General features: G+C 72.8%; 97 protein-coding genes and 2 pseudogenes (1 of these 99 cut by a window edge). 52 read left to right on the top strand and 47 right to left on the bottom strand.

Going from position 1 to position 112,741, the window contains the following annotated elements:
* A protein-coding gene (gene mshB / locus ABD844_RS26840) for an N-acetyl-1-D-myo-inositol-2-amino-2-deoxy-alpha-D-glucopyranoside deacetylase (protein ID WP_344883635.1) crosses the window boundary here: on the bottom strand, positions 1-254 show its beginning. Its footprint begins 574 nt before the window's first position; 254 of the gene's 828 nt are visible here — the first part of the coding sequence; the start codon lies at positions 252-254; its stop codon lies beyond the left edge, outside the window.
* An 80-nt stretch (positions 255-334) separates the two neighbouring features.
* Between mshB and ABD844_RS26835 the strand changes: the two genes are divergently transcribed.
* Positions 335-5,893, top strand: a complete 5,559-nt coding sequence (locus tag ABD844_RS26835) for a non-ribosomal peptide synthetase/MFS transporter (RefSeq protein ID WP_344883632.1) — start codon at positions 335-337, stop codon at positions 5,891-5,893.
* Positions 5,894-5,895: 2 nt separating this feature from the next.
* On the opposite strand, the gene ABD844_RS26830 is transcribed toward ABD844_RS26835, so the two are convergent.
* Positions 5,896-6,798: a sigma-70 family RNA polymerase sigma factor gene (locus ABD844_RS26830; RefSeq protein ID WP_344883629.1), complete on the bottom strand. Its 903-nt coding sequence runs from the start codon at positions 6,796-6,798 to the stop codon at positions 5,896-5,898.
* A 75-nt stretch (positions 6,799-6,873) separates the two neighbouring features.
* On the opposite strand from ABD844_RS26830, the gene ABD844_RS26825 reads away from it, so the two are divergent.
* The gene (locus ABD844_RS26825; RefSeq protein ID WP_344883626.1) at positions 6,874-7,623 is read left to right on the top strand and encodes an FMN-dependent NADH-azoreductase; all 750 of its coding nucleotides are present in this window, start codon (positions 6,874-6,876) and stop codon (positions 7,621-7,623) included.
* Here the strand turns inward: ABD844_RS26825 and ABD844_RS26820 are convergent.
* On the bottom strand, positions 7,589-8,386 hold the full coding sequence (locus ABD844_RS26820; protein ID WP_344883623.1) for a DUF1963 domain-containing protein: 798 nt from the start codon (positions 8,384-8,386) through the stop codon (positions 7,589-7,591). The genes ABD844_RS26825 and ABD844_RS26820 overlap by 35 nt on opposite strands.
* A gap of 124 nt (positions 8,387-8,510) precedes the next feature.
* On the bottom strand, positions 8,511-9,185 hold the full coding sequence (locus ABD844_RS26815) for a GntR family transcriptional regulator (RefSeq protein WP_344883620.1): 675 nt from the start codon (positions 9,183-9,185) through the stop codon (positions 8,511-8,513).
* Between the two features lie 125 nt (positions 9,186-9,310).
* Between ABD844_RS26815 and ABD844_RS26810 the strand changes: the two genes are divergently transcribed.
* Genes ABD844_RS26810 through ABD844_RS26790 form a run of 5 tightly spaced genes read left to right on the top strand, consistent with a single transcriptional unit; the run spans position 9,311 to position 15,065 of the window.
* A complete protein-coding gene (locus ABD844_RS26810) occupies positions 9,311-10,369 on the top strand; it encodes a sugar ABC transporter substrate-binding protein (RefSeq protein WP_344883617.1) in 1,059 nt (352 codons plus the stop codon).
* 28 nt (positions 10,370-10,397) lie between these two features.
* Complete coding sequence (locus ABD844_RS26805; protein WP_344883614.1) at positions 10,398-11,483, top strand: mandelate racemase/muconate lactonizing enzyme family protein; 1,086 nt, start codon at positions 10,398-10,400, stop codon at positions 11,481-11,483.
* Positions 11,480-12,550: an ABC transporter permease gene (locus ABD844_RS26800; protein WP_344883611.1), complete on the top strand. Its 1,071-nt coding sequence runs from the start codon at positions 11,480-11,482 to the stop codon at positions 12,548-12,550. Before ABD844_RS26805 ends, ABD844_RS26800 begins: the two co-directional genes overlap by 4 nt.
* Positions 12,547-13,536: an ABC transporter permease gene (locus ABD844_RS26795; RefSeq protein ID WP_344883608.1), complete on the top strand. Its 990-nt coding sequence runs from the start codon at positions 12,547-12,549 to the stop codon at positions 13,534-13,536. The genes ABD844_RS26800 and ABD844_RS26795 overlap by 4 nt, the downstream gene beginning before the upstream one ends.
* Positions 13,533-15,065: a sugar ABC transporter ATP-binding protein gene (locus ABD844_RS26790; RefSeq protein WP_344883605.1), complete on the top strand. Its 1,533-nt coding sequence runs from the start codon at positions 13,533-13,535 to the stop codon at positions 15,063-15,065. Before ABD844_RS26795 ends, ABD844_RS26790 begins: the two co-directional genes overlap by 4 nt.
* A gap of 29 nt (positions 15,066-15,094) precedes the next feature.
* Here ABD844_RS26790 and ABD844_RS26785 read toward each other — a convergent pair whose 3' ends face one another.
* The 3 genes from ABD844_RS26785 to ABD844_RS26775 are packed head-to-tail and all read right to left on the bottom strand — an operon-like array spanning position 15,095 to position 17,350.
* Positions 15,095-15,985, bottom strand: a complete 891-nt coding sequence (locus ABD844_RS26785; RefSeq protein WP_344883602.1) for a F510_1955 family glycosylhydrolase — start codon at positions 15,983-15,985, stop codon at positions 15,095-15,097.
* Between the two features lie 43 nt (positions 15,986-16,028).
* Positions 16,029-16,979 carry a M56 family metallopeptidase gene (locus ABD844_RS26780; RefSeq protein ID WP_344883599.1) on the bottom strand — a complete coding sequence of 317 codons (951 nt, stop codon included), beginning with the start codon at positions 16,977-16,979 and terminating at the stop codon, positions 16,029-16,031.
* Positions 16,976-17,350 carry a BlaI/MecI/CopY family transcriptional regulator gene (locus ABD844_RS26775; protein WP_344883597.1) on the bottom strand — a complete coding sequence of 125 codons (375 nt, stop codon included), beginning with the start codon at positions 17,348-17,350 and terminating at the stop codon, positions 16,976-16,978. Before ABD844_RS26775 ends, ABD844_RS26780 begins: the two co-directional genes overlap by 4 nt.
* Before the next feature lie 134 nt (positions 17,351-17,484).
* On the opposite strand from ABD844_RS26775, the gene ABD844_RS26770 reads away from it, so the two are divergent.
* The 3 genes from ABD844_RS26770 to ABD844_RS26760 all read left to right on the top strand — a co-directional run bounded on the left by ABD844_RS26770 (position 17,485) and on the right by ABD844_RS26760 (position 19,412).
* The gene (locus ABD844_RS26770) at positions 17,485-17,886 is read left to right on the top strand and encodes a hypothetical protein (protein ID WP_344883595.1); all 402 of its coding nucleotides are present in this window, start codon (positions 17,485-17,487) and stop codon (positions 17,884-17,886) included.
* Between the two features lie 83 nt (positions 17,887-17,969).
* Complete coding sequence (locus ABD844_RS26765) at positions 17,970-18,590, top strand: DUF305 domain-containing protein (protein WP_344883592.1); 621 nt, start codon at positions 17,970-17,972, stop codon at positions 18,588-18,590.
* Positions 18,591-18,737: 147 nt separating this feature from the next.
* Positions 18,738-19,412 carry a hypothetical protein gene (locus ABD844_RS26760; RefSeq protein WP_344883589.1) on the top strand — a complete coding sequence of 225 codons (675 nt, stop codon included), beginning with the start codon at positions 18,738-18,740 and terminating at the stop codon, positions 19,410-19,412.
* Positions 19,413-19,438: 26 nt separating this feature from the next.
* Here the strand turns inward: ABD844_RS26760 and ABD844_RS26755 are convergent, their stop codons facing one another.
* The gene (locus ABD844_RS26755) at positions 19,439-20,332 is read right to left on the bottom strand and encodes an LLM class F420-dependent oxidoreductase (protein WP_344883586.1); all 894 of its coding nucleotides are present in this window, start codon (positions 20,330-20,332) and stop codon (positions 19,439-19,441) included.
* 91 nt (positions 20,333-20,423) lie between these two features.
* On the opposite strand from ABD844_RS26755, the gene ABD844_RS26750 reads away from it, so the two are divergent.
* Positions 20,424-21,053 (top strand): TetR/AcrR family transcriptional regulator, encoded by a 630-nt coding sequence (locus ABD844_RS26750; RefSeq protein WP_344883583.1) that lies wholly within the window; start codon positions 20,424-20,426, stop codon positions 21,051-21,053.
* On the opposite strand, the gene ABD844_RS26745 is transcribed toward ABD844_RS26750, so the two are convergent.
* From ABD844_RS26745 to ABD844_RS26735, 3 genes are all read right to left on the bottom strand, one after another.
* On the bottom strand, positions 21,050-21,868 hold the full coding sequence (locus ABD844_RS26745; protein WP_344883580.1) for a lipase family protein: 819 nt from the start codon (positions 21,866-21,868) through the stop codon (positions 21,050-21,052). The two genes, ABD844_RS26750 and ABD844_RS26745, sit on opposite strands and share 4 nt — an antisense overlap.
* A gap of 183 nt (positions 21,869-22,051) precedes the next feature.
* Positions 22,052-22,741: a GOLPH3/VPS74 family protein gene (locus ABD844_RS26740; RefSeq protein ID WP_344883577.1), complete on the bottom strand. Its 690-nt coding sequence runs from the start codon at positions 22,739-22,741 to the stop codon at positions 22,052-22,054.
* 49 nt (positions 22,742-22,790) lie between these two features.
* On the bottom strand, positions 22,791-23,525 hold the full coding sequence (locus tag ABD844_RS26735; protein WP_344883574.1) for a CPBP family intramembrane glutamic endopeptidase: 735 nt from the start codon (positions 23,523-23,525) through the stop codon (positions 22,791-22,793).
* A gap of 261 nt (positions 23,526-23,786) precedes the next feature.
* Between ABD844_RS26735 and ABD844_RS26730 the strand changes: the two genes are divergently transcribed.
* The 8 genes and pseudogenes from ABD844_RS26730 to ABD844_RS26695 all read left to right on the top strand — a co-directional run bounded on the left by ABD844_RS26730 (position 23,787) and on the right by ABD844_RS26695 (position 29,757).
* Positions 23,787-24,020: a hypothetical protein gene (locus ABD844_RS26730; RefSeq protein WP_344883572.1), complete on the top strand. Its 234-nt coding sequence runs from the start codon at positions 23,787-23,789 to the stop codon at positions 24,018-24,020.
* Between the two features lie 71 nt (positions 24,021-24,091).
* A pseudogene (locus tag ABD844_RS26725) lies at positions 24,092-24,445 on the top strand (sensor histidine kinase); the annotation flags it as partial.
* A complete protein-coding gene (locus ABD844_RS26720; protein WP_344883569.1) occupies positions 24,445-25,047 on the top strand; it encodes a response regulator in 603 nt (200 codons plus the stop codon). The pseudogene ABD844_RS26725 and the gene ABD844_RS26720, both read left to right, overlap by 1 nt.
* 75 nt (positions 25,048-25,122) lie before the next feature.
* Entirely contained in the window at positions 25,123-25,974 is an 852-nt protein-coding gene (locus ABD844_RS26715) for a hypothetical protein (protein ID WP_344883567.1), read from the top strand.
* A gap of 80 nt (positions 25,975-26,054) precedes the next feature.
* Entirely contained in the window at positions 26,055-27,422 is a 1,368-nt protein-coding gene (locus ABD844_RS26710; RefSeq protein ID WP_344883564.1) for a glycosyltransferase family 39 protein, read from the top strand.
* 64 nt (positions 27,423-27,486) lie between these two features.
* Entirely contained in the window at positions 27,487-27,987 is a 501-nt protein-coding gene (locus ABD844_RS26705) for an RNA polymerase sigma factor (RefSeq protein WP_344883647.1), read from the top strand.
* On the top strand, positions 27,984-28,916 hold the full coding sequence (locus tag ABD844_RS26700) for a hypothetical protein (RefSeq protein ID WP_344883561.1): 933 nt from the start codon (positions 27,984-27,986) through the stop codon (positions 28,914-28,916). The genes ABD844_RS26705 and ABD844_RS26700 overlap by 4 nt, the downstream gene beginning before the upstream one ends.
* Before the next feature lie 91 nt (positions 28,917-29,007).
* Positions 29,008-29,757: a class I SAM-dependent methyltransferase gene (locus ABD844_RS26695; RefSeq protein ID WP_344883559.1), complete on the top strand. Its 750-nt coding sequence runs from the start codon at positions 29,008-29,010 to the stop codon at positions 29,755-29,757.
* Positions 29,758-29,819: 62 nt separating this feature from the next.
* On the opposite strand, the gene ABD844_RS26690 is transcribed toward ABD844_RS26695, so the two are convergent.
* The 4 genes from ABD844_RS26690 to ABD844_RS26675 all read right to left on the bottom strand — a co-directional run bounded on the left by ABD844_RS26690 (position 29,820) and on the right by ABD844_RS26675 (position 32,109).
* Complete coding sequence (locus ABD844_RS26690) at positions 29,820-30,461, bottom strand: TetR/AcrR family transcriptional regulator (RefSeq protein WP_344883556.1); 642 nt, start codon at positions 30,459-30,461, stop codon at positions 29,820-29,822.
* Positions 30,416-30,763: an SPW repeat domain-containing protein gene (locus ABD844_RS26685; protein ID WP_344883553.1), complete on the bottom strand. Its 348-nt coding sequence runs from the start codon at positions 30,761-30,763 to the stop codon at positions 30,416-30,418. The genes ABD844_RS26690 and ABD844_RS26685 overlap by 46 nt, the downstream gene beginning before the upstream one ends.
* A 150-nt stretch (positions 30,764-30,913) precedes the next feature.
* On the bottom strand, positions 30,914-31,645 hold the full coding sequence (locus ABD844_RS26680; RefSeq protein WP_344883550.1) for a DUF3592 domain-containing protein: 732 nt from the start codon (positions 31,643-31,645) through the stop codon (positions 30,914-30,916).
* A gap of 104 nt (positions 31,646-31,749) precedes the next feature.
* Entirely contained in the window at positions 31,750-32,109 is a 360-nt protein-coding gene (locus ABD844_RS26675; protein WP_344883547.1) for an ArsR/SmtB family transcription factor, read from the bottom strand.
* A gap of 268 nt (positions 32,110-32,377) precedes the next feature.
* Here ABD844_RS26675 and ABD844_RS26670 point away from each other — a divergent pair, with 268 nt between their 5' ends.
* Complete coding sequence (locus ABD844_RS26670) at positions 32,378-33,652, top strand: sodium:proton exchanger (protein WP_344883544.1); 1,275 nt, start codon at positions 32,378-32,380, stop codon at positions 33,650-33,652.
* On the opposite strand, the gene ABD844_RS26665 is transcribed toward ABD844_RS26670, so the two are convergent.
* Positions 33,638-34,879, bottom strand: a complete 1,242-nt coding sequence (locus ABD844_RS26665; RefSeq protein ID WP_344883542.1) for an alpha/beta hydrolase family protein — start codon at positions 34,877-34,879, stop codon at positions 33,638-33,640. The genes ABD844_RS26670 and ABD844_RS26665 overlap by 15 nt on opposite strands.
* A 239-nt stretch (positions 34,880-35,118) precedes the next feature.
* On the opposite strand from ABD844_RS26665, the gene ABD844_RS26660 reads away from it, so the two are divergent.
* A complete protein-coding gene (locus ABD844_RS26660) occupies positions 35,119-35,961 on the top strand; it encodes a hypothetical protein (RefSeq protein ID WP_344883540.1) in 843 nt (280 codons plus the stop codon).
* A gap of 27 nt (positions 35,962-35,988) precedes the next feature.
* Here ABD844_RS26660 and ABD844_RS26655 read toward each other — a convergent pair whose 3' ends face one another.
* A complete protein-coding gene (locus ABD844_RS26655; RefSeq protein WP_344883538.1) occupies positions 35,989-36,945 on the bottom strand; it encodes an RNA polymerase sigma-70 factor in 957 nt (318 codons plus the stop codon).
* Positions 36,946-37,143: 198 nt separating this feature from the next.
* On the opposite strand from ABD844_RS26655, the gene ABD844_RS26650 reads away from it, so the two are divergent.
* A complete protein-coding gene (locus tag ABD844_RS26650; protein WP_344883536.1) occupies positions 37,144-37,629 on the top strand; it encodes a carboxymuconolactone decarboxylase family protein in 486 nt (161 codons plus the stop codon).
* A gap of 34 nt (positions 37,630-37,663) precedes the next feature.
* On the opposite strand, the gene ABD844_RS26645 is transcribed toward ABD844_RS26650, so the two are convergent.
* Entirely contained in the window at positions 37,664-38,221 is a 558-nt protein-coding gene (locus ABD844_RS26645) for a TetR/AcrR family transcriptional regulator (RefSeq protein WP_344883534.1), read from the bottom strand.
* Between the two features lie 79 nt (positions 38,222-38,300).
* Here ABD844_RS26645 and ABD844_RS26640 point away from each other — a divergent pair, with 79 nt between their 5' ends.
* From ABD844_RS26640 to ABD844_RS26630, 3 genes are all read left to right on the top strand, one after another.
* The gene (locus tag ABD844_RS26640) at positions 38,301-38,927 is read left to right on the top strand and encodes an FMN-dependent NADH-azoreductase (protein ID WP_344883532.1); all 627 of its coding nucleotides are present in this window, start codon (positions 38,301-38,303) and stop codon (positions 38,925-38,927) included.
* On the top strand, positions 38,924-39,238 hold the full coding sequence (locus ABD844_RS26635; protein WP_344883530.1) for a DMT family transporter: 315 nt from the start codon (positions 38,924-38,926) through the stop codon (positions 39,236-39,238). The genes ABD844_RS26640 and ABD844_RS26635 overlap by 4 nt, the downstream gene beginning before the upstream one ends.
* A gap of 141 nt (positions 39,239-39,379) precedes the next feature.
* A complete protein-coding gene (locus ABD844_RS26630; protein ID WP_344883528.1) occupies positions 39,380-39,922 on the top strand; it encodes a DUF1697 domain-containing protein in 543 nt (180 codons plus the stop codon).
* 28 nt (positions 39,923-39,950) lie between these two features.
* On the opposite strand, the gene ABD844_RS26625 is transcribed toward ABD844_RS26630, so the two are convergent.
* A complete protein-coding gene (locus tag ABD844_RS26625) occupies positions 39,951-40,400 on the bottom strand; it encodes a MarR family winged helix-turn-helix transcriptional regulator (RefSeq protein WP_344883525.1) in 450 nt (149 codons plus the stop codon).
* A 57-nt stretch (positions 40,401-40,457) separates the two neighbouring features.
* On the opposite strand from ABD844_RS26625, the gene ABD844_RS26620 reads away from it, so the two are divergent.
* The gene (locus ABD844_RS26620; RefSeq protein WP_344883643.1) at positions 40,458-41,090 is read left to right on the top strand and encodes a TIGR03086 family metal-binding protein; all 633 of its coding nucleotides are present in this window, start codon (positions 40,458-40,460) and stop codon (positions 41,088-41,090) included.
* Between the two features lie 9 nt (positions 41,091-41,099).
* Complete coding sequence (locus ABD844_RS26615; RefSeq protein WP_344883522.1) at positions 41,100-41,537, top strand: RidA family protein; 438 nt, start codon at positions 41,100-41,102, stop codon at positions 41,535-41,537.
* A 67-nt stretch (positions 41,538-41,604) separates the two neighbouring features.
* Here ABD844_RS26615 and ABD844_RS26610 read toward each other — a convergent pair whose 3' ends face one another.
* On the bottom strand, positions 41,605-42,576 hold the full coding sequence (locus tag ABD844_RS26610) for a sialidase family protein (RefSeq protein ID WP_344883519.1): 972 nt from the start codon (positions 42,574-42,576) through the stop codon (positions 41,605-41,607).
* A gap of 265 nt (positions 42,577-42,841) precedes the next feature.
* On the opposite strand from ABD844_RS26610, the gene ABD844_RS26605 reads away from it, so the two are divergent.
* The 4 genes from ABD844_RS26605 (at position 42,842) to ABD844_RS26590 (ending at position 47,019) form a co-directional block, all read left to right on the top strand.
* Positions 42,842-43,825, top strand: a complete 984-nt coding sequence (locus ABD844_RS26605) for a helix-turn-helix transcriptional regulator (protein ID WP_344883516.1) — start codon at positions 42,842-42,844, stop codon at positions 43,823-43,825.
* Positions 43,826-44,253: 428 nt separating this feature from the next.
* The gene (locus ABD844_RS26600) at positions 44,254-44,397 is read left to right on the top strand and encodes a hypothetical protein (RefSeq protein WP_344883513.1); all 144 of its coding nucleotides are present in this window, start codon (positions 44,254-44,256) and stop codon (positions 44,395-44,397) included.
* A gap of 159 nt (positions 44,398-44,556) precedes the next feature.
* Complete coding sequence (locus ABD844_RS26595) at positions 44,557-45,102, top strand: TlpA family protein disulfide reductase (protein WP_344883510.1); 546 nt, start codon at positions 44,557-44,559, stop codon at positions 45,100-45,102.
* 33 nt (positions 45,103-45,135) lie between these two features.
* Positions 45,136-47,019 carry an ABC transporter ATP-binding protein gene (locus tag ABD844_RS26590; RefSeq protein ID WP_344883508.1) on the top strand — a complete coding sequence of 628 codons (1,884 nt, stop codon included), beginning with the start codon at positions 45,136-45,138 and terminating at the stop codon, positions 47,017-47,019.
* Here the strand turns inward: ABD844_RS26590 and ABD844_RS26585 are convergent.
* On the bottom strand, positions 46,902-47,423 hold the full coding sequence (locus tag ABD844_RS26585; RefSeq protein WP_344883505.1) for a S26 family signal peptidase: 522 nt from the start codon (positions 47,421-47,423) through the stop codon (positions 46,902-46,904). The genes ABD844_RS26590 and ABD844_RS26585 overlap by 118 nt on opposite strands.
* Positions 47,424-47,566: 143 nt before the next feature.
* On the opposite strand from ABD844_RS26585, the gene ABD844_RS26580 reads away from it, so the two are divergent.
* Positions 47,567-48,211, top strand: a complete 645-nt coding sequence (locus ABD844_RS26580) for an SUKH-4 family immunity protein (protein WP_344883502.1) — start codon at positions 47,567-47,569, stop codon at positions 48,209-48,211.
* Between the two features lie 74 nt (positions 48,212-48,285).
* On the opposite strand, the gene ABD844_RS26575 is transcribed toward ABD844_RS26580, so the two are convergent.
* From ABD844_RS26575 to ABD844_RS26560, 4 genes are all read right to left on the bottom strand, one after another.
* On the bottom strand, positions 48,286-57,504 hold the full coding sequence (locus tag ABD844_RS26575; RefSeq protein ID WP_344883499.1) for a SpvB/TcaC N-terminal domain-containing protein: 9,219 nt from the start codon (positions 57,502-57,504) through the stop codon (positions 48,286-48,288).
* 526 nt (positions 57,505-58,030) lie between these two features.
* Positions 58,031-58,426, bottom strand: a complete 396-nt coding sequence (locus ABD844_RS26570) for a MerR family transcriptional regulator (protein WP_344883496.1) — start codon at positions 58,424-58,426, stop codon at positions 58,031-58,033.
* Positions 58,423-59,895: a DHA2 family efflux MFS transporter permease subunit gene (locus ABD844_RS26565; protein WP_344883492.1), complete on the bottom strand. Its 1,473-nt coding sequence runs from the start codon at positions 59,893-59,895 to the stop codon at positions 58,423-58,425. The genes ABD844_RS26570 and ABD844_RS26565 overlap by 4 nt, the downstream gene beginning before the upstream one ends.
* On the bottom strand, positions 59,892-60,476 hold the full coding sequence (locus ABD844_RS26560; protein ID WP_344883489.1) for an NADPH-dependent FMN reductase: 585 nt from the start codon (positions 60,474-60,476) through the stop codon (positions 59,892-59,894). Before ABD844_RS26560 ends, ABD844_RS26565 begins: the two co-directional genes overlap by 4 nt.
* 334 nt (positions 60,477-60,810) lie before the next feature.
* On the opposite strand from ABD844_RS26560, the gene ABD844_RS26555 reads away from it, so the two are divergent.
* Positions 60,811-61,539 carry a hypothetical protein gene (locus ABD844_RS26555; protein ID WP_344883485.1) on the top strand — a complete coding sequence of 243 codons (729 nt, stop codon included), beginning with the start codon at positions 60,811-60,813 and terminating at the stop codon, positions 61,537-61,539.
* A 160-nt stretch (positions 61,540-61,699) separates the two neighbouring features.
* Here the strand turns inward: ABD844_RS26555 and sigJ are convergent, their stop codons facing one another.
* On the bottom strand, positions 61,700-62,620 hold the full coding sequence (gene sigJ / locus ABD844_RS26550) for an RNA polymerase sigma factor SigJ (protein WP_344883482.1): 921 nt from the start codon (positions 62,618-62,620) through the stop codon (positions 61,700-61,702).
* Positions 62,621-62,778: 158 nt separating this feature from the next.
* Here sigJ and ABD844_RS26545 point away from each other — a divergent pair, with 158 nt between their 5' ends.
* From ABD844_RS26545 to ABD844_RS26535, 3 genes are all read left to right on the top strand, one after another.
* Positions 62,779-63,960 (top strand): NAD(P)/FAD-dependent oxidoreductase, encoded by a 1,182-nt coding sequence (locus ABD844_RS26545; protein ID WP_344883479.1) that lies wholly within the window; start codon positions 62,779-62,781, stop codon positions 63,958-63,960.
* An 87-nt stretch (positions 63,961-64,047) separates the two neighbouring features.
* Positions 64,048-64,575, top strand: a complete 528-nt coding sequence (locus ABD844_RS26540) for a DUF6939 family protein (RefSeq protein ID WP_344883476.1) — start codon at positions 64,048-64,050, stop codon at positions 64,573-64,575.
* Between the two features lie 359 nt (positions 64,576-64,934).
* Positions 64,935-67,907 (top strand): AfsR/SARP family transcriptional regulator, encoded by a 2,973-nt coding sequence (locus tag ABD844_RS26535; protein ID WP_344883473.1) that lies wholly within the window; start codon positions 64,935-64,937, stop codon positions 67,905-67,907.
* On the opposite strand, the gene ABD844_RS26530 is transcribed toward ABD844_RS26535, so the two are convergent.
* Positions 67,864-68,820 carry a helix-turn-helix transcriptional regulator gene (locus ABD844_RS26530; protein WP_425568662.1) on the bottom strand — a complete coding sequence of 319 codons (957 nt, stop codon included), beginning with the start codon at positions 68,818-68,820 and terminating at the stop codon, positions 67,864-67,866. The two genes, ABD844_RS26535 and ABD844_RS26530, sit on opposite strands and share 44 nt — an antisense overlap.
* Positions 68,821-68,916: 96 nt before the next feature.
* Between ABD844_RS26530 and ABD844_RS26525 the strand changes: the two genes are divergently transcribed.
* Positions 68,917-70,278, top strand: coding sequence for an FAD-binding oxidoreductase (locus tag ABD844_RS26525; RefSeq protein WP_344883466.1), 1,362 nt, complete (start codon positions 68,917-68,919; stop codon positions 70,276-70,278).
* Positions 70,279-70,418: 140 nt separating this feature from the next.
* Positions 70,419-70,874: a DUF1707 SHOCT-like domain-containing protein gene (locus ABD844_RS26520; RefSeq protein ID WP_344883463.1), complete on the top strand. Its 456-nt coding sequence runs from the start codon at positions 70,419-70,421 to the stop codon at positions 70,872-70,874.
* A 37-nt stretch (positions 70,875-70,911) separates the two neighbouring features.
* Here the strand turns inward: ABD844_RS26520 and ABD844_RS26515 are convergent, their stop codons facing one another.
* Positions 70,912-71,853, bottom strand: a complete 942-nt coding sequence (locus ABD844_RS26515) for a phage baseplate protein (RefSeq protein WP_344883461.1) — start codon at positions 71,851-71,853, stop codon at positions 70,912-70,914.
* Between the two features lie 126 nt (positions 71,854-71,979).
* Here ABD844_RS26515 and ABD844_RS26510 point away from each other — a divergent pair, with 126 nt between their 5' ends.
* The gene (locus ABD844_RS26510) at positions 71,980-72,585 is read left to right on the top strand and encodes a nucleotidyltransferase domain-containing protein (protein WP_344883458.1); all 606 of its coding nucleotides are present in this window, start codon (positions 71,980-71,982) and stop codon (positions 72,583-72,585) included.
* 7 nt (positions 72,586-72,592) lie between these two features.
* Here the strand turns inward: ABD844_RS26510 and ABD844_RS26505 are convergent, their stop codons facing one another.
* On the bottom strand, positions 72,593-73,699 hold the full coding sequence (locus tag ABD844_RS26505; protein ID WP_344883455.1) for a quinone oxidoreductase family protein: 1,107 nt from the start codon (positions 73,697-73,699) through the stop codon (positions 72,593-72,595).
* On the opposite strand from ABD844_RS26505, the gene ABD844_RS26500 reads away from it, so the two are divergent.
* The gene (locus tag ABD844_RS26500) at positions 73,698-73,892 is read left to right on the top strand and encodes a hypothetical protein (protein ID WP_344883452.1); all 195 of its coding nucleotides are present in this window, start codon (positions 73,698-73,700) and stop codon (positions 73,890-73,892) included. The two genes, ABD844_RS26505 and ABD844_RS26500, sit on opposite strands and share 2 nt — an antisense overlap.
* On the opposite strand, the gene ABD844_RS26495 is transcribed toward ABD844_RS26500, so the two are convergent.
* Positions 73,876-74,190 (bottom strand): response regulator transcription factor, encoded by a 315-nt coding sequence (locus ABD844_RS26495; RefSeq protein ID WP_425568661.1) that lies wholly within the window; start codon positions 74,188-74,190, stop codon positions 73,876-73,878. The genes ABD844_RS26500 and ABD844_RS26495 overlap by 17 nt on opposite strands.
* A gap of 6 nt (positions 74,191-74,196) precedes the next feature.
* Here ABD844_RS26495 and ABD844_RS26490 point away from each other — a divergent pair, with 6 nt between their 5' ends.
* Complete coding sequence (locus tag ABD844_RS26490) at positions 74,197-74,631, top strand: hypothetical protein (RefSeq protein ID WP_344883449.1); 435 nt, start codon at positions 74,197-74,199, stop codon at positions 74,629-74,631.
* A gap of 35 nt (positions 74,632-74,666) precedes the next feature.
* On the opposite strand, the gene ABD844_RS26485 is transcribed toward ABD844_RS26490, so the two are convergent.
* Genes ABD844_RS26485 through ABD844_RS26470 form a run of 4 tightly spaced genes read right to left on the bottom strand, consistent with a single transcriptional unit; the run spans position 74,667 to position 78,167 of the window.
* Positions 74,667-75,902 carry an FAD-dependent oxidoreductase gene (locus ABD844_RS26485; RefSeq protein ID WP_344883446.1) on the bottom strand — a complete coding sequence of 412 codons (1,236 nt, stop codon included), beginning with the start codon at positions 75,900-75,902 and terminating at the stop codon, positions 74,667-74,669.
* A complete protein-coding gene (locus ABD844_RS26480) occupies positions 75,899-77,149 on the bottom strand; it encodes an FAD-dependent oxidoreductase (RefSeq protein ID WP_344883443.1) in 1,251 nt (416 codons plus the stop codon). The genes ABD844_RS26485 and ABD844_RS26480 overlap by 4 nt, the downstream gene beginning before the upstream one ends.
* Positions 77,146-77,523, bottom strand: coding sequence for a hypothetical protein (locus ABD844_RS26475; protein ID WP_344883440.1), 378 nt, complete (start codon positions 77,521-77,523; stop codon positions 77,146-77,148). Before ABD844_RS26475 ends, ABD844_RS26480 begins: the two co-directional genes overlap by 4 nt.
* Positions 77,520-78,167, bottom strand: a complete 648-nt coding sequence (locus ABD844_RS26470; protein ID WP_344883437.1) for a sulfotransferase family protein — start codon at positions 78,165-78,167, stop codon at positions 77,520-77,522. The genes ABD844_RS26475 and ABD844_RS26470 overlap by 4 nt, the downstream gene beginning before the upstream one ends.
* A gap of 105 nt (positions 78,168-78,272) precedes the next feature.
* On the opposite strand from ABD844_RS26470, the gene ABD844_RS26465 reads away from it, so the two are divergent.
* Complete coding sequence (locus tag ABD844_RS26465; RefSeq protein ID WP_344883434.1) at positions 78,273-79,046, top strand: TetR/AcrR family transcriptional regulator; 774 nt, start codon at positions 78,273-78,275, stop codon at positions 79,044-79,046.
* Between the two features lie 28 nt (positions 79,047-79,074).
* Here the strand turns inward: ABD844_RS26465 and ABD844_RS26460 are convergent, their stop codons facing one another.
* Together ABD844_RS26460 and ABD844_RS26455 are read right to left on the bottom strand one after the other, a co-directional pair.
* Positions 79,075-79,584, bottom strand: coding sequence for a hypothetical protein (locus tag ABD844_RS26460; RefSeq protein WP_344883430.1), 510 nt, complete (start codon positions 79,582-79,584; stop codon positions 79,075-79,077).
* Positions 79,520-80,056 (bottom strand): hypothetical protein, encoded by a 537-nt coding sequence (locus ABD844_RS26455; protein WP_344883428.1) that lies wholly within the window; start codon positions 80,054-80,056, stop codon positions 79,520-79,522. Before ABD844_RS26455 ends, ABD844_RS26460 begins: the two co-directional genes overlap by 65 nt.
* A 107-nt stretch (positions 80,057-80,163) precedes the next feature.
* On the opposite strand from ABD844_RS26455, the gene ABD844_RS26450 reads away from it, so the two are divergent.
* Entirely contained in the window at positions 80,164-81,387 is a 1,224-nt protein-coding gene (locus ABD844_RS26450; RefSeq protein WP_344883425.1) for a GntG family PLP-dependent aldolase, read from the top strand.
* Here the strand turns inward: ABD844_RS26450 and ABD844_RS26445 are convergent.
* From ABD844_RS26445 to ABD844_RS26435, 3 genes and pseudogenes are all read right to left on the bottom strand, one after another.
* Positions 81,363-82,460: pseudogene (locus tag ABD844_RS26445) on the bottom strand (ATP-grasp domain-containing protein); the annotation flags it as partial. The gene ABD844_RS26450 and the pseudogene ABD844_RS26445 sit on opposite strands and share 25 nt — an antisense overlap.
* 22 nt (positions 82,461-82,482) lie before the next feature.
* Positions 82,483-83,544: a PLP-dependent cysteine synthase family protein gene (locus ABD844_RS26440; protein ID WP_344883423.1), complete on the bottom strand. Its 1,062-nt coding sequence runs from the start codon at positions 83,542-83,544 to the stop codon at positions 82,483-82,485.
* A 13-nt stretch (positions 83,545-83,557) separates the two neighbouring features.
* A complete protein-coding gene (locus ABD844_RS26435; protein WP_344883420.1) occupies positions 83,558-84,451 on the bottom strand; it encodes a GHMP family kinase ATP-binding protein in 894 nt (297 codons plus the stop codon).
* Positions 84,452-84,855: 404 nt separating this feature from the next.
* Here ABD844_RS26435 and ABD844_RS26430 point away from each other — a divergent pair, with 404 nt between their 5' ends.
* Positions 84,856-88,029: an AfsR/SARP family transcriptional regulator gene (locus ABD844_RS26430; protein ID WP_344883417.1), complete on the top strand. Its 3,174-nt coding sequence runs from the start codon at positions 84,856-84,858 to the stop codon at positions 88,027-88,029.
* Positions 88,030-88,051: 22 nt separating this feature from the next.
* On the opposite strand, the gene ABD844_RS26425 is transcribed toward ABD844_RS26430, so the two are convergent.
* Entirely contained in the window at positions 88,052-88,216 is a 165-nt protein-coding gene (locus tag ABD844_RS26425; RefSeq protein ID WP_344883414.1) for a hypothetical protein, read from the bottom strand.
* Between the two features lie 194 nt (positions 88,217-88,410).
* Between ABD844_RS26425 and ABD844_RS26420 the strand changes: the two genes are divergently transcribed.
* The 3 genes from ABD844_RS26420 to ABD844_RS26410 are packed head-to-tail and all read left to right on the top strand — an operon-like array spanning position 88,411 to position 95,722.
* Positions 88,411-89,007, top strand: coding sequence for an LOG family protein (locus ABD844_RS26420; RefSeq protein WP_344883411.1), 597 nt, complete (start codon positions 88,411-88,413; stop codon positions 89,005-89,007).
* Between the two features lie 35 nt (positions 89,008-89,042).
* Complete coding sequence (locus tag ABD844_RS26415; RefSeq protein ID WP_344883408.1) at positions 89,043-89,381, top strand: hydroxyisourate hydrolase; 339 nt, start codon at positions 89,043-89,045, stop codon at positions 89,379-89,381.
* Positions 89,378-95,722, top strand: a complete 6,345-nt coding sequence (locus ABD844_RS26410) for an amino acid adenylation domain-containing protein (protein WP_344883405.1) — start codon at positions 89,378-89,380, stop codon at positions 95,720-95,722. Before ABD844_RS26415 ends, ABD844_RS26410 begins: the two co-directional genes overlap by 4 nt.
* On the opposite strand, the gene ABD844_RS26405 is transcribed toward ABD844_RS26410, so the two are convergent.
* From ABD844_RS26405 to ABD844_RS26375, 7 genes are all read right to left on the bottom strand, one after another.
* The gene (locus ABD844_RS26405) at positions 95,703-97,394 is read right to left on the bottom strand and encodes a DUF885 family protein (RefSeq protein ID WP_344883401.1); all 1,692 of its coding nucleotides are present in this window, start codon (positions 97,392-97,394) and stop codon (positions 95,703-95,705) included. The two genes, ABD844_RS26410 and ABD844_RS26405, sit on opposite strands and share 20 nt — an antisense overlap.
* Positions 97,375-99,198, bottom strand: coding sequence for an asparagine synthase (glutamine-hydrolyzing) (asnB, locus tag ABD844_RS26400; RefSeq protein WP_344883397.1), 1,824 nt, complete (start codon positions 99,196-99,198; stop codon positions 97,375-97,377). The genes ABD844_RS26405 and asnB overlap by 20 nt, the downstream gene beginning before the upstream one ends.
* A gap of 19 nt (positions 99,199-99,217) precedes the next feature.
* On the bottom strand, positions 99,218-100,117 hold the full coding sequence (locus ABD844_RS26395) for an LLM class flavin-dependent oxidoreductase (protein ID WP_344883394.1): 900 nt from the start codon (positions 100,115-100,117) through the stop codon (positions 99,218-99,220).
* Between the two features lie 2 nt (positions 100,118-100,119).
* Positions 100,120-101,265: a hypothetical protein gene (locus ABD844_RS26390; protein ID WP_344883391.1), complete on the bottom strand. Its 1,146-nt coding sequence runs from the start codon at positions 101,263-101,265 to the stop codon at positions 100,120-100,122.
* The gene (panD, locus tag ABD844_RS26385; RefSeq protein ID WP_344883388.1) at positions 101,262-101,717 is read right to left on the bottom strand and encodes an aspartate 1-decarboxylase; all 456 of its coding nucleotides are present in this window, start codon (positions 101,715-101,717) and stop codon (positions 101,262-101,264) included. Before panD ends, ABD844_RS26390 begins: the two co-directional genes overlap by 4 nt.
* A 26-nt stretch (positions 101,718-101,743) precedes the next feature.
* Entirely contained in the window at positions 101,744-103,120 is a 1,377-nt protein-coding gene (locus ABD844_RS26380; protein ID WP_344883384.1) for a DUF6002 family protein, read from the bottom strand.
* Positions 103,121-103,218: 98 nt separating this feature from the next.
* On the bottom strand, positions 103,219-104,745 hold the full coding sequence (locus ABD844_RS26375) for an argininosuccinate lyase (RefSeq protein ID WP_344883381.1): 1,527 nt from the start codon (positions 104,743-104,745) through the stop codon (positions 103,219-103,221).
* A gap of 130 nt (positions 104,746-104,875) precedes the next feature.
* On the opposite strand from ABD844_RS26375, the gene ABD844_RS26370 reads away from it, so the two are divergent.
* The 5 genes from ABD844_RS26370 to ABD844_RS26350 all read left to right on the top strand — a co-directional run.
* Positions 104,876-106,135 (top strand): M20 family metallo-hydrolase, encoded by a 1,260-nt coding sequence (locus ABD844_RS26370; protein ID WP_344883378.1) that lies wholly within the window; start codon positions 104,876-104,878, stop codon positions 106,133-106,135.
* The gene (purF, locus tag ABD844_RS26365) at positions 106,117-107,475 is read left to right on the top strand and encodes an amidophosphoribosyltransferase (RefSeq protein WP_344883375.1); all 1,359 of its coding nucleotides are present in this window, start codon (positions 106,117-106,119) and stop codon (positions 107,473-107,475) included. Before ABD844_RS26370 ends, purF begins: the two co-directional genes overlap by 19 nt.
* A 22-nt stretch (positions 107,476-107,497) precedes the next feature.
* Positions 107,498-109,330, top strand: a complete 1,833-nt coding sequence (locus ABD844_RS26360; protein ID WP_344883372.1) for a non-ribosomal peptide synthetase — start codon at positions 107,498-107,500, stop codon at positions 109,328-109,330.
* A complete protein-coding gene (locus ABD844_RS26355; protein WP_344883369.1) occupies positions 109,320-109,517 on the top strand; it encodes an MbtH family protein in 198 nt (65 codons plus the stop codon). Before ABD844_RS26360 ends, ABD844_RS26355 begins: the two co-directional genes overlap by 11 nt.
* 14 nt (positions 109,518-109,531) lie before the next feature.
* A partial coding sequence (locus tag ABD844_RS26350; RefSeq protein ID WP_344883366.1) for a non-ribosomal peptide synthetase occupies positions 109,532-112,741 on the top strand: 3,210 nt, incomplete at its 3' end.

Raw genomic sequence — 112,741 nt, 5'->3', positions numbered from 1 at the left:
CCGCCGAGGAAGCGGTGGTCGCGCACGCCGAGCGCTGCGCACGCGCGGGCCAGCTCGGCCCGGCGGAAGCGCCCGAGGCCGTCGCGGTCGGCGGTGAGGTGGCCGAGGTCGTCGGGGACCACGTCGCCCTCCTCGCCCAGCGTGCAGGTCACCAGGCTGACGTGTGCCCCCTCGGCCGCGTACTTCGCCATGGTGGCGCCGGTGCCGATCGACTCGTCGTCCGGGTGGGCGTGGACGAACAGGATGCGGCGCATGGTGGCCCCTTTCACTACCTGACGATCAACGACAAATTTCTAGCAGAATCTTGCAATTTATTGGCATCATGGAGGTTTCTGTGACCGATGGCGGAGGTGCTCCGGCGACCCTGTCCGACGCCCGGCGCGCGTTGCTGGCCAAGCGGCTGCGCGCCCGCCGGTCCGGGCCCGGGATCCCCCGGCTCGCCGACGACGCCGAGCCGCCGCTCTCCTTCGCGCAGGAGCGGCTGTGGTTCATGGAGAAGTACGCGCCGGGCGCCGCCGCGTACACCGTCCCGCTGAGCGTGCGTCTGCGCCGCCCGATCGACCCGGAGCTGCTGCGGTCGGCGCTGGCCCGGCTGGCCGCCCGGCACGACACGCTGCGCACCCGCTTCCCCGAGTCCGACGACGGCCGCCCGTCCGCCGTCGTGCTCGGCTCCGCCGACCTGCCGCTGACCGTGGAGGACGCCCCGGGCGAGGAGGAGGCGCGGGCCAGGGTGGCGCGGTTCCTCGCCGTACCGTTCGACCTCGCCTCCGGCCCCGTCGCCCGCGCGCTCCTGCTCCGGCTCGCCCCCGGGGACCACGTGCTGGCGCTGGCCGTGCACCACATCGCCGCCGACGGCTGGTCCGCCGCGATCCTGCTGCGCGAACTGCTCGACCTGTACGCCGGGCGCGAGCCGGACCCGTTGCCGCTGCGCCACGCGGACTACGCGGCCTGGCAGCGTTCGCGGCCCGGAGCCGAGGACGACCTCGCCCACTGGCGGGACCGGCTGGACGGGGCCGTCCCGCTGGACCTGCCGGCCGACCGGCCCAGGCCGCCCGAGATCACCTACCGGGGCGCGGGCCACGGCTTCCGGGTGGGCCGCGAGGTCACCGCCCGGCTCGCCCGGCTCGGGGAGGAGCACGCGGCGACGCCGTACATGGTGCTGCTGGCCGCCTTCGGCGCGCTGCTCGGCCGCTACGCCCGCCAGGACGACGTGGTGATCGGCTCCCCGGTGGCCGGGCGGTCGCACCCGGAGCTGGAGGGGCTGGTCGGCTGCTTCGTCAACCTGCTGGCCATGCGGATGGACGTGAGCGGTGACCCGTCGTTCCGCGACCTGCTGCTGCGGGTCCGCGAGAGCGCGCTGGACGCGTACTCGCATCAGGAGCTGCCCTTCGAGCAGCTCGTCGCCGACCTGAACGTGCCCAGGGACCCGTCCCGCTCGCCGATCTTCCAGGTCGTCTTCGCCATGCAGAACTACGGCGCTCCACGCGGGGCGGCTCCCGAGGCGGAGCCGTTCGACCTCGGGGAGTGGGCGACCCGCTTCGACCTGGAGCTGTACGCGGGCGAGGAGGACGGCGAGCTGACCGGCCTGTTCGTGTACAACACCGCGCTGTTCACCCGCGAGCGCGTCGAGGAGATGAGCGGCCACCTGCTGGCGCTGCTGGAGGCCGTCGCGGCGGACCCCGGCCGGCCCGTCCTCGGGATCGACCTGCTGGGCGAGGCGGAACAGGCGCGGCGCGCGACCTGGAACGACACCGCCGCCGACCTCGGCGAGCCCGGCTGCCTCCACTGGGACGTCACCGCCGCCGCACGCCGCACCCCCGATGCCACCGCCCTGGTGCACCCCGACGGCGCGCTCACCCACCAGGAGGTCGAACGCCGGGCCACGGCGCTGGCCGCCGAGCTGGCCGGGGCGGGGGTGGGCAGGGGAGACCTGGTCGCGGTGGTGATGCGGCGCGGCTGGGAGCAGGTCGTCGCGGTGCTGGCGATCAACCGGGCGGGGGCGGCGTACCTGCCGGTGGACGCCGACCTGCCGCCGGCCCGGCGCGACCACGTGATCGAACGCGGCGGCTGCGCCGTCGCCCTCACCCAGCCCGCCCTCACCCAGCCCGCGCTGGGCGAGAGCCTCGACTGGCCGCCCGGACTCACCGTGCTGCCCGTCCACGCCACCGCCAGTGGAGCCGTTGAAGGGGGCTTCACGGAGGTCGCGGCCGAGCCGTCCGACCTCGCGTACGTGATCTTCACCTCCGGCTCCACGGGGACGCCCAAGGGCGTGATGATCGAGCACCGGGCCGCGCTCAACACCGTCCGCGACATCACCCGGCGCTTCGGCGTCCGCGCCGACGACCGCGTGCTGTCCCTTTCCGCGCTCAGCTTCGACCTGTCCGTCTACGACGTCTTCGGCACCCTGGCCGCCGGAGCGTCCCTCGTCCTGCCCGCGCCCGAGGAGGACAAGGACCCGGCGGCCTGGGCCCGCCTGGTCGCCGAGCACCGCGTCACCGTGTGGAACTCGGTCCCCGCCCTCCTGGAGCTGCTGGTGGACCACGCCGAGCACGAGGGGACCGACCTGTCCTCGCTGCGGCTCGTCCTGCTGTCCGGCGACTGGATCCCGCTGAGCCTGCCCGACCGCATCCGCGCCCTCGCCCCCGGCGTACGCGTCGTCAGCCTCGGCGGCGCGACAGAAGGTGCCATCTGGTCGATCCACCACGAGATCGGCGACGTGGACCCCGCCTGGCCCTCCATCCCGTACGGCCGGCCGCTGGCCAACCAGAGCTTCCACATCCTCGACGGGCGGTTGCTCGACGTGCCCGCCGGGGTGCCGGGCGAGTTGTTCATCGGCGGGGCCGGGGTCGCGTCCGGCTACTGGCGCGACTCCGAGCGTACGGCGGCGGCCTTCGTCACCCACCCGCGCACCGGCGAGCCCCTCTACCGGACCGGCGACCTGGGACGCTACCACCACGACGGAACCATCGAGTTCCTCGGCAGGGCCGACTCCCAGGTCAAGATCCGGGGTTACCGGGTGGAGCCGGGCGAGGTCGAGACGCACCTGGCCCGGCATCCGGGCGTGGCCGAATGCGTCGTCACCACCGTGGGGGAGCGCGGGGAGCGCGAACTGGTCGCGTACGTGGTGCCGCGCTCGCTGCCGGGCCCCGGTATCGAGGTCCTGCGCGCCCACCTGGCCCGCGACCTGCCCGGTTACATGGTGCCCACCCGGTTCGTGGAGCTCGAACGACTGCCGCTCAGCTCGAACGGCAAGGTCGACAGGGCACGCCTGCCCGCCCCTGGCCCGGCGGCGGGCGAGGGCGAGCGCGTCGCGCCGCGTACCGCGACCGAGCAGGCGATCGCCGCCGTCTGGTGCGACCTGCTCGGCGTGGCGGAACTCGGCATCGACGACGACTTCTTCCAGGCCGGTGGCCACTCGCTGGTCGCCATCAGGGCCGTGGCCAGGCTGCGCAGGGAGCTGCCCGAGGGCTCCGGCGGCGTGGCGGTGACCGACCTGTTCCGCCACCCGACGGTCAGAGAGCTGGCCGCCCTCGTCGAGGGGCCGCCGCAGGAGCGCGGGCTGCTGCAGGAGCTGACCCCCGCCGGACGCACGGCCGAGCTGACGTACGTCTGCGTCCCGTACGGCGGGGGAAGCGCGATCGTCTACCAGCCGCTCGCCGACGCCCTGCCCGGCACGTGCGCGCTGTGGTCGGTGGCGATCCCCGGGCACGACGTGGGCCTGGACGAGGAGCGGCTGGCGTTCGACGACCTGGCCGCCCGGTGCGTGGCGGAGATCCAGGCGAAGGTCACCGGGCCGCTCGTCCTGTACGGGCACTGCGGTGTCGGCTCGGCGCTGACCGTGGAGATCGCCCGCCGCCTGGAGGCCGACGGCAGGGCGCTGGAGGCGGTCTACATCGGGGCGATCTTCCCGTTCGCCCGGCCGAGCGGCAGGGCGATGTCGGCGCTGTCCAGGCTGGCGCGGATGGAGTTCCTGCGCGGCGACCAGGGGTACGCCAACTGGCTCACCTCGATGGGCGTCGACATGGGCGAGCTGGACCCGGCCCAGGCCCGCCGGATCATCCGCAACATGCGGCGGGACTCGGACGCCGCGGAGGAGTACTTCACCGGGCTCTTCCAGCGGTCGGTCCAACGGCTGCGCGCCCCGGTCATCGCCGTCGCGGGGGAGCGCGACCCGGCCACGGAGTACTACCAGGAGCGGTTCAGGGAGTGGCACTTCCTCACCCCCCGGGCCGCCGTGGTGGTGCTCGACGAGGCGGGCCACTTCTTCCTCAAGTACCGGGCGGAGGAGCTGGCGGAGATCGTCACGCTGACGCATCCCGCGCTGGGGACCGAGGACGCCCCGGCGCCCGGCGTTCCCGGCCCGGAGCCGGGCGGCCCCGGCTGGCGGCTGTCGGGCGTCTCGGTCTCGGACGCCCCGGCGCCCGGCACCCCCGTCTCCGGCACCTCGGGCTCAGACGTCCCGGCCGCCGGTGAGGCGGTGCCAGGGGAGGCGGGCCCGGGGGAGGCGGGCCCAGAGAAGGCGGTCGCGGCCGGGGCGCGGCCGAGCATGAGCAGGTTCCTGCTGGTCGCGGTGGCCCAGCTCGTGTCGATGGCGGGGTCCGCGCTGACCGAGTTCGCGATCCCGATCTGGATCTACCTGACCACCGGGTCGCTGGCGCAGTTCGCGTTGTTCGCCGTGATTGGGCTGGTGCCGGGCATGCTCGCCTCGCCCATCGCCGGGGCGATCGTCGACCGTTCGGACCGGCGGCGGGTGCTCATCATCGGCGACGTGGCCGCGGGCGGCGTCCAGCTCCTCCTCGGCTCGTTGTTGTGGACGGGCAACCTGGAGGTCTGGCACATCTACCCGACGCTGGCGTGCCTGTCGGTGGCCCTGACGTTCCAGCGGCTCGCGTACTCGTCGGCCGTGCCCCAGCTCGTCCCCAAGCGGTACCTCGGCCACGCCAACGGGGTCGTGCAGATGGTCGGCGGCACCGCCCAGCTCATCGTGCCGCTCATCGCGGTGGGGCTGATGGCCTCGATCGGCCTCGAGGGCATCCTGATCCTGGACGTGCTCAGCTACGTGGCCGCCATCACCGTGGTGCTGCTCGTCCGCTTCCCCGCGACCATGCCGTGGCGGCGCAAGGAGTCGGTGACGGCCGAGATCGTGGAGGGGTTCCGCTACTCGTGGGGCCAGCGCGGCCTGCGCGCCATGCTGCTGTACTTCGCGGCGCTCAACGTCTTCCTGTCGCCGTTGTTCCTGATGGTCTCGCCGCTGGTGCTGTCGTTCTCGGACCTCGACGGGGTGGCCAGGGTGGCGTTCCTGTCGGGGCTCGGCGCCTTCCTCGGCGGGCTCGCCATGGCCGTGTGGGGCGGCCCGCGCCGCTCGCGCATGCGCGGCGTGCTGCTCGGGACGCTCGTCCTGGCCGTCTTCTGCCTCGCCACCGGCCTGCGGGCCGACCTCGCCCTCGTGGCGGCCGGGGCGTTCGGGATGTCGCTGTGCCTGGCCCTGGTGAACGGCATCTACGCCACGATCGTCCAGGTCAAGGTCCCGCAGCGCTACCACGGGCGGGTGTTCGCGCTCAACACGCTGATCGCCTGGTCGACGCTGCCGCTCGCGTTCGGCGTCGTCGCCCCCTTGGGCGCGGCCGTGGCCGAGCCCCTGCTGGCGCCGGGCGGCCCGCTCGCCTCCACGGTGGGGGCGGTCATCGGCGTCGGCGAGGGACGCGGGATCGGCTTCATCTATGTGCTGTTCGCCGTCGCCATGGCCGTGGTCGTCGCCGTGGCCGCGCGCCGCCCGGTCCTGGCCCGCTTCGACGACGAGGTCCCCGACGCCCTCGCCGACGACCTGGTCGGCCTCCAGGCTCTGCGACGCCGCACCGCGGAACCCGCCGACGTCACGCGGTCGCGACGCTGACCTCACCCACCGCCGGTGCCCTCGGCAGGAGGACCGAGCACGGCGAGGTCGAGCCGCCTCAGGCGCGCGGGGTCGGCGATCACGTCGTACTCGGTGATCCTGCCGTGCTCGACCGCGAAGGCGACCGCGAACACCAGCCGCCCGCCCGGGGCCACGACCAGCCCGACCCTGCCGTCGACCAGCGCCGGCTCGGCGAGCCGCGACCGTTGGGCGAGCGCGACGGTCCCCTCCGCCACGGCCCGCGCGCCGCGCACCTCGGCCGCCACGCCCGGGGGCAGGGCCGCCGGGTCGGCGCGGCGTACCACGTCGGGGGCCAGCACGGCGAGGATGCCGTCGAGGTCACCTTCGCGCGCGGCGGACAGGAACGCGGAGACGACGTGCCGGTGCCGGGCCAGCTCCGCCGCCGGGACCACCGGTGTGCCGTGGACCTTCCGCCGCGCGCGGCTGGCGAGCTTCTTCGTGGTGACGGGCGTGCGCTCCACGATCGGCGCGATCTGGTCGAACGGCACGCCGAACATGTCGTGCAGCACGAACGCGACGCGTTCCGCCGGGTTCAGCGTGTCGAGCACCACGAGCAGCGCGTTGCTGACGGAGTCGGCCAGCACCGCCTCGTCCTCCGGCCGGGCTCCCCCGTCGGGCACCTCGTCGAACACCTCCTGCCCGGCGAGGTGCTCGGGCCGTGACCTGCGCGAACGGAGGATGTCGAGGCAGATCCTGGTCACCGCGGTACGCAGCCAGCCGCCCAGGTTGTCCACCTCACGGGCGTCGACGCGCGCCAGGTGGAGCCAGGCCTCCTGCACGGCGTCCTCGGCCTCGCTCCGCGAGCCCAGCATTCGGTACGCGAGCGCGTGCAACCGTCCCCGGTGCGCCTCGAACCGTTCCGCCAGCCCGTCACCCTCGTTCACCCGGTCACCTTTCCTCACCTCGTCGCGTCACCCCCTATGACGTACCCGACGTGACCGAGGTGACAGGAGAGGACCATGACGACCTTGCTGCATCTGGATTCCAGTGCCCATCGTTGCGAGGAGTCGGTCAGCAGAGGGCTGACCGCGTCGTTCGCCGACACGTGGCGGGCGCTGCACGGCTCCGGCGGTTACCGGTACAGGGACCTGGCCGCCGACCCGGTGCCGCCGCTGGACACCGCCTACTGCGCGCTGGGCAGGCGGGCGGAGCGGCACGGCCTGCTGCCGCCGGACCGGGTGGGCGAGCTGGTCAGGAGCCCGGCCGAGCGGCGGGAGTGGGCGCTGACCCACCCGCTGATCAACGAGTTGCTGGCGGCCGACACGGTGCTGATCGGCGCGCCGATGTACAACTATGGGGTGCCCGCGGCGCTGAAGACCTGGATCGACCGGGTGAGCTTCCCGGGGGCGTTCAGCGATCCTGACACCGGTGACAGCCTGCTGCGCGACACCCGGGTCGTGGTGATCACCGCGCGCGGCGGCGCGTACGGCCCCGGCACTCCCCGGGAGGGCTGGGACTTCCTGACCCCTTACCTGCGGGCGTACTTCGCCGAGCACGGTGTGCCCGACGAGAACCTCTTCGTCGTCACCGCCGAGCTGACCATGGCCGGTCTGATGCCGCACCTGGCCGCCTTCCGGCCGTTGGCGGCGAGTTCGCTGGCCACGGCACGATCCGAGGTGATCGCCCTGGCGACCGAGACGGCCGGTGCGGCGGTGCGGCGGGCCGCCCCGGCGGTCAGCAGCAGCGCATCTCCGGTTCGACCCGGCTGAAGTCGCCCTCCGCGAACGCCTTCATCGGGATCGTGAAGTACATCGTCCCGTTGTCGCCCCACCCCCACCCGAGGTGCGCGTCTGCCGCCAGTTGGAGCAGGTGAACCACGGGCCCGTCGGCGTCGCGCCGGGTCACCTTGGACGCGTACGACGTGTCCGGCCAGCCGAAGGCGCGGTGGCCGCCGGAGGTGTTGCCGTCGAGGTCGTACATCGCGTCGAGGATGAGTGACGTGGCTCCCCAGTGCTCGTCCCGATCGTACGGGACGTCGTCGTCATCGACGTCGAAGGAGTCCGGGAGCATGACCACGGGGTCAGCGTGCACGGGGACGGCCGGATAGGTCCTCGCCGGGGCGGGGGCCGCGGTCTCGGCCGCCCGTGCCGGATCGGCGGGGACCACCCGGCACGCCTCGGGCGCGGAATCGTCCAGGTGCCGGTGCTCGTCGTACGGCACGTCGGGGTCGAGGAAGAAGAAGTTGAGCAGGCCCGGCCGGGTGGGCAGGTCGGTCCCGAGCCAGGCGGCGAGCGCGCCGGTGTCGAGCACGGCGTGCAGGGACAGCGGGAAGCCGCCGAACCGAGGCCACGAGGTGCCGGGTTCGAGCAGGGCGGGGCCGCCGAACCGGCAGTGCCCGGTGGCCCCGGCTCCGTCGGCCGGAGGGGTCAGCCGGAAACCGCGGCGGGCCAGGGCGGCGAACTGCCGTCCGGCCCGCTCGCCGAGCCGTTCGACGCTTTCTTGGAGCAACTCGGCCTGGCCGTCGAATTCCATCCCGAGATCCTCTCAGGCTTCCCCGGCCGGTGCGGAACCGGTCCCGGCCCTGACGCCCGACTGACGCATCAGTCGAACCCAGTCAGTCGAACCCGGTCAGTCGAACCCAGTCAGTCGAACCCGGTCAGTCGAACGCCGTCAGGCGGCGCTCGCGGGCCTCGGTCAGGTGTGCGCGCATCGCCGTCTCGGCCGCGTCGGGGTCGGCGGCCTCGATGGCCTCCGCGATGCGCTGGTGTTCCTCGATCGTCGTGCCGGCGTGGGCGTAGGGGAAGTATCTCCGGTGCAGGTGGAGGTGGACGTGCAGGCGTTCGAGGCCCTCGCGCAGCAGGGGGTTGCCGGAGGCCGTGGCGATGAGGTCGTGCAGGCGGGCGTCGTGCGTGGTGAAGGCCGCGTGCCAGCGCCAGCCGCTCGGGTCGTCCGGCTCCTGGGCGATCGTGGTGGCGGCCTCCGCGGTGATCGCCTCGCGCTGCTGCGGGGTGGCCCGTTCGGCGGCCCAGCGCGTGGCGGCGCACTCCAGCAGCAGCCGCATCTCGAAGAGGTGGTCAAACTCGGCGCGGGTGAGCAGCGGGCTGACCGTGTAGCCCACAAGGGGGCGCTTGCGGACCAGCCCGTCGGACTCCAGACGCGCCAGGGCCTCGCGGATCGGTGTCTGTGACACCTCGAGGTCGCGGGCGAGCGCGTCGATGTTGACCCGGTCGCCGGGCCGCATGCTGTGCTCCAGGATCCGCGCCCTGAGCACGTCGTAGACGTCGTCTCCGAGCGTCGAGCGCCGGAGACGGATCGGTTCGGTGGCTGCCATCGGGCCCCATCCTCCCACGGCGCAGGCGTATCGCCCGAACGTCAGGTCTTGACGTGCTGCCGGAACACGGACTATACCTCCATGAAACATCCTATAGGATCCATGATCCTTCGAGAGGCGCGGTCATGAATCAACGACCATTGGTCCGGCTCGGCGGGCTGGCTGCCGCCCTGGTGCTCGCCGCCACCGCCATCGCGGGTTGCACGAGGAAGAGCGACGACATGGCGACGGCGGACGCGTCCACCAGGACGCCTGACCAGGTCAGAATCGCCCTGGTTCCGGGCGGGGCGCACCCGTACTTCCAGCCGTGGAAGGACGCCGCCGCCAAGGCGAAGAGCGATCTCGGCGTCGGCGACGTCACCTTCAACGAGACCTCCGACTGGGACCAGACCAAGCAGAACGACGTGCTGAAGTCCCTCGCCGCGCAGGGCTACAACGCCTTCGGCGTGTTCGGCGTCTCCCCGGAGAACATCAACGCCACCTTCGAGGACCTCAAGCGGCAGGGCTTCCCGGTCGCCTCGCTGGCGTCCTGCCCGGCGGGCGACGTCGACAAGGCGGACTTCTGCCTGTCCACCGACGTGCAGTTGGCCGCCTACAAGGCGGCGCAGGCCGCGATCGAGGCCATGGGCGGCCAGGGCGACCTGGTGCACCTGACCGGCAACAAGGTCGACTCCAACACCCAGCGCCGCATCGCGGGCGTGCAGAAGGCCGTGGACGAGACCGGCGGGAAGGTCAAGCTCCTGCAGACCGTGACCGACGTGGACAAGGACCTGCAGACGGCGCAGAAGGCCGTCGCCGACCTGCTCGCCGCCAAGGGCGACCAGATCCAGGGCATCGTCAACACCGCCTACAACCCGGCGGTGGCCTCGGCGGAGGGCGTCCAGCGGGCCAAGCTGCCGATCAAGGTCGTCGCGATCGACGACGACAAGACCATCCTCGCCGGAATCCGGGACGGCTCGGTCGCCGCGACCGTGCTGCAGAACCCGGTCGGCCAGGCGTCCGTCGGCTCGTACGCGCTGACGAAGCTCGCGGGCGGCTGCACGATGACCCAGCCGGGCGTGACCGTCGACTCCGGCTCCTTCGTCGTGACCAAGGACGACATCGACACCTACAACACGGACCGGCAGGCGAAGACGGACGAGCTGAAGACGGCGTTCGACAGCCAGTACCTGTCCTGCAAGTAGTCCCGCGAGCCCTCAGGAGGAGCCACCCTTGCCCGCGATCACCCACGCCGCGGCGTACCTCGTCGACCTCGAGGTGGAGACCGTCCGGACGGACGCCGTCCAGTCGTTCATCAAGCAGGAGACCGTCTTCGTCGAGGTCGAGACCGACGACGGCGGCACCGGCACCGGTTACACGTACACGATCGGCACCGGGGGCACCGCCGTGCTCGCCCTGCTGCGCGACTACCTGCTGCCCAGGCTGGTGGGCGCGGACGCGCGCCGGGTGGAGGCCGTGTGGCACGATCTGTTCGCGGCGACCCGGGCGACCACGGTCGGCGCGATCACCTCCCTGGCCCTGGCCGCCGTCGACACGGCCCTGTGGGACTGGCGGTGCCGCGACGCGGGCCAGCCGCTGTGGGTCCTCGCGGGCGGCGCGAAGGACCGCATCCCGCTGTACGACACCGAGGGCGGCTGGCTGCACCTCACCACCGAGCAGCTCATCGCCGGGGCCAGGGCCAGCAAGGCCGCGGGCTGGCCCGGCGTGAAGCTCAAGATCGGCCGCTCTCCCGTGGAGGACGCGGAGCGGCTGGCCGCGGTCCGCGCGGCGGTCGGGCCGGACTTCGACCTGATGCTAGACGCCAACCAGTCGCTCACCCCCGCGGAGGCGATCAGGCGGGCCAGGCTGCTGGAGCCGTCCGACCCCTACTGGTTCGAGGAGCCGCTGCCGGGCGACGACGTATCCGGGCACCAGGCGCTGGCCGCGGCCGCCTCGATCCCCGTCGCGGTCGGCGAGTCGCTGTACTCCGTGGCGCAGTTCCGCGAGTACCTGCACCGGCAGGCGGCCGGCATCGTGCAGGTGGACGTGGCGCGCATCGGCGGCATCACGCCCTGGCTCAAGGTCGCGCACCTGGCCGAGGCGTACAACGTACCGGTCTGTCCGCATTTCCTCATGGAGCTGCACGTGAGCCTGTGCTGTGCGGTCCCGAACAGCCGCTACCTGGAGCACATCCCCCAGCTCAGGGCCATCACCCGGCAGGAGATCGAGGTCGTCGACGGGCACGCGCTCGCGCCCTCGTCACCCGGGCTCGGCATCGTCTGGGACCGGGACGCGATCGACGACCGGAGAGTCCGGTGAGCACGCGCACCGCGACGCCGCCGCAGACCCCGGCACCGGGGCAGCCGGGACCGCGCGGGGCGTCGCGGACGCCGCTCTGGGCCAACCCGCGTCTCGGCCTGCTCTTCCTGCTGCTCGCCCTGGTCGCGCTCTTCACCGCGCTGCGGCCGGCGTTCCTGGACACCACGCTCACGCTCGTGCCCCTGCAGTCGGACATCAGCGTGTACGCGGTGGTCGGCCTGTCGCAGCTCGCGGTCCTGTCGCTGGGGCACATGAACATGGCCGTCGGCCGGATGGCGGCGATGAGCGCGTTCGCCATGGGCCTGGCCTACGACCGCCTCGGCGTCTCGCTGGTGGTGGGCCTGGTGATCGGGCTGCTCGTGGGCACGTTGCTCGGCGCGCTGGCGGGGCTGGTCATCTCGCGCACCGGGGTGAACTCGTTCGTGGTCACGCTGGCGATGGACTTCGCCCTGGTGGGGCTCATCACGATCCTCTACACCAGGTTCACCGACGGGGTCGCCTTCAGCGTCCGGCCCGCAGGCATGGACGCGCTGCGCAACGACACGTTCGCCGACTACTGCATGGGTGACGTGTGCGGGCCGTACATCCCGCTCGTCGTGCCTCTCGCGCTCGTCGCGGTGCTGGCGGTGGGGCTGCTGTTCCGCTTCAGCAGGCTGGGCAGGGAGATCTTGATGACCGGCGCGAACGAGAAGGCGGCCGAGCTGTCGGGCATCCCCGTACGGAGCCGGGTGGTGCAGGCCCACGCGCTGAGCGGGCTGCTCGCCGGGCTGGCCGGGTTCCTGCTGGCCGCGAACAACGGCGCGTTCTCGGCGCGCATCGGCGACGCGTTCCTGCTGCCGTCGTTCCTCGGGCCGGTGCTCGGCGGCACGCTGCTGGCCGGTGGCGCGGTCAGCGTGCTCGGCACGGTGCTGGGCGCGACGCTCACCCAGGTCATCTACAAGGGCCTGAACCTGCTGCAGTTCCAGCTCGACCAGCTCAATCTCTACATCGGCCTGGTGCTGCTCGGCGCGCTGTCGCTCGACCGCGTACGCCACGTCGCCGCGGAACGAAGGGGGGCACGGGCATGAGCACCGGCACCACCAGCGCCCGGCCCGGCGGCAGGCTCAGGGGCGTCACCGCCCGGCCCGAGTTCACCCTCGCGGTGCTCGCCGCCGCCGGGTTCGTCGCGCTCGCCGTCGCCACGGACGGCAACCTGCTCTCACGCGGCACGCTGGACGCGTTCTTCCGCTTCCTCGCCGTCCCGATCGTCATCGGCCTGTCCCAGATGGTCGTGCTGGCCATCGGCCAGATGAACCTGTCGGTCGGCACGCTCACGGGCCTGTGCGCCATGGTCGCGGCCTGGCTCATGCTCGAAGCCGGCCTGCCCGCCCCGCTGGCCGTGCTCGGCGCGCTCGGGGTCGGCCTGGCCGCCGGCCTGGTCAACGGGCTGCTCGTCGTGTTCACCCGGATTAACGGCTTCATCGTCACCCTCGCCACCATGACGATCATCGAAGGGCTCCGGTACGGGATCAACGGCCCCGACACCTTCCAGGGGTACTCGCAGGGGCTGCGCGACCTGGGCGCGGCCTCGTTGCTCGGGCTGCCGGTCGTCCTCGTGTTCGCCCTGGTGGTGGCCGCTCTGGTGGCGCTGTTCTTCGGCCGGGCGGTGGCGGGCAGGAAGCTGCTGGCGACCGGCGGAAGTCCGTTCGCCGCGCGGCTGTCCGGCGTCTCCAACGACCGTTCGATCGTCATCGCGCACGGGCTCAGCGGCCTGCTCGCCGGGGTGGCCGCCGTCATCACGGTCGCCGCGTCCGGGTCGGTCAACTCCAGCATCGGCGACGACCTGCTGCTGCCGAGCTTCGCCGCGCCGATCATCGGCGGGGTCGCGCTGGCCGGCGGGGTGGTCAGCGTCGCGGGCACGTGCCTGGCCGCGTTCCTGGTCCGGCTGGTGGACGTCATGCAGGCGCAGTTCGGCATCAACCCGCGCTGGATCGACCTGATCGTCGGCGCGGTCGTCCTCGGTGCGGTGCTGCTCGGCACCGCACGCCAGAGGCTGTCGAGGAGGTTGTCATGATGCTCGTCGCCGAGAACCTGGTGAAGACGTTCCCGGGAGTCCGCGCCCTGGACGGGGCCACGCTGCGGCTGGCCGAGGGCAGCGTGCACGCCCTGCTGGGCGAGAACGGCGCGGGCAAGAGCACGCTCATCAAGATCCTCACCGGCGTGCACAGGCCGGACGGCGGGCGGGTCGCGCTCGACGGCGCCGAGCTGCACCTGAGCGGGCCGCTCGACGCCCAGCGGGCCGGCATCGGCGTGGTGCACCAGGAGCGCAATCTGATCCCCGAGTTCTCCGTCGCCGAGAACATCCTGCTGCACCACCTGCCGCGCCGCTTCGGCCTCGTCGACAGGGAACGGATGCGCGCCGAGGCCCGCCGCTGCCTCGGCCTGCTCGATCTGGACCTCGACCCGGACACCCCGGTCTCCCGGCTGTCCGTGGCGCAGGCGCAGCTCGTCGAGATCGCCAAGGCGCTGAGCGTCGACAGCAAGGTGCTGCTGCTCGACGAGCCGACCGCGTCGCTCACCGGGGACGAGGCCGACCGCCTCTACGGGATCGTCCGCAAGCTGCGCGACGGCGGGCACGCGGTCGTGCTGGTGAGCCACAAGCTGGAGGAGGTGTTCGCGGTCGCGGACACGGTCACCGTGCTGCGCGACGGGCGTACCGTGGCCGAGGCCGAGCCGCTCGCCGGCTACACGCAGGACCAGATCGTCGACCTCATGGTCGGGCGGGCGTACTCGTCGGTCCGCCTCGCCGAGCGGCACGTCGACCCGGCGACGCCACCGGCCCTGCGGCTGGACGGGGTCTCCACCGCGCGGGGCCACCGCGACATCTCCCTGTCGGTGCGCCCCGGGGAGATCCTCGGCCTGTACGGCCTGGTCGGGGCCGGTCGCAGCGAGCTGGCCAAGGCGCTGCTCGGGCTCGACCGGATCACCTCGGGAACGGTGGAGGTACGGGGCCGCCCGGTGCGCATCCGCGACGTCGGCGAGGCGCTGCGCCGCCACCGCATCGGCTACGTCACCGAGAACCGCAAGGAGGAGGGCCTCTTCCTCGACCAGACGATCGCCCGCAACGTCGGCGTCACCGTGTGGCGCCGCCTGGCCAGGGCCGGGCTGGTCACCGACCGGGCGGAACGACGGCTGGTGGACCGGTACGCCGACCGGCTGGGCATCAGGATCTCGTCGCCGTCGCAGCTCGCGGGCCAGCTCTCCGGCGGCAACCAGCAGAAGGTCAGCCTGGCGAAGTGGCTGGCCGCCGAGTGCGAGATCCTCATCGTGGACGAGCCGACCGTGGGCATCGACGTACGCACCAAGGCGGCGTTCCACGAGCTGATCGCCGAGCTGGCGGAGGCCGGGCTGGCGCTGCTGCTGATCTCCTCGGACCTGCCGGAGATCGTCACGCTCGCCGACCGGATCGCGGTGATGAACGACTTCAGCCTGCGCGGCGAGCTGGTCAACGACCACGACTACGCCCGGATGAGCCAGGCGATCATCCGGCTGATCCACTCCGCGCCCTCGCGCCCACCCGCGGGCGGTGAGGCGGCCGCCTGACGCGCACTACCGGCCTGGGCCGGTCGCGGTCAGTTCGCGGGGGAGAAGGCGGGGGTGAACGTCGCGCCGCCGTCCTCGGAGTCCAGCACCGTGCCGTCCTCCAGGGCGGCGAGCAGGCGGCGGCTGTCCACGGCGGTGAACGCCGCCGCCCGCCCGGGGAGCCTGCCGGCGGCCGACCAGGTCCTGCCGGAGTCCTGGCTGGTGTGGATCCGGCCGTCGGCGTCGGCCCCCACCAGCGCGTCGCCCGGGAGAACGTCGCCCGGGAGGACGTCGACGTGGGTGAGGAGCGGCGCCTTGGCCACGTCGGCGTAGTTGATCCCGCCGTCCTCGCTGACCTTCAGCCCGCCGGGCGTCGTGGCGTAGACGCGCGAGGGCTGCCCGGCGTCGGCCCCGAGGTCGAGCACCTGCTCCTCGGTGCCCTGCGTCCAGGTCGCGCCGCCGTCGAGGCTGCGCCAGACCCTGGAGGTCTGGCTGTCGTAGGCGTACAGGTTGTCTCCGGCGGGCTGGATGGAGTGGAAGTCGGCGGTCCCGTCCTCCGAGAGCGTCTTCCAGGTGCGGCCGGAGTCGGCCGACCTGATGAGGCCGAGGTGCGGCGGGCGTCGCGGGGAGACGTCTTCGGCGGAGGGGTGTCCGCTGGCCAGGAACGTCTTCGGGCCCGCGACGGTGAAGCCCATGTGGTCCTGGTCGCGCCCGGCGACCCGGACGGCCGTCGTGGGGGAGGTGACCTTGAAGAGCCCGTAGTGGCCCGCGACGTAGAGTGCCCCGTCGGCCGGGTCGAGGCCGACCCCGTGCACGTGGCCGATGCCGGGGCCAGGACCGGCCACGTCCTGCGGCTGCGCCGCCGGGCCGCAGCCCGCCAGGGTGAGGCCCAGCACGACTCCCACGCTGCCCGCACGCAGCCGATGTCCCGCACGCTTCATGGCGGGAAGTCTACCTCTTCCTACTATCGCTCGTAGTAGAAGGTTAGAACGGGAGGAACGAGTGGCAGTGGTGGGCGAGGAACGCGGCCACACCCGGCGCCGTCGCCAGCGCCGCCGGTCCCGCGAGCAGCGCCGTGACCGCCAGCCGCCCCGCGGCACGCTCCCCGCGCCCGAGCGGCGCCTGCGGATGCAGCATCCGGCGCACGCGGGTCAGCGCGGTCTCGCCCCCCGCCCCCAGCGCGAAGGCCGGTGTCTTGCCGGTGGCGAGGCGTACGAGGGCGGTCGCGAGGTGGATGCGCTGGTGGCGGCGTGCCGCCACGTCGTCGGCCAGCAGCTCGACCAGCCGCGCGACCTCGGCGCGCGCCTGCTCGAACAGCGGCAGGCGGGGAAAGGCCAGGGCAGGAGTCTCGGCGGCGGCGAGCAGCAGGTGGTGCCGCCCCCGCAGGTGCGCCCGCTCGTGCGCGAGCACGACCGCGACCTGCTCGGGGGCGAGTGAACGCAACGCCCCCGTGGTGATCACCGCGTGCCCCTTGCGGCCCGGCAGGCAGTACGCCAGGCACTCGTCGTAGTCGACCACGAGCGCGTCGAGGTCGAGGTCGTGCCTGCCGAGCGGGGAGAGCGCAGCGGCGTGGCGGCGACGCTCGCGGCGGGCGCCGAACAGCACCGACGCCCCCACGGCGGCGACCCGGACCAGGAGGAGCCCACTGACGGCGAGGCCCGCCCTGGCCCCGGCCGAGCCGAGCGCCGTCTCGTCGCCGAGCAGCGCGGCGCAGGCCGCGAACAACTCGGCCAGACCGTGCCCCACCGCCGCCGCGGGCACGGCCACGGCCAGCGCCGACAGCACCGCGGAGGCGATCACCGAAGCGCCGGCCGCCAGCCACATGGCGATCGCCAGCCTCGGCGCGCGGTCGGCCCACGCGGCCCGCCTGAGCAGCCTGGGCAGGCACAGGGCCGCGAGGACGCCGTAGGCGGCGAGGACGACCGCCACCGTCATGAGCTGCGCCCTCCTGGCGGGTACACCTGGAGCGCCGCCTCCAGGGCGCCGGCCTCCTCGGGGGTGAGCCGTTCGAGGAAGTGCACCAGCGTGGCCGCCTGGTTGCCGCTCCTGGCCAGGGACTCGCGCATCACGTCGGCGGTGTAGGCCTCCTTGGACGACACCGGCTCGTAGATGTAGGCGCGGCCGACGGGTTTGCGCTTGAGCAGGCCCTTGGTGTGGAGCTTGTCCATCACGGTCATGACCGTCGTGTAGGCCAGGGGCCGCTCCTGCTGGAGGTGCTCCAGGACGTCCCGAACCGAGGCAGGTCGCCTGACGGCCCACATGTGATCCATGATCGTGGACTCGAGCTCTCCGAGATCACGCGCCATCTGACGGTCCCTTCGCCGGCGATCCCGTCAATGCTACCGGCGACCGGGCCGGTTCGGGGCAGGCACTACGATTCGCATTAGTACACTGGCAGCCGTCGTGACGTGCGGATGACCTGGGAGGGGCGGTGGAATCAATGCGGCGACGCCGTGCATCGTGCGCCGTCCGCGCCGTCCTGCTCGTCGCCCTCGCCCTGGGCATCGGCGGCATGCACACGCTCGGGCACCTCGACGGCCGCCACGGTGCCGCGCCCGGTGGCGCGCACGCCACCGAGGTGGCCCCGGCGGCTCCGTCCGTGGTGCCCGCCGGGCTCGTGGCCTTCGTGCCGGACCGTACGATGCCCGGCTTCGACCCGACGGACGTGTGCCTGGCCGTCCTGGCGTCTCTCGTCGTCCTGCTGCTGGGCGCCGGATGGGCCTGGGCCGGACGGCGAAGCGCGGCCGGGGTCGAGTTGCCGTCGTCCGTCCGGCGGGTGGCGCGGCCGCCGCCGAAGCTCACGTCGCGGCGCCTGGCCGTTCTCTCGATGTTGCGCATATAGGCCGACGCCTTTGTGCGGGCCGGTGGTTTCGCCTGCCCGCGTACCGGCCGACCGTTCCAACCCGATCGAGAGAACAACCAGCTATGCGCATCAACCGCAAGATATCCATCCCCGTCGCCGCAGGCGCCCTCGCGCTGCTGACCGCGTGCGGTGGCGGCGACTCCACGACCGGACACGAAGGCATGGGGAGCGGCAGCACGCCCGCGGCCGCCACCACCGCCGCCGCGCGGCCGTCCGCCACGTTCAACGAGGCGGACGTCATGTTCGCGCAGATGATGATCCCGCACCACGAGCAGGCGGTCGAGATGGCCGACCTCGCGCCCACGCGCGCGGCGGACCCGGAGATCAAGGAGCTCGCGGCGAAGATCAAGGCGGCCCAGGACCCGGAGATCCGGACCATGAGGGACTGGCTGACCGAGTGGGGCAGGCCCGCGCCCGAGGGCGGCCCCGACGGTGGCATGGCACACGAGATGCCCGGCGTCATGTCGGAGGAGGACATGACCAAGCTCAAGGCCGCCGAGGGAACGGAGTTCGACAAGCTGTTCGCGCGGCAGATGATCGCCCATCACGAGGGCGCGATCGAGATGGCCCGCACCGAACAGGCCAACGGCTCGAACCCGCAGGCCAAGGCCCTGGCCAAGACCATCGAGAGCGCGCAGCGGGCCGAGGCGGAGCAGTTGCGCAAGCTCCTCGACCGCCTCTGACCCAGTGACCCGTCCGAGCGCCCACCCGCTCGGACGGGTCCCCCACGTCCGCCGCTGAAGAAATCTACAATGTAAAGGCGGGGGCATGGGAACGCTAGCGCGATGGCCGACTGCCGTACGTCGTGATTCTGCGGTAAGAAGGGCGTTGTGACTGACGATCAACGGCATGACCGCCGGCGGGGGATTCGTTCGCGGGTGGCGTTCGTGGGGAGCGCCTCGGTGGCCGGTGCGGGGTTCGGCGCGGCCACCTCCCTCGTCAACGCCCTCTCCCACTCCCAGGCCGACCTGGGAAGCCGCGCCTACACCACCGGCGGGTGGTCGGTCGCGGAGATCATGAGCGTGGTGCTCGACTCCGGCTGGGCGTGGGCGGGCCTGGCGGTGGTGGTGGGGTGGCTGGTGACCCGTTCGGGGGAGCTGCTGCCCGTGGCGTCGGCGCGAGGTGCCGGCGCCGGTGTGCTGGCCCTGCTCGCGGCCGTGGCCGCCTACAGCGTCGTTGACACCGTCCGCGGGGGCTCGTCCTTCCCCTGGTACGAGTCCGAGCCGACCCTCTGGTGGATCGCCGCGCTCGTCCTCGGCGGGCCCCTGGGAGCGGTCGGCGCGTGCGTGCGGCGGCCCGGAGCGGTGGGTCTGCTCGCGACGTTGACCGTGCCGGTCGGCGCCGCCGTCCAGATGGCCGTGCTGCCGCCGGGCAGGAACGAGGTGGTGGAGGCCATCGGGCAGGTGGTCGTGTGGACGGCGGCCGCCGCGTTCATGGGCGTGGTCGTGATGCGGTTCGTGCTCGTGGAGCGGCGGCGGCGTGCCGCGGCGAGACTGACCGCCTGAGTGCCGTCGGTGGTCGTCTCGCGGGTTCAGCGGCGGAGGAGGTCGAGGGTGCGTGCCTGCTCCTGCTCGTTCCCGACCGGGCTCACGAGAAGATCTGTCGCGCCGGCGTCGGCGTAGCTGGAGATCGCCCGTTCGACGGTGTGCTCGTCCCCGGCGATGACCGTCTCGTGCACGCCGGAGAGGCCCTGGCGCTCCAGCAGGGTGCGGTAGCTGGCGAAGTTCGCGGCGTAGCCGAGTGCTGCGCCGATCTCGCTTCTGACGCGTTCGGGCTCGTCGGTTGTCGCGAGCATGGCGCTGACGACGACACGGGGTGAGGGGCGGCCGGCCGCCCGCGCCGCCTCGGTGATGCGCGGGACGATGTGCTCGGCGATCGTCTGGGCGCCTGCCCAGACGGTGACGGTGCCGTCGGCCAGTTCGCCCGCGATGCGCAGCATCGCCGGACCGAGCGCCGACAGCAGCACCGGCGGCGTGGAGGCGCCGGGTGTGTCCACCTGTCCGGCGGCCGAGAGCGTCTCGCCGCGGTACTCGACGGCCTCGCCGCGCAGGAGGGGGATGAGCGCGCTGAGGTATTCGCGTACGTGGCGGGCCGGGCGGTCGTAGGACAGGCCGTACGCGCCCTCGATGATCTCGCGGTGGCTGGGGCCGAGGCCGAGGGTGAAGGAGTTCCCGCTGATGGCCTGGGCGGTGAGGGCCTGTCCGGCCAGGGCCAGCGGGTGCCGCGGGTACGTCGGCACCACGGCCGTGCCGACTTCGATGCCGGGCACCTCCCGGGCGGCCAGTGCGGCCACCGTGATCGCGTCCCATGCCGTCAGTTGGTTGAAGAAGGCGCTGTCGAACCCGGCGGCCTTGGCGTCGCGTACCCGGCCGATCAGGGAGTCCACGCTCTCGCCACCGCTGTTGAGAAAGACACCGAGTCTCACCGCGTCGCTCCTAACATGAATAGGACATTCCGCTTCCGGTTAGGAACGCTACAGTATTTCAATCGGCGAGTCAGGCTGGGGGTGGCCGATCGTGCGAGCCGACGCGCGACGCAATCGCGAACGCATCATCGCGAGCGCGCTCGACCTGTTCGCGAGCCATGGGCCGGGCGTCTCCATGGAGGACATCGCCCAGGCGGCCGGGCTCGGCGTCGGGACGCTGTACCGGCACTTCCCCGACCGGCTCGCGCTGGTGACCGACGTCGCGAACAGCGCGCTGACCGGTCTGCGCGAGCACGCGCTGACGCAGGCCGCCGAGGACATCCCCCGGTGGGAGGTGCTCGTACGCGTCGTACGGCACTGCGCCGGCCAGCCGTTCGCCCTCATCACGTCGCTCACGGGCACGCCCCCGGCGACCCCCGGCACCCAGAAGCTCGTGGGGGAGGTCAACGCGCTGCTGGCGGACATCGTGGCGCAGGCGCAGGAAGAGGGGACGATGCGCCGCGACATCACGCCCGAGCAGATCCTGGGGCTGGTCAACGTGATGGTCTGCCGTCCGGGCGCGCAGCCCGACGACCCCCTCACCACCGTGATGCTCGACGGCCTCAGGTCGTGCCGGGCCGCGGGCGAGGGGGCGCCAGGGCCCGCGGCGGCCGCGCGGCATCCGGGGGATTCCGGATCCTGCGCCGTACCGGCCCTGGCTCCCGCCGACGCCGACGCCTAGTTGTGGGCGGCGTCGAACCTGGCCAGGTAGGCGTTGATGAAGTGGTCGCGGATCCCGTCGGTGCCGGGTGCGAGCGGGTCGGCGACGGCGCCGTGGAAGCGGTCGACCAGGCCTGCCACGGCGGGCATCTTGTCGCGCAGCCTGCCTTTGGCGTCGAAGTAGCGTTCCTCGGCCACGTGCTGGAACAGCGGGGCGGGCGGGAGTTGGGGGACGATGTCGTTGTTGTTGACGAAACGGAACATGCGGCCACGGAACACCTTGTCGTAGGCGGCGGCCAGCTTGGGGCAGCAGGTGCGGGGCTGGCCGTAGGTGTAGACCCCGTCGGCGAGCAGCGAAGGGTCCTCGAAGTACGTACGGGCGGCGGCGAGCATGGCCAGCGCCCCGCCGAGGCTGTGCCCGGTGAACCACAGCGACTGGCCGGAGGTGCGCCAGTCCTCCAGCGTCCGCAGCAGGTCGGGGTGCACGACGTCGAGGGCGCGGTAGAAGCCGGCGTGGATGTTGCCCCCGCCCGCGGTGTACGGCTTGAGCAGGGTGTTGGCGTCCGAGAGCCAGTCGCGCAGTTCCTCGGGCTGGGTGCCGCGGAACGCCACGACGATCATCCGCTCGCCGGCGGCGATGTAGGCCTGGGTGTCGACCAGCGGGAACGGCGGGGTGTGCGGCACCCGGAAGCAGGTGACGCGGTCGAAGCCCCAGCTCTTGGCCGTGGCCTGCACCTGCTCGTCGTCCTTGTAGGCCAGTGCGGCGGCGTGGGCCAGGCCGCGGGCCTGGCCCAGGTGGTAACCGCGGGCCGTGTGGTCGAAGGTGATCGTGGTCATGGGCGTCCCCTTTGAAGGTCCGTACTGTCGTCACCGTTCGTACCCAGCTATCCACGGAGCGTGTGCGGTCGCTGCCAAAGATCGCCCAGGGGTGCGACCGGGTCCGGCCAACGGACTGCCAAGACGAGTCAGGGCCTGCGACCCGGCCGTCTCGCCCGGGGTCGTCCGCGCGGTCCGGCCGGGCTACGTGATCGTCGTGATCACGGTGATGCTGACCGCGGCGCTCGACGCGGTGATCGCGGCGGCGTGCCGCGTCATGGCGGTGCTCACGGCCGCGGCTCCCCAGTCGCCGTTCTCGAACTTCTTCGCCCGCGCGCTGACCTCGGCCGACCACGCGAGCGCGGGCCGGAGCGCGGGGAGGGTGCCGCTGGAGGACAGCAGCGCGATCACCGCCGCGGTACGGGCGTCGGGGCTCTCGCCGCCCTCCAGCGCGGCGTGAATCGCGTGCCGCAGCTCCGCCTCGTGCCGGGTGTCCTCGGCGGGCCACGTGGTGGTGCGGAACACGCCCAGCACCCGCTTGCGCTCGCTGCGAACGAGGCCGCGCTCGACGAGCCGTTCGGTCACGGGTTTCCAGAGACCGGCGCCGATGGTGAGCAGGACCGTCTGGACGCCCTGGGGCCGCCGGGCGATCTTGTCGTAGGCGGCCTGGAGCAGGGGGTCCGGGAGCGGGCCGTCGCCCACCGCGAGGACCTTGGCGCCGTTCACCCCCGGGCGGCTCGTGTCGTCGGTCTCGATCCTGCCGCGCAGCGCGAGCTCGACGAGCATCGCGCCGCCGAGGATGTAGTGCAGGGTCCCGGCCCCGGCCGGGGTCCCCCTCTCGTCGTCGAGCAGCAGCAGCATCACGTCCTCGACGATCAGCGTGTCGCTCCGCATGTTCCGCCCTTTCTGGGGTCGTCGGTCGTTCGGGTTCGTTCCCATGATCTCAGCCTGTGACCGGCCCGGTGGCCCCGGTGAACAGCACCAGCAGCGGCAGGGCCAGGTTGTTGACGGCGTGCACGGCCACCGCGGGCCAGATCGATCCGCTGCGGCGCATCAGCTCCGCGGCCACGACGCCCACCACGAACGCCGCCGGCAGGATGATGTTGACGCCGTGGAAGAGGGCGAAAACGGCCGAACTGCCGAGGACGCCGACGAGGGGTCCGTAGCGCAGCAGGGCGTTGGTGAGCACGCCGCGGAAGAGGAACTCCTCGCCGATGGGGGTGAGGACGGCCAGGAACAGGATCGTCAGGATCAGCGGCAGCAGTCCGCCACCGGCGGCGTCGTAGTACATCCCCTGGGGGTTGGCGTCGAACCCGGTCAGAGCGACGATGGCGGTGTTCACCACGGCCTTGAGCACGAGCGCGACCACACCTCCGGCCACGCCGACGAGCATCCAGCGCCAGGTGGTGCGGCGCACCCCGAAGGCGGCGAGGGAGCGGATGCGGACGAGTACGGCCGCGGCGAACCCGACGAGCCCGGCCAGGCCCGACCAGGCGGCCACGATCAGCCCGTACACCACCGGATCCAGCCCCAGCCCGCCGAAGGGCACGAGCGCGACCACGGCCGCCGTCATGGTGAGCAGGCCGACCCCGACCTCGGGCCAGCCCGGTCGCGTCTGGGCGGTGGCGGCGTCGGCGCCCGCCGCCGGGTGCGGGTGGTCTAGGCGGTCAGAGGACATGGTGGCGTGGCTCCTCGCACTCATGGTCTCGGTCGGCGCCGCCGGGCCCGGTCGGCCCATGTGGGACGTTCGCCGGGGCGGCGGCCATGAGCCGATTCCAGCCGCCGGCGCGCTGACCGGCCAGTGGGACCACGTCACGACCGTACCGTGCCGTCACGCGTCCGAAGGCATGACGTAGCGTCACTGGTGGTAGGACGGGAGCCGGAGGGACACTGGCGGCACACCCCCGCCCCGGCTCCGCCGTTCGACCCCGGAGAGCACATGGACACCAGAACCCCGCGCATTCTGCTGACGGCCAACACGGCCGTCCTTCTTCTCGTCTGCGTGGCGTTCCTGCTCCACCACCTCGACGCGGGTCTCCTCCCCGACGGCATGGAGTCGTGGATGGCCCGCAACCAGTGGCTGATGTGGACGGCCGCGGTGATCACCGTGGCGAGCGCGCCGGCGATCCCGCTGCTCAGCCCGAGACTCCACCCGTCGGCGGACGACCGGTGAGCCCGCTCTGGGGAGCGCCGGAGGCGGGGCTGGTGGCCTTCGTCATCCAGGGCCACACGCTGCACGTGGTGAAGCTGGAGAACGCGAAGAACCTCTTCGAGGTCGCGGGCATCCGCGTGCGCGTCGACCGCGAGGCCGAGATCGACGCCCACCCGGGCGAGCTTCCCGTCCAGGTCGAGACGACGACCGACATCCTGCGGCACGCGCAGGCCGAGCAGGTGCGCATCACCCTGTCGAAGTCGGGCATCACCATCGTCAACGACGGCGGGCGGGACGCGCTGCTCCCCGAGCTGAGCGGGCTCGCCACGCTCAGGGAACGGGTGGCGGGCAACGGCGGCGAGCCGACCGTGGAGCGGAAGGACGGGCGATTCCTGACGGCCGCGGCGTTCCCGCCCGCCCGTCGCGAACCGGGGAAGGACGACTGATGACCACCGTGGTGCTCGCCGACGACGAGGCACTGCTCCGCAAGGCGCTGGCGGCGCTGCTCCCGCTCGAAGGCGACGTCACCGTGCTGGCCGAGGCGGAGGAGGGCGAGGCCGCCGTGCGGGCCACGCTGCGGCACCGGCCCGACGTGCTCGTCATCGACCTGGAGATGCCCGGCGTGGACGGGCTCGACGCCGTCGCGCGGATCCGCCGCGAACTGCCCGACCAGGTGATCCTCATGCTGACCCGGCACGCCAGGCCCGGCGTGCTGCGCAAGGCGCTGAAGCTCGGCGTCCGCGGCTTCGCCAGCAAGTCCGCCGACCCGGCGCACATCGCCTCGGTCATCAAGACGCTGCACGAGGGCAGACGCTGGATCGACCCGGACGTCTCCGCCGCCGCGGTCGTCGACGACTGCCCGCTCACCGACCGCGAGATCGACGTGCTGCGGGCGACCCGCGAAGGCTACTCCGTGGCCGACATCGCCACCCGGCTCCACCTGGCGAAGGGTACGGTGCGCAACTACCTGTCCAACGCGATGCAGAAGACCCAGACCAGGACCCGGCACGAGGCGGCCCGCTACGCCCGCGAACACGACTGGCTGTGAGCCCCGACGGCCCCGCGCGCGGGCAACCTCCGGGAACCGGCGCGCGACACAGGTCATGATCGATAACATTCCCGGATGAGCGACGCGTTTCCCCAACACGTGCTGTGCGTGCTCGGCTCCGGGCTGGACCTCGCCGAGATCGAACGGATCGCGGCGGGCTTCGGCGGTTTCGTCCTCGACCACGAGTATTCCGAGGCCGAGTCCGACCCGCGGATGCCGGACGCGTTCGAGGCCAGCATGGCGGCGGCCTCGTTCAAGGAGGCGGACCGGACCGCGGTGGAGTCCCACGACACGGTCGGCTACGTGCTGTCCGCGCCGATGATGCGGGAGCTGGCGTTCGACACCTCCCGGCGGCTGCTGGCGGCGACGGGCGCTCTACTGCGGTCCGGCGCCACGGCGGTGAAGAACGAGAGCAACGGGCTCACGCACGGCCGGGACCGCTGGCTCGCGCTGGCCGACCGAGCGGCCGCCGCCACGGACGACGCCACCCTCGCCGGTGCCATCCCCACCGGTGCCATCCCCACCGGGGCCATCTCCACCGGCGCCGTAACGGGCGCCATCACGGGCGCCGCCACGGACGAGAGCCTGGCGGCCGCGCTCGTCGCCGCCTGGGTGAAGCGGCCGATCTACGACGGTCACGTGCTCTACAGTTGCGGCATGCACCTGCTCGGCGCGCCCGAGGTGGAGATCGAGGTCGCCGCGCGTCCGGCGCGGGACGAGGTGCCCGGCCTGGTCGAGCACCTTGACGCGCTGGCGATCTACCTGCTCACCGATCCGCGCGCGCGGGAGATCGAGGACGGCGCCGGATTCCGGCTGACCGCCGACTCCCCTCGCTGGGTGCTGCGCACCGGCGCCTCCGACCGCCACGACGAGGACGACCTGTTCCACAACCCGTACGGCTACGTCCGGTTGACCCCTGCCGGGTGACGGGGACGCCATGAAGCCTCGGTCTCACGGCCGTCCGCCTGCCATGTGACCATCGGGGCTCCCGTCTCGTCCTCCGGGGCATGGGAAAACTTCGGGGGCTTTGGCTGCTTCCTGCTGTTCTGTCCGCGGTGCTCGGCCTGTGGGGCATCGACGGGCCGTCGTTCTGGGCGGACGAGGGGGGGTCCGTGGCGATCGCCCGGCTGCCGCCGCCGGATCTGCTCGCGGTGCTGGACCACATGGATCGCGTGCACGCCGTCTACTACGGGCTGCTCCATCTGGTGATCTCGGTCGTCGGCACGGGCGAATGGGCGATGCGGCTGCCGTCCGTGCTGGCCATGAGCGCCGCGGCCGGGCTGCTGACGGCTCTGGGCCGCCGCCTGGTGTCACCGGCCGCGGGCCTGCTGGCCGGTCTGATCTACGCGCTGTTGCCGGTGGTGAGCAGGTACGCCCAGGAGGCCAGACAATACGCCCTGGTCACTGCGCTGGCCATCGGTGCGACGTACCTGCTGGTGGTGGCCGTCGAGCGGAGGCGCGCCCGGTGGTGGGCGGCCTACGCGGGCGTGCTGACCGTCGTGGGCTGGTTGCACCTCTACGGGCTCTTCCTCCTTCCGGCGCACGCGCTCATGCTCCGTTCGGCCACGGCGTGGCGGCGCTGGGGGATCGCCGCCGCGGTCGTCTGCGCGGCGAGCGCCCCGCTCGTGCTGCTGGCCGTTCCGCAGTCGGGGCTGATCTCGTGGCTGCCGCTGCCGAGCGCGGCGACCGTCCGGCATCTGGGCACGCTGGTGTTCGGCGGCCACCCCGTGGCCATCTGGACGGTGCTCGTCTTGGCGGCTCTCGGATTACGTGAGAGAGCCGTCCGGGTCGTCGCGCTCCCTTGGCTGGCGGCGCCCCTGGCCCTGATGATCGCGATCTCGTTCGCCGTCCGGCCGATCTTCTATCCGCGGTACGCGCTCTACTGCGTGGCCGCCCTGGCCCTGGCGGCGGGCGCGGGGCTGGCCGCGCTGCGACCGAGGCCGCTCGCCCCCGTACTGGTCGTCGCCTTGGCCGCCGTCATGGTCCCCGCGCATCTGGCGATCAGGGCTCCGTCGAGCCGCCCCGACGATCTGCGGGGCCTGGCGCACACCCTGCGCGCCCATTCGCTGCCCGGCGACGCCGTGCTGTACGTGCCCGCAGGGAACTGGATGTCGGTCACGCCCTATCTCGGCTCCATGGCCTGGCTCGACACCACCACACTGCATCGCGATCGGTTCTTCGGCGACCTGCCGCCCGGCCGGTTCCGCGAGGTCGTGGCGGGCGAGGCGCGGGTCTGGGTGGTGGAGAGGGCCACCGGCAGCCACGGCAACGCGGTTGAGCTGCGCCGGGATCGCCGGTTCAGGCTGGTGCGGTCGTGGACGTTCCGTACCCGGACGTTGTCGGTCTTCGAGCAGGTGGCGGTGAGCAAGAAGTGACCTGTGACCATCCGGCGAATCGGCTCGTCCTATGGTGCGACTGTAGTTCCGGCCCGGAGGTCCCATCATTGAAGAGCTCTACCGCCAGTACTGGCCGCTCGTGTGCGGGTTCCTGCTGCGGCGGACCAGGGATCCGCACCTGGCCGAGGACCTCGCGCAGGAGACGTTCATCAAGGCCACCAGAGCCCTGCTCGGCTGGCGCGGTGAGAACCCGGGCGCGTGGCTGCTGGCCATCGCGCGCAACGTCCTCATCGATCACGTCCGGCGCACCCGCAGGGAGCTGCCGTTACCCGATCCGGAAGAGCTGGCCGTGCCCGCGTTCGACGTCTCCGCCGTCGAGGTCCGCGAGGCCCTCGACCGGGTGCCAGAACAGCACCGGAGGCTGCTCACGCTGGTCTACCTCGAGGGGTTCTCGCTCGTGGAGGTGGCCGCGATGACCGGAAGGACCACGGCGGCGGTGAAGACCGCCATCTGGCGGGCCCGCGCCGCCTTCGCCGACAGCTACGGAGCCGACGGCCACGGAGCCGACAGTTATGGAGCCGACAGTTATGGAGATGGCGCATGACAGAGCAGCCCGAGCCGCTGCTGATCCCCGACTTCGACCCCAAGGCGACCAGGCGCGCCGTACGCCGCGGCATACTCAGGACCGCGACGCTGGTGCTGGGCGTTCTCATGGCCCTGGTGCTGGTGGCCACGCTCGGCTCCACGCTGATCCAGACGCGCGGCGACCGGGAGCAGCGGATGGTCCAGGTGCTCGGCACCGCGCTGCAGATCGCCAAACCCGCCTACACCTTCGACTCGCTGGTGTGCTGCCAAACGGAGCCGCTGTCGATGACCTTCACGGGCACCGCCGTGCCGCTGCGCGCGCACGGCGGGTTCGGCACGCTGAGCCGGCCGGACTTCACCGTACGGCAGAACCTGTTCGGCAGGGTGGAGGACCTGCCGTGGGCGGAGCTGGCGAACACCACGCTGACCATAGCGCTGTTCAACATGGGTACCGGTCTTCAGCGCAAGGCGGACATCCGGCGGGTGCTGGCGAGGCTGCCGCAGGACATGAACGCGCTCGCGGTGGTGGAGTTCGAGCAGCCTCTCGCCGCCGACGCGCTGGCCGGCTTCGCCCGCCAGTACAACGCCTGCCCGGACAAGGTGGTGTACGAGTCTCGCCCGGGGTCGGCGCCCATCACCTGGGACAGCAACATGACGCCACCGCCGGACGACACAGCGCTCGTCCAGATGATCAACTGCGTCGATGTCCTCCCCGATGACCTGGCCGCCTTCCGGAGCTGGGTGCGGATCCTCCAGCAGCACGACGAGCCCAACCTGCGCCGCTTCGACCTGACCCTCGCACGGCTGCGCAAGGCTTCGGCCGATGGCCTCGCCTACGGCTACGTCGATCAGCTTGTCACCGTCGAGAAGCTCAGGACGATCATCGAGGATCCACGCGTCCGCGCGGTACGGCTGGCCGACGTGGCCTTCGAACTCGACCGCCCCTGAGGCGCCCCGGGAGAGGCCCGGCGCTCCACCTGGGGGACCGGAACCGGCGGCGTGATTGAATCGGCACTCGCCCGACGATGAGGAGAGTGCCATGGCGGTGGACCGCGAGCGGAGTGTGGTGTTCGGCGAGGCGGTCGAGCAGTACGAGTCGGCCAGGCCCGGCTATCCCGAGCAACTCGTCACCGACGTGCTGGAGTACGCCCCCGCCGGGCCGGTGCTGGAGGTGGGGGCCGGGACGGGCAAGGCCACGGCCGGGTTCGCCGCCCGCGGCGTCGACCTGACGTGCGTCGAGCCCGATGCCAGGATGGCGGCGGCGCTGGCGGCCAAGTGCCCCGGCGTGCGGGTGGAGCGCGGGATCTTCGAGGACTACGTCCCCGACCGGCGCTTCGCCCTGCTGTACTCCGCGCAGGCGTGGCACTGGGTGGACCCGGACCGGCGCTGGGACCTGGCCCACGCGGCGCTGGCCCCCTCGGGAGCGCTGGCGCTCTTCTGGAGCCACTACCTCGTCACCGAGACCGGCCTGCGGTCCGCCCTCGCCGACGTGGCCCACCGCCACGGCGTGACCAGCCACAGCCTGCACCAGGACGAGGACCGTACGGGGGAGTCCCAGCACCTGCTGGCCGGCGACCCGCGCTTCACCGACCTGGATGAGCGCTCCTACGCCTGGACGCAGTGGTACGACGCCCGCCGCTACCTGGACCTGGTCGGCACCATCTCCGCCTACCGGATCCTCGAGCCTGGGCTGCGGGAGGCAGTGCTGGGGGAGGTGGCCGCGCTGGTGGGCGACGGCGTGGACATGACCTTCACCGCCGACCTCACCCTCGCCCGCCGGGCCGGCTGACGCCCTTCCCGGGGAACGGGTCACCGGAGACGTCCGCACCCGGCGGAGCGTGGTCAAGGCGGTCAGGTAAGAGCTTTGGCGATCAGGTTGGCGACGAGTTCGGCGTCGATGTGCTGGCCGGTGAGCTGGCAGAGGCTTTCCTGGTAGAGCAGGACGGCGGTGAACGTGGCGGCGGCGGCCTCCAGCCGGGCATGGTCGCCGCGGGAGCCGGGGAGGGCGAGTTCGAGGGCGAACCTGGCGCGGCGGTTCAGCTCGGCGTTGAGGTGCCTGAGGCGTTCGCGGGCCGGGCGGTGGGTGCCGGCCTCCCGGAACAGGATCGTGCGCATCGCGGGTGAGGCGTGCAGCGGGACCCGCAGGGCGAGTCTGGACAGCATGCGCACGGGGTCGCCCGGCTGGGTGTCGGCGTGGTCCTCGCGGAGTTCCTCGATGCCGGTGCGTTCGCCGATGAGCGTGGCCAGCAGGTCGATCTTGCGCGGGAAGTAGTGGAAGACCAGGCCCTTGGGCACGCCGGCGGCCTTGGCGATGCCGGCGGTGGCGGTGGCGTCGTATCCGGCGTGGGCGAACAGTTCCTCGGCGGCGTTGAGTATCCGGGTGCGGGCGTCCGGCTCGCTCCCCTCGGTCCCGGACCTGTGGTCGGTCCGGGGCCCAGGGGATGGTGTCAGGCGCGAGCCGGTGTCCCGCTGCGCGTCTGGATGGCTGTCCACAGACCGACGATAACGGTCGCCGCCCCGGCGATCCATGCGGTCCAGGCAGCCGCGGCCGTTCCGTCGAACCCGAACGCCCACGGCGCGACGAACAGCAGCGCCCCGAGCGCCGCGGTGACCCAGGAGCTCGCGCCGCCCGCTCCGAGCAGGGCCCACAGCGAGGACACCACGAGGAGGGCGCCGACGACGAGCAGTGGCTGGCCGGCCGCGGTGGAGCCGGAGGCCCAGATGAACGGGGCGACGACCGCGACGACCCCTGCGATCAGTGCGATCACATCGGACAGGGATTTGTTGAGATCCATCCTTACCTCCGGGGGTTTGGACGTTGGGGGATGGGCTCTTGATCCACTGTGGAATTGATTGACCGACCGGTCAACACTCCTCTACGTGAGAGGACTATAACCTGGCGTACTTGTCGGACTTTTCGTCAGTTGGACGGCGCTCGGTGTTGGTCAGCGCTGGGAGGGGTGGGTGTCCAGATCGATCAGGTTGCGATCGGGGTCGGCGGCGTCGTACAGCACGCGAACGTGGGTCCGCCCCCGCAGCCGAAGGGCCGGGTCGTGGCCGAGGTGGTCGCCGGTCGCGGTGTGGGTCCGGCCGGTTCGCTCGTCCCGCCAGGTCGCGTGGACGACGTAGGGGTGCCGGTTGTTCACCCGTACGCTGAAGTCGCGCCCGACGTGCTCGATCTCGGCCCACACCTCCTGGCCGTTCGCCCACAGCCAGGCTCGCTGCCGGGCGATGCGCCGTCCCTTGACGAACAGGATCGTACCGAGCGGGGTGAACAGCACGCCCAGTCCGCCGACGATCAGGGGAGCGAGGAACGCCGACCCGAACGACGCGATCCGCGCGTCGGACGGATCGTCCGGGTCGTAGGCGACGGGCACGCGTTCGCCTTCGCTGTAGGACGGCGGGTTGCTGCCGGTGGAGCTCTGGAACGAGTAGCGCCTGCCGTCGACGGTGAGCTCCACGGTCGGGTACCACGACGTGCTGCTGCGCAGGTGGCCGTCGGAGCCGCGGGTCGTGCTGGTCCGTGCGGTCAGCTCGACCACGGTGCCGTCGGTTCGTCCGGCCGAGGCCAGGAAGCCCGCCGTGGAGGCGGCGAGCGCGGCGCAGACGCAGAGCAGCACCAGTCCGACCAGAGCGAAGATCCCGCCGACGATGGTGAGGAGCCGTCCGTTGTGCATGGTACGAGTGTGCCCAAAGCACAGCAATCTGTCGTCGGGAAATCACGGTTCGCGACCCGGACGAGGTCGGGCCGGCGGTTGACGGCGACCCTGCCGGCGGGCGGTCACCCGGGAGGGTCGGGCGCCAGGCTGCCGTCGGGGGCGATGTGGTCGAAGATCTGGCGGATCAGCGTGATCACGTGCGGATCCTCCACCGCGTAGAGCGTACGGCGGCCGTCGCGGCGCGCGGTGATCAGCCCGGCCAGGCGGAGCTTGCCCAGGTGCTGGGAGACCGTGGCGATGCCGATGCCGACGCGCGTGGCCAGCGTGCTGACGTCGTAGGAGCCGTGGGTGATCAGCCACATGAGCTGCAGCCGCACCGGGCTGGACAGCAGCGCGAACGTCTCGGCCGCCGCCCTCAACTGCGCGGGCGTCGGCGGTGGCTGGTCGGCTCCGGGCGGACTCGGTGCGGAGGAGGTCGGCATCGTTCCTCCATTGTCTCGCACCGATGCGTACCATTCTCACCACGTTTTGACATTTGCGCGATTGACGAAACGTATGGAAGACTGAGGGCACTCCGAAGGGGAGTAGTCCGCAACGCCCGCGCGTCGACACGCTGAGAACCCCGCGTTCTCCGGCGGCGGGGGCCGGTCACCGACCGGTGGGCGAGACCTTCGGCCACGCGACCATGCCTGGCCGAGCTTCCCTCCGGGTGCCCGGCCGGGCCGTCCCCGCCCGGGAAGGAATTTCCTCTTGGCCCCCGCCAGACTGCTACGCCCACTCCTGTTGTGCGCGCTGCTCACCCTGCCCGCCCTCGTCGTCCGCCTGGCCGGTGTCCATCCGGCGCCGCCGATCGCGTTGCTGCTGTTCGGCACGGCGGTGGTGGCCGCCTCGTTCGTGCTCGCCTGGGCGGCCGAGGCGGCGCAGGTCGACATCTCCGGCGGGCTGGCCATCGCCATCCTGGCCGTCATCGCCGTCCTGCCCGAGTACGCGGTCGATCTGTACTTCGCCTACACCGCCGGCTCCGACCCGGCCTACGTCGCCTACGCGGCGGCGAACATGACCGGCTCCAACCGCCTGCTCCTGGGCCTGGGCTGGTCACTGGTCGTGCTCGTCGGGCTGGCCCTCGTCAAGCGGCGTACCGGCCGGAGCGTCCGGGCGCTCGTCCTGGACTCGGGCTACCGCATGGAGCTGGGCTTCCTGGCCATCGCCTCGATCGTGGCGCTGGCCATCCCCGCGACCGGGCAGATCTCCCTGCCGCTGGGGCTCGCCCTGCTGGGCCTGTTCGCGTTCTACCTGTGGCGGATGGCGCACACGCCGGCGGGGGAGCCGCACCTGGTGGGCCCCGCCGCGCGCATCGGCGCGCTGCCCCGGCGGGCGCGGCGCGTCACGGTCGTCGCCCTGTTCGCCTTCGCCGCGGCGGTGATCCTGGCCAGCGCAGAACCGTTCGCCCAGGGCCTCATCGCCACCGGACGGGAGCTCGGCGTCGACGAGTTCCTGCTCGTGCAGTGGCTCGCCCCGCTCGCCTCGGAGTCCCCCGAGTTCATCGTGGCGATCCTCTTCGCGGTACGCGGAAAGGGCGACGACGCCATCGGCACCCTGATCTCCAGCAAGGTCAACCAGTGGACCCTGCTCGTCGGCACCCTGCCCATCGCGTACCTGCTCGGCGGCGGCGGCGCGGGCGGGCTGCAGTTGGATGCCCGGCAGATCGAGGAGTTCGTGCTCACCGCCGCCCAGACCCTGCTCGGCGTGGCCGCCCTGCTGGCGCTGCGCTTTCCCCGCTGGGCCGCGTGGAGCCTGCTCGGTCTGTTCGCCGTGCAGTTCGTCCTGCCCGGTCAGGAGGCCCGTTACGTCTTGTGCGGGGTCTACCTCGCGCTCGCGCTGGCGGCCTTGGTCCGCAACCGCCGGCACATCGTGCCCACGCTCGCCGCGCCGTTCCGACGGGGGATCTCGCGCGGCGACGCCCAACCGGCCACGCAGGGTACGCCCTCGACGGCCGAGCCGCCGAGTCGTTCAGCGGCATCCTGACGGCTGGTCCGGCCGGCAGATCCTGACCTCCGGATAGCTTGCCGACGCCCGGTCGAGCAGGGGTCGAGGGGTGCCGCGCAGGTGCTGGTCGAGGAAGGCGGCCACGTACGCGCGGGTGATCTCCATCGACCGGGCGGCGGGGAGCGTGGCGCCGGTGTCGAGGCCGGCCTGCTCGCCGAGCAGGGAGGTGTCGGTGAAGGAGGCGTGCGCGGCGCCGGTGACCACGAGCCAGCGCCGCCAGCCGGTGAGATGCCGCCAGGCCGTCTCCCACGAGGTGGCCTCCTTGGTGCCGGGGGTGCGGGTGGCCTGGGCGCCGAGCAGGAGGAAGGGCTTGTCCAGCCCGTCCGCCGGTACGGGGACGACGGCGAGGCCGTCGAGGTTGATCCCGGCCTTGATCCTGGGGTCCTTCAGCAGGGCCGCCACCGAACTGGCCCCGCCGACGGAGTGGCCGCCCATGGCGATCCTGGCCGGGTCGATGAGCCTGGAGCCCTCCCACCGGGGGCGCGGGCCGGTGAGCTGGTCGAGGACGAAGGAGACGTCGGCGGCGCGGATCGCGCCCACCCTGTCCCAGAAGGCTTGGTCGTGGGGCTCGATCCGGCAGGCCGTGCAGGTGGCGACGTGGCCGTCGGGGAAGACCGTGGCGAGGTTCTCGTGGGTGTGGCTGATGGCGGCCACGACATAGCCCCTGCTGGCCAGGTCCTCGGCGAGGCCGGTGAGCGAGCTGCGCGTCTTCTCGAAGCCGGGGGACAGGACGACGAGGGGGAGTTCCCCGGTCCCGCCCGCCGGCGGGGCGTTGCCGGTGGCATGGGTACGCGTGCGGGCGAGCAGATCGGGCGGGACGCCGGTGAGGCCGGCGTCCTTCAGGGTGCGCTCCGACTCCTGGACGGTCATGTACGGCTCCGCCCGCCCGCCCGCTTTCATGGCCGGGTACCACAGCGAGACCATGAGCTGCCTGGCCTTCGAGCCGGGGTCCCAGGGGTCGGGGCGTGAGGTGTCGGTGAGGTGCAGGGAAGTGGCGCCGACGGGCCGGGAGCCGGTCGGGTCCGGGAGCGAGAGCGTGACGTCGCGTGCCGTCGTGGGGGGTTCGGCGGAGGCGTCAGGGGAGGGGTTGCGTGAGGGGCGGTCCGTCGAGGTGCCGCCCGCTCCGGTCGCGGGGGTGGTGGCCGGTGCGCAGGAGGTGGTGATCGTCATGACGACCAGTCCGGCCGCCAGGGTCATGCGACGCATGAGGTCGCCTTTCTGTGGGGTGAGGACGACCGTAAAGGCGGGGGAGGTCGTGGCGCGTCGGCCGGGGTGAGGAGGTCTCGGGGCGGGGTCGTTCTCGCGGCGTAGTCCTGCGGGCCGTGAGGGCGTGGGCGGGGTGTTCCGTGACTTCGTCGGCGGGTGCCCGGGTCGCTAGGGTGAGGCGTCCCGTTCCTCCTTCACCCCCCGGGAAGTGTCACGTGCTCCGTCGTCACCGTTTAGGCGTGCCCGCCTTCGTCGTCACGGTCGTCTACCTCACCGCGCTGGCCGTCGCCGTGGTGGTCGCGCTGGCCGCCGGTGACCTCGCCGCGCTGTGGTGGGCGACGTTGTTCACCGAACCGGACGCGAGCGTCCAGGCCACGGGGCCGAACGTGCTCCTGCTGGCCCTGGCGGGGCTGGTGGTGGCCTGGGTGCTGTGGCAGTGCCTGCGCGGGCCGCTGACCGGGCCACTGACCGGGCCACTGACCGGGCCACTGACCGGGCCACTGACCGGGCCGCAGGCTGGGGCGGAGGACGGGTCGCCCGTGGAGCGGGATCGCGGGACGCGGCGGCTGCGGGTGGTCCTCTACGTCGCGGCGGCGGCGAGCATCGCCGAACTGCTCTTGGTGACCTGGATCTGGTGGGCCCTGCTGGTGATGGTCGTGCCGGGCGCCGCGATGGTGCTCGTGCTCTCCCCGGCCGTGGGGCGCACCCGGCGACATGGCCGGGTCCTGCTGGTCTGCGGCATCCTGGGATATCTGGGCACGGCCCTGGGCTTCGTGCTGGTGCTCTCCGGGTACGAAGCCGGGGTCATCCCGTTGATCGGCGGCTTGCTGTACCTGCTCTGGCAGGTGCTGGTCCTGCGGGCGCAGTGGGACGACCCCCGCTGGCAGCGGGCCACCGTCAAGTACGGCATCCTCGGCATGGTGCTGCCGTTCGTGCTCACGATGGCGGGCGCGCCGATCGGGGTGCCGTGGGACGCCTACCAGGAGGTCGTGTCGGTCGCCGGGCTGCTGAGCGTGGTCTGGATGGCCCGTTCCGCCCACGACCTCGCGGCGCCGCGGCCCGTACCGGTTCCTTCCGCGTGACGCTTCCCGCGTGACGGTGGCCGGGAGTCAACGGCTCATCGTGGTCTCGCGCTCCATGCGTGACAGCTTCTCGGGATTGCGTACGGCGTAGAGACCGGTGATGAGGCCCTCGTCGACGCGTACCGCCATGACGGTGTCGAGCTCGCCGCCGATCCGGATGATCAGCGCCGGGTGGCCGTTGACCTGCGCCGGTCGCAGGGACGCCGCGGGAGCGATCCGGCCCAGCACGCCGGCCACCTGACCGGCCCCCACGACGGGAGACAGCGCGGCCTGCCTGAGTCCGCCGCCGTCCGTCAGGAGGACGACGTCCGGCGCGAGGAGGTCGAGCAGGCGTTGGAGCTCGCCCGTCTCGACCGCCCGGTGGAACGCCTCCAGCACGTCCCGCGTCTGGGCCGGGGAGACTGCCCCGCGCGGACGGCGGGCGGCGACGTGCGCCCGTGCCCGGTGGGCGATCTGGCGGACCGCGGCCGGGCTCTTGCCGACGGCTTCGGCGATCTCGTCGTAGGCCAGGTCGAACACCTCCCGCAGGACGAAGACCGCCCGCTCGGTCGGCGTGAGCGTCTCCAGCACCAGCAGCATCGCCATCGAGACGCTGTCGGCCAGCTCGACGTCCTCGGCCACGTCCGGTGTGGTCAGCAGCGGCTCGGGCAGCCAGGGGCCGATGTAAGACTCCTTGCGCCGGCCGAGCGTACGCAGCCTCTTCAGCGCCTGCCGGGTGGTGATCCGGATCAGGTACGCGCGCCGATCCAGCACGGTGCCGAGGTCGACGCCCGCCCATCGCAGCCAGGTCTCCTGAAGGGCGTCCTCGGCGTCGGCGGCCGAGCCGAGCATCTCGTAGGCGACCGTGAACAGCAGGTTGCGGTGGGCGAGGAACGCCACGGTCGCCGGGTCCGTGGCCGGGCCCGTGGCATTGGCCGGGTCCGTGTGGTCGGCGCGAGCGAGGGGCCCGGCCGGGTGCGTCGGTTGCTCGCTGCGTTCGCTCATCGCTGGTTCCTGTCTGTTCGTTCGCGGTCGTGCCGTGCATACGATCCCGGACCCCACCGCCGTGTGACACTCACGCCCGGTGACGCATGTCACATGAGCCGCACTGTCACAAGGACCGGGCCGCCGGGATCTCTTGCCCGTCAGGACGCCGCGCCGACGAACCGCGCGGCACCCCGCACCACCAGTGAGGACCACGTCATGGAACCCCGTATCGACCTCATGGCCAACGCGCTCGGCGCCAAGATCGCCAAGCGGATCTACAACGTCGCCCTGGCGATCCAGCAGTCGCCGCTGCCCCAGACCCTCCAGGACCTGGTGATGCTGCGGGCCAGCCAGATCAACGGCTGCGGCTTCTGCGTCGACTACCACACCAAGGACGCCGCCGCGGCCGGGGAGAGCGCGGTACGGCTCCACCTGGTCGCCGCCTGGCGGGAGTCCACCGTGTTCACCGAGGCCGAGCGGGCCGCCCTGGCGCTCACCGAGGAGGGTACCCGGCTCGCCGACACCCACCACGGCGTGTCCGACCAGACCTGGGCGCGGGTGCGCGAGCACTACGACGAGGACCAGGTCGTCGCGCTGGTCTCCCTGATCGCCCTGATCAACGCGAACAACCGGCTCAACGTGATCGTGCGCAACCCGGGGGGCTCGTACGAGCCCGGCATGTTCGCCGCCATGGCTGACTGACCGGCGGACTTACCGGCGGCCCGCGGGGCGCCGGTCACTCCGGGCCGCGCAGGGCGCCGGTCAGCGTGGTCAGCGCCTCGGTGATCCGCTCCGGCGTGAGGCCGAGGACCGTGCGCTGGTAGAGGTACACCTCGGGGGCCAGGGGGGCGAGCAGGACGTCGACCAGCGCGTCCGGGCCGGGCGTGCCGGCGGCGGTCAGGAGGGCGCGCACGTGGGCGCGCCAGAAGCCGTACGCGCCGGTCTCGAAGCGGGAGCGGCCCACCTCCGAGCCGAGCACCAGGTGGGAGTGGCCCTCCAGCAGGCCCACCATGGCGGCGTAGAAGGCGGCCAGCCGCTCGGCGGGCGGTGCTCCCGGGCCCAGCGGCGGCTCGCCGCGCAGCAGGCGTTCTTGCAGGTCCCGCTCGTGCTCGTCGAGCAGCGCCACGGCGATCGACGCCCGGTCGGGGTAGCGGCGGTACAGCGTGCCCCGGCCCACCCCGGCCGCCTTGGCGATGTCGTCCATCGTCACGTCGTGCGGGGGGCGCTGCGCGAACAGCAGCGCGGCCGCCTCGAGGATCCGGGTGCGGTTGCGCGCGGCGTCGGCTCTCTCCATGCTGCCCATTGTATGTGGACGCGGCGTCCGGTTATATTATCCGGACAGCGTGTCCACATATCTGTGGTGAGGAGAGACCATGCTGCTGCACCTGGACGCCAGCGCCCGCCGGGCGTCGTTCTCGCGGAGGCTGTCGGCCGTGTACGCCCAGACCTGGCGGGCCGCCCACCCCGAGGGCGGCTACGTCTACCGCGACCTGGCCGCGCGACCCGTACCGCACATCGGCGAGCCCTGGACCGAGCTGTGCGACCACATCCTCGAGCACGAGATCACCGACCTCGCGCGCTACCGGGAGGCGGCCCGCACCTCCGCCCAGCGCCAGGCGTGGGCCGTCGTCGAACCGCTGCTGGAGGAGGTCGTCGCGGCCGAGACCATCCTCATCGGCACGCCGATGTACAACTACTCGATCCCCTCGGCGCTGAAGGCGTGGCTCGACCAGATCACCTTTCCCAGGATGTCCCTCGAAGGCCGCTCGTTCGTGGTGACGAGCGCGCGCGGCGGCGCGTACGGGCCCGGCACGCCCCGCGAGCCGTACGACCACCAGGAGCGCTACCTGCGCGACTTCTTCAAGGGCCATTTCCGGGTCGAGGACGTGACGTTCATCAACGCCGAGCTGGTCAACGCCCGGCTCGATCCGGCCCTGGCTCACCTGCGCGAGCGGCACGAGCAGTCCCTGGCCGCGGCGCTCGAGGAGGCGGCCCGGTGAGCTGGCTGATCCTGCTGCTGGCCGGGCTGGTCGAGGTGGCGTGGTCGCAGAGCATCAAACCGACGCAGAACTTCACCCGGCCGCTGCCCACGCTGATCTGCCTGCTGCTGATGGCCGCCGCCGTCTGGCTGCTGTCGCAGGCCATGAACACACTGCCGGTCGGCACCGCGTACGCCGTCTTCACCGGCATCGGCGCCGTCGGCGCGATCACCCTGGGCATCGTACTCAACGACGACCCCGTGTCGGCGGGCAGGATGGCGGCCCTCGCCCTGATCGTCGGCGGAATCGTCCTGGCCCGGGCCACCACCTGAGGCAGCGGCCTTCACCGGGGGCCGGGCCGGAGGACTCCGAGGGCGGAGAGCATCCGCGATCCTCCCTAAGCTGGCACGGTAAGAGACCGGCGGGCCGTGTGAGGCGGGGTCGGTCGCCGCGAGGTCTGGAGCGCCGTACGTATGTCGACCGCCTTCGTCGTCTTCTACCGGAACATGAACCTGGGCCATCCGAAGAGCCCCGACCGGGCGACGCTCGAAGGGGCGCTGCGCGAGGCGGGCGCGGTGTCGGCGCGGTCGTTCCAGACGAACGGGACGGTCCTCATCGAGGTCGGCGACGCCGCGCCGGGCGAGGTGGTGGGCCGGGCGGCGGCACGGTTGCGGACCGCCGGCGGGTACGACGACGCCGCGTTCGTGCGCCCTCTCGACCGGCTCGCGGCCATCCTCGACCGCGCCCCCTTCGCCGGCGCCGGTGACGAGCGCACCTATCGCGAGACGTTCACCTTCTTCGACGGCGTCCAGGACTTCGGGGCCTCTCTTCCCTGGACCAACGCCCGGGGCGACGTCGACGTCATCGAGATCACCGATGGCGTGGCGTTGAGCGTCATCAGGAAGAACGGGACGCGGGTCGGCAGTCCCACCGCCGAGATGGAGGCGAGGCTCAAGGTCTCCGCCACGACGCGCACGGCGGGGACGGTCGAGCGCCTGGTCAAAGCGTTTCGCTGAGCGGCGCGGAAGTCCCGCCCTTCGTCGATCACGGCTCCGGGTGCGCTCCGGTGATCTCTTCGCGGGGCAGCGCGTACAGGGCCTGGACGGCGCGCAGGAAGCCGTCGCGGTCGGCCGCGGGCAGGCGGGCGAGCAGGCGGTCCTCGTTGGAGCGGATGTCGGCCCGCGCCGAGCCGAGCACCCGGCGGCCGTCGTCGGTGATCGCGAGGATCCGCGCGCGGCGGTCGCCGGGGTCCGGCTCGCGGGTGATCAGCCCGGCTGCCTGGAGTCCGTCGAGGGTGCCGATGATGCGGGTCTTGTCGGCGCCGATCGCCTCCGCGAGGGCGGCCTGGGTGCGTACCGAGCTGTCGGCCAGGGCGCCGAGCACGGCGTAACCCCACATGGAGACCCCGTGCGCGGCCAGTACGGGCAGCTCGGCGGCGATCAGTGACTGGACGAGGGGGTGCAGCATCTCGGCGAGATCTGGGCGGTCTGTCACAGCCAGAAAATATCATTTGACAGATGATAAGCGCACGTAGACTATGTGCGGGTGCAGATGGATAAGCCCACTTCGGACGACCGGACGGCCCAGGCCGATCTGGTCGCGCTCGACGCGCACGCCGTGCGTACCAGCGTCGAGCTGGTGGCCAGGGTGCGACCCGGAGACCTGTCCCGCCCCACGCCCTGCATCGGATGGACCCTGTACGGCCTCCTTGCGCACATGGCCACCCAGCACTACGGCTTCGCCGCCGCGTCGCGGGGCGACGGCGATCCCGCCCACTGGAAGCTGCGCTCCCTCGGGGACGATCCCGTCGCGGGCTACCGGGCCTCGGCCGAGCACGTCCTGACGGCCTTCGCCGCCGACGGGGTGCTCGATCGCATGTTCCCGCTGCCCGAGTTCGGCAGCGGGAGGTCCTTCCCCGGGGCGCAGGCGATCGGCTTTCACCTCATCGACTACGTGGTGCACTCCTGGGACCTCGCCAAGACCCTGGGCGTCGACGTCGGGTTCCCGCCGGAGCTGCTGGAGGTGGCGCTCGACGTGGCGAGAGCCGTGCCAGGCGGCGAGGCGCGCCTGGCGCCCGGAGCCGCCTTCGCACCCGCGCTCACACGACCGGGCGGATCCCGCCTGGACGAGATCGTGGCGATCCTGGGCCGCTCGCCGAGCTGGCCCGACCAGACCTTCCACTGAGGAGCAGACATGAACAACGCCATCACACTGATCCGCGACCACCGGCTCACCCAGCGGGTGGACTACGCCTACGCCGCGGTCGCCGACACTCCCGCCCGGTTCGTCTGGGTGGCCGGAGCGTGCCCGCTCGACCTCGACGGCCGCACCGTCGCGGTCGGCGACTACGCCGGTCAGGCTCACCAGGTGATGCGCAACCTCGTGACCGCGCTGGACGGTGCGGGCGCGTCACTGGCCGACGTCGTCAAGACCACCGTGTACGTGGCCTCCTCCCGGCAGAGCGACCTGGTCACGGCGTGGGAGGTGTACCGGGAGTACATGGGCGAGCACGACGTGCCCAGCACCCTGCTCGGGGTGACGGTGCTCGGCTACGACGACCAGCTCGTCGAGGTGGAGGCCGTCGCCGTGCTCCCCGGCGGGCGGGACTCCGGCCGCGACGGGCAGGGGTGAGCGGCCCGCGAGGAGTCCGGCCGGAGGGACCCGGCAGCGCTCCGAGCGGAGCGCTGCCCGGCGGTCGCTATCCTTCCTCGGCCACTCCCAGGTACATCACCTTGGAGTCCGACGGGCTGAACGCGATGGAGCTGACCCGGTCGTAGGAGTTGTGGTTGGTCGTGACCTGGTTGCGGCGGGAGTCGTACCGGTAGATGTCGGTGCCGTAGCCCGCCCAGCTCGTCCCGTAGACGAAGTAGAGGACGTTCGGATTCGTCGGGTGCGCGGCCAGCAGCGGCCCGTTGTGGATCGTGATCGCGTCGTCCTGGTCCACGACGGGGCTGAACCGCTTGCCCCCGTCGGTCGAGCGGTAGATGTGGCGGCCCTGGGACGGCACGCCCTGATCCATCTCCTTCAGGTTGAGGCCCATCGCGTAGACGACGTTGGGCGCGGCCGGGGAGACCACGGCGCTGAAGGTGTTGATGCCGTCGCCCTGCCCCTCGGACGTGGACCACGTACGCCCGCCGTCGAACGTGACGCGGGCGCCGGTGTCCGACCCGCCCACCACCACGTGGTCCAGGTTGTTCGGGTCGAAGGCCGCGGTGTAGATGAGGTGCAGCTCGTTCTGCGGCCAGGCGGGCAGCCCGACGGGCTGCCAGGTGCGTCCGCCGTCCTTGGAGTCGTACAGTTGCCCGGTCACCCCGTCCGACACCCGCAGGTGGTCGCCCCGGCGGCGGTCGGTTCCGACGCCGACCACCTGGCTCGCCGGTGAGGTCAGCGGCGTGATGTCGCCCGGTGTGACGAGCGAGAGGTTGCCGTCACGGTCCCAGGCGTAGGCCCGGTCCCCGGTGGCGGCGACCAGCCCGATGTTCGAGCCGGTCACCTTGCCCACGGTGGTCCACGTGCAGCCGGCATCCTTCGAGGTCAGCAACGCGTTGTTCGACATCGCGAGCAACTGGTTCGCACGGTCGAGGGCGACGATCCCCTGGGTGTATACGACCGGCGTCGGTGCCTGGCTGGTCGGGGTGACCGTGCGGCCCTCGTTCCGCGTGAACGTCACCGAGCCGTCGCTCGTCACCGTTCGGCAGGACGGCTGTCGCCAGTGCCCAGCATTGCCAAAGTCGTCATCCGCGACTGCGGGCGCGGCGGCCGACAAGACCGTCAGTGCGGTCGCCAGTCCGATAGTCAAAGCCTTCAAGATGGCCTCCGTTCTCGTGGGACATCCGAACGTCCCATGACACGTCCTATCGGGCGGAGGACCGCCTAGGCTAGGCAAATGATTGGCAGATATACGACATTTCAGGAATCAGACAGGCTTGCGGATCATGAACACTGAGGACAACGCGCTTTCGGCCGTCGGCGTCGACGCCGATGACGAACGAATCTACCGAGACCTGCTGCGCCACCCGCGGGCCACCCTGCCCGAGCTGGCCGTGCACACCGGCCGTACGACGGTGGCGCTGCGCCGCGCGTTCTCCAGGCTGGAGGCGCTGGGGCTGGTCAGTCGCATGGCGGGCCGCCCGGTCCGGTTCCTGCCGACGCGGCCCGACGTGGCGGTGGCCGCCCTCATCTCGCGCCGCGAGGAGGGGCTCGCCCAGGCCCGGCTGGCCGCGCTCGCGCTGCTGGCCGAGACGCCGCACCTGGAACACCACGCCCCGGAGGAACTGGTGGAGGTCGTGCAGGGGCAGGCCGCCGTGGTGCAGCGCTTCACCCAGTTGCAGCAGACCGCGACCGAGGAGCTGCTGGTGCTCGACCGCCCGCCCTACGCCCAGGACCCGAGCGAGCAGAACGTCGAGGAGATCGACCGCCTCGCCCACGGCGTCCTGGTACGCGGCATCTACGATGTCTCGGCCCTGGAGATCCCCGGCAAGCTGCGCCTGGCCCAGGAGTCGGTGGCGGCCGGCGAGCAGGCCAGGATCAGCCCCGAGGTGCCCATGAAGCTGGCCATCGCCGACCGCAGGAGCGCGATCCTGCCGCTGAGCACGGACGAGTCCGCCCACGCCGACAGCGCCGTCATCGTGCACTCCTCGACCCTGCTCGACGCGCTGGTCACCCTCTTCGAGGTGCTGTGGCGCTCGGCGCTCCCGCTCCCGGCCAAGCCCCTGGGGGCCTTCGACGGTACGGCCGACCTGCCGGACCCCGAGCTGTTCACGCTGCTCGCGGCCGGGCTCAAGGACGAGGCGGTGGCGCGGCAGCTCGGGGTGAGCCTGCGGACGGTACACCGGCGGGTCAGCGAGCTGATGGACCGGCTGGGCGCGCGCACCCGCTTCCAGGCCGGGCTGCTCGCCTCGCGTCGCGGCTGGCTCTGAAACGCGTCCAGTAAGACGGTGCTGACGATTCCCGCGACCCCACGGACCCATGCGAGGCAGGGGCGGAACGCCTTTCCTTGAAACGGTCTGACCAGGCCCGGAATAGGAAGGGTCAGGAGACTTGTATGGCGTATTGACTTCACAAGTAGGGGAGCGGGCCGGTGCGGTGTGAACGCCGTGGAGGGATCCCGCTGAAACGGCCGCGCTCCCGCGGCCGAGCCGAATGCGCCCGGCAGGTCAGGACGACGTATGGCCATTTTTGTCGGCATTTGGGCGCGGGGTGAATCTGGGGCCGCTGGGGCCCTTGTGGTCAGTGATCTTTTCTGATTATTGTCCTGATTGTCGGCGATGGCGATCACCCACATCACCCCGCCCGGCTCTTACCGGCATCCCCCCAGCCGCCGGTCTCACCACGAGGAGGATCTCCCATGTTCCGTGCCCTGAACAGGATGAGCGACCGTCTTCTCAGCAAGGTTCTGCCGTCGGCCACCGCCGAGGCCGACGTCTGCTTCTGGCACCCCTCCGGCTTCCGGTGCTGCGTCATCGCCGGTAAGACGTACTGCGGCATCTGAGCCGCGGCACCAGGCACGACCTGCCGGGCGTGAGCCACTGATCGCCCCTGGCAGCGCAGCTCAGGCACGCACCGCGCCCGCCGGGCTGGTCCTGGCCGGCGGACGCGGTGTTGCGGGCCCTCCCTCCCTCCGCTTCGCCGAACCCCGAAGGGGACGCCGATGTCCTTCCTCGTGGCCGCCGTCGTCCTCGTCGGCGCGCTGAGCATCGTCAACCTGGCGCTCATGCTGGCCGTGATCCGCCGCCTTCGCGAACGTCCGGGCACGCCGCGCGACGTTCCACTGCCGCCCCCTTACACTCCCGCCGGTACGAAGCTGCCGGAGTTCGCCGCCACGGACACCACCGGCGCCGCCGTCTCGCGCGCCACCTTCGGCGCGGGGACGGCGGGGGACGGGACGACCGTCGTCGCCATGTTCGCCACCACCTGCTCCGCCTGCGACGAGCACCTGCCCGGCTTCGCCGAACGCGTCCGCCACCTGGGCCGCGACCGCGTCATGGCGCCGGTCGTGGGCGGCGGGCCGAAGACGGAGACCTTCACCGCCGCGCTCGCCCCCGTCGGCGCCGTGGTCGTCGAGGACTTCGGCGGCCCGGTGCACGCCGCCTTCGACCATCCCCCGTTCCCCGGCTTCTACCTGGTGGACGCGGAGGGCGTCGTCACGGCGTCGGCGCACTCGCTGGACGAGCTCCCGATCCCGGCGGGCGTCTGAACGGGATGGCGAACTGACGCGATGGCGAACTCCATGCTCAGGCGCGTCCGGGTCGTCGCGGCCCTCGCCTGGAAGGCGCATCCGGTGGCGACCGCCGGCTCGGTCGTCCTCGGTGTCCTCGGCGGGGTGGCGCCGGTCGCGACCGCGTGGCTGACGAAACTCGTCCTCGACGCGCTCGCACTGGGCGAGGGGACGGCCGCGCTGGTGCCGCTGGGCGCCGGGCTGGCCGTGGCCGGGCTGGCCGTCATCGTGCTGCCGCACGTGTCGGCGTACGCGCAGGCGCAACTGCGCAGGGCGTTGCGCCTGCTCATCTACGACCGGCTGTTCCGCGCCGTCAACACCCATCCAGGGCTCAGCCGCTTCGAGAACCCGAGTTTCCACGACACGCTCCGGCTGGCGTACGAGTCCAGCCACAACGCGCCCGACCGGCTGGTGGCCGGGGCGCTGGCGATCGGGCAGGCGCTCATCACCCTGTCGGGCTTCGTCGTCACGCTGTTCGCCGTCAACCCGCTCATGGTGGCCGTCATCCTGGTGGCTGCGCTGCCCTCCGTACGCATCCAGCTCTTGCTCAGCAGGGAGCGGGCCGAGGTGATGTGGGAGATCACCCCCGCCATGCGCCGCCAGGTGTTCTACGGCGACCTGCTCACCAAGCCGGAGGCGGCCAAGGAGGTGCGGCTGTTCGGCCTGGGCGACCATCTGCGTGCGCGGATGCTCGGCGAGGTACGCGGCATCAACCGGGCCGAACGGGACGTCGATCGCCGTACGCTGCGCAGCCAGGGCGTGATGGCGCTGCTCGGCAGCGTGGTCGCGGCCGGGGGACTGCTCTGGGCCGTCGTCAGCGCCGCCTCAGGGCAGCTCACTGTGGGGGACGTGACGGTGTTCGTCGCGGCCGTCGCCGGTGTGCAGGCGGCCCTGACCACGATCGTCACCCAGTGGGCCGACGCCCACAACGCGTTGCTGATGTTCGGCCACTACACGGCCGTGGTCGAGGCCGAGCCCGACCTTCCCGTCCCCGCCGCGCCCACCCCGCTGCCCGCCCTGAGCGGCCGGATCGAGCTGCGCGACGTGTGGTTCCGCTACAGCGACGAGCACCCCTGGATCCTGCGCGGCGTGGACCTGGTCATCCCGTCCGGCCGCACGGTCGCGCTCGTCGGGGTGAACGGCGCGGGCAAGAGCACGCTGGTCAAGCTGCTGTGCCGGTTGTACGACCCGGTGCGCGGCCAGATCACCTGGGACGGCGTGGACCTGCGCGAAGCGAGCCCGGCCGACCTGCGCGCGCGGATCGGCGCGGTCTTCCAGGACTACATGGACTACGACCTCACCGCCGCCGAGAACATAGCGCTGGGCGACCTCACCGCCGCCGGCGACCTCGAACGCGTCCACGACTCGGCCCGCCAGGCGGGCGTCCACGAGACGCTCACCGCGCTGCCGCGCGGCTACGACACCATGCTCAGCCGCATCTTCGGCGACCGCGACGAGACCGGGGTCGCCCTGTCCGGCGGGCAGTGGCAGCGCCTGGCACTCGCCCGCGCCCTCATGCGCGTGCGCCAGGACCTGCTCATCCTGGACGAGCCCAGCTCCGGCCTCGACGCCGAGGCGGAGCACGAGGTGCACACCAGCCTGCGCCGCCACCGAGGCGACCGGACGAGCGTGCTCATCTCGCACCGGCTCGGCACCGTCAGGGACGCCGACCTCATCGTGGTGCTCAGCGACGGCCGGATCATCGAACGCGGCACGCACGACGAGCTGATGGCGGCGGGCGGCGAGTACGCCCGGCTGTTCACCCTGCAGGCCAGCGGCTACGAGACCGGCGGCGCGGGCGGCGGCGTGGATGGTGGCGTGGGCGGCGGCGCGCCGGAGGCGCCCGAGGACATCCTCCGCACGGCCACGCCCAGCACGCGGTCGGCCGGCAGGTAGCCCCACATCCGGGAGTCGGCGCTGGACTCGCCGTCTCCCAGGACCACGAGCGCGCCCTCGGGAACCGGGGCGCCCGGCTCGGCCGCCACCGCCGCCGCCACGTCGTCCGGCACCGGGTCGCCCGCCAGCGCGGCCACCCGCTTGATGGTCCAGGCGGCGGCCTGCGGCGCGGGCAGCGGCCCGGTGCCCCACCCCGAGGGCCCCGCCGACTCGAACACCACCACCTCGCCGCGCCGCACCCGGCCCGCGGCGGCACGGCGGACCAGCACCCGGTCACCCGGCCGGTACGTCGGCCACATGCTCACCCCGCTCACCCGCACGACGACGAGCGTGCGCCGGACGGCGACCAGCGCGGCGGCGAGGGCAGCGGCGAGCACCACCAGGACAATGAGCGCATACCACACGTGCCTCACTCTAGGCGAAAACGATCTCGGTCTGCTCACGGCTTCCGGGCCTCGGGCAGGGGCGGCGGGCCCTCGCGGCCGCCGATAGTGTCGTGCGTGCAGTGTCCGGTGTGCCCGCAGGACCCGAGACTCCCGGAGGACCGGTGAACACAGACGAGGCGCGTGCGGAGGTACGCCGCATTCTCGCGGCCGATCTGGCCGACCTGGTCGGCGACGGCCGTTCGCTGCTCCCGCCGGTGGGCCGGGACGACTGGGCGCTGCCCCGGCAGGACAAAGACCTCCTGTGGCGCCATGGGCTGCCGGGCCCCAGAGACGACGGCCGTTACGGGATCTCCGCTGACTACCAGCGCGGGAAGGAGCCGGAGCTGGAGCGGGAGGGCAGCGCCTACTACCGGGTGGGCGTCTACGCCGGGGTGCCCCATCTGGCCGAGCGGGGCACGGGGCGGGTGGTCCATCCCGTGCCCGCCAGGGCGGAGGTCCATCCCCAGCTCGCCGCGCACTTCCCGGACACCGGGACGCTCGCGCCGGTCGACTCGTCCGTGGCGAGCTGGGTCGAGCTGGCCTGGCGCTGGCACCGGCTCGTCCCGGTGCTGGCCGAGCAGTGGGCGCGGGCGGGCGAGGCCGAGGTCGAGGCCCTGCGCGCCGCGACCGGCCCGCAGCCGCCGCCCGACTTCTACGCCGGCGTCCGGGAGCTGGGCCATGAAGTGCTGACGGCCTTCCGGGCCCGCGACCCGGCCGCGATCACCTCGAAGAAGACGTTCTGGTGGGGTGTCGTCCTGGATCTGTGACCCCGCCGAGGGCACGCCCCGGCCGTCCCGGGGCGGACCCCGGGACGGCCGGGCCTGTCAGGGCGGGTGCGGCGTCAAGGGTGCCCTCCTCGTCCCCAGACGGCGCGTTGGATGGCCGATGGCGCGTACTCGTCCTCCTCGAACGACCACGACAGTTTCGCGTTCGTGTAGCGGCTCATCCGCGCCGCGCACTCATGGCCCGCCCTGGTGCAGAACGCGCGTTCGGAGAAGACCGCCACCACCGACTTCGGGTCGATGCCCGCGAGGGCCGTGTCGGCGTGGGCCTCGGAGTGAGGGCCGAACGGCGTGTTGACGAAGGGGATGTCCTCTTCCCTGCCGTCCGCGTGCCGCACCCGGTACACCGCGACGTTCTGGGTCGACGGGATGCCCTTCTCCCGCCGGTACTTGATGGCGAACTCGCTCATCGCCGTCGCGCCGTAGGTGACCGGTCCGCACGGAAGGCTGTTGTGGACCAGGACCGGCGTGCCGCCCGCGACCACGTAGTACGTGTGCAGGTCCGCGACCGTCAGGTTGTGGACCCGCTGCGCCGCCGTCCACGCGGTGACCGACTCGACCTGCACGTAGGTGCCGGCGGACGTGCGGAGCAGCATCCCGGGCTTGAGGTCCTCGGCGTCGACCCAGCGGCCCGGGTCCGCGACCCAGAAGGGGTGTCCGTCCGTCGCGGTGATGGAGGAGGTCCCGCCGCCGCCCCCGCCGCCCTCGCCGTCGGCGTCGCCGCTGACGGTGACCTTGACGAGGTGCTTGTCGCCGTCGCCGGTGATGAGGTCGGTGACGCGGCTCGGCTCGGTGCGGCCGCTCTCCGGATCGGTGGCGAGGACCTCGTCCCCGACCTCGACCTCCGCGATCGGCTTGGTCGTCCCGTCGCCCATCAGGACTTCGGTCTCGGGAGTGAAGCTGTTGAGCAGGCAGTCCGTGATCCGGCGGGTGACGGAGCCGTTCCCCGACGTCACGGAGCCGACCCGGTCCGACACCCAGTCGGCGGCCCGCCGGCCGACCTGGGTGTTGCCCACCCAGTCGGCCGCGCGCTCGACCACCCTCAACCGGCCGAGAGCGGCCTCCGCGCCCGCCTCGGCCACCGCCCACCCGGCCTCGGTGGCGCCCTCCTGCCAGGTCTTCCTGCCCTCGGCGACGTCGCTGACCGTGCCGGCCACCGCTCTGGCGCCCTGGTAGGCGCTGTAGGCGGTCATGCCCCACATGACGCCCTTGCCGACCAGGATGGCGGCCGGGACGAGGAAGACGAGGTTGCCGTCGGGGTCGGTGTTCTGGACGGGGTTCTGGTAGCCGTACCCGTACAGGTTGAGGTTGGCGGGGTTGTAGACGCCGTTGTTGCCCTCGCCGTCGAGATAGTCGCCGATGACGGGGTCGGCGGACTTCCACAGGCCCGTCCTGGGGTCGTAGTAGCGGGCGCCGTGGTAGTAGTAGCCGGTCTCCGGGTCCAGCTCCTTGCCGGAGAACCGGTACGGGTTCTGCTGGCTCGGCCGCTCGTCGACCCAGGTCTCACCGCTGGGGAAGTAGTTGACGTGCTCGGCCAGCCGGCCGGTGCCGTCGGTGCCGAACGTGGTGGAGCCCACCTGGTCGCCGTGGTAGAAGAACTGGTCCTTCTCGTACGCGGCGCCCGGCTTGGCGGCCTTCGTGGCGACGCGGGTGGTGCCGACGAAGACGTGCTTGAACTCGGTCTCGTTGCGGGCCGTGTAGTTCTGGTTGGGATAGAGCGTGGTCTGCGGACCGTCCTTGACCACCCGCTGGCCCTGGTCGTCGTAGGTGAAGCGGACCGTGGGCGGCTTGCCCCGGTCGTAGCAGGCGGACGGGTCCTGCGGCCTGGTGTCGTTCTTGGCGTGGTCGTGGACGCAGGCCAGCCGGTTGTCCTCGTCCCAGACGAGCTGCCTGCGCGGCTTGCCCGGCAGCACGTCGGAGACCTGGTCGACGACGTTGCCGTTGGCGTCGTAGCGCATCTCGTGCGGGCCGACCTCGGTGGGCGCGTGCGGGCGGGAGCCGGCGAACTCGTAGACGTGGGTGTAGGTGGTGTCCTGCTGCACCTGTTCGCTGCCGTTGCCCAGGACCACGGCGTGCCGCTGGTGCTTGCCGACGACGTTGTTGATCGTGTCGTACGTCGTGCGGTAGGCGTAGGTGTCGGTCTTGTCGACGTCCGGCGTGTACTGCCCGCTCGCCTGGGTCAGCCGGTGGAGGTTGTCGTAGATGTAGGTCTGCGTGGACGGCCCGCCGAGCTTGGGCGTCGTGGACGGGCCCGGGATGTCGGTGTCGTTCTGCAGGCGGGTGATGTTCCCGACGTCGTCGTAGCCGTAGCGCAGGTGCTGGAACGCGTACCCGGTGGGCAGCGTGGAGTTGACCAGCGCGAGACTGCGGTCGGCGGCGTCGTAGGTGAACGTGGTGGCGGTGCCGTTGCCCAGCGCCATGTGGATGCGCTGCTCGAACTTGTCGTAGTGCAGACTGCGCAGGTACGCGTAGGTGTGGCCGCCCTTGGCCCCGGTGGCCGAGATCACCTGACCGCCGGAGTCGTAGCCGTAGGTCAGCACCTCCCCGTCGGGGTAGGTGAGCTGGAGGACCCGGCCGAAGCTGTCGTAGCGGTAGCCCGTGGTGAAGGTCTTGGCGTGCGGGCCGGGCCCCGGCAGCACCTTGGTCTCCGACACGACCTCGCCGAGCGGTCCGTACTGGCGGGTGGTCACGCCGCCCGCGTCCTCGATCTTGGTGAGCCGGCCGGCGGCGTTGTGGGCCGCGCCGGGCTCGCCGTAGGTGTAGCGGACGTCGTTGGCCTGGAAGGTCGGGTAGTCGATCGAGACCAGCCGGTCGAAGTCGTACCCGTAGGTGATCTTCTTGTCCCTGGCGGCCAGGTTGGCGGTGACCCTGCTGGTCACGTTCCCGGCCAGGTCGTAGCCGGTGGTGGTCCGGCCGGCGTCGGGGCTGGTCACCGTGGTGCGGCGGCCGAAGCGGTCGTACGCGCTGGTGGTGTGGTTGTTCTGGTCGTCGGTGACCCGGGTGAGCCGGCCGAGCGGGTCGTAGGCGTAGCTCGTCCAGATGGGCGGGCCGCCGTTGACCGCGCTCGGCTGGCGGACGGAGGTGATCTGTTCCCGCACGTCGGTGTGGGTGCGGGTGGTGTTGCCCTCGGCGTCGGTGACCGCGGTCTCGAACTGCCGGGCGCCCGCGCGGTCGTTGCCGAAGCCGTACGCGGTGACGGTCTGCGTCTGGTCGGGCAGCACGACGCGCAGGGTGCGGTCCAGCACGTCGTAACCGGTCTCGGTCGGCCGGACGGTGTCGAACGCCGGGTTGAACGCCGTGTTCCCGGCGTTCCATGCGCCCTTGGGCTCGGTGACCGGATAGTGCTGCCCGACCGTCCGGCCGAACTCGTCGAAGACGAGCCGGCCGGAGACCGTCATCATGTCCACGCCGCCGACGGTCGCGTCCTTCTTGGTCTGCACGACGCGGCCGGAGCCGTCGGTGAACGTGACGGTGTCGATCGTGTCGGCCTTGACCGTCCCGTCCCCGGCCCGGTCCAGGTGGCGGGTGACGGCGTACGGGACCGTCGCCTCCGGGTGGTACTCGAAGGCGACGGTCGGCTTCCCTGCCCCGTGGTCGTGCGGGCCGGTCACGGTGGCCAGCCGGCCGGCGTCGTCGTAGGTGTGGACCAGCCGCTGGTTGTTGACGTCGGCGGAGACGAGGGTCCGGCCGAACCTGAGGTCGTGTGTGGCGGTGGAACGGTTGCCGAAGCTGTCAAGGACCGAGGTGACGTACGTGCCGGTCACGTCGTCGTAGCCGTAGGTCAGCTTGTAGCGCTGCCCCCGGTGGTTGGCCGGCTGGGTCAGCGTGCTGATCATGCCGTCGGCGTTGTACGTCGCGTCGGTCACCGCGTCCGACCCGTCGGTGAGTTCGGCGCGGTGCCGGGTCGCGGTGCCGGTGGCGCAGTCGACGTCGGAGGTGCTGCGCCGCATCACCGCGCCGCCGCCGCGCACCTCGGAGGAGTTCGCCGTGCCGACCACGTAGGCGGCGCCGCAGTCGGCGTAGCCCACGGTGGTGACCACGTCGTCGGCCTCGCCGCTCTCGCCGCGGTCGACCGTCCTGGTCACGTTGCCGAACCGGTCGTAGGCCATTTCGGTGCGGGTCTGCTTGCCGGGCTCGGCCTGGCCCTCGTACCAGCGCTGATCGGTGCGGACCAGCATCGGGAAGATCGCCGCGCCGGTGCTGTCGCCGTCGCCGGGTCCGCCGGTGGCGACGTCGCGCAGCTCGTACGCGCTGACCGTCTCGGTGAACAGCCGGTTCCCGGCGTCCGCGGTGGCCGTACGGGTGAGCAGGCCCCGCGTGTAGTGGCCGCCGGTGTCGAACTCGTGGGTGAGCGTTCTGAACACCTGACCGGCGCGGTCGCGATGCTGGGTGACGACCTTGCCGTAGCCGAGGAACTCCCGCTCCAGCCGGTCGTAGACGCCGCCGGAGTAGGCGAACGTGCTGTGCTGGACGTCCGGCCCGTCCCCGGCCAGGCCGTCGTCCGTCTTGACCGAGCTGAGCACGAACCGCGAACCCGGCTGGTCGTAGGTGTTGCCGTCGCGGGCGTAGTCCAGCTCGATCGTGGAGCCCAGCGGCCGGGTGACGGTCTTGAGCAGGTTGGTGCGGCCGGTCTGGTTGGCGGCCACCGTGAGCTGGTCGTCCGAGGTGGAGGCCAGGTGGTCGGCGAAGCCGTCGCCGTTGAGGTCACGCAGCATCTGCTCGGCGCGCGAGGCCCCCGTGGAGGTGTCCGCGCCGGGGTTGATGATGAGGTATCCGCCGATGCCGAACAGCCCGATGCCGATCGCGACCGTGAAGTACGCCCCGGCGCCCAGCTTGGCGTTGGCGTCGCCGTTCAGTCCCGGCAGGCTGCCGCCGAACTCGACCGGGGCGGCGAACCCGTTGCCGGTGTTGACCGCCACCTTGATCGGCGTGCCGGCGAAGACCCGGTCGGCCAGGCCGTCGCCGTTGACGTCCGCCAGCGTGGCGGAGCTGGAGCTGTCGCCCTGGTTGAACGACGCTCCTCCGGCGAAGCCGTAGAAGTCGGTGTTGAAGCCGATGTTCACCCCGGCGTTGTCGTTACCGGCGTCGTTCAGCGGCCCGCCCGGCCACGGCTCCGGCGCGGCGAACCGGTAGCCCAGGTTCAGCGCCGCGCGCCCGTCCTCGTAGACCCGGTCCGGCAGCCCGTCGCCGTTGATGTCGAGCAGGTCCGACTTGGCGTCGGAGGAGCCGGAGCCGAGGTTGCCGCCCACGCCGAGCGGCGGCATGTCGTTGCCCGCCGCTGAGGTGTTGGCCGAGGTGTCGCCGTTGGGGGCGGCCTGGCCGCGGCCGGTGGTGATCGTACGGGCCGCGCTGCCCGCGTTGGCGTTGCCCGCGACGTTGCGCGCCGACCGTACGGCCCCGTCGGGCATGTCGCCGCGGGTCGCGCCCAGCACCCCGGTCGGGTCGGTGTACTGGATGCCGCCCGCGCCGACCACGTCGGGGAACCCGTCGGCGTTCATGTCGAGGTAGTCCAGCTCGCCGCTGGAGGTGCCGGTGGCGACGCTGCCGCCGGCACTGCCGACCTCCCCGCCGACGCCGCCGGTCAGCGAGATCTGCTGGGAGCGCGACATGCGCGGCACCGCCCGCACGCCGGACACGTCGGCGGCGGTGGGCAGCCCGATCGACTGGCCGCCGAGCCGCGAGCTGGCCGCCGTCCCGGCCGCGATCCAGGACTCCTCGCCCGAGCCCCACCGCCGCTGCGCCGGGTCCGGCGAGAACAGGATCGCGTCGGGCGGGGCGATCCGCGGGTCCCGCTCGAACGCCTCCCGGTCGGCCGCCGGGTCGACCCGCTCCGGCAGTTGCGCCTTGACGTCCTCCAGCCGCTCCAGGTCGGCCTCGCGGACCGGCTGCGTGGCCCGGTCGCCGTTGCCGTTGTAGCCGACCGTCGCCCAGCCGCGGTAGGGCCGCCCGTACACGCCCTCGGCCGCCGGGCTGTGCACGGTCGCCGCCGCCTCGGCCCCGTTCACCAGGACCGATGCCCCGGCGACCGCGTCGGGGGCGGCGGCGGTGACGTCGAAGTACAGCTCGTCGCCCGCCGCGGCCTCGACCTGCACCGGCACGGGCTCGGCGCCCAGCTCGACCACGTGCTTGGCCAGCAGGGCGCCCCGCTTCTTGACGGTGAACACCGCCTGGCCGCTGCCGCCCTCCGCCACGCTCACCTGGGGCGTGACCGTGAGGGTCCCGCCCTCGGCCACGGTGTACGGCCGCGGCGGCGCGGTCGCGTTCGAGACCGGGTAGGTGTCGATGTCGTACGGTGCGCTGATCTGCTGCTCGAACCGCTCGTCGGCCGCGGCGGGACCGGCCAGGGCGCCCGCCGCCGCGTAGCTCGCCGTGGGGGTCCACTCCACGGCGGCCACGTCGATCGGCGAGTCCACCTTGATCCGCCATGACAGCTCCTGGCCCCGGGTGACCGGCAGCGACAGGTCCACCGGCACCTCACCGGTGAACGCCGCCGCCACCCGCCGTTCCAGGACCGGCTGCCCGGCCCGGGTGATGACGACGGTGAGGTCGTCGGTGGTGGCGGCCTTCTTGGTGAGCGGGCCGGTCAGGGTGAGGGTGCCGTCCGCCGGGGCGGTCACCTTGGACGTGCGCCCGGCCAGGGTGAAGTCCGCCGAGGCGGTGTAGGAGGTCAGCGACAGGCCGTTGGCGTCGGCCGCCTCCGCCACGTCGGTGTAGGCGATCCTCGGGTCCCAGGCCACCTCGTCGGCCGCGCCGTCCAGGACGGAGCCGACCCGGAAGTACAGGTGCTCGCCCCGCCGGACCCGTACCGCGTCGGTCCCCTCCGGGGTGTGCTCGCCGTGGTCATCGGCCTGGATCCGGGCCGACCACAGCTCGGTGCCCTCGTGCTGGACCGCCACCCGCACCCCGTCGGGCCTGGCGAAGGCGGGCAGGTCGCCGCCGGGCTCGGCCAGGCGTACCGCGCCGCTGACGCGGACCGTGCCGTCGTACGGCGCGGTCCACCTGCGCAGGCTGTCCACCAGCGGGAACGAGGCGATCCGCCGCTCCCGGTCGGCCGCGTAGTCCGGCAGCAGGCCGTCGCCGTCCACCTCGCTGTCGCCCACCGGGACCGGCGTGTCCGACGCCGCCCCGTACACCGGCGTCCCGTCGGGGCCGACCCGGCCGAACAGCACGCCCTCGCCGTTCACCAGGTCGGTGACGCCGTCGGAGTTGACGTCGCTGAAGTACCGCTCGGTGGTGCTGATCGTGTCGACGTAGTCCAGTTGCACCGCGCCGGCCCCGGGGTACGCCTCGGTGCCGACCGTACGGGTGCTGGCGGTCTCACCGAAGATCCCCGGCAGGTTCCGCAGCGGGGTGGTCTGCTCGGCGAACCTGGGCTGGCCGCCCGGCCGCGACAGGTTCTTGCGGAAGACGTGGCCGTCGCCGTCACGGAAGACCTTGTCCGGCAGGTTGTCGCCGTCCACGTCCACCAGGGCCAGCAGCCCCTCGTCCGAGCTGCGGCTGAAGCCCGCCTTCACGCCGACGGAGCCCGTCTTGCGGTCATTGGTGCCGAAGCCGACGTACAGGTGCCCGCCCGCGCTGGTGGAGGTGTTGGCGTTGAGCGCGCCGGCCTCGCCCGCGCCCGGACGTACGCCGTTGACCAGGCCGTTGCCCAGCCCGTCGTCGGGGGAGGTCCAGTCGACCCTGGCGAACGCCTCGTACCGGCCGGCGGCGTCGCGGATGTCGTCGAAGTAGCCGAACTCGTGGTCGGCGAACAGCTTCCCGGCGGCGTCGTACTGCTGGATCGTCCTCAGCAGCGTCTTGTGGAACGCCCCTTGCGTGTAGCCGAAGTCGTAGCGGCGGACCAGCTCGTCGTTCAGCCGGACCTCGACCCGGCGCAGCAGGTCGGCCAGCACGTGCTTGAACCCGCCCCGCGCGTCGATCGTCACGTCGCCGCGCCGCTGCTCGCCCAGCTCCCGGTCCCGCACGAACGTCACCGAGTACGGCCCGTCGGTCTCCCCGCGGCCGGTGTAGGTGATCTTCTTGGGGTACAGCGCACGGCCGGTCACGGAGCCGCCGTTCACCCCGGCGTCCTCGACCAGCGTGTGCTGGTAGCGCATCGTGTTGCCGTTGAGGTCGCGCACCTCGCGCAGCGCCCATTGGTAGACGTTGCCCGCGTCGTCGGCGAGCGTGGCGCCCTCGCCGCCGTACCGCCAGGTCGTGCCGGACTTGTCGGTGACCTCCCAGGTGTAGGTCTTCGGCGAGTCGCCGCGCCGGACGATCCGGGTGAACGCGCCCTCCACCCGGCGGTGGAACACCTTGTCCTCGGCGCGGGCCCGCGGCGCCGCCCGGTGCGCGACCGGGGTGAGCTGCTCCCCGCCCATCAGGTATGTCTCGGTCTCCCGCGCGGCGTCGTACCGCGGCACGCCCCACCGCGTGTCGATGCCGATCGACGGCACGGCCAGGTCCCAGCCCAGCCCCATCCAGCCGCCCACGGCGGAGGAGGTGTAGCCGACGGCCAGCGACGGCTGCAGGCCCGCCCGGCCCTGCGGCAGCTCGATCGGGTACGCCAGCCGGGCCGCGCCCTGCTCGTTGGCCGTCGGCGTGCCGATCTGGCTCACCCCGGTCGACGGGTCGGCGGCCTGGATGCCCTTGATCTGCGTCGGGTCGAACGACGCCTGCTCGGGCGCCTCCGGCGTGCTCAGCACCGCGTTGACCATGATGGTGAAGTGGTCGGTGCGCGAGACGACGACGCCGGTCCGCTCGTCCACGGAGACCCGCTCCAGGGCCCGCCAGCAGGCGTTCTGGTCGTCGTAGTAGAAGGTGCGCACGTCCTGCGGGGTGAGCCCGGTGGCGGTCACCTCGTTCGGGTCGTACGGGAGGCTGACCGTGATGTCCTGCTCGAACTCGAACGGCGTCGGGGTGAACCGGTAACCGCTGCGCGGCCCCTCGGTCACGTTCTCCATCCCGGCTCCGAGCGCGGGCAGCTCCGCCTCGGTGAGCGGCGTGATGCCGATCTCGGTCTGCTCGTCCAGCGCCCGGGCGCCGATGTTCAGCCGCGCCTCGTCATGCGTGATCGTCTTGGGCGCCTCGTCGGCGGCGACCTCGAAGGCGGGCTGCTCGGCCCGCGGCTCCTGCGGCGGGGGACCGGGGACGCAGACGGAGGCGGACTCGGACGCCTCCGCGGGCCTCGGCTGGGTGCCGGAGACGACCAGCGGGATCACCAGGGAGATGGATGCGGCCAGGCATAACCAGGGCATGCGTTTACTGATCACGACGAACTCCGGGGCGAGGGGGTGCACGCGGGGACGTAAAGGCGGCATAAGTGATCAGCAGCCGCGCCCTATGAGTAACATGCGCGATCTTTCGTGTCCAGACTCAAATTCGCGCGATCGGCGGCAGGCCGGGACCGTAATTCCTCTTTTTTCCTGCCGCGTTCCCGGAATGCGCCCGTCCCGAACGAATAGCGGTGGCCACGGAATTCTCTTTCGGATTTACCGGAAGACAGGACGCCGCTTACTCGATTTCCTCATATCCGAAAGTGCTCCTTTCGGAGATACCGTGACCGGGCCGTGGTGGAGCGTTCGCGACCCCGCGAGATTCTCGTGCCGTGGCGGTTCCGCGCGGTACACGCGACGTTCACCGGTGAGATGGCGGCACCTTGTGGATCGGCGTACGGTTCCGCCGGATTTCGGCCCCACGGCGGTCGGCCACCGAGCCCGCGGGATTCGGCCGGGGCGATGATTTCTCCCAGCACCTGACCCTTCAGGAGGAGAACGCGTCCCGCAGGTGCTCGAACGCGATCACGGCCGAGCACCCGGGCCCAGCTCAGCCCCGCGGGCGGCCCTCCGAGACCTCCGACTGGAGGAAGTCGAGCGTGGCCAGCTCGTTCACGGTCGCCTGGAGCTCGCTGATGCGGGTACGGCCGATCCGGACGAGCTCCTCACCCGCCGCCGCCCACTGGCCGAGATCGGGTGAGAGCTGCGGGATGCGGGACAGGATGCCGGCGCTCTCCTTGAGCGTGATGCCCACGCGCTGCGCGGCGAGCGCGAGCCTGATCCTGCAGACCGCGTCGATGCTGAAGCGGCGGGCGTTGCCGCTGCTCCGGTGACCGCTGATCACCCCGTAGCGCTCGTAGAAGCGGACGGCGTTGGCCGTCACCCCGGCGGCCCTGGCCACCTCCCCGACCGTGAGTGAGCGGGCGAGGTGTTCGGTGGTGGTCATGGTGTACGTCCCGCGTTCGCTGATGGTTCCTGCCGGTCCAGTATCGCCGGGGCATGGCGTGGCGAGCGCAACCGTACTGCCAGGGCGAGCGCCATCACCGTGAGGGCCGCCACCTGGGTCAGGCGCAGGGAGTCCACGATGGTGTCCGCGTCGGCTGCCCTGGCCGCCGCCCCCAGAGCGTCCAGGGCCGCGAGCGAACCGCCGCCGGTCATCACGGCGGCCAGGAACGTGAACAGCGCGCTGACCGCCGCCGTGCCCATGCCGCTGGAGATCGTGCTCACCAGCGACAGGAGCGCGGAGCCCGAGGCCAGGTCGGGCCCGGTGAGATCGCGGCTGGAACCGGACATCGTCGGCATCATGATCGCGCCCGTGCCCGCGCCCTGGAGGAGCCCGAGCAGGCCGAGCACCAGGTAGGGGGTGTCCGGCCGGAGGACGGCCACCTGGAGGAGACCCGAGCCGATGGCCAGGCCGAGCCCGGTCCCGACGACCAGCCGGGGCCCGAGCCGTTCCAGGAGCCGGGCGGCGATCTGCAGGCTGACGCCCATGCCGACCGCGCCGGGGATCATCAGCGCGGCCGTGACCGCCGCGCTGTCCGAACGCAGGATCTGCACGTAGGCGGGCATCAACACGGCCGAGCCGAAGTAGGGGGCCGCGTACAGGGCCAGGACGGCGGCGCCCCGGCCGAACGTCGGGTTGCGCAGGAGACCGATCCGCAACAGCGGCTCCTGATGGGTCAGCGCCCGCGCCGAGAACACCGCGACCAGCACCGCGCCGACGGCGACCGTGGCGATCCGCGCCCAGGACGGGCCGTCCTGGGCGCTGATGCCGTAGGCCACCGCGACGATGCCCGGGACCAGCAGCATCGCCCCGGCCAGGTCGAGCCGGACCCGCCGCCCGCCCGCGGGATCGGCCGGCAGCCAGGCCAGCGTACCGGCGGCGCCCAGCAGCGCCAGCGGCACCGTGATGAAGAACAGCGCCCGCCACGACCCGGCGCCCAGGAGCAGCGCGCCGAGCACCGGCCCCAGGATCGGCCCGATCAGCAGCGGCACGCCGGTGATCGCCATCATCCGGCCGCGGCGTTCCTGCGCGACCGCGCCGAACCCGATCGCCATCCCGAGTGGCGTCATCAGGCCACCGCTGAGGCCCTGCGCCGCGCGCGCCGCGATCAGCCAGCCCAGGCCGTCGGCCGCGCCCGCGAGAGCGGAGGCGACCGCGAAGCCGACCAGCGCCCCCAGGTACACGCGCCGGGCGCCCCAGCGGGCGGCGAGACCGGCCGCGAGCGGCATCGTCGCGACCATCGCGAGCGTGTACGCGGTGATGATCCACTGCGCGGCGGTCAACGACGTGCCGAACGTCGCCATCAGGTGCGGCAGCGCCACCGCGACGATCGTGGCGTCCAGCACCGCCATCAACCCGCCGAACGCCAGCACCACCGCGGCGCGCAGCTCCGGCCCCGTCAGCCTGCTCATGTCCGGCCGACCAGGTCGGGGACCCGGATGGAGCGCAGGGCGCCCGCCCACGTACGCAGCTCGGTCATCATCGCGTGCAGCGCCTGGACCGTGCCCGGCGGAGGAACGAACCGGCCGGTGGCGTCGAGGTGCTCCCACGCCATCGGGATCAGCACCGACTCCCGGACCGTGGTGGCCCGCAGCTCCGGGAAGACCGTACGCAGTTGCTCGACGGCCCTGATGCCGCCGGAGGCGCCGTACCCGACGAACGCGACCGGCTTGTACGCCCACTCGACGAAGTGCCAGTCGATCACGTTCTTCACCGGAGCCGGGAAGCTGTGGTTGTACTCCGGCACGAGGAACACGAATCCGTCGGCGTCCGCGAGCCGTCCCGCGATCGGCGACGCCGCCCCGCCGCCCGGCTGCAGGTCCTGCATCGGCAGCGAGACCGCGGCCAGGTCGATCAGGTCGAGGTCGAGCCAGTCGATCTCGGTGAGCTCGTGCTCCAGCCACGCGGCGAGCGGATCGGCCAGTCTGGGCTTGCGCACGCTCCCGATCACCACGGCGATGCGGACCCGGCCAGTGAGGTTGTTCTCTGTCATGGGACCGACGCTAGGTATTCGCCTATAGGCGAACTCAAGTCGATCGGAGACACCGCGCCTCACCTGCGGCTGTCCGGCGAGATCGGTCGAGAACGGGGGAGCGGCCGAGAACGGGGGAGGGCGCCGTTCTGGCCGGACGCCGGGGGATGCCGCCCGGCGTCCTCCGGCGTCCCCCGGCGTCCCTGTCATCCTTCGCGGTCGCCGGGTTCGCCCGGGAGCTGGTGGATGAGAGCTTTCTCATCGTCGGCTCACACTGATCCAACCACCGGCCGCCACAGTGGGACGCAGCCGAGAGGTAAAGGGGGCGGGGTTGAGGCGACGATTGAGGTGGCGTTTGCTCACCGCCGCAGCCGCCTTCCTGTACGCCGCAGCGCCAATGCCTCCGGCCTGGCAGACGTCCGATTCGGTGTCCGTCCCCGGCTTCGCGAGCGTCGCGGCGGCCGACGACGACGGTGATGACGATGACGACGAGGGTGACGACCGAGGCGACTACGGGGGCGACGACGATGACGGGGGCGATGACGGGGGCGATGACGGGGATGGCGGCGTGCGCTGGGTGCGTCCGCATCCCGATCGCGCGCCACTCGGGGTGCAGGGGCGGACGGGCAGGAGTTCGCGGCGCGGTGAGCGGCCGAGGCGAAAAGCGGACGAGGGCGCCGACACCGCGGGCCGGGCGCGCGGAGCGGAGTCAGGCCCGGTCGGCGGCGATGACGTCACCGTCACCCGGCAGTCGGACGAGTGCGAAGACTGCGAAGCCCTCGAGACGAAGATGGGCGTCCCGTCGACCCGCGACGGTTCCACCAGGGGGCAACGGCAGCGAGCACTGATCGCGCTGACGGCCATCGCCGGCACGGCCGCCATCCTGGGCGCGGTCTACTGGCTGGTGACCAGGCTCGACCTGCGCGATCCGCTCCCGTCGCCGAGGCACCCGTTCAGCGACGCCGCTGCCGGGAAGGGCGATGCGGACCGGCCTCCCGCTTTCCGATCGAAGGTGACGTTCGACCGGGCCCAGCGGTCCGAAGCGCGATGGCGGCGATCACCAGGAGAGCGAAGACCGCCATGACACCCCCCGCCCGCCCACCGCCCGCCGCCCGTGGCAGGCGCGAGGGGGACGATTACCTGGCCGCGCTCCGAAGATGGCCCACCCGCGCCGCGGGCCGGGGCGATCCGGCCCGGCGCGCCAGTCGGCCCGGGGAAGGTCACTCGCGCGGGAAGTCGGCGGCCTACGTCCACGGCCGGAGCTTGTCGGGGTTGCGTATCGCCCAGATGTGCTTGATCCGGTCACCCGCGACCTCGAACGCGTACACCGACACGGTGACGCCGTCCTCCTGGGCGATCAGGCCGGGCTGGCCGTTGACCGTACGCTCCAGCATCGTCAGGTTGCTCAGCCTGCCTTCGAGGTGGACCAGCGAGCGCACGATCCGCTCGACGCCCTCGACCGGGTGGAGCAGGGTGCTGACCAGGCCGCCGCCGTCGCTGGTCGCCGTGACGCCGGGGTCGAGCAGGCCGATGAGTGCGTCGATGTCCCCGGCTTCCAGGGCCAGCTTGAAGTCCTTGACGATCCGGGCCCGCTGGGCCGCCGGAGTGGCGGGCGCCTGCGCGTCGCGGAGGCGGCGGCGGGCCGAGCTGGCGAGCTGGCGGCAGGCCGCCGGGGTACGGCCGACGATCTCGGCCACTTCGGCGAAGGGGTAGCGGAAGACGTCGTGCAAAATGAACGCCACCCGCTCGGCCGGGGTCATCGACTCCAGCACGACGAGGAACGCCATGTTGACCGACTCGTCCAGGGTGATGCGGTCGGCCGGATCGCCTCCCGCCCGGCCGCTCGTCCACTCCGCGGGCTCGGGCAGCGGCTCGGGGATCCACTCGCCCACGTACGTCTCGCGCCGGGCGCGTGCCGAGGAGAGCACGTTGAGACAGATGCGGCCGGCGACCCTGGTCAGCCAGGCACCCGGAGAGTCGATGGCGTCGCGCTGCTGCCGGGACATGGCGTACCAGCGCGTGTAGGTCTCCTGGACGACGTCCTCGGCGTCGGCCAGCGAGCCGAGCAGCCGATACGCCAGATTGATCAGTTGACGCCGCTCGCTCATGATCACGGTCAGGCTCGGGTCGGGCCCGCCGTCCCCGGACTCGGACTGAAAGGTCATGGTGTCCCCGCTCCCTCGCTCGTGTCTTCCCTACCGGTTCGACCAGGCAGCACCGCGAACTGTCAGGTCGGCACTCCGCCTCACATTCCGGGGCGCTGTGTTGTCGGACCGGACGCAGGCCCCGAACGCCTGCCGAGACCGAGAAGGGAAACCTCGTCATGTCCGGACACCCCACACCCCACAAGGTCGTCGTCATCGGCGGCGGTTACGCCGGAACACTCGCGGCCAACCGGCTGCGCAGGCGCGACGACATCGACATCACCCTGGTCAATCCCCGCCCGGAGTTCGTCGACCGGATCCGGCTGCACCAGTTCCTCGCCGGGACCGGACAGGTCACGGCGGACTACGGCACGCTGCTGGGCGAGGGCATCCACCTGGTCGTCGACGACGCCACGCGCATCGACACCGCCGCCCGCGCGGTGCGCCTCGCCTCCGGCCGCGCACTGGACTACGACCACGTCATCTACGCGGTCGGCAGCACCGGGGTGATTCCGCCCTCGGTGCCCGGCGCGGCCGAGTTCGCCGTCCCCGTCGCCGAGTACGAGTCCGCGCGGCGACTGCGCGCCAAGCTGGACGAGCTGCGCCCCGACGCTCCCGTCACCGTGGTCGGCGCCGGGCTCACCGGCATCGAGACGGCCGCCGAGCTGGCCGAGCGGGGCCGCAGGGTCACGCTGGTGTGTGGCGGAGCGCTGGCTCCCTCGATGAGCGCGCCGGGCCGCCGGTACGCCGCCAGGTGGCTGTCCCGGCACGGTGTCGCCGTCATCGAGGCCACCGCGGTGACCGAGGTCCGGCCGGACGCGGTCGTCCTCGCCGACGGCACGGTGCGCGCGAGCGCGGTGACCATCTGGGCGGCCGGGTTCGGCGTGCCGGAGCTGGCGGCGGCGAGCGGGCTGCGTACCGACGAGCTCGGCCGGTTGCTCACCGACGAGACGCTGACCAGCGTCGACGACGACCGCATCGTCGCGGCCGGGGACGCCGCCGCACCGTCGGGACGGCCGCTGCGGATGAGCTGCTACGCCGCCGGGCCGCTCGGGGCGCAGGCCGCCGACACCGTGCTGAGCCGCCTCGCGGGCGCCGAGCCCGCGACGATCGGCCTGGCCTTCAGCGGGGCGTGTGTCAGCCTCGGCCGGCACGCCGCCCTGCGACAGCTCGCCCGCAAGGACGACACCCCGGTGAACGTCTACGTCGGTGGCCGCGTGGGCGCGGCGTACAAGGAGCTGGCGTGCAGGCTCGGGGTGTTCAAGATCCGCCGCGAGGCCCGCAGGCCGGGTTCGCTGTTCTGGCCCAAGGGCGGTCCACGCCCCGAGCAGCCGGTCCCTGGCTCGGCGGTGACGGGCTGAGGCCGACCTCACGACGACGGTCCGCACCGGCTGGAGCGGGCCCGGCCGGAGGGCGAAACCGTCACACCCGCGTGACAGGCTCCCTCCATGCCCGTTCACGTCGCGAACCGCCGCCGCACCACACTCCACCGGGACTTCCCTGACGCACTGATTCTCGACGTGACGTCCCGGGCGGCCGAGCCGTGGGTCCGCCTCAGCCCGTTCTTCCCGCACGGCGGCATCCCGGTGCCGGGCCATCCGGGGCGGACGTCACAGTCCGTCGAAGGCGTCTGGCAGGCGTTGAAGGTGTTCACCACCGAACAGGAAGACTTCACCAAGCTGGACATCACCACGATGAAGGGACTCAAGCGAACGGTCCGACGGCTCGGCCCGCCGCTCGGCCACCGGCTCGACGGCCGTCTGCTCGGCTACGAGGAGGCCAGGCGGGCGCTCTACCTCCCGACCTATCGCTGGGTGCTCGACCATCGGGCCGCCGAGCTGATCGGCGAGCTTCGCGAGCTCAGCGACCGCCGAACCGTCGTCCTGCTCGACTACACGACCAACGGGGACGTGGCAGACCTCTCGACACCGTTGTCCCACGCGGCGCTCGCCGCGCAACGCGTTCGAGAGCCCTGACCGGGCGCGCGGCCCGGCCGACCGAGCGGCGCCACAGCGACCGGCCCCCGCTCGGTCGCCGGTAGCGCCGCGCGCCCGGCGTCGCCGTCGTCGCCGCGACGTGCTCCATCGCCTCGTCGCTCTTTCCTGCACCACGTCGTCCGGTCGAAGGCGTCCACCTCCACGGACCGGATGAGATACAGCGTGACAAAGGCGGTTGATGAAGCGGCTACGGATTCGCTATGGAACGTGGCCGCCGGTTTCGACCGAGCGGAAAGACGCTGATCGTTCCCGCCTCTAAGATCGAAACGATCGTTCGAGCCGTCCCTTGCCGCCCACGACCGAACGGAGCAGTTCCGATTCCCCCTGAAGCGGACGACGTGAGATTCCTGATGCTCGGCGAGCTGCACCTGCTCGTCGGCGGCACGCCGGTCCCTCTCGGCCCGCCCAAGCAGCGGGCGCTGCTGGCCCTGCTGCTCCTGCGCCGCAACCAGCCGATGCTCATGAGCCGGATCGTCAGCGGCATCTGGGGGCCGACGCCGCCCGCCACCGCACGCGCCCAGGTCCACACGCATGTCGCGGGCCTGCGCGGGTTGCTGGACACCGCCGGCGTCGGGCGTGACCTGCTGCGCACCGTCCCCGCCGGCTACCTGCTGCGGCCGCCGCCCGGCAGCGTCGACCTGGACGACTTCGAGGAACAGGTCGGTTCCGCCCGGCGGCTCCTCGACGACGGCAGGCCCGACGCCGCCGTCACCACGCTGCGCTCGGCCCTGCGCCTGTGGCGGGGCTCAGGGCTCGACGGCCTGCGGGCCGCGTTCGCCACCGAGGCGGCCGAGCAGCTCGACCACCGGCGGCTGGCCGCGTTCGAGCTGCTGGCCGACGCCTACCACGCCGCGCACCGCGACGCCGAGCTGATCCCCGAGCTGTACGAGCTGTCCACCGACCACCCCCTGCACGAGGGGTTGCGCCACCGGCTGATGCTGGCGCTGCACCGCAACGGCCGCACCGCCGACGCCCTGCGCGTCTACCGGGAGGGCTGGAACGTCACCACCCGCGAGCTGGGCATCGAGCCAGGCGCCCGCCTGCGCGAGCTGGAGGCGGCCATTTTGCAGGGCGAGCAGCCCGTCAGGCGCGCCCCGGCGGCCCAGGCGGCGCCGTCGGCCGGATTCCAGCTCCCGCCCGACGCGCCCGCCTTCGTCGGACGAGCCCGGGAACGCGACCGCGTGCTGTCCTGGCTCGGCACCCCGGACGAGGGCCCCGCCGCGGTCGTGGTGAGCGGGCCGCCCGGCGTCGGCAAGACCACGTTCGCGGTGCACGTCGGCCGGGCCGTACGCGAGCAGTACCCCGACGGGCAGCTCTTCCTGCCGATGCACGGGTCCTCGGGCACGCCGATGCCCGCCGCCGAGGCCGCCGCCACCCTGCTGCGCGGGCTCGGCTTCGCCGGTGCGGCCATCCCGGACAAGGAGACCGAGCGGCTGGCCCTGTACCGCACGGCGCTGGCCGAGCGCAGGGTGCTGATCGTGCTGGACGACGTGGCCGGCGCCGCCGACGTACGCGGGCTGCTGCCCGGTGCGCCGGGGTGCGCCCTGCTGGTGACCAGCCGCAGCACGCTGGCCGGGATCGACGCCGACCGGGTGCGGCTCGGACCGCTGTCGGCGGAGGAGGCGCTGGCCCTGCTGGCTTCCATGGCGGGCGACGACCGGATCGCCGACGACCCCGCCTCCGCCGCGCGGCTCGTCCGGCGCTGCGGATACCTGCCGCTGGCCGTCCGCATCGCCGGCGCCCGGCTGACCGGCAACAGCCAGCGCCGCCTGGCCGAGCTGAACGCCGCGCTGCGCGACCAGCGCCGCCGCCTCGACGAGCTGACGGTGGAGGACCTGGCGGTCAGGACCGTGCTCGCCTCCGCCGACCGGCGTCTGTCCGCTCCGGCGCGGGAGGCGTTCCACCTGCTCAGCTCGTCGCTGCCGGCTCATGACGTGGCCGGTTGGACGGTCGCCGCCGTGCTGGACGTGCCTCCGTCGCGGGGGGAGCGGATCGTGGACGAGCTGGCCGACACGAACCTGCTGCTCCCGGCGGGCCACGGCCGCTACCGGCTGCACGACCTGGTCCGCCTCTACGGCAGGGAGCGGGCCCTGCTCGACGTGCCGCCCGAGCGGCGCGAGGCCGCCGCGGGACGGCTCCGCGGCGCGTACCTGGACCTGGCGATCCGTGCCGAGCGGCAGTTCGGCGGCGGGTTCGTGGGCGCCGCGCCGCTCACGGCGCCCGCCTGGAGCCTGCCCGAGCCGGTGGCCCGCAGGCTGGTGGCCGACCCGGTGGCGTGGTTCGAGGCGGAACGCGTCCTGCTCGGCGCCGTCGTGCGCCGGGCGGTGCGTGACGGCGCGATCGGCACCGCCGCGGGCCTGGCCGCCGCGCTCGCGGTCTTCTACGAGTCCCGCACCTACTTCGACGACTGGCGGGCCACGCACGAACCCGTGCTGGAGGCCGCCCGGCGAACCGGCGACGACGCGGCCGCGATGGTGATGCTGCGCAACCTCGGCGAACTCCACACCATCCAGGACCGCTACACCATCGCCGTCACCTGCTTCGACGAGGCCCTCGCCCACGCTCGGCACCTGCGCGACCTCGGCTACGAGGCCGCCGCCCTGTCCGGGCTCGGCTACGTGCACCGCCTGACCGGCGAGTACGACCGGGCCGCCGTCTGCCTGTCGGCGGCCGGACGGCTGTCGCAGCGGATCGGCAACGTCCCCGGCCAGGTGTACGCCGGCTACGGTCTCGGCCTCGTGCATCTCGAAACCCGCCGCTGGGCCGAGGCCCGCGAGCACTTCACGACCTGCCTGCGCCTGAGCCGCAGCGCCGGATACCTGCCGGGCGAGGCGCAGGCCCTGCGCTGCCTGGGCCGGGCCGACCAGCGCGAAGGCCGCTACGCCAGCGCAGAACGGCACTTCAGCAAGGCGAAGGAGGTCGGCGAACGGCTCGGCGACCGGCTGGTCGAGACCTACGCCGTCCAGTGGCTGGGCGACCTGCGCATCCGGCTCGGCGACCACGACGAGGGGGTGCGGCTGCTGCACGGATGCCTGGCCGTCTACCGCGAGTGCGGGCAGCGGTTCGGCCAGGCCATGACCCTGCTCAGCCTCGCCGACGCCGCCACGGCCACCGGGCGCACCGGGCCCGCGCGCCACTATCTCGTCCAGGCACTGCACATCTGGGAGCGGATCGGCTCGCCGTACTGGCTGGAACGGGCCCGCGCCGCGCTCGCCGTCCTCGACGGACGCGGCCCGCCCGCTCACGAGGCCGCCCGGCCCGAGCCGGTCACTCGGGAAGGCGCTCCCGGAGGCCGCGAAGCCGGGCCATGACCTCCTCCGAGGCGTCCACCAGCGTGACGGCGGCGTCGAGCGCCGCGAGCGCGGCGACGTACTGGGTGACCAGTTCGGCGGACTCCGCGCTGAGGCGGATCACGCTCGTGTCCGGCCCCCGCGGCTCGATCTCGCCCGGTACGTGCGCGAACAACCGCGTCCGCACCGCGTCGGCCCCGAGCGCCACCCTGAGCCGGGCGGTGTGCCGGTACGTGGCTCGGGCGAACGACCGGGTCAGGTAGGTCACCGGGTCCGGCGCGGGCAGCGCGCGCGGCGGGAAGCGGCCGGGTGGCGCGGGCCGCGCCCGCACGATCCGGTCGACGCGGAACGTACGCCAGCCGGCCCGTTCGGGGTCGTAGGCGATCAGGTACCAGCGGCCCCTGACGGTCACCAGGTGGTGCGGCTCGACGCGGCGATCGCTGCCCGCGCCCGCACGGTCGAGGTAGCCGAACGTCATCACCTGGCCGTCACGGCAGCACGAGGCGAGCACGGCCAGCACCACCGGGTCGACGGGGGGAGCGTCGTGCACGGGCACGGCCACGGCGCTGCGGCCCAGCGCCGACAGCCGCGACCGCAGCCGGGGCGGCAGCACCCGTTCCAGCTTCGCCAGCGCCCCCATCGAGCTGTCCCCGATCCCGGCCACGCTGCCCGCCGCCGCCGTGACCAGCCCGTACGCGACCGCGATCGCCTCGTCGTCGGCCAGCAGCAGCGGCGGCAGGTTGCGGCCGTGCGCCAGCCGGTAGCCACCGGCGGTGCCCGTGGTGCTCTCCACCGGATAGTCGAGCGCGCGAAGCCGGTCGATGTCACGGCGCACGGTGCGGATGTTGACGCCGAGCCGCTCGGCCAGCTCGGCGCCCGGCCATTCGCGCCGGCTCTGCAACAGCGACAGCAGCCGCAGCAGCCGTCCCGGCATGTCCTTGCGCGTCGATCCCGATTCCGTGCTCACAGATACCAGAATGGCGGACGTTGCGGACAAGATGTGTCCTCAAGGGCTTCTAGCGTGGGCCGCATGAACGACGTGACGAAGCAACTCGCCGCCCGCGCGCAGGGTCCCGTGTACGCGCCCGGCGACGAGGGATACGACGAGCACCGGGTCGGCTTCCAGCTCCTCGACCCCCACCGGCCCTCGGTGATCGTGGCCGCGACCGGCCCTCAGGACGTGCTGGCCGCGGTCGAGTTCGCCGCAGGGACCCGCTCCCGGCTGGCGGTGCAGGCCGGTGGCCACGGCCTGGCCGCCCCCGTCGAGGGCGTGCTGATCGACACGCGCCGCATGTCCGGCGTACGCGTCGACCCGCGGGCCCGCACCGCCTGGGTGGCGGCGGGGGCGACCTGGCGGCAGGTGATCGAGGCGGTGGCGCCGTACGGCCTGGCGCCGCTGTCGGGCAGCTTCCCCGGCGTGGGCGCGGTCTCCTACACGCTGGGCGGCGGCGTGGGCCTGCTGGCCCGGCGGTACGGCTTCGCCGCCGACCACGTACGCCGCCTCGACCTGGTCACCCCCGACGCGCGCCGCCACGAGGTCACCGCGGGCTCCGACCCCGACCTGTTCTGGGCGCTGCGCGGCGGCGGCGGCAACTTCGGCGTGGTCACCGGCATGGAGATCGACCTCTTCCCGGTCGCCCGCATCTACGGCGGCAGCCTGTTCTTCGACCTCGAACAGGCCCCCGACCTGCTGGACGCCTGGCGCCGCTGGACCGCGACCGTGCCCGAGGAGATGACCTCGGCGGTGACCGCCCTGCCGTACCCGGACCTGCCGTTCCTCCCAGAACCCCTGCGCGGACGCCACATCGCCCAGATCCAGCTCTCCTACGCCGGCCCGCCCGAGGACGGACGCCGCCTGGTGGAACCGTTGCGCCCCATCGGGCCCGTCCTGCTCGACACGCTGCGCGAGCTGCCCTTCACCGACTCCGGCGCGGTGTTCGACGAGCCCGGCGAGCCCCACGCCTACCGGTCGCGCAACCTCCTGGTGAACGACCTCACCCCGCAGGCCCTGGCCGAGCTGACGAAGGCCGCGGGCCCGTCCGCGCCGGTCATGACCGTGGTCGGGCTGCGGCACCTGGGCGGCGCGCTCGCACGTGAGCCCCGTACCGCCAACGCCGTCGGTCACCGGGACGCCGCCTATTCGGTGTCGGTCCTGTCACCGGTGCGAGCGGGCGAGCTGGAAGTGGTGCGCGAGACCCACCGCGACGCCCTCGCGCCGTTCGCCGGGAACGCGGTCGGCCGCTCACTCAACTTCACCTTCGGCCCGCTCACCGAGGACGAGATCCGCTCCGCGTTCGCACCCGCCGACTACGACCGCCTCACCCGGATCAAGGCCCGGCACGACCCGCACGCCCTGCTTCACACCAACCATCCCATCCCGCCCGCCCGGTAGCGTCCCGTCGGGCACGGGACGAGGGGCCGCCGGATCGTTGCCCGCGTGCTGAGTTCATCGGGCAGGATGAAAGGGCGCCCTTACGGATTCCGGCCAAGAGCGGGGTGATCAGAGTGGGCTCACCAGTACCCCCGGAGCGGATGCGCGTCGGCGACCGCGATCGCGAGGTGGTCGTCGACGGCCTGCGCACGGCGTACGAGGAGGGGCGGCTGGACCTGGCCGAGTTCGACGACCGGCTGAGCCGGGCCGGTGCCGCCGGCACGTTCGGCGAGCTGAACGAGCTGGTCGCCGACCTGCCCGCGACCCCGGCGGCACCGCCCCGGCCCCGGCCCGCCCGACGCCCGGCTCCTTCAGGAATGAGGAGTGCGGACGTGCTCCGGGCCGGGTCCTTCGTCGTGCTCGTGAACCTCGGCTACTGGTTGGTGCTCGCCACAGACCAGGGCTTCGACCAGGTTCATCCCTGGTGGGTGTGGGTCGTGGCGCTCTGGGGCCTCGGCCTGCTCGGGACAGAGCTGTACACGAAGCGATGCGAGGACCGGCAGGGGATCGACGGGGCATCCCCGCGCGCACTCGACGACGGTCAGCCGTCGACGTAGGGATCACGAGAGCACACCTCGGCCGCTCGCGCCGGGTTCAGACGATCTCGGTCTTGTAGAAGATGCTCGCCAAGCGGGCCCCCGCCACGCCGGAGGCCAGGCCGAGGCACAGGCGCGGCGCGCCCGAGACGATCTGGATGCCCATGCCCTCCGGCTCACGGAAGTCCAGCGACTTGCCCGCCACGCTCTGGGCCCGCTGCACCTGCGCGCCCGTACGCAGGTCGAGGCAGGTGATGTAGGTGTTGCCCGGCGCGGGGTTGGTCTCGGAGTAGGCGTTGCCGGTCAGCATGTAGACGTAGTTCCCGTAGGCCGCGTACCCCTGGAAGGTGCCCAGGCCCGACGGCTGGGCGATGTCGTGCAGCCTCTCGGGCGAGCCGGACTTGAGCGAGGCCAGCGGGAACACCGCGTAGCGGAACGAACTGCCGTCCGTGTAACGCATGATCAGCCGCTCGGTGGAGGGGTCGATCGCGCACGTGGTGTTCTGCGCCCCGGCGACCGGGGTGTACTTGGTGAGCGCGGACGACGACGTGGTGAGCGTCTGGCCGCTGACGAACCTGAACCGGGCGAGCCTGGAACCCCGGGAGGTCTGCCCGTCGCTCACGCCGTCGGTCTCCGTCCACAGGTACGCGGACGTGCCCGACGGCTCGACCCCGATCTGCACGCCGTGGCCGAACCCCGTGAGGTACATGTGGCCGAGCACCGTGCCGGTCAGGCTCAGCTTGGTCAGGCACAGGTTTCCCGCGGCGTCCGATGCGGCGCCGTTCCTGACCTGGATCGTGTAGATGTGGCCGTTCTGGTTGTCGAAGGCGAACGACTGCAGGACGGTCTCGTCGTACAGGGGCTTCTTCCAGATCAGCGAGGTCGACGGGGCGGTGAGCTGGAAGCGTCCGTCGACACCGGCGGCGGACGCGGGCCCGGCGGTGGCTCCGAGCGCGGCGGTGGCGGCGACGCCGAGTTTCAGCAGTCCTCTGCGGCTCATCGGTACGTGAGGGGGCATGTCTCGTCCGTTTCACCTGGGCGGCGTTTCCCGATCAAGAGACCACGGCGGGCGGGGTGTTCGCAAGATCTGCCGTCCGCATGGGCGGGATGGCGGCATGATGTCCGGATGGCGAGGATCGAGACACCTTGGGGTCCCTGGGACGCCGCGCCGCTCGGCGATGTGGTCGAGCTGATGCGCGGGCTGACCGCGCCGTGGTGGGTGGCCGGCGGGTACGCGATCGAGCTGGCCGTCGGGCGCGCGTACCGGGAGCACGGGGACGTGGACGTCGGGCTGCTGCGCCGCGACCGCCTCGCGGTGCGGCGGCTGCTGGCAGGCTGGGACGTTCACCTGGCCGTGGCCGGGACGCTGGCGCCGTGGCCGCTGGACGAGGACCTGCCCGGCAACGTGCACGACATCTGGGTACGCGAGCACCCCGGCGGACCGTGGCGTTTCCAGCTCATGCTGGACGAGGCCGACGGCGACGAGTGGGTCTACCGGCGCGACGCCAGGATCCGCCGCCCGCTGGCCGGGCTGACCCTCGAGGAGGACGGCTTCCGCCGGCTCGCCCCGGAGGTGCAACTGCTCTACAAGGCCACGGGCACCCGGCCGAAGGACGAGGCCGACCTCGAGGCGGTGCTGCCGCTGCTGAGCCCGGCGCAACGGCGCTGGCTGGACGAGGCGCTGCGTACCGAGCACACCGTCCACCCCTGGTGCGCGGCGGTCGCCGCCTGAACGGGGGTCAGCCTTCCCCGGCCAGGTCGCGGTCCACGATCACCGCCACCTTGCCCGGCGCCGCGCCGCCCGCCTTCAGCGACTTCAGACCTTCGCTGATCGCCGCAACGGTGCTGTCGATGGTCCGGCCGACGTGCGGGACCACGAGCCCTCTGGCCGCCCATTCCATCGCCAGGTCCATCCCGCGCCGGAGGAAGTCGCGCGCCTCGCCGTCCAGCGTGGCGGGTTCGGAGAAGTACCGCAGCAGGTTGACGTTGACATAGGTGGCGCCGCGCTCGGCCAGGACGGCGGCCACCGGGCTGTGCGTTTCCGCCAGGCGGGTCGTCCTGCCGGGGCCGACGCCGAGCACGGCCCAACGGCCGCCCCGCCGTACGGTCTTCGAGGTCTCGACGAAGCTCCGCTCGCTGTAGGTGGCGTCGAAGACGAGGTCGACGCCCCGGCCACCCGTCAGCTTCGCGATCTCGGCGGAGAGGTCGTCGCGTCTGTAGTCGAAGACGTGGTGGGCGCCGCACCGCCGGGCGAGCGCGATCGACTCCGGCCTGCTGCCGCTGCTGATGACCATTCCCGCCGCCAGGACGCGCGCCGCCATCTGCACGGCCAGATGTCCGACGCCGCCCCCGCCGCCCGGGATGTAGACCGTGTCGCCTGCGCGGACGGCCCCGTAGAGACCCGCGAAGGCGGACAGGAAGGCCATGGGAAGCACCGCGGCGTCACGGAAGCTCAGCGAGGGCGGCTTGCGGACGGTGAGGAACTGGCGCGCCACGGCGTAACCGGCTTCGCCGCCGTCCGCCGCGACCCAGCCCCCGTCGCCGTTCAGGTCCGCCATGGCGGCCACCGCGTCTCCGGCGGCCACGCGATCGACGCCGGGGCCCGCGGCGACCACCACACCGGAGAGGTCGAGACCCAGAACGACGGGAGGCGTCCGGCCCATGAAGTTGAGGTCGGCCAGCTTGTACTCCAGCGGGTTCAGCGACGAGGCGGCGACGCGGACCAGCACCTGGTCGGCCGCCGGCCGCGGGACGGGCACGCGTACCGCTTCGAGCGGCAGCCCGGCCCGGTCTCTCGTGTAACCGACGCCGAGGAACGTCTCCGGAGTCGTGTGGTTCTGCTTCATGCTGCGCTTCCCTCTGGATGACGTGCCCGGCCGCGACGATGCGCGTGCCACCGGGCGGCCCGGCGACCACCTGCCCAGGCTGCACGACCGCGAACCCGGCGCCACGACCGGCGCGCTGCCCATCTCTGCCCGTTCACCGGCTCTGGTGCTGAGCTTGTGGTCGCCGTACGCCGAGGTCACCGGCCGTCCGTGACGGTGACGAGCCCGCCCTCGTAGGCGGCGATGACGAGCTGGGCGCGGTCGCGGGCCCCCAGCTTGGCCGGCAGGCGGCCGATGTGGGTCTTGACCGTGCCGACCGTGAGGTGAAGGTGCTCGGCGATCTCGGAGTTGGACATCCCCCTGCCGACGAGGGTGAGCACCTCGCGTTCGCGCCGGGTGATGTCGCTGAGGTCTCGCGCGGCCGGGGCGGGGTGCGGGGTCCGGGGAGCCGGCGCGTTACTCGGGCTGCGGTCCGGAAAGAGCCTGCTGACCACGGAGATCGCGGCTACCATGGCCACATGACCGTTCCCCAGCACCGCGTGCACCTTGTCGACCGCGTCCAGCGACTTGAGGCGGCTGCCTTCGCGCTCGGTGTCGACGTGGCGGACATCAAGGCCGCGGTGGACCAACTCCCGGCCACGATCCGGCAGGAGATTCTCGAATACACCGAGCCCGTCTTCGGGGAAATCATGGCCGGAAACGCTTCGCTGGCAACAAAGGAGCACCTGGACCAGGTTGAAGGGCGCCTGAAGGAGCACCTGGGCCAGGTTGAGGGGCGCGTGGAGGGTTTGAAAGAGCACCTGGGCCAGGTTGAGGGGCGCGTGGAGGGTTTGAAAGAGCACCTGGGTCAGGTTGAGGAGGGTCTGAAGGGCCTGATCGACGTACGCTTCGGCGAAGTCGACGGCAAGCTCGACCAGCTTCTTGCCGCTCTGCAGAAAGCCCCCTCACGCTGACCTCCGGTCCAGGCTGGATCGCTCCGGGAAATCCGCTAGGAGGGTCTGCGGGCGAAGGCGGGGGCGTGCTCCGGGCGCGGGCCGTAGGCGATGAGCCTGGACGGGAGCTTCTTGAAGGCCGGCAGACGCCGGGCCAGGAAGACCAGCGGACGGGGCGGACGGGCGCCCTTGCCGGAGAAGGCGGGGACGAACATGGTGCGGTGCAGCATGCGCTGGAGAGCCTGGACGATCACGGTCGGCCGCCACCTGCGTTTCTGCACCCTGGCCAGGTCGGCGGTGGTGACGTGGCGCCGTCGCAGCGGCTCGGCGAGCATCGTCGCGGCGGCCACGGCGTCCTGGATGGCGAGGTTGATGCCCATCCCGCCGGCGGGTGACATGGCGTGCGCGGCGTCGCCGATGAGCAGCGCGCCGTCGGCGTACCAGCGCTTGAGCCGGTTCAGCCGCACGTCGAGCAGGTGCAGGTCGTCCATGCCGGTGATGTGGCCGACCCGGTCGGCGTACTGGGGGAGCAGGACGGCGATGCGGCGGCGGAAGCGTTCGACGCCCTCGCCGCGCAGCCGGGAGTCGGCGCCCTTCACGGTGAAGTAGGCGATCTGGTAGTAGTCCTCGCGGGTGAAGCTGAGCGCGATCTGGTCGCCTTTGAGCTCGCCGGCGAGTCTGGCGATCTGGTCCTGCTCCCCGGGGTGCCTGGGCAGGCGGAACCACCACGTGTCGAACGGCACCGGATACTCCTTGGGGGTCAGGCCCAGTTCCTTGCGCACGGTCGAGTGGCGGCCGTCGGCGGCCACCGTGAGCTGGGCGTGGAGCTCGCCTTCCACGCCCTGTGCGGTGCGGTAGCGGACACCGGTGACCGTGCCGCGCTCCTTGATCAGCCCGGTGACGGCGGTGTTCGTCAGCAGGGTGAAGGCCGGCTCGGCGGACGCCTCGGCGGCCAGGAAGGCGAGCAGGTCCCACTGCGGGATCATCGCGATGTAGTTGTACGGCGCGGGCAGGGACGCGAAGTCGCTCAGCGTGATCCTGCTGCCGTCCGGGAGCGGCGCCTCCAGATCGCCCAGCCGGCTCTGCGGCAGCCGGCGGAACTTCTCGCCCAGGCCGAGCTCGTCCATCAGCCGGACGGTCGAGGCGTGCACGGTGTCGCCACGGAAGTCGCGCAGGAAGTCGGCGTGCTTCTCCAGCACGGTGACCCGGATCCCGGCACGGGCCAGGAGCAGGCCCAGCATCATCCCGGCGGGCCCGCCGCCGGACACCACCACATCCGTGTCCGTCGTCATGAGGTCTCCTGCGGGTTTCTGCGGGCGAAGGCGGGGGCGTGTTCTGGGCGGGGGCCGAAGCCGACGAAGCGGGCGGGGAGCATCCGGAGCCGGGGGAAGACCCGGGTGAGGAAGAGGAGGGCGGGAGGCGGCCCCGAGCGCTTGCCCGCGAACTGCTTCTCGAACATGACCCGCTGGAGGATCCGCTGCCCGGTCTGGACGACGATGGTAGGGCGGTACCTGCGCCGTTGCACGGCCGCCAGGTCGGCGGCGGTGACGGCGTGCCGCCGCAGGGGCTCGGCGAGGATGGCGGCGGTGGCCACGGCGTCCTGGATGGCGAGGTTGATGCCCACTCCGCCGGCGGGTGACATGGCGTGCGCGGCGTCGCCGATGAGCAGCAGCCCGTCGAGGTACCAGCGGTTGAGCCGGTTGAGCTTGACGTCCAGCACGTGGACGTCGTCCATGCTCGCCAGGTGGCGCACCTGGTGGGTGAAGCCGGGGCGCAGGCGGGCGATGCGTTCGCGGAAGCGCTCGATCCCCTCGGCGCGCAGCCGGGCGTCGGAGCCCTTGGCGGTGAAGTAGGCCACCTGGTAGAAGTCGTCGCGGGCCAGGGAGATCATCGCCTCGGGGCCCCGCGCGACCGGCGTCACGCCTGCGGGCACGTCCTGGTCTCCCGCCGAGCGGGGCAGGCGGAACCACCAGACGTCGAACGGCACGCGGAACTCCTTGGGCACCAGCCCCGCCTCCCGGCGCAGGGTGGAGTGCCTGCCGTCGCAGCCCACGGTCAGCTCGGCGTGGATCTCCCCGGTCTGGCCGTCCACCGTGCGGTACCGTACGCCGACGATCTTTTCGCCGTCTCTGATCAGCTCGGTCGCTTCGGTGTTCATGCGCAGGGAGAAGCCCGGCTCCTGCCCGGCCGTCCCGGCCAGGAAGGACAGCAGGTCCCACTGCGGCACCATCGCGATGTAGTTGTACGGCGCCGGCAGCGCCTCGAAGTCGCCCAGCGTCACCAGGCTCCCGTCCGGGGCGGGCAGCGACAGGTTGCCCAGGTGGCTTTGGGGCAGGGCTCGGAAGCCGTCGCCGAGGCCGAGCTCGTCCATGAGGCGGACGGTGGCGGGGTGCACGGTGTCGCCACGGAAGTCGCGCAGGAAGTCGGCGTGCTTCTCCAGCACGGTGACCTTGATCCCCGCGCGGGCCAGCAGCAGGCCCAGCATCATGCCGGCCGGGCCGCCGCCGCACACCAGCACGCCGGTGTTCTCGATGGTCATGACGTCGCCTTCTCTCGCAGGCCGTAGTGGGTGAACAGGGCGATGACCGCCAGGCGCAGGGCCACGTTCGCCCAGATCCCGGCGTGCAGGCCGCGGGCGAACGCGTACACCTCGACGGCCGCCGTGCAGCCGTGGAAGACGACCAACGTCCAGGCGACCAGGCGCGTCCCCTCGGAGTGCCGCAGGTTCCTGGCCGCGAACGACAGGAACGACACGGCCAGCTCAGCCGCGCCCAGCAGGTAGCACACCAGGTAGGCGTCCTCGGGGACGCTGACGCCGACGGCGCTGGGCACCAGGCCGGGCGCGGCGACGAGCACCACCCCCGCCGCGAGCGTGACCAGGCCGTGCAGGGTGAGCAGGAGGCGGAGACTCACCGTCCCGCCGCCCCGCGCAGGCGGTCCTGGGCGGACTGCCGGTCGTTGAGCCGCGGGTAGGGCTCGTCCGGTACGGGCACGCCGAGGAAGTCGCACAACGGCTCCCACCCCTGCCCGGCCTCGTACGTCAGGATCCGGTCGGCGGGCAGGGCGCCGGTGACGTCGGCCGTGTGCCGCAGGAACACCTCCACGGCGTGGCTCTCCCCGGGCATCGGCTCGTCCAGCGAGGTGCCGAACGTGTCGCGCCACACGCGCGCCAGCAGCGGGCGCAGGCCGGTGATCACGGGCTGGAGTTCGCGGGGCGCCGCGCCGGGGTCGCTCAGCAGCGCGAAGACGGTGTCGCGGAGGCTGGCGTACCAGGCGTGGGGGTCGCGTACGGTGAGGATGATCTTGGCGTTGGGGTACGCGAGCGCGAGCGGGCGCCAGAAGTGGGCGCTCGGCCAGTCCACCGCGGCCCGGTAGCCCCGCAGCACGGCGTCCCAGTCGGCGGTCCCGTCCATGGCAGGCCGCCACAGCTCGATCTGTTCTGGATGGGCGCCGATCTCCTGCATGTGGTGACAGGGGCCGAAGCCGAGCCGTTCCAGCGCCGCCTTCAGCGATGTGGTCCCGGTGCGCGGGAGTCCCGCGCCGATGACCTCGATCATGTTCTCGCCCGTTCTCTGGGGATCAGTTAATTCATCATGCGATGAACCTCTAGTGGGGACGATACACAGATGAGGGTCAATTTGGAAGCGGTACCATCCGGGTTCATGGACAAGTCCCTCGTCGAGGCCGCGCTGACAGCCGCCGAGCAGCACGGCAAAGACGTGGCAGAAGTGCCCCTGAGCGCGATCGCGGCGGCCGCGGGCATCTCCCGCAGCACCCTGCTCAGAAGGCTCGGCGGGTCACGGGCCAAGCTGGACGAGGCCGTACGGCAGGCCGGCGTCGACCCCGGCGGACGCCCGCCGGTCCGGGAACGCGCCATCGAGGCGGCGGCCGTGCTGATCGCCCGCGACGGGCTCGGTCCGGTCACGATGGAGGCCGTCGCGGTGGCCGCGCAGTGCTCCCCGACCAGCCTGCACGCCGTCTTCGGCAACCGTGACGGCCTGCTCGCCACCATGTTCGACCGGTACGTCCCCGTGCCCGACCTCGAAGCGCTGGCCGCCGACCCGCCGGAACGGATCGAGGACACGGTCCATGCCGTCTACCACGCGCTGGCCGAGGCGTTCGCCCGGGAGCCGCGGGTGCTGCCGGCCATCTTCGGCGACCTGTTCACCCGCCCCAACGGCACCGCCGCCCGGATGCTGAAGGCCAACCTGCCCAGGATGTTCGCCAGCCTCGGCGCCCTGCTGACCGCGCAGGTCCAGGCCGGGCGGCTAAGGCCGCTCCCGCTGCCGCTGCTCATCCAGCTCATGATCGGGCCGATGGCGGGCCACATGCTGCTGCGCCCGGTCCTGCAAGAGTCGCTGGGGGACGTGCTTCCGCCGGTCGACGAGGTCGCGCGGGCATTCGCCGAGGCGTTCATCCGCGCCACCGCCCCGTGAACTCACCAGGCCCGGCAACGCCCGCGGATCAGATGCATCCGTCCAACGTGGAGGTGCGGCCGTAGCGCAGTTCGCGTCCGTCGAGGACGACACCGGCCCCGGGCGGAAGCGTCGGGGCGGTCAGTCCGGGGAGCGCGAGGCCGTCCCAGTCGATGCTGACCTGGATGTCCTCAGGGGATTCCAACGCGGTCTCGTACATGTCCTGGGGCAGGACCTCCCAGATGCTGTCCTCGTCCATGCCGTCGTATCGCCCGCCCGGCTCCGGCAGGCCGCCGCCCGCACGCTGCCCCTCGCCGGAGCGCATCGCCGTGAGCCCGGGGACCTTCACCGTCAGGAACGGATCCAACTCCCTTTCGACGACCAGTCGCCCATGGCGGTAGACCCTGACGGCGAACGTGTCACCGGCCGCCCACGACCCCGTACGCACGTAGTAGGCGACCGAGGCGTCGAGCTCCTGGACACTGGCGCACACCTCAAGGTGCTCCCAACCCCCGCCGCCCTGCCAGAACGAGCCCTCGAAGACATAGAAGCCGTACACCTGGACCTCCTGAACTTCCGCGCGGGACACCGATCATCACTGGAGCACGATCACCCGCGCGAACGGGTCCCACTGCACCGCGACGCGCCCGCCGTACCTCCGGCACGATGTCGTACCTGACCTGTTTCCCCTCGGACCAGTACGTCCCCGAGAGCACCGGAGCGGCCAGCGCGCGCCCTCGCGCCGTGACGTACGGGGCCACGAGCCGGTACGTCGCGCCGTGGGCGATGTAAGGAGGAGCCAGGTCCTCCGGGTACGCCTCGGCCCGCTGCTCCGCGAGCAACTGCGCCCGGTTGAAGGGCTCGGTGCCCTCGTACGACCGCAGCATCACGGGCGAGACGGCCTCGTAGTACACCTCGGCCGCGTCGTCGGTGCCCGGCTGGACGACCACCCGCAGCTCCCCGGGCAGGAACAGGGGCGCCGCCGTGACGGCGTAGACGACGAGCAGCACGAAGACGATCTTCAACGGCATTCGCGCAGAGTCTAACGGGAACGGGACAGCGCACCCGACAGGTGATCGAAGGCGAGGAGATAGCCCGGCACGTGAGGCTCAGGGCATCCGACGCAGAGGAGACAGCCGTGAGCAGTCGTGCCGCCGTCCCGGTCCCGCGATCCCGGCAGCGCCGGGTGGAGCTGCGCAGCGACACCTTCACCCTGCCGACCGACGAGATGCGCCAGGCCATGGTCAGCGCCGAACTGGGGGACGACGTGTACGGCGAGGACCCGACGGTCCGGGAGCTGGAGACGACGGCCGCGCGGATCCTGGGCAAGGAGGCGGGCTGCTTCATGCCGAGCGGCACGATGGCCAACCTGGCCGCCATCATGGCGCACTGCCCCCGAGGGGCGAAGGTCATCGTCGGAGCCGACTCGGACATCTACCGGTACGAGGCCGGCGGCGCCACGGTGTGCGGCGGAGTGATCTATCACCCGATCCCCAACCGGAGCGACGGCGGGCTCGACCCGGAGCTGATCCTGGCGGCCTTCCCCGACGACCCCGGCGATCCGCAGTTCGCGACCCCGAGGCTGCTGTGCCTGGAGAACCCGCAGAACCACAGCGGAGGCAAGATCCTGCCCATGGCCTACCTGCGCGAGGTCTCCGAGCTGGCGCGGCGTACGGGCCTCGCGGTCCACCTGGACGGGGCGAGGATCTTCAACGCGGCGGTGAGCAGCGGCACGCCCGCCGACCGGATCGCCGCGCACGCGGACTCGGTGCAGTTCTGCCTGTCCAAGGGGCTGGGCGCGCCGGTCGGCTCGGTGGTGGCCGGGCGGGCGGGGTTCGTGGCGCGGGTACGCCGCATCCGCAAGATGCTGGGCGGCGGCATGCGGCAGAGCGGGGTCCTGGCGGCGGCCGGCCTCGTGGCGCTGAGGAACAGGGACCGGCTGGCCCACGACCACGACAACGCGCGACGGCTGGCGGACGGGCTCGCGGCGATACCGGGCGTCGAGGTGGACCCACGCCAGGTCGTGATGAACACGGTCTTCTTCCGCGTGCCGGGCATGGAGCACGACCTGTTCATCACGGCGGCGGGTGAGCGCGGCGTCGCCCTGGCCGAGCTGGGGCACGGACGGATCAGGGCGGTCACGCACCACGGCGTCGGCCCGGACGACGTCGACTACGCGATCGAGGTGGTCGGTTCGCTGGTCGGTTCGCTGGTCGGCTCGGCGGCCGGTTCTGCGGCCGGTTCAGTGGTCGGTTCTGTGGCCGTCAGCAGCGGCACGACGGTCCGCGCGGCGGACGAGAGCGCCGAGGTCACGGCGGAGGGCGAGTCGCCGGCGGCGATGACGAAGCCGAGCCTGTCGTAGGCCGTGCGCGGCGGGCGCACCTCGGCGCCCCGCCGGGCCGTGACGGTGACCTGGGCGATCCCCGGGTGCCGGGCGACGCGCTCCAGGCCGGCCACGCCGCGCAGGGTTCCGGCGCGGCCGGCGGTGATGAAGTGGATGCCCGCATAGCCGCCGGCACGCGCGTCGAGGTCGGGCGGTTCGCCCACGGCGCACCGTAGCTGCTGTTCGAGCAGGTCGACCCCGCGCGCCAGGCGTACCAGCTCGGGGATCATGCCCCCAGCGAGCCGGCAGTTGACCTCGATGATCGCGCCCACCTTGACCTCGGTGTGCGTGGGCCCGGTCATGACGCCGAGCGCGCCGAGCACCGCGCGAACGGTCTCCACCAGCGCGGACTCCTCCGCGGGTGTCAGGCCGGCGGGATGGAGGTGCCCGAGCTCCACGCAGTACGGCGGCGCGCCGACGGTCTTGCGGGTGACGCCGACGCAGCGGGCCTCGCCCCGGTGGGAGAACATCTCGACGCTGTACTCGGGCCCGGCCACGTACTCCTCGATCAGGACGGTGCCCGCCGTGGGCTGGCCGCGGACGTTGCGGCGGACCGCGAGCACGACACGAGCCTGGTCGGCCGCCTCGCGCACGCTCGCGCAGACGCGTACGTTGGCCGAGCCGGAGTCGTCCACGGGCTTGACCACGCACGGCAGCCCCACGGCGGCGACCGCCTCCGGGACCTCGTCCACCGACCGCGCGCACCTCCACCGGGGCTGGGGGATCCCGGCCCGGTCGAGGCGGAGCCGTACGGCGGCCTTGTCCCTGCACGTGCGCACCACGTCGGCGGGGTTGCCGGGCAGCCCCAGCTCCTGGGCCAGCGCGGCGGTCGCGGCCAGGTAGAACTCGCTGGTCGTGGTGACCCCGGCGATCGGGCCGGAGATCGGGCCGGAGATCGGGCCGGTGGCCGCTTCGCGCAGGGACCCGGCCGAGCCGGTGTCGCAGCGTACGACCCGCGCGCCCGTCCGTTCGAGCCCGGCGTACCTGGAGGGATCGGCGGTGAGGAAGACCGGCTCGTAGCCGAGCCGCGCCGCCGTGCCCAGGGCGAGCATCCCGGTGCCGGTGGTGTTGGACTCAACGAACAGCAGCCGCTCCCGCGACATCCTCCACCTCCTCGTGGCGCGGCAGCGGGCAGTACGACCAGGCCGAGACCGGCTCGCCGTACTCCACGCGCACCGGTGCCCGCCGCTCGTCGGCCTCGTGCAGCCCGTGCTCGCGCCAGTGGTCGGAGCTGTAGACGTTGGCGTGGTAGCGGTCGCCGCGGTCGGGGAAGATCCCCACGATCCTGCTGCCCGGCCGGGCCGTGCGGCACAGGTGGCCGAGCACCCGGTAGACCGATCCCGAGGTGTTGCCGCAGAACAGCGCCTGCTCGGCGGCGAGCCCCTGGGTGGCGGCGAACGCCTCCCTGTCGCTGAGCCAGTGCACCTCGTCGATCTGGCCGGGGTCGAGGTTGCCGGGGATCAGGCTGTTGCCCAGGCCGCTCTGCAGCCGCGCGGGCCGGTCCGGCTGGCCGAACAGGGCGCTGCCGACCGCGTCCACGCCGACCGTCCGCAGGCCGGGCAGCCGCTCGCGCAGCGCCCTGGCGGTGCCGCACAGCGATCCGCCGCTGCCCACCGATCCGACCAGCACGTCTATGTGGCCGAGGTCGGCGATCAGCTCGCCGGCGAGGGCCTGGTAGGCCAGCGGGTTCTGCGGGTTGTGGTACTGGCGGGGACAGAAGGCGTCGGGCAGCACGCGCAGCAGCTCGTCGAGCCGCTCCAGGCGGGCGCTCTGCCAGCCCTGCCCCGTCATGTGCTCGACGATGTGGACCTGGACGCCGAGCGCACGCAGCTTGGCGAGCGTGATCGAGTCGATCCGCGGGTCGGTGACGATGTGCACGGGATGGCCGAGCGCACGGCCGACCAGCGCGACGCCCAGCGCCATCGTGCCCGAGGAACTCTCCACGATGGGGGCGCCGGGCGCCAGGCCGCCGGTGTCGAGCGCGTGCGTGATCGCCTGCCGGGCGACCCGGTCCTTCATGCCGTAGAGGTTCTGCAGTTCGAGTTTGGCGTGGACTTCGACGTCGGGAGCCTCGTCGAAACGCAGCCGGACGAGCGGGGTGTGGCCAATCGCGTCGATGACGCTGTCGAACCTCATGCGCGGTGCTCCTTCAGGCGAGCGTGTACTCGACGTTCAGCGAGTCGGTCAGTTCCCCGCAGGCCGCGGTCAGGTAGGCGAGCTTGGCGTCGTAGTCGGGGTCGGTGTCGGCCAGCAGCACGCCCAGCCTGGTCCCGCTGTGCGCGGCGACCACGCCCAGGGCGCCCGCGCGTGCGCTCAGCTCCACGGCCTGCGTCAGCAGCCGCTTGGGCTGCAGCCGCTGGTTCATCTCGGCGCTGCGGGTGGCCAGGCGGCCGAGCGTGCGTACGTCGCCCGACCGCACGGCCTCGTCCGCCGCCGCCAGCATGGCCTCGTACTCCCGGATCTCCGCCTCGCCGTACGCCTTGGGCACCTCGTTGAAGGCGACCGTGTCGACCGTGCCGCCCTCGTCCATGCCCACGATCGTGAGCGGTGGCAGCCTGCCCAGCTCACGCAGCAGGCAGACCTCCCGGTGGCAGAAGGCGACGACGGCGTCGTACATCACGCCGTCGCTGGGCTCGATGCCGCGCAGCGAGTCCTCGATCTCCGCCGGGTTCAGCGCGAGCCCGAAGGCGTCGGCGACCGCCCTGGCCGAGGCCACCAGGTCGGCGGACGAACTGGCCATCCCCTTGCCCAGCGGCAGCGTGCTCCTGATCGTCAGCAGCCCGCCCACGTCCAGGCCGTAGCGGCCCAGCATGCGCTCGACCAGCAGCCGGGACTTGGTCCTGTCGCTCGGCCGGACGCGCAGCGGGCGGCCGGGCTCGGGGGCGAAGCGCGCGTACGACCAGCGCGCGACCGGGATGGTGACCAGGAAGTCGCGCCCGTCGGGAGGAAGCGCGCCCTGGATCAGCTCGCCGAAGGTGCCGAAGCAGCGCCCGCGGCCCACACGCGTGGCCCGCTGGACGTCCACGCTGGTCGTCCGCCTCACGGCGTGCTCGCCGACGGCACGGGACGAGCGCACTCATGTGGGTTCGGCATAAAACACCCTTCTGTCGGCGGGGACCGTACCCCTGAGCAGCCTGGGCGGTACGGCTATCGATCCGCCCTTCGCGACCTATTGCCAAGGCGGAACTGGTTTTCTTAACAAAAATCGCGATTGACGGGAAAAGAGTGGGCTCTTAGCATCCGACGTGGAGTTCGATTATTCGTGGAGGTTATACAGAGGCGCTCGAACCGGGCGTGGAGGTATGCTGCCCGCGACGAGCCCGATTCGTCGCCCGCACGACCGTCCACACCCCGACAACCTGCGATCTCGACGTCACGTGCCACCCCCCGACGCTGGCGTCACCGAGGCATTCCTCTTCCGGGCACACCATGCCAGAGTGAGGATTCATGGACATTCGTATTCTTGGTCCATTGGAGGCGAGCTGGGGAGACGTCCCGATCAAGTTAGGGGGGCCACGCCAGCAAACAGTTTTGGCGATGTTGCTATTGGGGGCAGAAAGGGTAATTCCGGTCGGTCGTTTGATCGAGGCCGTCTGGGACGACGACCCGCCCAGCACGGCACGCGAGCAGATCCAGATCTGCGTCTCCGGCCTGCGGCGCGCGCTCGTCGGCGCCGACGGCGAGCACCTGCTGCGCACCCGCAGCCCCGGTTACGTGTTCAGGCTCGACACGTGCACGCTGGACGCGCGGGTCTTTGACGCCGGCGTACGGGAAGGGCGCGAGGCGCTGTCGGCCGGTGAGCCCGCCGCCGCGGCGGTGAGCCTGCGCAGGGCGCTGTCACTGTGGCGCGGTACGGCGCTGTCGAGCGTCAGCAGCGCGGTGGTGCAGCAGAGCGTGGCCCATCTCAACGAGCGACGGCTCAGCGTCCTGGAAGAGTGCATTGAGATCGAGCTGAACGCGGGGCTGTGCCAGGACCTGGTGGGCGAACTCGTCGCGCTCACCCAGGACCACCCGCTGCGCGAGCGCCTCAGGGCGCTGCACATGACGGCCCTGTACCGGACCGGACGGCAGGCCGAGGCGCTGGAGGTCTACCGGAAGACCAGGGCCGTCCTGGCCGACGAGCTGGGCATCGAGCCCAGTTCGAACCTGCGGCGCCTGCACCAGGCCATGCTCGAAGGCAGGCCGATCATGGAGTCGGCCGTCGCGGGGTCGGCGCCGGTCGAGCCGCCCCCGCCACCGGCCGAGCCGGGGCCGCCGCAGATCGTGATCCGGCCTGCCGCGCCCCCGCTCGCGGCGCCTCCTCCGCCTCCCGGCCACAAGGTCCCCAGGCTGCTCCCCGCGACCATCCCCGACTTCACCGGCCGCACCAGGGTCATCGACCAGATGCTCGCGGAGATGACCGACGCCACCGCCGTCGGGGAGGCGCTGCCCGTCACCGTTCTCTACGGGCAGGGCGGCGCGGGCAAGACCACGGTCGCCGTCCACATGGCGCACCGGATGGCCACCGAGTTCCCCGACGGCCAGCTCTTCGCCCAGCTCCAGTCGGGTTCGCGCCGCGTCGACCCGGTCGACGTGCTCGGCCGCTTCCTGCGCGCCCTCGGCGTCAGCGGGCCCGCGCTCCCGGAGGGCGGAGAGGAGCGCGCCGAGATCTACCGCGACCTGCTGAGCAAGCGCCGCATGCTGATCGTGCTCGACGACGCGATGTCCGAGGAGCAGATCATCCCCCTGCTGCCGGGCAACCCGGAGTGCTCGGTGCTGGTGACCAGCCGCAGGCGGCTGACGGGCCTGCCGACGGCCCGGCGGCTGGAGATCGGGACCATGAGCCTGCGCAGCTCGGTCGTCCTGCTCGGCCGGATCCTCGGGCGGGAGCGGGTGGCGGCCGAGCGCGAGGCGGCCGAGCGGCTGTGCCGGCGGTGCGGGTGCCTGCCGCTGGCGCTGCGCATCGTGGCGGCGCGGCTGGCGGCCAGGCCGCACTGGAGCATCGCCGCCATGGTGGAACGCCTGCGCGACGAGTCTCACCGGCTCGACGAGCTGAACCACGGCGACATGGGGCTGCGCGCCAGCATCTCGCTGTCCTACGACGCGTTGTCCGCGCCGGCCCGCCGCCTGTTCAGGCTGCTGGCACTGTCCGAGGCGCCCAGCTTCGCCGCCTGGGTCGGCGCGCCGCTCCTCCAGGCCGACCCCCTGCGCGCCGAGGACCTCCTGGAGGAACTGGCCGAGGCGTACCTGCTGGACATCGAGCCCGCGCCCGCGCCGGAACCCGTGCGCTACCGCTTCCACGACATCATGCGCTCCTTCGCCCTGGAACGCCTGCTGGCCTGCGAGAGTGCCGACGAGCGCAGGGCCGCGCTGGAACGCCTGATCGGGGCGTTGCTGTACCTCACGGAGGAGGCGCACCGCAGGGAGTACGCGGGCGACTACCTGCTGCCGACCGGCAGCGCCTCCCGCTGGGAGCTGCCGGCCTCCTACACCAGCCGCGCGCTGGGCGACCCGCTGTCGTGGTACCGGCAGGAACGCACCTCGATCCTGGCCGGCGTGCGCCAGGCCGCCGCCTGCGGTCTCGAGCACGCCTGGAGCCTGGCGTTGAGCGCGGTGCCGCTGTTCGAGTCGCAGGCGTACTTCTCCAACTGGCGCACGACCCACGAGACCGCGCTCAAGGCCGCCTGCCGCGCGGGCGATCTACAGGGCGAGGCCGCGATGCGCTATTCGCTGGGATCACTCCACCTGGTGCAGCGGGCCGGGGCCGAGGCGGCCGCGCAGTTCGACCGGGCCATCAAACTGTACGAGCAGCTCGGCGACCAGTACGGCGCCGCGCTCGTCCTGCGCTACATCGCCTACCTCGACCGGCAGAACGGTGACCTGGAGCTGTCCCTGGCACGCTGGGAGGAGGCGCTCAAGACCTTCCAGGTCGTGGGCGACCGGGTCGCCGAGGCGTACGTGCTCCACAACATGGCCCAGGTCAAGCTCGACCTCGGCGCGGGGGACGAGGCGTACGCGCTGCTCGTCCGGGCCGCCCGCATCTGCGAGGAGACCGGCAACCGGCGGGTGGGCGCCCAGGTCCAGCACAGGCTGGGCGTGCTGCACCACCTGCACGGCGAGCTGGACCGGGCCGCCGACGTGTACAGACGGGTGCTGGACCTGGTACGCGCGACGGGCGACCGGATCGGCGCGTGCCACGCGCTGCTCGGCCTGGCGTCGGTGGACATCGAGCGGGGCGAGCTGTGGCGGGCCAGGCGTACGCTCAAGGAGGTCAGAGACCTGGCCGTCTCCGTCGGCGACCCCGCGATGGGCAGCCGGGTGGCGCTCGCGATGGCGCGCGTGGAGCTCTCGGAGGGCGAGCTGCACGCCGCGGCGGCGCACGCCGACAGGGCGGTGCACGACTTCGGGGTGGCGGGCCTGATCCTGCTGCAGGCGCGGGCCCTGGTCGTCAGAGGACAGGTACGCAGCGCCGCGGGCTCGCCGGAGGCCGCGATGGCCGACTGGCGAACGGCCGAGGTGCTCCTGGCCGGGACCCGGCTGCACGACGCCGCCGCGCTGAGCAAGGAGCTCGACCGGCTCACGGTCGGCTCCCGCCCGGCGGCGGACCGATGCGACAGGGCCCAGGTGACAGGACCGGTGTGACAGGGGAGTGACGCTGTCCGCGTCAGTCCCACGCGGTGTTGCCGAAGGTGATGACCGCCAGGGACCCCGTGGCGCTCCCATCGGCGTCGTGAGCGGCGACGGCCCCGGCGGGAAGGGCCGCTGCCGCGGCCACGCCGAGCGCGCAGGACACCAGAGCGAGAGTACGACCGATAACGGCGATCATCACGTCACTTCCTTCACCATTGAAGTTCCGCCCTGGTGAGCGGCTCAGAGGGAACGTAGGGAGCCCACCTATCCCGTGCTTATCACCCGCGCGCCGCGGATGGATGTTCGCGTGATACTCCGGCGATAGCGCGAGGGGCGAAAGTGCCGCTTCGAAGGGGCCGGCCGGCCCCGCCAGTCTCTGAACGGTAGGGGAGCATGACGACGTCGACCGCCCCGGCAGCCGCCGCGCTTGCCGTCTGTGTGTTCTGCGGCGCCAGGTCCGGCAACCGGCCGGCCATGGTCGCGGCGGCGCGCGAGATCGGCTCGCTCATCGGCGCGCGCAGCCACCACCTGGTGTACGGCGCGGGCGGCTCCGGCCTGATGGGCGAGGTGGCCAGATCGGCCCAGCTCAACGGGTCGGCGGTGACCGGCTACGCGCCGCGGTTCATCTACGAGCGCGAACGCGGGATCGACATGCCGTCGCAGACCCTGCACATCACCGAGGACCTCTTCGAGCGCAAGCGGCGCATGATCGAGCACGCCGACGCGTTCATCGCGTTACCCGGCGGCTACGGAACCCTCGACGAGATCATGGAGGTGCTGTGCCTGCGCTATCTGGACGTCCGGGACAAGCCGCTGATCCTGCTGAACATTGACGGGTTCTGGCGCGGCCTGGTGCGGCTGGCCGACGAGCTGCACGAGGCCGGGTTCACCAGCAGAGGCTCCGCCGCCATGCTGCACCTGGCCGCCACCCCCGCCGAGGCGGTCGACCTGGCCGAGCGGCTCGCGCGGACGGCCGCGTGCGGCGCGTGACAACCGAAGGCCCGCACTGCTGAAGGAGACGGTCGATGGAACTCTCCGTTCAAGTCGTCGACGCCCGGAACGGTTTCCCCGCGGCGGAGATCGGCGTGCGGCTCAGCCGCGAGACCGAGCGGGGTTGGGAACGCGTCGCGTGCGGCGGCACCAGAGGCGACGGGAGGCTCGTCGTCGCGCGCAGCCCCGACCTCCCGGCCGGGAACTACCAGCTCGAACTCAACCTGGACGACTATTACGCCCTCCAGGGCGACGTGCCGTTGTTCCCCAAGGCGGTCGTCGAGTTCCGGCTCGGCGACGTGGGCGGTGACCTCCACCTGCCCATGCTGATCTCCCCGCACTCCATCCTGACCTACCGGGGCGTGCCTCGATGACGCCGTTCCCCGACCTGTTCGCGGAGCGGGCGCGGGCCATGCCGCAGGCCGTGGCCGTCTCCTCGGACGGCGTCCGGCTGTCCTACGGTGAGCTGCTGGAGCGCGCCGACCGCGTGGCGGCCCACCTGGCCGGGCTCGGGGCAGGACCGGGAAGCCTGGTGGGGGTGGTCCTGGATCGGGGCGTGGACCTGCTGGTCTGCCTCCTGGGCGTGCTGCGGAGCGGCGCCGCCTACGTGCCGCTCGACCCCGGCTTCCCAGGCGCGCGGCTGGCGGCCATGGCCGGGGACGCGGGAGTACGGCTGATCCTCTCCGACCGCGAGAGCCTGGACTGGCTGCCCGGCCGGGGCACGCGGGTGGTGCCGGTCCGCGAGGCCGTCGCCCACCCGCCCGCAGGGCCGACCTCCCCGCCCGCGGGGCCGCCCCTCCCGCCCGTGGGGCCGACCTCCCCGCGCCCCGGCGACCTGGCGTACGTGATCTACACCTCGGGCTCCACCGGCAGGCCCAAAGGTGTGATGATCTCCCACCTGGCCCTGTCCAACTTCCTGCTGTCGATGCGCCGCCGCCCCGGGCTGCCGCAGGGCGCGACCCTGGTGGCCGTGACCACGGTGTGCTTCGACATCTCCGCGCTCGAACTCTTCCTGCCCCTGCTGGAGGGCGCGCACGTGGTCATCGCGCGCGCCGGCCAGGCGGCCGATCCGGTACGGCTGGCCGAACTGATCGCCGTCGAGCGCGCCTCGGTCATGCAGGCCACCCCGGCGACCTGGCGGATGCTCCAGGACATCGGCTGGCGCCCGCCGGACGGCTTCACCGTCCTGTGCGGGGGAGAGCGGCTCCCGCCCGACCTCGCGGCCTGGTTCACCGGCCACGGCGGGCCCGCCTGGGACCTGTACGGGCCCACCGAGACCACGATCTGGTCCACTGCCGCGCGCCTCGGCGCGGACGACTGGGCGCCGGTGGCCCACACCTCGATCCACCTCCTGGACGAACGCCTGGAGCCGGTGGCCGACGGCGTCACGGGCGAGCTGTACATCGGCGGTCTCGGCCTGGCCCGCGGATACCACGGCCGCCCGGCGCTGACCGCCGAGCGCTTCCTCCCCGACCCGTACGGCGCGCGGGAGGGCGGTCGCCTGTACCGGACCGGGGACCTCGCCCGCCGCGTGGCCGGGGGCGGGGTGGAGATCGTGGGCCGGACGGATCACCAGATCAAGATCCGCGGCTTCCGCGTCGAGGCCGGGGACGTGGAGGCCGCGCTGGCCGCCCACCCCGCGGTCGCCCGCGCCGTCGTCGTGGCGCGACAGGGCCCGAGCGGTGACTTGCGGCTCGTGGCGTACCTCGTGCCCGGAGATCCCGTGCCCGGAGATCCCGTGCCCGGGGAACGGGTGCCGGGGGAACGGCGGGCGTCGGTGCTGCGCGACTTCCTGCGGGAGAGGCTGCCCTCGTACATGGTGCCCTCCGCGTTCGTCGCCGTGGACGCGTTGCCGCTGACGCTCAACGGCAAGGTGGACCGCTCCCGCCTGCCGGAGCCACGGTGGGACGAGCAGCCGCGCGCGTCGTTCACCGCGCCGCGCACCCCGCTCGAACACGCCGTGGCGCGGACCTGGCGGGAGGTCTTCGGCCTGCGCGAGATCGGCATGGACGACGACTTCTTCGACCTCGGCGGCCATTCGCTCATCGCCACCCGGCTGGCCTCGCGGCTGCGCGGCGCGGTGGGCGCCGAGGTGCTGATCTCCATGGTGCTGGATCACCCCACCCCCGCCGGTCAGGCACGGGCGCTGGAGTCGGGCGACGTCCCCCGGCCCGGTGACTCCCGGATTCCGCGACGCGGCGTCGTGGACCGGCTGCCGTTGTCGGCTGGTCAGCGGCGCCTGTGGTTCGTGGCGCAGGAGAGCGGCGCGGGCGGGCTCGACAGCACGCTCGCCGCGTACCGGGTGCGCGGGCCGCTGGACGTCGGCAGGCTGCGGGCCGCCGTACAGGCCGTCGTGGACCGGCACGAGGCGCTGCGCACGGTCTTCCCCCCGATGGACGGTGCGGTGGACGGCGCGGTGGACCGGGCGGTGGGCGGCGTGGTGGACGGTGTGGTGGACGGTGAGCCCACGCAGCGCGTGCTGGACCGGCAGGAGGTCGCGCCGGTCGTCCACGATGCCGGGGGGTCGCCAGGGCTCGCCGTGAAGGTGCTGGCCGAGGCCGCGTCCAGGCCCTTCGACCTGCGTGCGGGGCCCCTCATGCGGGTCGTGCTCGCGGCGGTGGCCCCGGACGACCACCTGGTGCTGTTCCAGTGGCACCACCTGATCTTCGACGGCTGGTCGCAGGGCGTGTTCCTGCGTGACCTGGCCGCCGCATACGACCGCCCGGACGAACGCCTTCCCGCGCTCCCGCTCCAGTTCGCCGACTACGCCCTCTGGGAGCGCGACGCCGACGGGCGGGCCCACCTCGCGTACTGGCGCGAGCGGCTCGCCGCCGCTCCGGAAGAGGTCACGCCGGTCGCCGACCGTACGAGGCCGGAGCGTCCCACCGGAGCGGGCGCCCACGTGTCCGCCGCGATTCCCGCCGAGGTCATGGAGGGACTGCGGGCGCTGTGCGCCCGCCACCGGGTCACGCTGTTCGCGGCGGTGCTCGGGGCGTTCGCCGTCCTGCTCGGCAGGCATGCGGGGACGCACGACGTGGTGATCGGGGCTCCCGCGGCCGGGCGGAACCGCCGCGAGTTGGAGGAGCTGATCGGGTTCTTCGTCAACACGCTGGTGCTGCGCCTCGACCTGTCCGGGACGCCGACCGTCCGCGACCTGCTCGCGCACGCGCACGACGTGGCCGTCCAGGCGCAGGCGCACCAGGACGTGGGGTTCGACCGGCTGGTGGAGGAGCTGCGCCCGCCCCGCCGGTACGGCAGGCACCCGCTCTTCCAGGTCATGCTCAACCTCGAAGGCGCCGAGACCGGCACGCTGAGTCTCGGCGGGGCGGACGTCGAGGAGATCGGCGTGGAGTCGGGCCGCAGCCGCTTCGACCTGGTCCTCACGCTCAGAGAGCCCCGATGCTCGGTCGAGCTGGAGTATTCGACCGAGCTGTTCGACGCGGTGACCGCCGAGCGCCTGCTCGGCCAGTACCTGAGCCTGCTGGGCTCGCTGGCGGCCGCCCGGCACTCCGACCGCGTCTCCGCGCTGTCCACGCGCACGCGGGCCGAGGAGCTGCGCTCCGCGCGCTGGAACCGCACGGCCGCGCCGTACCGGACGGACGCCTGCGTCCACGAGCTGGTCGAGGAGAACGCGCGCAGGATCCCGGACCGTCCCGCCGTGACCGGCGACGGGGTGTCCTGGACCTACGCGCAGCTCAACCGGGCGGCCAACAGGGTCGCGCACCGGTTGCGCGCGCTCGGCGCCGGGCCTGACGACCTCGTGGGCGTGCTGCTGCCCAACGGTCCTGCCGCGGTGGTCGCCCTGCTGGGCGTGCTGAAGTCCGGCGCCGCGTACGTGCCGCTCGACCCGGCGCATCCCGCCGAGCGGCTGGCCAGGATCGTGACCGGCAACGGCGTCCGCGCCGTGGTGACCGACGAGGCGTCCCGTCCGTCGGTCCCGCCCGGCCTCGGGACGCCGGTCCTGGACGTGGACGGCGAAGGCCCCGAGGACGATCCGCCGCCGGTGGCGTGCCCGGCGAACCTGGCGTACGTGCTGACCACCTCGGGCTCCACCGGGACGCCCAAGAGCGTCGCGCTCCCGCACGACGCCCTGGTCAACCTGATCGCCTGGCAGGCGGGCGCGCAGCTCCACGGCGTACGCACCGCGCAGCTCGCCTCTCTCGGCTTCGACGTCAGCTTCCAGGAGATCTTCATCACCCTGGCCACGGGCGGCGAGGTGGCCCTGCCGCCCCCAGGCTTCCACGGCGACCCCGAGCGGCTGGCTGGATGGGTCGACGAGGCGGGGGTGCGGCAGGTCATCACGACCCCCACCCTGCTCGACCATCTCGCGCGCCGGTGGCAGGAGGAGGGGCGGGTTCCTGCGGCGCTGGCCGAGGTGACGGTGTGCGGTGAGCTGTTCTCGCTCACTCCCGCCGTACGCCGGCTGTTGTCGGCGTCCGATCTCGCGCTGCACAACCAGTACGGCCCGTCCGAGACGCACTGCGCGATGGCCCATCCCTGCCCGGCCGACCCGGAGGCGCGACCGCCGATCGGGCGGCCCGTCGCCAACAAACGCGTCTACCTGCTGGACGAGGAGCTGAACCCGGTGCCGGAGGGCGCCCCGGGGGAGATCTGCGTCGGCGGCGTCGGGCTGGCCCGCGGATACGTCGGCCGCGCCGCCATGACGGCGGAGAGGTTCCTGCCCGACCCCTTCGCCACCGAGCCGGGCACCCGCCTCTACCGGACGGGGGACGTGGGCCGGATGCGCGCCGACGGCCAGGTGGTCTACCTCGGCCGCGCCGACGACCAGATCAAGCTCCGCGGCGTCCGGGTGGAGCCCGCGGAGATCGAGGCGGTGCTGGTGTGCCTGCCGGGCGTCCGGGCCGCGGCCGTCGCCCTGCGCGAGATCGGACCGGGCGACCGGCGGCTCGTCGCCTACGTCGTCACCACCGGCCAGGCTCCCCTGGACCCCGTACGGCTGAGCGCGGCCGTGCGGCAGGAGCTTCCCGCGTACCTCGTGCCGTCCTGGTACGTGCGCGTGGACGAGCTGCCGACGACCGCGACGGGCAAGCTCAACCGGGCGGCGCTGCCCGCCCCGTCCGGCGCCGGGCAGGCGGGCACGAGGCCGCCCGGCCGCCCGCCGGGCAGCGCCGCCGAGCGGGTGATCGCGGCCATCTGGTCGGACGTGCTCGGCGTCGGTCAGGTGGGCGCGGACGACGACCTGTTCACGCTCGGCGGGCATTCGCTGCTGGCCACGAAGATCGCCGCGCGGCTGCGGGCGGCGTTCGGCGTGGAGGTCACCATCCGCGACGTGATGGCGGCCCCCACGGTGGCCGGGCAGGCGGCGGCGGTCTCCCGGCTGCGCCCGGACGAGGGGGAGACAGACGCGGCGGCCACCGTGCCGTCACTGCGGCCGCGAACGAGCCCCGGCCCCGCCCCGCTCTCGGCGGCCCAGGGCCGGTTGTGGTTCCTGGACCAGCTCAGGCCCGGCCGCCTCGACTACCACCTTCCCCAGGTGGTCCGGCTGCGCGGCCCGCTGGCGGCCGACGCGCTGGCGGCGGCGCTGTCGGACGTCGTGGCCCGGCACGAGACGCTGCGCACCAGGTACGCCGACCTCCCGGACGGCCCGGTGCAGGTCGTCGACCCGCCGGTGCCGTTCGACCTGCCGGTGACCGACCTTTCCCGGCTGACCGCCGCCGAGCGCGAGCGCCGCGCGGCCGAACTGGTCGAGGAGACCTGCTTCGCCCCCTTCGACCTGGCGGCGGGCCCGGTCTTCGCCGCCCGGCTGATCCGCCTGGCCGCCGACGATCACCTCCTGGTGTCCGTGGTGCACCACATCGCCTCCGACGGATGGTCGCTGCGCCTGTTCGACCGCGAGCTGGAGCACCTGTACGCGGCCCACGCGACGGGCACCCCGTCACCCCTGAAACCGCCGCCGATCCAGTACGCGGACTACGCCACGTGGGAGACCGGCTCGTCGGCCGACGGCTCGTGGGAGCCCGCCCTGGCCTACTGGGAGTCCGCGCTGGCCGGGCTCCGCCCGCTGGACCTGCCGTCCGACCGCCCGCGCCCCGCCGTGTGGGACACCGGGGCCGGTCTGGTCCGCCGCCTGCTCCCGTACGAGCTGGCCGGGCAGGTGCGGGCACTGGCCGAGGAGCGGTCGGCGACGCCCTTCATGGTGCTGTTCGCGGCCTATGCGGCGGTGCTCGCCGCCAGGAGCCGTCAGCGGGACGTCGCCGTCGGCACGCCCACCGCGGGGCGCGACCTGCCGGAGACCGAAGGGCTCATCGGGTGCTTCGTCAACACCCTGGTGCTGCGCGTCACGGTGCCGCCCGAGCTGACGTTCGGCGACCTCGTGGCCCAGGTACGCGACCGGTCGATGGCCGCGTACGAGCACCAGCGCGTGCCGTTCGACCGCGTCGTCGAGCGGTTGTCGCCGCCACGCGACCCGTCCCGGCATCCGATCTTCGACACCCTGTTCACCATGACCGCCGAGTCGGCGCCGGTCCTGGCGGGGCTGACGGCCGCCGCCGTGCCGGTCGAGCCGCGCGGTACCAGCGTGGACCTGTCGCTGGAGGTGGAGGAGCGGCTCGACGGGGCGTACGAGGTCGAGCTGGAGTTCGCCACGGCGCTGTTCGACCGGGCCACCGCGGAAGGGCTGGCCGCGCAGTACGAGGCGGTGCTGCGCGCCGGGTGCGCGCGACCGGATCGGCGGGTCAGCGAGCTGCCGCGGTAGCGCGGTCCAGCTCGTCGCGCAGGCCCAGGTACTCCCACCGCAGCAGCGCGATCGGCACGTTGCCGTTGCGCCACAGGTAGTCGTGCAGGTCGCGCAGCCGGAAGCCCTCGGCCGGGCGCGCGTCGGCTATCAGGCGCTCGATCTGCGCCTTGCCGATCTGGTACGACAGGCCCTGCCCCGGGGCGGCGGCGAAGGAGGCGGCCTCCTGCGCGGCCGTGGCGGCGTCCACGGAGGCTCCGCGGGCCAGCCGGTCGGCGGCCTCGTCGAGCCCGAGCCCGCCGACCGCCAGCCCGACGTCCACCTCGACGCGCAGAGCGCGAAGGCGCATGAACGTGCAGGCGATCCTGCGCGCGTGCGGACTGCCGTCGAGCAGGCCGTGGTTGAGCATCAGCTCCTCGTTGTAGAAGGCGATGCCCTCGTTGGGCGCCGAGTCGTAGTAGTGGCGGCGCACCGGGTCGGCCCTGGCCCACGACAGCGCGAGCTGCTGGTGGTGCGCGCCCTCGTGGATGATGCCGAGCAGCGGGTCGACCGCGTTGGCGTAGTGGAAGAACGGCAGGTCCGGCGCGGGCTCGGGGACGTAGCTGGTGGCGTGCTCCGCCTGCCGCGACGGCGAGGTGAGATCGTCGTTGATGCCGAGCCAGGCCAGCGGCGCCAGGTAGCCCGGCAGGGGAGCCGTCCGGTAGTGCGGCAGCCAGGCGGGCTGGGTCAGCAGGTCGTGCTCCTCGTAGAAGCGGCGTACGCGCAGCTCCGCCTCGTGCTGGGCGCGCACCTGCTCCCGCGCGCTCCGCGGCAGCACGGGCGCGGCGCGGCAGCGCGTCTCCTCGGCCGCCTCGCGGGCGCAGGCGCGCTCGTACTCGCGCCGCCCGAGCGCGATCATCTCCTCGGGCGTGTACGGCAGCAGCGCCACCCGCGAGAGGAAGAACCCGAACGCCTGGCCGCCCACCGTGGCCGGCCGGTCGCCGGACGGCAACCGCGACAGCGCCCGCCGGTAGTCCTCGAGAGCGCGCCCCGCCGTGCCCGCCGCCCCGCGCAACCGGCCGGTCAGCGTGCCGGGAAGCGCTCCGGCCAGCTCCCCGGCCACCGCCCGCACCCGGTCCCCGATGTCGGCCAGCTCGTCCACCGCGAGCCTGGTGAACGCCGGCACCGCGTGCGCCCCGACGTTGTCCAGGCCGGTGGCGAGCGTGGCGGGCACGGCCTCCAGGAAACGCAGCAGGGCGGCGCAGCGCGGGCGATCGAAGTCGGCGGGGACCAGCAGCAGGTCGAAGAGCGGCCCCAGGGACTGGTCGACGTAGAACCCGGGGTGGCGCCGCCACAGCCGCAGCAGGTCCAGCTCCCAGCGCGCCCGCGCGAGCGCGCTGCCGAGCAGCCGCAGGTCGACCTGCACGGCCCTGGCCGCGGGCCCCGCCGAGAGCCCCGTCGAGGGCCCTGCCGCGGGCCCTGCCGAGAGCCGTGCCGTGAGTTCGGCCGTGAGCCCGGCCAGGTGGGACTCCATGACCGCCAGCTCGCTCCGCATGCGCCGCACGGCGTCGGCCGTCCAGTCCGGGAGCCACCCGCCGGGGCGTTCGATGCGCGGGATGTCGTCACGCGTACGCGGCTGGTGCACCGCGCGCCACGCCCAGAACCGCGTGGCCAGCTCCCGCACCCGCGCCCGCTCAGCCTGCCAGCTCGACACCGTAGGCCCGCATCCACGCGTCGGTCTCCACCAGCGGCAGCAGCATGTGCGCCGTGTCGGCGAACGTCATGGTGTCCCGGTCGCTGCGGGCCAGCGCCCACACCCGGTCCTGGTCGAGCGCCTCGCGCAACGGCGAGTCCCGGTCGGCGAGCAGCCGGCGGATCCGGGCCCGTACGGACTGGCCGTACCCGGGGGCGTGGCTGGCGGGGTAGCCGCTCTTGGGACGGTCGAGGACCTTGGCGGGCAGCACGTCCCTCATCGCGGCGCGCAGCAGGCTCTTCTCCCTGCCGTCGGCGGTCTTCATGGCCCACGGGACGTTCCAGACGTACTCCACCAGGCGGTGGTCGCAGAAGGGGACGCGGACCTCCAGCCCCGTGGCCATGCTCATCCGGTCGACGCGGTCGAGCAGGTAGGCCAGCGGCCCCTGCATGCTGAGGTAGAGCACCTCGCGCATCCTGGCCTCCAGCCCGCCCTCGCCGTCGAGGTGGGGGACGCAAGCCAGCAGGGTCGCGTAGCGGTCGCGTTCGACCTGCTCGGGCCGCAGCCTGGCCCGCAGGTCGGGGGCGAGACAGTCGGCCAGCCGGGGCGCGTCGCCCAGCCAGGGGAAGGTGTCGCGCCACACCACGGCCGGGTCGAAGAACCAGGGGTAGCCGCCGAACACCTCGTCGGCCGCCTCGCCGGACAGCGCCACCGTGGAGTGCCGCCGTACGGCCTCGAACAGCAGGTACATCGACTCGTCGAACTGGCCCAGCGTGGGCAGGTCGCGGGCGCGCAGCGTCACGTCGTGGACGCCGGCGAAGCCGCGCGGGTCCAGGACGACCTCGGTGTGGTCGGTGCCCAGGTGGTCCGCGGCGAGCCGGGCGTAGGGCGCGTCGCGCTCCGGTCTGAGTGCGGTGGGGCGGAAGTCGTCCTCCGCGCCGACGAAGTCGACCGAGAACGAGCGCACCGGGCCTGGCACGGTGTGGCGCTGGGCGAGCGCGGTGACGGCGCTGGAGTCGAGGCCGCCCGACAGCAGCGTGCACAGCGGGACGTCGGCGCGCAGTTCGTGGGCGACGATGTCGTCGAGGAGCCCGCGGACGGCCGCCACGGTCGCGGGCAGGTCGTCGGTGTGCTCGCGGCTCACCAGCCGCCAGTAGGGCGCCTGGTGCGTGCCCGCGCGGTCGACCACGACCACGTGGCCCGGCCGTACCTGCTCCAGGCCGTCGAGGGGGGTCTCGCCCGGCATGGTCAGCCGGGGGTTGAGCAGGATGGGCAGCGACTCCTCGCGTACCCGCGGACGGAACAGCGGGTTGGCGAGGATGCCCTTGGGCTCGGACGCGAACAGGACGCCGTGCGGATAGGAGTGGAAGTACAGCGGCTTGACCCCGAGCCGGTCGCGCACCAGCACCAGCTCCTCGCGCCGGGCGTCCCACAGGGCGGCCGCGTAGATCCCGACCAGGCGGCGGGCGAAGTCCGCGCCCCACTCCAGGTAGGCGGTCAGCAGGACCTCGGTGTCGGACGCCGTGCGGAAGCGGTGGCCGCGCAGCATCAGCTCGGCGCGCAGCTCCCGGTAGTTGTACAGCTCCCCGTTGTAGGTGAGCACGACGGGCTCGCCGTGCTCGCCGTACGCCGCGGTCATCGGCTGGCTGCCGCCGGCCGGGTCGATCACGGCCAGCCTGCGGTGGCCCACGGCGGCGTGCGCGCAGGACCAGACGCCCTCGCCGTCGGGGCCGCGCGCCCGCATGGTGCCGGTCATGGCCGCGATGGTGCCGGATTCGAGCCTGAGGTCCCGGCTGAAGTCCACCCAGCCGACGATGCCGCACATGCCGTCTTCCCCTCCTCGGTCAGGTCGCCGCGCCCGGCAGGCGGGGCAGGATGTCTTCCGCGACGCGTTCCAGCACCGCCAGGCTGCCCGCGAACGGCGGCTCCGGCCTGGGGAAGGGCACCACGAGGTCGGTCATGCCCGCCTCGGCGTACCGGTGGAGCGCCTCGGCGAAGGCTCCGGCCGAGGCGAGCGGCGAGCTGTCGCGGTTGGCCACCACGACCATCCTGGCCAGCGTGCCAGGATCGCGCCCGACGTCGGCGCAGGCCGCCAGGAGCTGGGCGACCTGCCGCTCGGCGTCGCCCGGCGTGACCGCGGGCGGCTGTCCTGGCCGGGCGCGGCCGTTGGTGACCCACACGTCGGCCAGCCGCGCGGCCAGCCGGATGCCCCGTGGGCCGGTGGCCGCGATGGCCAGCGGCAGCCGGGGCGCGCGCCGGCAGCCCGGCTCCATGACGATGCCACTTGCGTGGTAGTGGCGGCCCTGGTGGTCGGTGGTCCGCCCGCGCAGCAGCCGGTCCACCAGCTCGGCGAACTCGGCGAACCGCGCGGCCCGTTCGGCGGGCGGGCACGCCCCGCGCTGCAGGACCTCGGCGTCGGCCCCGGCCACCCCGGCGCCGAGCCCGAGGACGAACCGCCCGCCCGAGATGTCGTCCAGCGTCATGGCCTCCTTGGCCAGCACCACCGGATGGCGGAAGTTCGGCGTGCACACCAGTGTGCCGAGCCGCAGCCGGCTGGTGACGGCCGCGGCGGCGGCCAGCGTGGGCACCGCCGCGAACCACGGCTTGTCGCGCAGGTCGCGCCAGGTCACGTGGTCGTAGGTCCAGGCGTGCGCGAACCCCATCTCGTCCACGAGCCGCCAGGTGGCCGCCGACTCCTCCCACCGCTGGGCCGGCAGGATGATCACTCCCACGCGCATCGCCATGGTCACGCCATCGCGTGCGGGGTCGTGGGCGCCGCGGCCATGAAGTCGTCCAGGTCGATCAGCCGGCGGTCCGCGATGCCCGGCGTGCGCCACTGCAGGTCGGTACGCGCGGGGCGGGCGGCGTCGTGGAAGTAGGTCGCGTGCAGCCGCCCCGCCGCGTCGATGGTGACGGCCGGGTTGGCGACGAGGAAGTCACGCAGCGGCCCGCTGTCGCGCTGGATCCGCAGCCACACCCGCTTGCCGCCGAAGTGGTCGCCCGGCAGGCTCACCTCGGGATGCAGCTTCCTCTTGTACTGGAAGATCCCCTTGCTGAGGAACGGCTCGCAGCCGGACAGGTTCACCGCGCGCAGGCCCTGCCGGGCCGCCCACTCCAGCACGCCGACGTACATGCCGAGATAGGCGCTGGAGCGGTAGTGGCTCTCCGCGCCGTCGAGCACGCCCGCCAGCCGGATGACCAGCGTGCGGGCGGCGGGCTCGTACCGGCACAGCATGCCCGCCACCCGCTCGCCCCCTTCGCGCAGGAACAGCAGCGCCCCGTGGCGGAAGAGGCAGTGGTAGGCGACCGCGGGCGACTCCGAGCGCGCGGACTCCCCGTGCCTGCGCCGCATCGTGGGCCGGTGCATGCGCCGGTAGAAGAAGGCGAAGTCGGCGTCCGCGGTGCCCTGCTCCACCGTCCACGCCCTGCGCTCGCGCTCCCTGGCGTACTGCTGGCGGTCCTTGCGCGACACCCGCCTCCTGACCGCTTCGACGCCCTCGTCCACCGGCACCACCAGGCTCAGCCGGAAGGGCAGGACCAGCGACCCGGCGGCGGGCAGGGCGGCGGCACGCCCGGCCGAGCAGCCCACCGCGATCAGGCCGGCGTCCGGCGCGGCCCGGCCGCTCGCGAGGTCCCGCCAGGTGACCCGGCCGCGGTGGCGGGCGACGGTCGCCCCCTCGCGGCGCTCCTCCAGGAACGGCAGCAGGTACCTCAGCCCGTCACCGTGCCCGGCGTAGGCCAGCGGCAGCCCGCCGCGCGCGTCGCGGGACCGGGTGAGCAGCGGCCGCACGCTCCCGGCGGCGTCCACCAGCCGGTGCAGCCGGTTGACCAGCGGCCCGGAGCCGGTGCGCCAGGCGTACCCGCACGAGGCCCACCAGGGGCCGAGCGTCATCTCGGCTCCGCGAGCGCCATGGCGTGATCCGTGGCGTGATCCATCGGGTGATCGCCGCTGACGAGCCCGCTGCCGTCCGGGGCGGACGCCGGATCGCCGCCGGCGCCCACCACGCGGTTGCCCGCGTCGACGAAGATCACCCGAGGGCGCAGCGCGCGTGCCTCGGCGTCGCTCACCCCGGCGTAGGAGATGATGATCACCAGGTCTCCGACGTGGACCAGGTGGGCGGCGGCCCCGTTCACCCCGATGACCTGGCTGCCCCGCTCGCCGGGGATCACGTACGTCTCCAGGCGGGCGCCGTTGGTCACGTCGACCACGTGCACGTGCTCGCCCGCCAGCAGGTCCGCCTGCTCCATCAGGTCCTCGTCCACGGTGAGCGAGCCGACGTAGTGCAGGTCGGCCCTGGTGACCGTGCATCGGTGGATCTTCGACTTGAGCATGCTCCGCAACATGGGCCCTCTCTTCTCGTGAACGCGTGTCACGCGGCGGCGGTGGCCATCAGCAGCTTGACCAGCTCGGCCTCGCCGCCGACCGGCGTGGAGTCCTGCACGCCCAGCGGGGGCAGCACCTGGTCGCTGTAGAACCCCGAGGCGTGCACGACGACGTCCACGCCCGGGTCGAGCAGCCCGCGCTCCATGCCGACCAGCGCGCCGGTGAACGCCTTGACCAGCGACCACTCGCGGATGACCGAGGGGTCCTCGGGCAGGCTCACGCCCGCGCGGCCGACGAGGACGCGTACGTCGTCGTAGTGCCGCAGGCACTCGTGCCTGGAGACCACCACGCCACCGCCGCCCCACCGGCCGATGAGCCCGTTGATCTGCGGGGAGGTGGGAGGCGCGCTGGTGTAGAACGTGGGGTCGATCTCCTCGGCCGGGTCCGCGGTCACCTCGGGGAAGGCGGGGTCGGCCGACTGCCGCCACAGGTCCGCCTCGGCGCGGTAGCGGGGCAGGAGCGAGCGCGAGGTGCCGCCCTTGGTGAGGCTCAGCACCATGTCCGGCGTGGACAACTGCTGGACCAGGAAGAATCCCGGGTGCCAGGCGGGCACCGGCAGCGGGTGCCGCCGCTCGGTGAGCACGCGGTGGCCGAGGTGGTAGCCGAGCAGGCCGTACGCGCTGGAGACGGCGTGGGCGTGCACCCGGGGACGGCTGCCCGCGGTGATGGGCATCAGCTCCGCCTCCGCGAAGGCCCGTGCCGCGTCGGCCACCCGGTAGTTGTCGAGGTCGAGCGTGTACCACAGCCGGAACCCCGTGTTCGCCAGGATGGACGCGCCGTAGGTCTCCACGGCCCCCCGGCTCAGCGGCTTGACGTCGCCGGGGGAGTCGACGCGGGCCAGGGCGATCGGGTTGGCCGCGTGCAGCGCGGAGTCGGCGGAGAGCGGGCAGGCGCGGAGCTTGTCCCTGGACTGCTCGGGCACGACGATCACCACGCGCAGCTCGTCCGGCGTGGCCAGGCCGTGCTCGTAGGCGCGCGCGACCGCGTCGCGCAGCGCGGTGCCCTTGTTGCCGGAGGTCGGGGTGACGATCAGCAGTCGCTCCCCGGTCCTGCGCACGTGCGCGGCGGCCCGTGCGACCATGAGCAGCGAGGCGGGGGTCTTGGTGGTCCTGGTGCGCGGGTTGTGCATCAGGTTCAGCATGAACAGCCGGCGGCCGGCGCGCTCCTCCAGCGGGGTGAGCGACATGTCGGAGACGCCGTAGAAGGCCGCGAGCCGCTCGTCCGGCTCCGGCAGGTCGAAGGCCACCGGCGGTGGCCCGGCGGCCCGCTCGGCGCGCACGATCTCTACGGCCTCCCGCAGCAGCGCGTGATACCGGACGAGGACGTTGGACATGACCCGGCCGCCGGGCGTCGATGCCACCATGGCCAACCACCTTTCGCTGGAGTCGCCATCGGCCACGCAACTCCTCGGGGCTATCGCGGACCTATCCACGCGGCCGCCGCAGGGACGGCCGCCTGCTATCAGCCGCCTATCGGCGGGCCCTCCCGGCCCAGGAGCAGGCGGTCCACGCGGGCGGGCGCGGCGCGGTGCACGGCGCGCAGCCGTTCCCAGTCGCGCTCCAGCCCGGCCAGCTCGCGGGAGAGCCCGTCGGCCAGCTCCGCGACCGCCTCCGGCTGTGGCGAGCCCGGCCCGCGCCGTACCAGGCGCTCCAGGTCGGCGGAGTCGCGCAGGAGCTCGCCCGCGGCCCGCGCGCCGATCCCGTGCTCGGCGGCCCCGCCGGTGGGCAGGCCGGTGAGCAGGTCGTTGAGCAGGTCCGGGTCGTGGGCGGATGGGGGGAGCCCGCGGTCCACGGCGGCGGTGATGTACCGCCCCGCGATCACCTGGGCCGTGCGCGCGGGGACCCCCGCCCGCAGCGTGAGGAGGTTGGCCAGGGTGAAGCCGCCCAGATACTCCCGCTCGCACAGGGCCCGCATCCTGCCTGGGTCGAACCTCAGGTGCTCCAGCACCAGCGCGAGCAGGCGGAAGACCGACCGGGCGTCGTCCAGGAGGGCCGCGAGCGCCACGCCGCCCTCCTTGGCCACCTCGACGCTGTTGCCGTACGGCGTGGCGCGCTGGCAGAGCACGGCGTCCAGGTAGTGGCTGGTCAGGTGGGCCGCGCGCCCCCGGATGCGTTCCAGGACGGGGAAGTTCCGCTTCTGCGGCATGGCGGACGAGATGCCGGCCAGCTCGTCCGGCAGGTCGACGAAGCCGTGGCCGCCGCCGCTCCAGGTCATCAGGTCGGTCACGAACCTGCCCAGCGTCACCCCGCAGGTGGACAGCTCGGCGGCCACCTCCAGCACCCAGCTCCTGGAGGCCACGGCGACCAGGGTGTGCGGCTGCGCGCCGGAGAACCCGAGGAGCCCCGCCATGCGCTCACGGTCCCAGTCGAGCTCCAGACCGGTCATCGCGCCCGCCCCGAGCGGCGACAGGTCCAGGTCCGCGTAGACGCCGCGCAGCCGCCGCAGCGTGCGCAGCAGGTGGGTGGTGAGCGCGGTGAGGTAGTGCGCGGGCGTGGTGACCTGCGCCGGTTGGAGGTGGGTGTAGCCCGGCATGAGGTCGGTCAGGTGCCGGGAGGCGAGCGCCTGCCCCGCCCTGGCGCACGCGGCGATCAGGTCGGCGGTCTCCAGCAGCCGTTCCTTGCAGCGCAGGAGCTGGGCGCACGCCTGTAGGTCGTTCCTGCTCCGATCGACGTGCCAGGCGGGCGGGGGCTCCTCGCCCAGCAGGGCCGGCACCCGGCGCTCGATCGCGAAGGCCATGTCGGTCATGGCCGCGCCGGGGTCGAGCCCGGCCGCGTCCACCCCGCTCAGCGCGCCGCCGAGCCGTTCGGCCTGGTGGCGGTCGATGAGCCCCATCCGCAGGTACTCCAGAACCAGGACCTTCTCCGCCAGGACGTACCAGGGCAGGAGCTGCTCGGCCTCCATGCGGAACTGCGGTTCCAGGATCTCCTGCCGCACGAGGCGGTTGGGTGAGTCCCCGATCCTGCCCGTGAGCGTGCTCGCGGTCTCCACCTGACGCCTCCCAGTCGCGCCGCAGTTCCGCCCAGCATCCGGATCGCCGCTATTACCAGGCTTTTCGCGCGTTCCGGCGGGGAATAGCCGCCCGATAGGTGCCGGATAGAGGCGATCGCAGACTGAGCGTGTGCCACTGACCACCGAAGCGAATCCGGGGCTGACCATCGACGGGGCGCGCCTGCTCGGCCGCCTCAGACGGCTGGCCGAGATCGGCGCGGACGACCGGGGCGGCGTGACGCGCCCGGGTTTCACCCCCGAGGACCGGCTCGGCCGCGAGTACGTCGCGCGGGAGGCCGCGGCGGCGGGTCTGTCACCGCGGGTCGACGCGGCGGGGAACCTGATCGTGCGAGGCCCGCGACCGGGCGGACGGCCGGTGCTCATGATGGGCTCGCACCTGGACACCGTCCGGCGCGGCGGCCCGCTCGACGGGGCGTACGGCGTCCTCGCGGGGCTGGAGGTGCTCCAGCAGCTCGCCGCCCACGGGCCGCCGACGGCCGCGGAACCCGTCCTGGTCGCGTTCGCCAACGAGGAGGGCGCGCGTTTCCCGTGCCCGTTCTGGGGATCGCTCGCGCTGACAGGACGGCTCGACCGCGGCCCCGGCGAGGTGTCCGACGAGCGGGGCGTGACCCTGGGCGAGGCCCTGCGGGAGACCGGCGGCGACCCCGACGCGCTGGAGTCGGCCCGCTGGCGGCCCGGCACGATCGCCGCCTACCTGGAGCTCCACATTGAACAGGGGCCGATCCTGGAAGCCACCGGGACCACGATCGGCGTGGTCGACGGGATCGTCGGCAGGACCATCCTGGACATCGAGGTCCACGGCCGGGCCGGGCACGCCGGAACCACCCCGATGGCGGCCCGCGCCGACGCGCTGGCCGCCGCCGCCCGCGCCGTGCTGGCCGTCGAGCGGCTCGCGGGCGACGACGACAGGTGCGCCGTGGCCACCGTGGGCAGGCTCGCCGTCGAGCCGGGCGTCACCAACGTCGTCCCCGGCCTGGTCAGGATGACCGCCGAGCTGCGCGACGGCGACCGCGACCGGCTGCGGAAGGCCGAGGAGGAGCTGCTGCGCCGCCTGGCCGAGATCGAGGCGCCGGGCGTGCGGATCGCGTCCAGGGTGAGCGATCGCATCGAGCCGGTGCCGACCGACCCGGAGCTGCGCTCGCTGATCGCCGCGGGCGCGGACGCCCTGTCCTGCTCGCACCGCCCGATCTTCAGCGGCGCGGGGCACGACGCGCAGATCGTCGCCGCCGTGGCGCCCATCGGGATGATCTTCGTGCCCAGCAGGAACGGCGTCAGCCACGTGCCGGAGGAGTCCACCGCGGACGCGGACCTGATCGCCGGCGCCCAGGTGCTGCTGGCGACCGTACGGCGATGGGGGCAGAGCCGATGATCAACGGCGACGCGGGCGAGGAGTGCGGCGTCATCGGCGTCCTGGCGCCGGGATGGCCGGCCGCGCCGCTGCTGACCGACGGGCTCTTCACACTGCAGCACCGGGGGCAGGAGTCGGCGGGAGTGGCGGTCTCCCGCGGCCGGGACATCGAGACCCGGCTGGGCATGGGACTGGTCGCCGACGCGCTCGGCCCCCGGGTGCACGGCCTGACGGGCAGCCTGGGCATCGGCCACGTGCGGTACTCGACCTCCGGAGCCTCCTCGCTCGCCAACGCCCAGCCCATCCGCGAGCAGGGGCCGGGCCGCCCGCCCTTCGCGATCGCGCACAACGGCAACCTGACGGGGATGCCCGGCTCCGCAGGGTCTGACTCGCGGCGGCTGGCCGGACTGCTCGCCGGGGCCCCGGGCTCGCTCGGTGACGTGATGGCCGAGGTGCTGCCCGGGGTGCGGGGGGCGTACTCGCTGGTGGCCATGGCGGACGGCACCCTGTACGCGGCCAGGGACCCGCACGGGTTCCGCCCGCTGAGCGTGGGCGTGCTCGACGGCGGCGGCTGGGTGGTCGCCTCGGAGACCGCCGCGCTGGACGCCCTGGGCGCCGAGTTCCTGCGTGACGTGGAGCCGGGGGAGATCGCCGAGTTCGACGCCCGCGGGACCCGCTCGCAGCGCTTCGGCGGCGGCAGGTCGGCGCTGTGTGCGTTCGAGCACGTGTACTTCGCCCGCGCGGACTCGGTGCTCGACAAACGATCGGTGTACGAGGTCAGGCGCGACCTCGGCGCCGCGCTCGCCCGCGAGGCGCCCGCGGACGCGGACCTGGTGATCCCGGTCCCCGACACCGCGCGCGTCGCGGCGCTCGGCTACTCCGAGGAGAGCGGGCTGCGGTACGCGGAGGGGCTGGTACGCAACATCTACGTCAGCCGCACCTTCATCCAGCCCTCGCAGCAGGACCGGCAGGGCGGGGTACGGCTCAAGCTGCGCCCGGTCGAGCAGGTCGTCGCCGGGCACCGGGTGGTCGTGGTCGACGACTCGATCGTCCGCGCCACCTCGGCCATCCAGGTGGTCGCGCTGCTGCGGGCGGCGGGCGCGACGGAGGTGCACGTCAGGGTGGCCTCGCCGGCGGTCAGATGGCTGTGCTTCTTCGGCGTGGACATCAAGGGCGGCGACGAGCTGGCGGCGCGGGGCCGTACCTCGGAGGAGATGGGGCGGCTGGTGGGCGCGGACTCGCTGGCGTACCTGTCCGCCGAGGCGCTGGTGGCCGGCGCGCGTGGGTCGATGGACCTGTGCACGGCGTGCTTCACCGGCGACTATCCGGCGGCGGATGTTGAGACGGAAGCGATCCGGTAGCGGAGAGGTGGATGGTCGAGCTGTGACACACACGACACGGACGCCGGGACTCCTGCACCGCCCGGTGGAGGAGCAGGCGGCCCGCACCCCGGAGGCGGTGGCCGTCGAGGGAGCGGGCGGGAAGCTGACCTACGCGGACCTGGACCGGCGCGCGAACGGCGTCGCCCACGCGCTGCGCGAGCTGGGCGTGGGCCCCGACACGCGGGTGGCGGTGCTGCTGGACCGCTCGCCCGGCCTGGCCGTCGCCCTGCTCGCGGTGCTGAAGGCGGGCGGCGCGTACGTGCCCGTCGACGTGGAGGCGCCGCGTGCCCGCCTGGAGCAGATCCTCGACCGCTCGCGGGCGGTCGCCGTCTTCGCCGAGCCCCGCCTCGGCGCGTTCGGGCCGCCGCCCGCCCCGCTGGACGCCGAACCCACCGACCTGCCCCCCGAGGCCGGTGTCCACCCCGGCAACCTGTGCGCGGTCTACTACACCTCGGGCACGACGGGCGAGCCGAAGGGCGTGGCCTGCACGCACGAGGGGTGGGCGGCCAGGATGGCGTGGATGCAGCGCGGCCACGGCCTGGGGCCGGGCGAGGCCGTCCTGCACAAGACGACGCTGACGTTCGACGACTCGGCCGTGGAGGTGTTCTGGCCGCTGGCGGTGGGCGGTCGCGTCGCGATGATCGGCCCGGGTGACCACCGCGACCCGCGCGCGATCATCGAGGCGGCGGTCGCTCACGAGGTCGTCCACCTGCAGTTCGTGCCGAGCGTGCTGGAGCAGTTCCTGGACACGCTGACGAGCGCGGACGTGGACCGGCTCGCGGCCCTGCGCACGGTGCTGTCCAGCGGGGAGGCGCTCCGCCCCGAGCTGGTGCGGCGCTTCCGCGACCGGTTCGGCGACGCGGTGCTGCTGGAGAACACCTGGGGGGCGACGGAGGCGTCCATCGACTCCACCCGCCACGTCTGCGTGGCCGCCGACGGTGCGGCGGAGGGCGGCGCGGTCTGTCTGGGGCTGCCGATCGACGGCAACGAGATCCACGTACTCGGGAGCGACCTCGCACCGGTCCAGCCCGGCGAACCCGGCCAGCTCGCCATCGCGGGGCGGTCGCTGGCCCGCTGCTATCTCGGGGATCCCCGGCGTACGGCGGCGGCCTTCGTGCCGCACCCGCTGCACGCGGGGGAGCGGATCTACCTGACCGGTGACCGGGGCATCGAGCGCCCCGACGGCTCGTTCGAGTACCTGGACCGGCTCGACAGGCAGGTGAAGATCCGTGGCGTCCGCCTGGAGCTGGAGGAGGTGGAGACGGCCCTGCGCCGCCACCCGGAGGTGGCCGACGCCGTGGTGACGGTCTGGGAGCCGGAGCCCGGTGACAGGCGGCTGGCCGCGTACGTGGTGCTCGCTCCCGCGGGTGAGGCGACGCCCGAGACGCTGAGGGTGTTCCTGGGCGGCATCCTGCCCGCGTACGCGGTGCCCAACGCCGTCGCCGTCCTGGACGCGCTGCCCCGGCTGCCGAACGGCAAGCTCGACCGGCGCTCGCTGCCCGCGCCCGCACCCGGCGCGCCCGCCGGGCACACCGCGCCGGGATCGGTGACCGAGCAGGTCATCGCCGAGATCTGGCAGGACGTCCTCGGCCTGCCTCGGGTCGGCGCGCACGACGACTTCTTCGCCGTCGGCGGGCACTCGCTGCTGGCCACCAGGGTGGTCAACCGGATGCGGCACGCCTTCGACACCCACGTCCCGCTGAGCCTGCTGTTCGAACACCCCACCGTCGCGACGCAGGCCGAGCAGGTGGAGCGCCTGGTGGCGACGGAGATCGCGGCGATGGACGACGACGAGGTGCTGAGCCTCGGCGAAGGAGGAACCCATGTCCGATGAGCTGTACAAGGTCGTGGTCAACCACGAGGAGCAGTACTCGATCTGGCCCGCGCACCGGCAGCCGCCCGACGGGTGGCGCGTGGAGGGGACCTCGGGGCCCAAGCAGGACTGCCTCGACCACATCGAGCGGGTCTGGGTGGACATGAGGCCGCTGAGCCTGCGCAAGCGCATGGAAGAGCCGCGATAGAAGCAGGGTGGATCATGGATTCGGTCACTGACAGGGCGGACGCGGCCAGGCGGGCACTGCTCCAGCGGAGGCTGAGCGGCAGGGGCGGCTCCGCGCGCGCCACCGTGCCCGCGCGCCGGGCGGAGGCCGCGATCCCGCTCTCGCCCGTGCAGCGCGGGTTCTGGATCGTCGATCGGTTCCTCGACGACAACGCGCTCTTCGGCGCGCACCAGGCGGTGTGGCTGCGCGGCCGGCTCGACGTGGCCGCGCTGCGGCACGCCTTCGACGACCTGGTGGCCCGCCACGAGATCCTGCGCACCACCTTCCTGCGGGACGGCGGGCAGGTGGTGCACCCGCCAGGACCCGCCGCCTTCGAGACCGCCGAGGTGGCAGGCGGGGCCGCGGAGGCGTTGCGCCACGCCAAGGCGGAGGTGCACCGCGCCTTCGACCTGGAGAAGGGCCCCCTGCTGCGCGTCCTGCTGCTGCGGCTGGACGAGGAGAGCGCCCTGCTGGTGGTCAACCTGCACCACATGCTCACCGACGAGTGGTCCTTCCAGCTCCTGGCCCGCGAACTGGGCGCGCTCTACGACGCCAGGCTGCGCGGGGTCGCCGCCGCCCTGCCCGCGCTGCCGCTCCAGTACGGCGACTACGCCTCCTGGCAGGCCCGCCGCGCCGCCGAGCGCCGCGAGGAGCAGCTCGCCTACTGGCGCGAGGCGCTCGACGGCACGCCCCCCATCCTGGAGCTGCCGACCGACAGGACCAGGCCCTCCGAGCCCTCCTACCGGGGCGGCCAGGCCAGGCGCACCCTGTCGCCCGAGGCGAGCGCGAAGGTCCGCGGGCTGGCCGCCGAGCACGGGGTGACCGTGTTCACCACGATCCTCACCGCCTTCGCGGCCACCCTCCAGCGGGTCACCGGCCAGGACAGGTTCGCCATCGGATCGCTGCTGACCGGCCGGAACAGGGTGGAGTTCGAGCCGCTCATCGGGCTGTTCGCCAACACCCTGCCGCTCCCGGTCGACCTGACGGGCGACCCGCCCTTCACCGAGGCCCTGCACCGGGCGAACCGTACGCTGGCCGGCGCCCTCGACCACCAGGACGTCACCTTCGACCAGATCGTGGGCGAGCTGCGGCTGGCCCGCGAGCCCTCGCGCAACCCCCTCTACCAGGTGCTCGTCCAGTATCTGGACGGTGCGGAGTGCTGGAGCCTGCCGGGCCTGGCGGCCGAGCGCGCCGCCCTCGACGCGGACCTGGAGAAGGCCGACCTCACCCTCCTGGCCACCGGGACGGCGAGCACCCTCGTGCTGGAGCTGTCCTACGCCGAGGACCTGTTCGACGCCAGGAGCGCCGGCCTGCTGCTCGAACGGCTGGAGAACGTGCTGGCCCACGTCGTGACCGACCCCGGGGTGCGGCTCAGCGCGATCGAGGTGCTTCCCGCGCACGAGCGCGCGCTGGTGGTGCGCGAATGGAACGACACGGCCGCGCCGTACCCCGTGGACAGGTGCCTGCACGAGCTGTTCGAGGACCAGGTGCGGCAGGCGCCCGGCGCCGTCGCGGTGGTGGACGCCGACGGCCGCGAGGTGTCCTTCGCGGAGCTGGACGAACAGGCCGAGCGGCTGGCCGCCGTCCTGGCGGCGGCGGGGGTGGGCCCCGAGCGGTTCGTCGGCGTGCTGGCCGACCACTGCGTGGAGCTGTTCGTCATCCTGCTCGGCGTGCTCAAGGCGGGCGGCGCCTACCTGCCGCTCGACCCCGGCCACCCCGCGGCCCGGCTGGAGTTCATGCTGGCCGACACCGGGGCCGAGGTGCTCGTGACGGTGGACCGCCTGCGCTCACAGGTGCCCGCCGCCTTCACGGGACGGGTGGTGTGCGTCGGCGAGGACGCTCCCCCCTGCCCACGGGAGCAGGCGTGCTCCGGCAACCTCGTCTACGCGATGTACACCTCCGGCTCCACGGGCCGGCCGAAAGGCGTGATGATCACCCACCGCCAGCTCGTCAACTACCTGTGGTGGGCGATCGACGGCTACGGCCTGCGGGGCGCGGCGGGCGCGCCCATGGTGGGCTCGATCGCTTTCGACCTGTCGATCCCGAACTTCTTCCTCCCGCTCATCGGCGGCAGGAGCGTCACGCTGATCCCGGGCGGCGACGACGTGATGGCCCTGGCCGAGCTGTTGGGCGCACCGGGCGACTTCAGCCTGCTGAAGATCACCCCCGGCCACCTCGACGCGCTGCGCGGCGTGCTCGGCGACGATCAGGTGCGCTCGGTCCGCACGTTCGTGGTCGGGGCCGACGAGGTGCGGCCCGAGACCGTCGTGGCCTGGCGGCGGATCGCGCCCGGCGCGCGCGTCATCAACGAGTACGGCCCCACCGAGACCGTGGTCGGCTGCTCCGTCTACGAGGTCGGCGACGACTTCGACCCCTCGCGCCCGGTCCCGATCGGCCGGCCCATCGCCAACATGCGCATGTACGTCCTGGACCGGCACCTGAACCCGGTGCCGCCCGGCACGGTGGGCGAGCTGTTCATCGGCGGCGACGGCGTCGCGCGCGGCTATCTCAACCGGGTGGCGCTGACGGCCGAGAAGTTCGTGCCCGACCCCTTCGGCGGCACGCCGGGAGCACGTTTGTACAGGACCGGCGACCTGGCCAGGTTCAGGCGTGACGGCGACCTGGACTTCCTCGGCCGGATCGACCACCAGGTCAAGGTCCGCGGCTACCGGGTCGAGCTGGGCGAGATCGAGGCGCGGCTGCTGCTGCACCCCGGCGTCGCCCAGGCTGTGGTGGCCGTGCACGAGCTCGGCCCCGGCCGCAGGCAGCTCACCGCGTACGTCGTCGCCTCGGGCGGGCACGATCCCGGCGCGGCGGACCTGCGCGCGTTCCTCGCCGAGGTCCTGCCCGACTACATGGTGCCCACCGCCTTCGTCAGCCTGCCGTCGATGCCGCTGACCATGGCGGGCAAGGTCGACACGAAGGCGCTGCCCCCGCCGGGGCGGGCCGCCGCGTCGCACGCGACGCCGGGCACGCCGACCGAGCGGCTGCTGGCGGAGGTGTGGACGCGCACGCTCGGGGTGGACGAGGCCGGAGTCCACGACAACTTCTTCGACCTGGGCGGTGACTCCGTCCACGCGATCCGGCTGTCGGCCGCCGCGCGGCGGCGGGGCCTGGAGGTGAGCCCGCGTGACGTGCTGCGCCACCTGTCGATCGCCGAGCTGGCCGCCCGCCTGGACGGGGCCGCCCGCCTGGACGGGGCCGCC

This window comes from Nonomuraea antimicrobica (assembly GCF_039536965.1).
In the GTDB taxonomy this organism is placed as follows: domain Bacteria; phylum Actinomycetota; class Actinomycetes; order Streptosporangiales; family Streptosporangiaceae; genus Nonomuraea; species Nonomuraea antimicrobica.
Note: the sequence above shows the minus strand (reverse complement) of the source record. Positions and strands in the feature narration are given on the sequence as shown.

What these genes read in the sequence shown, in the direction of transcription:
- ABD844_RS26825 (WP_344883626.1), top strand. Translation starts at nt 6,874, where the DNA reads ATGACGACCTTGCTGCATCTGGATTCCAGTGCCCATCGTTGCGAGGAG.
- ABD844_RS26820 (WP_344883623.1), bottom strand. Translation starts at nt 8,386, where the DNA reads ATGGAATTCGACGGCCAGGCCGAGTTGCTCCAAGAAAGCGTCGAACGG.
- ABD844_RS26815 (WP_344883620.1), bottom strand. Translation starts at nt 9,185, where the DNA reads ATGGCAGCCACCGAACCGATCCGTCTCCGGCGCTCGACGCTCGGAGAC.
- ABD844_RS26810 (WP_344883617.1), top strand. Translation starts at nt 9,311, where the DNA reads ATGAATCAACGACCATTGGTCCGGCTCGGCGGGCTGGCTGCCGCCCTG.
- ABD844_RS26795 (WP_344883608.1), top strand. Translation starts at nt 12,547, where the DNA reads ATGAGCACCGGCACCACCAGCGCCCGGCCCGGCGGCAGGCTCAGGGGC.
- ABD844_RS26790 (WP_344883605.1), top strand. Translation starts at nt 13,533, where the DNA reads ATGATGCTCGTCGCCGAGAACCTGGTGAAGACGTTCCCGGGAGTCCGC.
- ABD844_RS26785 (WP_344883602.1), bottom strand. Translation starts at nt 15,985, where the DNA reads ATGAAGCGTGCGGGACATCGGCTGCGTGCGGGCAGCGTGGGAGTCGTG.
- ABD844_RS26780 (WP_344883599.1), bottom strand. Translation starts at nt 16,979, where the DNA reads ATGACGGTGGCGGTCGTCCTCGCCGCCTACGGCGTCCTCGCGGCCCTG.
- ABD844_RS26775 (WP_344883597.1), bottom strand. Translation starts at nt 17,350, where the DNA reads ATGGCGCGTGATCTCGGAGAGCTCGAGTCCACGATCATGGATCACATG.
- ABD844_RS26770 (WP_344883595.1), top strand. Translation starts at nt 17,485, where the DNA reads ATGCGGCGACGCCGTGCATCGTGCGCCGTCCGCGCCGTCCTGCTCGTC.
- ABD844_RS26765 (WP_344883592.1), top strand. Translation starts at nt 17,970, where the DNA reads ATGCGCATCAACCGCAAGATATCCATCCCCGTCGCCGCAGGCGCCCTC.
- ABD844_RS26745 (WP_344883580.1), bottom strand. Translation starts at nt 21,868, where the DNA reads ATGACCACGATCACCTTCGACCACACGGCCCGCGGTTACCACCTGGGC.
- ABD844_RS26740 (WP_344883577.1), bottom strand. Translation starts at nt 22,741, where the DNA reads ATGCGGAGCGACACGCTGATCGTCGAGGACGTGATGCTGCTGCTGCTC.
- ABD844_RS26735 (WP_344883574.1), bottom strand. Translation starts at nt 23,525, where the DNA reads ATGTCCTCTGACCGCCTAGACCACCCGCACCCGGCGGCGGGCGCCGAC.
- ABD844_RS26730 (WP_344883572.1), top strand. Translation starts at nt 23,787, where the DNA reads ATGGACACCAGAACCCCGCGCATTCTGCTGACGGCCAACACGGCCGTC.
- ABD844_RS26720 (WP_344883569.1), top strand. Translation starts at nt 24,445, where the DNA reads ATGACCACCGTGGTGCTCGCCGACGACGAGGCACTGCTCCGCAAGGCG.
- ABD844_RS26715 (WP_344883567.1), top strand. Translation starts at nt 25,123, where the DNA reads ATGAGCGACGCGTTTCCCCAACACGTGCTGTGCGTGCTCGGCTCCGGG.
- ABD844_RS26710 (WP_344883564.1), top strand. Translation starts at nt 26,055, where the DNA reads ATGGGAAAACTTCGGGGGCTTTGGCTGCTTCCTGCTGTTCTGTCCGCG.
- ABD844_RS26700 (WP_344883561.1), top strand. Translation starts at nt 27,984, where the DNA reads ATGACAGAGCAGCCCGAGCCGCTGCTGATCCCCGACTTCGACCCCAAG.
- ABD844_RS26695 (WP_344883559.1), top strand. Translation starts at nt 29,008, where the DNA reads ATGGCGGTGGACCGCGAGCGGAGTGTGGTGTTCGGCGAGGCGGTCGAG.
- ABD844_RS26685 (WP_344883553.1), bottom strand. Translation starts at nt 30,763, where the DNA reads ATGGATCTCAACAAATCCCTGTCCGATGTGATCGCACTGATCGCAGGG.
- ABD844_RS26680 (WP_344883550.1), bottom strand. Translation starts at nt 31,645, where the DNA reads ATGCACAACGGACGGCTCCTCACCATCGTCGGCGGGATCTTCGCTCTG.
- ABD844_RS26675 (WP_344883547.1), bottom strand. Translation starts at nt 32,109, where the DNA reads ATGCCGACCTCCTCCGCACCGAGTCCGCCCGGAGCCGACCAGCCACCG.
- ABD844_RS26665 (WP_344883542.1), bottom strand. Translation starts at nt 34,879, where the DNA reads ATGCGTCGCATGACCCTGGCGGCCGGACTGGTCGTCATGACGATCACC.
- ABD844_RS26655 (WP_344883538.1), bottom strand. Translation starts at nt 36,945, where the DNA reads ATGAGCGAACGCAGCGAGCAACCGACGCACCCGGCCGGGCCCCTCGCT.
- ABD844_RS26650 (WP_344883536.1), top strand. Translation starts at nt 37,144, where the DNA reads ATGGAACCCCGTATCGACCTCATGGCCAACGCGCTCGGCGCCAAGATC.
- ABD844_RS26645 (WP_344883534.1), bottom strand. Translation starts at nt 38,221, where the DNA reads ATGGAGAGAGCCGACGCCGCGCGCAACCGCACCCGGATCCTCGAGGCG.
- ABD844_RS26640 (WP_344883532.1), top strand. Translation starts at nt 38,301, where the DNA reads ATGCTGCTGCACCTGGACGCCAGCGCCCGCCGGGCGTCGTTCTCGCGG.
- ABD844_RS26630 (WP_344883528.1), top strand. Translation starts at nt 39,380, where the DNA reads ATGTCGACCGCCTTCGTCGTCTTCTACCGGAACATGAACCTGGGCCAT.
- ABD844_RS26620 (WP_344883643.1), top strand. Translation starts at nt 40,458, where the DNA reads ATGGATAAGCCCACTTCGGACGACCGGACGGCCCAGGCCGATCTGGTC.
- ABD844_RS26615 (WP_344883522.1), top strand. Translation starts at nt 41,100, where the DNA reads ATGAACAACGCCATCACACTGATCCGCGACCACCGGCTCACCCAGCGG.
- ABD844_RS26605 (WP_344883516.1), top strand. Translation starts at nt 42,842, where the DNA reads ATGAACACTGAGGACAACGCGCTTTCGGCCGTCGGCGTCGACGCCGAT.
- ABD844_RS26600 (WP_344883513.1), top strand. Translation starts at nt 44,254, where the DNA reads ATGTTCCGTGCCCTGAACAGGATGAGCGACCGTCTTCTCAGCAAGGTT.
- ABD844_RS26595 (WP_344883510.1), top strand. Translation starts at nt 44,557, where the DNA reads ATGTCCTTCCTCGTGGCCGCCGTCGTCCTCGTCGGCGCGCTGAGCATC.
- ABD844_RS26590 (WP_344883508.1), top strand. Translation starts at nt 45,136, where the DNA reads ATGCTCAGGCGCGTCCGGGTCGTCGCGGCCCTCGCCTGGAAGGCGCAT.
- ABD844_RS26570 (WP_344883496.1), bottom strand. Translation starts at nt 58,426, where the DNA reads ATGACCACCACCGAACACCTCGCCCGCTCACTCACGGTCGGGGAGGTG.
- ABD844_RS26565 (WP_344883492.1), bottom strand. Translation starts at nt 59,895, where the DNA reads ATGAGCAGGCTGACGGGGCCGGAGCTGCGCGCCGCGGTGGTGCTGGCG.
- ABD844_RS26560 (WP_344883489.1), bottom strand. Translation starts at nt 60,476, where the DNA reads ATGACAGAGAACAACCTCACTGGCCGGGTCCGCATCGCCGTGGTGATC.
- sigJ (WP_344883482.1), bottom strand. Translation starts at nt 62,620, where the DNA reads ATGACCTTTCAGTCCGAGTCCGGGGACGGCGGGCCCGACCCGAGCCTG.
- ABD844_RS26545 (WP_344883479.1), top strand. Translation starts at nt 62,779, where the DNA reads ATGTCCGGACACCCCACACCCCACAAGGTCGTCGTCATCGGCGGCGGT.
- ABD844_RS26540 (WP_344883476.1), top strand. Translation starts at nt 64,048, where the DNA reads ATGCCCGTTCACGTCGCGAACCGCCGCCGCACCACACTCCACCGGGAC.
- ABD844_RS26530 (WP_425568662.1), bottom strand. Translation starts at nt 68,820, where the DNA reads ATGCCGGGACGGCTGCTGCGGCTGCTGTCGCTGTTGCAGAGCCGGCGC.
- ABD844_RS26525 (WP_344883466.1), top strand. Translation starts at nt 68,917, where the DNA reads ATGAACGACGTGACGAAGCAACTCGCCGCCCGCGCGCAGGGTCCCGTG.
- ABD844_RS26520 (WP_344883463.1), top strand. Translation starts at nt 70,419, where the DNA reads ATGCGCGTCGGCGACCGCGATCGCGAGGTGGTCGTCGACGGCCTGCGC.
- ABD844_RS26515 (WP_344883461.1), bottom strand. Translation starts at nt 71,853, where the DNA reads ATGAGCCGCAGAGGACTGCTGAAACTCGGCGTCGCCGCCACCGCCGCG.
- ABD844_RS26510 (WP_344883458.1), top strand. Translation starts at nt 71,980, where the DNA reads ATGGCGAGGATCGAGACACCTTGGGGTCCCTGGGACGCCGCGCCGCTC.
- ABD844_RS26500 (WP_344883452.1), top strand. Translation starts at nt 73,698, where the DNA reads ATGCTGCGCTTCCCTCTGGATGACGTGCCCGGCCGCGACGATGCGCGT.
- ABD844_RS26505 (WP_344883455.1), bottom strand. Translation starts at nt 73,699, where the DNA reads ATGAAGCAGAACCACACGACTCCGGAGACGTTCCTCGGCGTCGGTTAC.
- ABD844_RS26495 (WP_425568661.1), bottom strand. Translation starts at nt 74,190, where the DNA reads ATGGTAGCCGCGATCTCCGTGGTCAGCAGGCTCTTTCCGGACCGCAGC.
- ABD844_RS26490 (WP_344883449.1), top strand. Translation starts at nt 74,197, where the DNA reads ATGACCGTTCCCCAGCACCGCGTGCACCTTGTCGACCGCGTCCAGCGA.
- ABD844_RS26485 (WP_344883446.1), bottom strand. Translation starts at nt 75,902, where the DNA reads ATGACGACGGACACGGATGTGGTGGTGTCCGGCGGCGGGCCCGCCGGG.
- ABD844_RS26480 (WP_344883443.1), bottom strand. Translation starts at nt 77,149, where the DNA reads ATGACCATCGAGAACACCGGCGTGCTGGTGTGCGGCGGCGGCCCGGCC.
- ABD844_RS26470 (WP_344883437.1), bottom strand. Translation starts at nt 78,167, where the DNA reads ATGATCGAGGTCATCGGCGCGGGACTCCCGCGCACCGGGACCACATCG.
- ABD844_RS26465 (WP_344883434.1), top strand. Translation starts at nt 78,273, where the DNA reads ATGGACAAGTCCCTCGTCGAGGCCGCGCTGACAGCCGCCGAGCAGCAC.
- ABD844_RS26455 (WP_344883428.1), bottom strand. Translation starts at nt 80,056, where the DNA reads ATGCCGTTGAAGATCGTCTTCGTGCTGCTCGTCGTCTACGCCGTCACG.
- ABD844_RS26440 (WP_344883423.1), bottom strand. Translation starts at nt 83,544, where the DNA reads ATGAGGTTCGACAGCGTCATCGACGCGATTGGCCACACCCCGCTCGTC.
- ABD844_RS26430 (WP_344883417.1), top strand. Translation starts at nt 84,856, where the DNA reads ATGGACATTCGTATTCTTGGTCCATTGGAGGCGAGCTGGGGAGACGTC.
- ABD844_RS26420 (WP_344883411.1), top strand. Translation starts at nt 88,411, where the DNA reads ATGACGACGTCGACCGCCCCGGCAGCCGCCGCGCTTGCCGTCTGTGTG.
- ABD844_RS26415 (WP_344883408.1), top strand. Translation starts at nt 89,043, where the DNA reads ATGGAACTCTCCGTTCAAGTCGTCGACGCCCGGAACGGTTTCCCCGCG.
- ABD844_RS26410 (WP_344883405.1), top strand. Translation starts at nt 89,378, where the DNA reads ATGACGCCGTTCCCCGACCTGTTCGCGGAGCGGGCGCGGGCCATGCCG.
- asnB (WP_344883397.1), bottom strand. Translation starts at nt 99,198, where the DNA reads ATGTGCGGCATCGTCGGCTGGGTGGACTTCAGCCGGGACCTCAGGCTC.
- ABD844_RS26395 (WP_344883394.1), bottom strand. Translation starts at nt 100,117, where the DNA reads ATGGCGATGCGCGTGGGAGTGATCATCCTGCCGGCCCAGCGGTGGGAG.
- ABD844_RS26390 (WP_344883391.1), bottom strand. Translation starts at nt 101,265, where the DNA reads ATGACGCTCGGCCCCTGGTGGGCCTCGTGCGGGTACGCCTGGCGCACC.
- panD (WP_344883388.1), bottom strand. Translation starts at nt 101,717, where the DNA reads ATGTTGCGGAGCATGCTCAAGTCGAAGATCCACCGATGCACGGTCACC.
- ABD844_RS26380 (WP_344883384.1), bottom strand. Translation starts at nt 103,120, where the DNA reads ATGGTGGCATCGACGCCCGGCGGCCGGGTCATGTCCAACGTCCTCGTC.
- purF (WP_344883375.1), top strand. Translation starts at nt 106,117, where the DNA reads ATGGGGGCAGAGCCGATGATCAACGGCGACGCGGGCGAGGAGTGCGGC.
- ABD844_RS26355 (WP_344883369.1), top strand. Translation starts at nt 109,320, where the DNA reads ATGTCCGATGAGCTGTACAAGGTCGTGGTCAACCACGAGGAGCAGTAC.